The organism is Roseococcus sp. SYP-B2431 (genome assembly GCF_004336745.1).
Lineage (GTDB): Bacteria > Pseudomonadota > Alphaproteobacteria > Acetobacterales > Acetobacteraceae > Roseococcus.
The window spans coordinates 1,119,180-1,229,725 of the sequence record NZ_SJXD01000011.1 but is presented as its reverse complement, the minus strand read 5'-3'; the positions used below and the strand labels follow the sequence as shown (position 1 = coordinate 1,229,725).

111 protein-coding genes (2 of these 111 cut by a window edge) are annotated in these 110,546 nt (G+C 70.4%); 58 read left to right on the top strand and 53 right to left on the bottom strand.

What is annotated here, in order from left to right:
- Positions 1–628: the 5' portion of a glutathione S-transferase gene (locus EJV46_RS07190; RefSeq protein ID WP_131547863.1), read on the bottom strand. Its footprint begins 56 nt before the window's first position; only the first 628 of its 684 coding nucleotides appear in the window; the start codon lies at positions 626–628; the stop codon falls past the left edge of the window.
- Positions 629–807: 179 nt separating this feature from the next.
- Here EJV46_RS07190 and EJV46_RS07185 point away from each other — a divergent pair, with 179 nt between their 5' ends.
- Both EJV46_RS07185 and EJV46_RS07180 read left to right on the top strand, forming a co-directional pair.
- The gene (locus EJV46_RS07185; protein ID WP_131547862.1) at positions 808–2,022 is read left to right on the top strand and encodes a polyhydroxyalkanoate depolymerase; all 1,215 of its coding nucleotides are present in this window, start codon (positions 808–810) and stop codon (positions 2,020–2,022) included.
- Between the two features lie 34 nt (positions 2,023–2,056).
- Positions 2,057–2,932 (top strand): hypothetical protein, encoded by an 876-nt coding sequence (locus tag EJV46_RS07180; RefSeq protein ID WP_131547861.1) that lies wholly within the window; start codon positions 2,057–2,059, stop codon positions 2,930–2,932.
- A gap of 24 nt (positions 2,933–2,956) precedes the next feature.
- On the opposite strand, the gene EJV46_RS07175 is transcribed toward EJV46_RS07180, so the two are convergent.
- Positions 2,957–3,817, bottom strand: a complete 861-nt coding sequence (locus EJV46_RS07175) for a LysR family transcriptional regulator (protein WP_131547860.1) — start codon at positions 3,815–3,817, stop codon at positions 2,957–2,959.
- Between the two features lie 100 nt (positions 3,818–3,917).
- On the opposite strand from EJV46_RS07175, the gene EJV46_RS07170 reads away from it, so the two are divergent.
- Genes EJV46_RS07170 through EJV46_RS07145 form a run of 6 tightly spaced genes read left to right on the top strand, consistent with a single transcriptional unit; the run spans position 3,918 to position 9,320 of the window.
- Positions 3,918–5,069, top strand: coding sequence for a thiolase C-terminal domain-containing protein (locus tag EJV46_RS07170; RefSeq protein WP_206020725.1), 1,152 nt, complete (start codon positions 3,918–3,920; stop codon positions 5,067–5,069).
- The gene (locus tag EJV46_RS07165; protein WP_165585380.1) at positions 5,066–5,476 is read left to right on the top strand and encodes a Zn-ribbon domain-containing OB-fold protein; all 411 of its coding nucleotides are present in this window, start codon (positions 5,066–5,068) and stop codon (positions 5,474–5,476) included. The genes EJV46_RS07170 and EJV46_RS07165 overlap by 4 nt, the downstream gene beginning before the upstream one ends.
- A complete protein-coding gene (locus EJV46_RS07160; protein ID WP_131547858.1) occupies positions 5,473–6,249 on the top strand; it encodes an enoyl-CoA hydratase/isomerase family protein in 777 nt (258 codons plus the stop codon). Before EJV46_RS07165 ends, EJV46_RS07160 begins: the two co-directional genes overlap by 4 nt.
- Positions 6,250–6,275: 26 nt before the next feature.
- The gene (locus tag EJV46_RS07155; protein ID WP_131547857.1) at positions 6,276–7,247 is read left to right on the top strand and encodes a CoA transferase; all 972 of its coding nucleotides are present in this window, start codon (positions 6,276–6,278) and stop codon (positions 7,245–7,247) included.
- A complete protein-coding gene (locus EJV46_RS07150) occupies positions 7,237–8,280 on the top strand; it encodes a CaiB/BaiF CoA-transferase family protein (protein ID WP_131547856.1) in 1,044 nt (347 codons plus the stop codon). Before EJV46_RS07155 ends, EJV46_RS07150 begins: the two co-directional genes overlap by 11 nt.
- Before the next feature lie 53 nt (positions 8,281–8,333).
- Positions 8,334–9,320, top strand: a complete 987-nt coding sequence (locus EJV46_RS07145) for a tripartite tricarboxylate transporter substrate binding protein (protein ID WP_131547855.1) — start codon at positions 8,334–8,336, stop codon at positions 9,318–9,320.
- 51 nt (positions 9,321–9,371) lie between these two features.
- Here the strand turns inward: EJV46_RS07145 and EJV46_RS07140 are convergent, their stop codons facing one another.
- From EJV46_RS07140 to EJV46_RS07105, 8 genes are all read right to left on the bottom strand, one after another.
- Positions 9,372–10,334: a tripartite tricarboxylate transporter substrate binding protein gene (locus EJV46_RS07140; protein WP_131547854.1), complete on the bottom strand. Its 963-nt coding sequence runs from the start codon at positions 10,332–10,334 to the stop codon at positions 9,372–9,374.
- A 97-nt stretch (positions 10,335–10,431) separates the two neighbouring features.
- On the bottom strand, positions 10,432–10,959 hold the full coding sequence (locus EJV46_RS07135; protein WP_131547853.1) for a chromate transporter: 528 nt from the start codon (positions 10,957–10,959) through the stop codon (positions 10,432–10,434).
- Entirely contained in the window at positions 10,959–11,507 is a 549-nt protein-coding gene (locus EJV46_RS07130; RefSeq protein WP_165585379.1) for a chromate transporter, read from the bottom strand. Before EJV46_RS07130 ends, EJV46_RS07135 begins: the two co-directional genes overlap by 1 nt.
- A complete protein-coding gene (locus tag EJV46_RS07125; protein ID WP_131547851.1) occupies positions 11,504–12,022 on the bottom strand; it encodes a chromate transporter in 519 nt (172 codons plus the stop codon). Before EJV46_RS07125 ends, EJV46_RS07130 begins: the two co-directional genes overlap by 4 nt.
- Positions 12,019–12,582 (bottom strand): chromate transporter, encoded by a 564-nt coding sequence (locus EJV46_RS07120; protein ID WP_131547850.1) that lies wholly within the window; start codon positions 12,580–12,582, stop codon positions 12,019–12,021. Before EJV46_RS07120 ends, EJV46_RS07125 begins: the two co-directional genes overlap by 4 nt.
- On the bottom strand, positions 12,575–13,753 hold the full coding sequence (locus EJV46_RS07115; protein WP_131547849.1) for a M20 aminoacylase family protein: 1,179 nt from the start codon (positions 13,751–13,753) through the stop codon (positions 12,575–12,577). Before EJV46_RS07115 ends, EJV46_RS07120 begins: the two co-directional genes overlap by 8 nt.
- Positions 13,754–13,774: 21 nt before the next feature.
- Complete coding sequence (locus EJV46_RS07110; protein ID WP_370323066.1) at positions 13,775–14,890, bottom strand: NAD(P)H-binding protein; 1,116 nt, start codon at positions 14,888–14,890, stop codon at positions 13,775–13,777.
- A 105-nt stretch (positions 14,891–14,995) separates the two neighbouring features.
- Positions 14,996–16,711, bottom strand: coding sequence for a dihydroxy-acid dehydratase (locus tag EJV46_RS07105; protein ID WP_131547848.1), 1,716 nt, complete (start codon positions 16,709–16,711; stop codon positions 14,996–14,998).
- Positions 16,712–16,896: 185 nt separating this feature from the next.
- Between EJV46_RS07105 and rplM the strand changes: the two genes are divergently transcribed.
- The 8 genes from rplM to EJV46_RS07065 all read left to right on the top strand — a co-directional run bounded on the left by rplM (position 16,897) and on the right by EJV46_RS07065 (position 21,993).
- Positions 16,897–17,391 carry a 50S ribosomal protein L13 gene (rplM, locus tag EJV46_RS07100; protein ID WP_131547847.1) on the top strand — a complete coding sequence of 165 codons (495 nt, stop codon included), beginning with the start codon at positions 16,897–16,899 and terminating at the stop codon, positions 17,389–17,391.
- Between the two features lie 4 nt (positions 17,392–17,395).
- Positions 17,396–17,899: a 30S ribosomal protein S9 gene (rpsI, locus tag EJV46_RS07095; protein ID WP_131547846.1), complete on the top strand. Its 504-nt coding sequence runs from the start codon at positions 17,396–17,398 to the stop codon at positions 17,897–17,899.
- Between the two features lie 125 nt (positions 17,900–18,024).
- Complete coding sequence (gene argC, locus EJV46_RS07090; protein WP_131547845.1) at positions 18,025–18,987, top strand: N-acetyl-gamma-glutamyl-phosphate reductase; 963 nt, start codon at positions 18,025–18,027, stop codon at positions 18,985–18,987.
- A complete protein-coding gene (locus EJV46_RS07085) occupies positions 18,984–19,529 on the top strand; it encodes a gamma carbonic anhydrase family protein (RefSeq protein WP_131547844.1) in 546 nt (181 codons plus the stop codon). The genes argC and EJV46_RS07085 overlap by 4 nt, the downstream gene beginning before the upstream one ends.
- 38 nt (positions 19,530–19,567) lie before the next feature.
- Positions 19,568–20,146 (top strand): hypothetical protein, encoded by a 579-nt coding sequence (locus EJV46_RS07080; protein ID WP_131547843.1) that lies wholly within the window; start codon positions 19,568–19,570, stop codon positions 20,144–20,146.
- Between the two features lie 91 nt (positions 20,147–20,237).
- Entirely contained in the window at positions 20,238–20,801 is a 564-nt protein-coding gene (locus tag EJV46_RS07075; RefSeq protein ID WP_131547842.1) for a hypothetical protein, read from the top strand.
- Positions 20,801–21,367 (top strand): hypothetical protein, encoded by a 567-nt coding sequence (locus tag EJV46_RS07070; protein ID WP_165585378.1) that lies wholly within the window; start codon positions 20,801–20,803, stop codon positions 21,365–21,367. Before EJV46_RS07075 ends, EJV46_RS07070 begins: the two co-directional genes overlap by 1 nt.
- On the top strand, positions 21,364–21,993 hold the full coding sequence (locus EJV46_RS07065; protein WP_131547840.1) for a hypothetical protein: 630 nt from the start codon (positions 21,364–21,366) through the stop codon (positions 21,991–21,993). The genes EJV46_RS07070 and EJV46_RS07065 overlap by 4 nt, the downstream gene beginning before the upstream one ends.
- Before the next feature lie 132 nt (positions 21,994–22,125).
- On the opposite strand, the gene EJV46_RS07060 is transcribed toward EJV46_RS07065, so the two are convergent.
- Complete coding sequence (locus EJV46_RS07060) at positions 22,126–23,943, bottom strand: alpha/beta hydrolase (RefSeq protein WP_131547839.1); 1,818 nt, start codon at positions 23,941–23,943, stop codon at positions 22,126–22,128.
- A gap of 123 nt (positions 23,944–24,066) precedes the next feature.
- On the opposite strand from EJV46_RS07060, the gene EJV46_RS07055 reads away from it, so the two are divergent.
- The 6 genes from EJV46_RS07055 to EJV46_RS07030 all read left to right on the top strand — a co-directional run bounded on the left by EJV46_RS07055 (position 24,067) and on the right by EJV46_RS07030 (position 31,102).
- On the top strand, positions 24,067–24,738 hold the full coding sequence (locus EJV46_RS07055) for a hypothetical protein (RefSeq protein ID WP_131547838.1): 672 nt from the start codon (positions 24,067–24,069) through the stop codon (positions 24,736–24,738).
- Positions 24,739–24,841: 103 nt separating this feature from the next.
- Positions 24,842–26,053, top strand: coding sequence for an LL-diaminopimelate aminotransferase (locus EJV46_RS07050; RefSeq protein WP_131547837.1), 1,212 nt, complete (start codon positions 24,842–24,844; stop codon positions 26,051–26,053).
- Positions 26,050–27,342 (top strand): homoserine dehydrogenase, encoded by a 1,293-nt coding sequence (locus EJV46_RS07045; RefSeq protein ID WP_131547836.1) that lies wholly within the window; start codon positions 26,050–26,052, stop codon positions 27,340–27,342. The genes EJV46_RS07050 and EJV46_RS07045 overlap by 4 nt, the downstream gene beginning before the upstream one ends.
- Positions 27,343–27,385: 43 nt before the next feature.
- Positions 27,386–28,381 carry a class II fructose-bisphosphatase gene (glpX, locus tag EJV46_RS07040; protein WP_131547835.1) on the top strand — a complete coding sequence of 332 codons (996 nt, stop codon included), beginning with the start codon at positions 27,386–27,388 and terminating at the stop codon, positions 28,379–28,381.
- Entirely contained in the window at positions 28,381–30,144 is a 1,764-nt protein-coding gene (gene recJ, locus EJV46_RS07035; RefSeq protein WP_131547834.1) for a single-stranded-DNA-specific exonuclease RecJ, read from the top strand. The genes glpX and recJ overlap by 1 nt, the downstream gene beginning before the upstream one ends.
- Before the next feature lie 286 nt (positions 30,145–30,430).
- A complete protein-coding gene (locus tag EJV46_RS07030) occupies positions 30,431–31,102 on the top strand; it encodes a hypothetical protein (RefSeq protein ID WP_131547833.1) in 672 nt (223 codons plus the stop codon).
- Between the two features lie 23 nt (positions 31,103–31,125).
- Here the strand turns inward: EJV46_RS07030 and EJV46_RS07025 are convergent, their stop codons facing one another.
- Complete coding sequence (locus tag EJV46_RS07025) at positions 31,126–31,947, bottom strand: sulfite exporter TauE/SafE family protein (protein ID WP_131547832.1); 822 nt, start codon at positions 31,945–31,947, stop codon at positions 31,126–31,128.
- A gap of 104 nt (positions 31,948–32,051) precedes the next feature.
- Between EJV46_RS07025 and EJV46_RS07020 the strand changes: the two genes are divergently transcribed.
- Genes EJV46_RS07020 through EJV46_RS07010 form a run of 3 tightly spaced genes read left to right on the top strand, consistent with a single transcriptional unit; the run spans position 32,052 to position 33,900 of the window.
- Positions 32,052–32,810 (top strand): sulfite exporter TauE/SafE family protein, encoded by a 759-nt coding sequence (locus EJV46_RS07020; RefSeq protein ID WP_131547831.1) that lies wholly within the window; start codon positions 32,052–32,054, stop codon positions 32,808–32,810.
- Positions 32,807–33,487 carry an aspartate/glutamate racemase family protein gene (locus tag EJV46_RS07015; protein ID WP_131547830.1) on the top strand — a complete coding sequence of 227 codons (681 nt, stop codon included), beginning with the start codon at positions 32,807–32,809 and terminating at the stop codon, positions 33,485–33,487. Before EJV46_RS07020 ends, EJV46_RS07015 begins: the two co-directional genes overlap by 4 nt.
- 38 nt (positions 33,488–33,525) lie before the next feature.
- Positions 33,526–33,900 carry a cupin domain-containing protein gene (locus tag EJV46_RS07010; RefSeq protein ID WP_131547829.1) on the top strand — a complete coding sequence of 125 codons (375 nt, stop codon included), beginning with the start codon at positions 33,526–33,528 and terminating at the stop codon, positions 33,898–33,900.
- 155 nt (positions 33,901–34,055) lie between these two features.
- Here the strand turns inward: EJV46_RS07010 and EJV46_RS07005 are convergent, their stop codons facing one another.
- The 4 genes from EJV46_RS07005 to EJV46_RS06990 form a co-directional block, all read right to left on the bottom strand.
- Positions 34,056–34,295 carry a hypothetical protein gene (locus tag EJV46_RS07005; RefSeq protein WP_131547828.1) on the bottom strand — a complete coding sequence of 80 codons (240 nt, stop codon included), beginning with the start codon at positions 34,293–34,295 and terminating at the stop codon, positions 34,056–34,058.
- A gap of 135 nt (positions 34,296–34,430) precedes the next feature.
- Positions 34,431–35,501: a tartrate dehydrogenase gene (locus EJV46_RS07000; RefSeq protein ID WP_131547827.1), complete on the bottom strand. Its 1,071-nt coding sequence runs from the start codon at positions 35,499–35,501 to the stop codon at positions 34,431–34,433.
- Positions 35,502–35,531: 30 nt separating this feature from the next.
- Positions 35,532–36,398, bottom strand: coding sequence for a sulfite oxidase heme-binding subunit YedZ (locus EJV46_RS06995; RefSeq protein ID WP_131547826.1), 867 nt, complete (start codon positions 36,396–36,398; stop codon positions 35,532–35,534).
- Positions 36,395–37,312: a mitochondrial fission ELM1 family protein gene (locus EJV46_RS06990; protein WP_131547825.1), complete on the bottom strand. Its 918-nt coding sequence runs from the start codon at positions 37,310–37,312 to the stop codon at positions 36,395–36,397. The genes EJV46_RS06995 and EJV46_RS06990 overlap by 4 nt, the downstream gene beginning before the upstream one ends.
- A 53-nt stretch (positions 37,313–37,365) precedes the next feature.
- Here EJV46_RS06990 and EJV46_RS06985 point away from each other — a divergent pair, with 53 nt between their 5' ends.
- The 7 genes from EJV46_RS06985 to EJV46_RS22700 all read left to right on the top strand — a co-directional run bounded on the left by EJV46_RS06985 (position 37,366) and on the right by EJV46_RS22700 (position 42,850).
- Positions 37,366–38,091, top strand: coding sequence for an orotate phosphoribosyltransferase (locus EJV46_RS06985; protein ID WP_131547824.1), 726 nt, complete (start codon positions 37,366–37,368; stop codon positions 38,089–38,091).
- A 69-nt stretch (positions 38,092–38,160) separates the two neighbouring features.
- Entirely contained in the window at positions 38,161–38,592 is a 432-nt protein-coding gene (locus tag EJV46_RS06980) for a PPC domain-containing DNA-binding protein (RefSeq protein WP_240782432.1), read from the top strand.
- A gap of 74 nt (positions 38,593–38,666) precedes the next feature.
- Positions 38,667–40,316, top strand: coding sequence for a peptide ABC transporter substrate-binding protein (locus EJV46_RS06975; RefSeq protein ID WP_131547822.1), 1,650 nt, complete (start codon positions 38,667–38,669; stop codon positions 40,314–40,316).
- On the top strand, positions 40,316–40,705 hold the full coding sequence (locus tag EJV46_RS06970; RefSeq protein ID WP_131547821.1) for a VOC family protein: 390 nt from the start codon (positions 40,316–40,318) through the stop codon (positions 40,703–40,705). Before EJV46_RS06975 ends, EJV46_RS06970 begins: the two co-directional genes overlap by 1 nt.
- A complete protein-coding gene (locus tag EJV46_RS06965) occupies positions 40,702–41,643 on the top strand; it encodes an ABC transporter permease (RefSeq protein ID WP_240782431.1) in 942 nt (313 codons plus the stop codon). The genes EJV46_RS06970 and EJV46_RS06965 overlap by 4 nt, the downstream gene beginning before the upstream one ends.
- A gap of 52 nt (positions 41,644–41,695) precedes the next feature.
- Positions 41,696–42,511, top strand: coding sequence for an ABC transporter permease (locus tag EJV46_RS06960; protein WP_131547820.1), 816 nt, complete (start codon positions 41,696–41,698; stop codon positions 42,509–42,511).
- 75 nt (positions 42,512–42,586) lie between these two features.
- On the top strand, positions 42,587–42,850 hold the full coding sequence (locus EJV46_RS22700) for a hypothetical protein (protein WP_165585377.1): 264 nt from the start codon (positions 42,587–42,589) through the stop codon (positions 42,848–42,850).
- A 93-nt stretch (positions 42,851–42,943) separates the two neighbouring features.
- Here EJV46_RS22700 and EJV46_RS06950 read toward each other — a convergent pair whose 3' ends face one another.
- Entirely contained in the window at positions 42,944–45,868 is a 2,925-nt protein-coding gene (locus tag EJV46_RS06950) for a bifunctional [glutamine synthetase] adenylyltransferase/[glutamine synthetase]-adenylyl-L-tyrosine phosphorylase (protein ID WP_131547819.1), read from the bottom strand.
- Between the two features lie 74 nt (positions 45,869–45,942).
- Between EJV46_RS06950 and EJV46_RS06945 the strand changes: the two genes are divergently transcribed.
- Both EJV46_RS06945 and EJV46_RS06940 read left to right on the top strand, forming a co-directional pair.
- Positions 45,943–49,563, top strand: coding sequence for a DUF3971 domain-containing protein (locus EJV46_RS06945; RefSeq protein WP_131547818.1), 3,621 nt, complete (start codon positions 45,943–45,945; stop codon positions 49,561–49,563).
- Positions 49,564–49,630: 67 nt separating this feature from the next.
- A complete protein-coding gene (locus tag EJV46_RS06940; RefSeq protein WP_131547817.1) occupies positions 49,631–51,871 on the top strand; it encodes a xanthine dehydrogenase family protein molybdopterin-binding subunit in 2,241 nt (746 codons plus the stop codon).
- Between the two features lie 64 nt (positions 51,872–51,935).
- On the opposite strand, the gene EJV46_RS06935 is transcribed toward EJV46_RS06940, so the two are convergent.
- The gene (locus EJV46_RS06935) at positions 51,936–53,576 is read right to left on the bottom strand and encodes a hypothetical protein (protein WP_131547816.1); all 1,641 of its coding nucleotides are present in this window, start codon (positions 53,574–53,576) and stop codon (positions 51,936–51,938) included.
- A gap of 142 nt (positions 53,577–53,718) precedes the next feature.
- A complete protein-coding gene (locus EJV46_RS06930; protein WP_131547815.1) occupies positions 53,719–54,240 on the bottom strand; it encodes a GNAT family N-acetyltransferase in 522 nt (173 codons plus the stop codon).
- Positions 54,241–54,511: 271 nt separating this feature from the next.
- On the opposite strand from EJV46_RS06930, the gene radC reads away from it, so the two are divergent.
- A complete protein-coding gene (gene radC / locus EJV46_RS06925; protein ID WP_370323072.1) occupies positions 54,512–55,249 on the top strand; it encodes a RadC family protein in 738 nt (245 codons plus the stop codon).
- A 1-nt stretch (position 55,250) separates the two neighbouring features.
- On the opposite strand, the gene EJV46_RS06920 is transcribed toward radC, so the two are convergent.
- Positions 55,251–56,219: a tripartite tricarboxylate transporter substrate binding protein gene (locus tag EJV46_RS06920; RefSeq protein ID WP_131547814.1), complete on the bottom strand. Its 969-nt coding sequence runs from the start codon at positions 56,217–56,219 to the stop codon at positions 55,251–55,253.
- 163 nt (positions 56,220–56,382) lie between these two features.
- Here EJV46_RS06920 and EJV46_RS06915 point away from each other — a divergent pair, with 163 nt between their 5' ends.
- The gene (locus EJV46_RS06915; RefSeq protein WP_131547813.1) at positions 56,383–56,835 is read left to right on the top strand and encodes a cupin domain-containing protein; all 453 of its coding nucleotides are present in this window, start codon (positions 56,383–56,385) and stop codon (positions 56,833–56,835) included.
- Between the two features lie 39 nt (positions 56,836–56,874).
- Here EJV46_RS06915 and EJV46_RS06910 read toward each other — a convergent pair whose 3' ends face one another.
- From EJV46_RS06910 to EJV46_RS06900, 3 genes are read right to left on the bottom strand one after another with little or no spacing between them, the layout of a single operon-like run.
- On the bottom strand, positions 56,875–57,213 hold the full coding sequence (locus EJV46_RS06910) for a multidrug efflux SMR transporter (protein WP_240782429.1): 339 nt from the start codon (positions 57,211–57,213) through the stop codon (positions 56,875–56,877).
- Positions 57,213–58,187 carry a glycosyltransferase family 2 protein gene (locus EJV46_RS06905; protein WP_131547811.1) on the bottom strand — a complete coding sequence of 325 codons (975 nt, stop codon included), beginning with the start codon at positions 58,185–58,187 and terminating at the stop codon, positions 57,213–57,215. The genes EJV46_RS06910 and EJV46_RS06905 overlap by 1 nt, the downstream gene beginning before the upstream one ends.
- A complete protein-coding gene (locus tag EJV46_RS06900) occupies positions 58,184–58,927 on the bottom strand; it encodes a class I SAM-dependent methyltransferase (protein ID WP_131547810.1) in 744 nt (247 codons plus the stop codon). Before EJV46_RS06900 ends, EJV46_RS06905 begins: the two co-directional genes overlap by 4 nt.
- Before the next feature lie 141 nt (positions 58,928–59,068).
- Here EJV46_RS06900 and EJV46_RS06895 point away from each other — a divergent pair, with 141 nt between their 5' ends.
- Genes EJV46_RS06895 through EJV46_RS06870 form a run of 6 tightly spaced genes read left to right on the top strand, consistent with a single transcriptional unit; the run spans position 59,069 to position 65,422 of the window.
- Complete coding sequence (locus EJV46_RS06895; RefSeq protein WP_131547809.1) at positions 59,069–60,625, top strand: hypothetical protein; 1,557 nt, start codon at positions 59,069–59,071, stop codon at positions 60,623–60,625.
- Positions 60,622–61,449: a MaoC family dehydratase N-terminal domain-containing protein gene (locus tag EJV46_RS06890; RefSeq protein ID WP_131547808.1), complete on the top strand. Its 828-nt coding sequence runs from the start codon at positions 60,622–60,624 to the stop codon at positions 61,447–61,449. Before EJV46_RS06895 ends, EJV46_RS06890 begins: the two co-directional genes overlap by 4 nt.
- Positions 61,442–62,383 (top strand): DMT family transporter, encoded by a 942-nt coding sequence (locus EJV46_RS06885; RefSeq protein WP_131547807.1) that lies wholly within the window; start codon positions 61,442–61,444, stop codon positions 62,381–62,383. Before EJV46_RS06890 ends, EJV46_RS06885 begins: the two co-directional genes overlap by 8 nt.
- Positions 62,367–63,275, top strand: coding sequence for a DMT family transporter (locus EJV46_RS06880; RefSeq protein ID WP_131547806.1), 909 nt, complete (start codon positions 62,367–62,369; stop codon positions 63,273–63,275). Before EJV46_RS06885 ends, EJV46_RS06880 begins: the two co-directional genes overlap by 17 nt.
- Entirely contained in the window at positions 63,272–64,141 is an 870-nt protein-coding gene (locus EJV46_RS06875; RefSeq protein ID WP_131547805.1) for an MBL fold metallo-hydrolase, read from the top strand. Before EJV46_RS06880 ends, EJV46_RS06875 begins: the two co-directional genes overlap by 4 nt.
- Before the next feature lie 48 nt (positions 64,142–64,189).
- On the top strand, positions 64,190–65,422 hold the full coding sequence (locus EJV46_RS06870) for a lipase family protein (RefSeq protein ID WP_131547804.1): 1,233 nt from the start codon (positions 64,190–64,192) through the stop codon (positions 65,420–65,422).
- Positions 65,423–65,428: 6 nt separating this feature from the next.
- Here EJV46_RS06870 and EJV46_RS06865 read toward each other — a convergent pair whose 3' ends face one another.
- The 6 genes from EJV46_RS06865 to mntR all read right to left on the bottom strand — a co-directional run bounded on the left by EJV46_RS06865 (position 65,429) and on the right by mntR (position 71,631).
- Positions 65,429–66,046, bottom strand: a complete 618-nt coding sequence (locus tag EJV46_RS06865) for an NUDIX domain-containing protein (RefSeq protein WP_165585376.1) — start codon at positions 66,044–66,046, stop codon at positions 65,429–65,431.
- A gap of 121 nt (positions 66,047–66,167) precedes the next feature.
- A complete protein-coding gene (locus tag EJV46_RS06860; RefSeq protein WP_131547802.1) occupies positions 66,168–66,983 on the bottom strand; it encodes a nitroreductase family protein in 816 nt (271 codons plus the stop codon).
- Complete coding sequence (locus tag EJV46_RS06855; protein ID WP_131547801.1) at positions 66,980–69,016, bottom strand: acetate--CoA ligase family protein; 2,037 nt, start codon at positions 69,014–69,016, stop codon at positions 66,980–66,982. The genes EJV46_RS06860 and EJV46_RS06855 overlap by 4 nt, the downstream gene beginning before the upstream one ends.
- Positions 69,013–70,164, bottom strand: a complete 1,152-nt coding sequence (locus EJV46_RS06850; RefSeq protein ID WP_131547800.1) for an acyl-CoA dehydrogenase family protein — start codon at positions 70,162–70,164, stop codon at positions 69,013–69,015. Before EJV46_RS06850 ends, EJV46_RS06855 begins: the two co-directional genes overlap by 4 nt.
- Before the next feature lie 2 nt (positions 70,165–70,166).
- A complete protein-coding gene (locus EJV46_RS06845; protein WP_370323065.1) occupies positions 70,167–71,072 on the bottom strand; it encodes an SDR family NAD(P)-dependent oxidoreductase in 906 nt (301 codons plus the stop codon).
- Positions 71,073–71,151: 79 nt separating this feature from the next.
- Positions 71,152–71,631, bottom strand: coding sequence for a manganese-binding transcriptional regulator MntR (gene mntR / locus EJV46_RS06840; protein WP_240782428.1), 480 nt, complete (start codon positions 71,629–71,631; stop codon positions 71,152–71,154).
- 209 nt (positions 71,632–71,840) lie between these two features.
- Here mntR and EJV46_RS06835 point away from each other — a divergent pair, with 209 nt between their 5' ends.
- Genes EJV46_RS06835 through EJV46_RS06820 form a run of 4 tightly spaced genes read left to right on the top strand, consistent with a single transcriptional unit; the run spans position 71,841 to position 75,254 of the window.
- Complete coding sequence (locus EJV46_RS06835; protein ID WP_131547798.1) at positions 71,841–72,761, top strand: metal ABC transporter substrate-binding protein; 921 nt, start codon at positions 71,841–71,843, stop codon at positions 72,759–72,761.
- Complete coding sequence (locus EJV46_RS06830) at positions 72,761–73,543, top strand: metal ABC transporter ATP-binding protein (protein WP_131547797.1); 783 nt, start codon at positions 72,761–72,763, stop codon at positions 73,541–73,543. The genes EJV46_RS06835 and EJV46_RS06830 overlap by 1 nt, the downstream gene beginning before the upstream one ends.
- Positions 73,543–74,397, top strand: a complete 855-nt coding sequence (locus EJV46_RS06825; RefSeq protein ID WP_131547796.1) for a metal ABC transporter permease — start codon at positions 73,543–73,545, stop codon at positions 74,395–74,397. Before EJV46_RS06830 ends, EJV46_RS06825 begins: the two co-directional genes overlap by 1 nt.
- Positions 74,394–75,254, top strand: a complete 861-nt coding sequence (locus tag EJV46_RS06820; protein ID WP_131547795.1) for a metal ABC transporter permease — start codon at positions 74,394–74,396, stop codon at positions 75,252–75,254. Before EJV46_RS06825 ends, EJV46_RS06820 begins: the two co-directional genes overlap by 4 nt.
- A 5-nt stretch (positions 75,255–75,259) precedes the next feature.
- Here EJV46_RS06820 and EJV46_RS06815 read toward each other — a convergent pair whose 3' ends face one another.
- Genes EJV46_RS06815 through EJV46_RS06780 form a run of 8 tightly spaced genes read right to left on the bottom strand, consistent with a single transcriptional unit; the run spans position 75,260 to position 81,674 of the window.
- Complete coding sequence (locus EJV46_RS06815; protein WP_131547794.1) at positions 75,260–75,637, bottom strand: iron-sulfur cluster assembly accessory protein; 378 nt, start codon at positions 75,635–75,637, stop codon at positions 75,260–75,262.
- Between the two features lie 14 nt (positions 75,638–75,651).
- Complete coding sequence (locus EJV46_RS06810; RefSeq protein WP_131547793.1) at positions 75,652–76,026, bottom strand: SUF system Fe-S cluster assembly protein; 375 nt, start codon at positions 76,024–76,026, stop codon at positions 75,652–75,654.
- Entirely contained in the window at positions 76,019–76,474 is a 456-nt protein-coding gene (gene sufU / locus EJV46_RS06805) for a Fe-S cluster assembly sulfur transfer protein SufU (protein WP_131547792.1), read from the bottom strand. The genes EJV46_RS06810 and sufU overlap by 8 nt, the downstream gene beginning before the upstream one ends.
- On the bottom strand, positions 76,471–77,718 hold the full coding sequence (locus tag EJV46_RS06800; protein WP_131547791.1) for an aminotransferase class V-fold PLP-dependent enzyme: 1,248 nt from the start codon (positions 77,716–77,718) through the stop codon (positions 76,471–76,473). Before EJV46_RS06800 ends, sufU begins: the two co-directional genes overlap by 4 nt.
- Positions 77,719–77,720: 2 nt before the next feature.
- Positions 77,721–79,001 carry a Fe-S cluster assembly protein SufD gene (gene sufD / locus EJV46_RS06795; protein ID WP_131547790.1) on the bottom strand — a complete coding sequence of 427 codons (1,281 nt, stop codon included), beginning with the start codon at positions 78,999–79,001 and terminating at the stop codon, positions 77,721–77,723.
- Entirely contained in the window at positions 78,998–79,738 is a 741-nt protein-coding gene (gene sufC, locus EJV46_RS06790; protein ID WP_131547789.1) for a Fe-S cluster assembly ATPase SufC, read from the bottom strand. The genes sufD and sufC overlap by 4 nt, the downstream gene beginning before the upstream one ends.
- A complete protein-coding gene (sufB, locus tag EJV46_RS06785) occupies positions 79,739–81,193 on the bottom strand; it encodes a Fe-S cluster assembly protein SufB (RefSeq protein WP_131547788.1) in 1,455 nt (484 codons plus the stop codon). It abuts the gene before it with no gap.
- 16 nt (positions 81,194–81,209) lie between these two features.
- Complete coding sequence (locus EJV46_RS06780) at positions 81,210–81,674, bottom strand: SUF system Fe-S cluster assembly regulator (RefSeq protein WP_370323064.1); 465 nt, start codon at positions 81,672–81,674, stop codon at positions 81,210–81,212.
- A 245-nt stretch (positions 81,675–81,919) separates the two neighbouring features.
- Here EJV46_RS06780 and EJV46_RS06775 point away from each other — a divergent pair, with 245 nt between their 5' ends.
- The 3 genes from EJV46_RS06775 to EJV46_RS06765 all read left to right on the top strand — a co-directional run bounded on the left by EJV46_RS06775 (position 81,920) and on the right by EJV46_RS06765 (position 85,165).
- Entirely contained in the window at positions 81,920–82,804 is an 885-nt protein-coding gene (locus EJV46_RS06775) for an alpha/beta fold hydrolase (RefSeq protein ID WP_131547786.1), read from the top strand.
- Between the two features lie 73 nt (positions 82,805–82,877).
- Positions 82,878–84,206 (top strand): LLM class flavin-dependent oxidoreductase, encoded by a 1,329-nt coding sequence (locus tag EJV46_RS06770; RefSeq protein ID WP_131547785.1) that lies wholly within the window; start codon positions 82,878–82,880, stop codon positions 84,204–84,206.
- Between the two features lie 77 nt (positions 84,207–84,283).
- Positions 84,284–85,165 (top strand): oxaloacetate decarboxylase, encoded by an 882-nt coding sequence (locus EJV46_RS06765; RefSeq protein ID WP_131547784.1) that lies wholly within the window; start codon positions 84,284–84,286, stop codon positions 85,163–85,165.
- 53 nt (positions 85,166–85,218) lie between these two features.
- Here the strand turns inward: EJV46_RS06765 and EJV46_RS06760 are convergent, their stop codons facing one another.
- The gene (locus EJV46_RS06760; protein ID WP_131547783.1) at positions 85,219–85,515 is read right to left on the bottom strand and encodes an alkylphosphonate utilization protein; all 297 of its coding nucleotides are present in this window, start codon (positions 85,513–85,515) and stop codon (positions 85,219–85,221) included.
- 189 nt (positions 85,516–85,704) lie between these two features.
- Entirely contained in the window at positions 85,705–86,331 is a 627-nt protein-coding gene (locus EJV46_RS06755) for a DsbA family oxidoreductase (protein ID WP_131547782.1), read from the bottom strand.
- A gap of 66 nt (positions 86,332–86,397) precedes the next feature.
- On the opposite strand from EJV46_RS06755, the gene EJV46_RS06750 reads away from it, so the two are divergent.
- Together EJV46_RS06750 and EJV46_RS06745 are read left to right on the top strand one after the other, a co-directional pair.
- Positions 86,398–87,558, top strand: coding sequence for a 4-hydroxybenzoate 3-monooxygenase (locus tag EJV46_RS06750; RefSeq protein ID WP_131547781.1), 1,161 nt, complete (start codon positions 86,398–86,400; stop codon positions 87,556–87,558).
- On the top strand, positions 87,548–88,510 hold the full coding sequence (locus EJV46_RS06745) for a Gfo/Idh/MocA family protein (protein ID WP_131547780.1): 963 nt from the start codon (positions 87,548–87,550) through the stop codon (positions 88,508–88,510). The genes EJV46_RS06750 and EJV46_RS06745 overlap by 11 nt, the downstream gene beginning before the upstream one ends.
- Here the strand turns inward: EJV46_RS06745 and EJV46_RS06740 are convergent.
- From EJV46_RS06740 to EJV46_RS06710, 7 genes are all read right to left on the bottom strand, one after another.
- Positions 88,505–89,653 (bottom strand): benzoate/H(+) symporter BenE family transporter, encoded by a 1,149-nt coding sequence (locus tag EJV46_RS06740; RefSeq protein ID WP_131547779.1) that lies wholly within the window; start codon positions 89,651–89,653, stop codon positions 88,505–88,507. The two genes, EJV46_RS06745 and EJV46_RS06740, sit on opposite strands and share 6 nt — an antisense overlap.
- A gap of 42 nt (positions 89,654–89,695) precedes the next feature.
- Entirely contained in the window at positions 89,696–91,963 is a 2,268-nt protein-coding gene (locus tag EJV46_RS06735; protein WP_131547778.1) for a penicillin acylase family protein, read from the bottom strand.
- Entirely contained in the window at positions 91,964–92,923 is a 960-nt protein-coding gene (locus EJV46_RS06730; protein WP_240782427.1) for a tripartite tricarboxylate transporter substrate binding protein, read from the bottom strand.
- A gap of 115 nt (positions 92,924–93,038) precedes the next feature.
- Positions 93,039–94,247, bottom strand: coding sequence for a M20/M25/M40 family metallo-hydrolase (locus EJV46_RS06725; RefSeq protein ID WP_131547776.1), 1,209 nt, complete (start codon positions 94,245–94,247; stop codon positions 93,039–93,041).
- Complete coding sequence (locus EJV46_RS06720; RefSeq protein ID WP_131547775.1) at positions 94,247–95,212, bottom strand: D-2-hydroxyacid dehydrogenase; 966 nt, start codon at positions 95,210–95,212, stop codon at positions 94,247–94,249. The genes EJV46_RS06725 and EJV46_RS06720 overlap by 1 nt, the downstream gene beginning before the upstream one ends.
- Positions 95,209–96,255, bottom strand: a complete 1,047-nt coding sequence (locus tag EJV46_RS06715; protein ID WP_131547774.1) for an alpha/beta hydrolase — start codon at positions 96,253–96,255, stop codon at positions 95,209–95,211. Before EJV46_RS06715 ends, EJV46_RS06720 begins: the two co-directional genes overlap by 4 nt.
- Positions 96,256–96,339: 84 nt before the next feature.
- The gene (locus tag EJV46_RS06710; RefSeq protein ID WP_240782426.1) at positions 96,340–97,446 is read right to left on the bottom strand and encodes a S1C family serine protease; all 1,107 of its coding nucleotides are present in this window, start codon (positions 97,444–97,446) and stop codon (positions 96,340–96,342) included.
- 255 nt (positions 97,447–97,701) lie between these two features.
- On the opposite strand from EJV46_RS06710, the gene EJV46_RS06705 reads away from it, so the two are divergent.
- Positions 97,702–98,106, top strand: coding sequence for a MerR family transcriptional regulator (locus tag EJV46_RS06705; RefSeq protein WP_131547773.1), 405 nt, complete (start codon positions 97,702–97,704; stop codon positions 98,104–98,106).
- Positions 98,090–98,299 (top strand): hypothetical protein, encoded by a 210-nt coding sequence (locus EJV46_RS06700; protein WP_131547772.1) that lies wholly within the window; start codon positions 98,090–98,092, stop codon positions 98,297–98,299. The genes EJV46_RS06705 and EJV46_RS06700 overlap by 17 nt, the downstream gene beginning before the upstream one ends.
- 69 nt (positions 98,300–98,368) lie before the next feature.
- On the opposite strand, the gene EJV46_RS06695 is transcribed toward EJV46_RS06700, so the two are convergent.
- The 3 genes from EJV46_RS06695 to EJV46_RS06685 all read right to left on the bottom strand — a co-directional run bounded on the left by EJV46_RS06695 (position 98,369) and on the right by EJV46_RS06685 (position 102,491).
- Complete coding sequence (locus tag EJV46_RS06695; protein WP_131547771.1) at positions 98,369–99,157, bottom strand: Bax inhibitor-1/YccA family protein; 789 nt, start codon at positions 99,155–99,157, stop codon at positions 98,369–98,371.
- 119 nt (positions 99,158–99,276) lie between these two features.
- Positions 99,277–101,775, bottom strand: coding sequence for an ABC transporter permease (locus EJV46_RS06690; RefSeq protein ID WP_131547770.1), 2,499 nt, complete (start codon positions 101,773–101,775; stop codon positions 99,277–99,279).
- Positions 101,772–102,491 carry an ABC transporter ATP-binding protein gene (locus EJV46_RS06685; protein ID WP_131547769.1) on the bottom strand — a complete coding sequence of 240 codons (720 nt, stop codon included), beginning with the start codon at positions 102,489–102,491 and terminating at the stop codon, positions 101,772–101,774. The genes EJV46_RS06690 and EJV46_RS06685 overlap by 4 nt, the downstream gene beginning before the upstream one ends.
- Before the next feature lie 85 nt (positions 102,492–102,576).
- Between EJV46_RS06685 and EJV46_RS06680 the strand changes: the two genes are divergently transcribed.
- The 5 genes from EJV46_RS06680 (at position 102,577) to EJV46_RS06660 (ending at position 107,109) form a co-directional block, all read left to right on the top strand.
- Positions 102,577–103,146: an arylesterase gene (locus EJV46_RS06680; protein ID WP_370323063.1), complete on the top strand. Its 570-nt coding sequence runs from the start codon at positions 102,577–102,579 to the stop codon at positions 103,144–103,146.
- Positions 103,147–103,176: 30 nt separating this feature from the next.
- Positions 103,177–103,713: an RNA 2',3'-cyclic phosphodiesterase gene (gene thpR, locus EJV46_RS06675; protein WP_131547767.1), complete on the top strand. Its 537-nt coding sequence runs from the start codon at positions 103,177–103,179 to the stop codon at positions 103,711–103,713.
- A 32-nt stretch (positions 103,714–103,745) separates the two neighbouring features.
- Positions 103,746–104,129 carry a DUF2946 family protein gene (locus EJV46_RS06670; RefSeq protein ID WP_131547766.1) on the top strand — a complete coding sequence of 128 codons (384 nt, stop codon included), beginning with the start codon at positions 103,746–103,748 and terminating at the stop codon, positions 104,127–104,129.
- Positions 104,130–104,224: 95 nt separating this feature from the next.
- On the top strand, positions 104,225–106,237 hold the full coding sequence (locus EJV46_RS06665) for a TonB-dependent receptor domain-containing protein (RefSeq protein WP_165585375.1): 2,013 nt from the start codon (positions 104,225–104,227) through the stop codon (positions 106,235–106,237).
- A 17-nt stretch (positions 106,238–106,254) separates the two neighbouring features.
- The gene (locus EJV46_RS06660) at positions 106,255–107,109 is read left to right on the top strand and encodes a copper chaperone PCu(A)C (protein ID WP_131547764.1); all 855 of its coding nucleotides are present in this window, start codon (positions 106,255–106,257) and stop codon (positions 107,107–107,109) included.
- Positions 107,110–107,222: 113 nt separating this feature from the next.
- On the opposite strand, the gene EJV46_RS06655 is transcribed toward EJV46_RS06660, so the two are convergent.
- The 4 genes from EJV46_RS06655 to EJV46_RS06640 form a co-directional block, all read right to left on the bottom strand.
- Positions 107,223–108,287 carry an ABC transporter ATP-binding protein gene (locus tag EJV46_RS06655; RefSeq protein WP_131547763.1) on the bottom strand — a complete coding sequence of 355 codons (1,065 nt, stop codon included), beginning with the start codon at positions 108,285–108,287 and terminating at the stop codon, positions 107,223–107,225.
- Positions 108,288–108,292: 5 nt separating this feature from the next.
- Positions 108,293–109,090 carry an ABC transporter permease gene (locus EJV46_RS06650; protein ID WP_131547762.1) on the bottom strand — a complete coding sequence of 266 codons (798 nt, stop codon included), beginning with the start codon at positions 109,088–109,090 and terminating at the stop codon, positions 108,293–108,295.
- A complete protein-coding gene (locus EJV46_RS06645; protein WP_206020724.1) occupies positions 109,087–109,935 on the bottom strand; it encodes an ABC transporter permease in 849 nt (282 codons plus the stop codon). Before EJV46_RS06645 ends, EJV46_RS06650 begins: the two co-directional genes overlap by 4 nt.
- 102 nt (positions 109,936–110,037) lie before the next feature.
- Positions 110,038–110,546, bottom strand: the final stretch of a protein-coding gene (locus tag EJV46_RS06640) for an ABC transporter substrate-binding protein (RefSeq protein WP_206020723.1). It continues 532 nt past the right edge of the window; the window shows 509 of its 1,041 coding nt (coding positions 533–1,041); the start codon falls outside the window, past its right edge — the gene reads right to left on this strand; its stop codon occupies positions 110,038–110,040.

The following is a 110,546-nucleotide window of genomic DNA, read 5'->3' as shown; positions in this document are numbered from 1 at the left end:
CCGCTTCCACCCATTCGCGGAAGTCGGCCCAGCCCTCGATGGTCCGCGCATAGCCCTCGCAGACCTCGTCCAGCTTCACCTCGTAGGTCCGGAACCGCGTCACCACGGGCGCGAACATCGCATCCGCCACGCAGCGCTCGGCGCCGAACAGCCAGGGCCCGCCCCATTCCTCCAGGCAGCCGCGCCAGAGGTGCAGGATCCGCTCGATATCCGCCCGCGCCGCCGACCACACGGTGAAGCCGTGCACATGCGCCTTCAGGTTCATCGGCAGCGAGGAGCGCAGCGCGTGGAAGCCCGCATGCATCTCGCCGCAGATCGAGCGGCAGCGCGCCCGCGCCAGGCGATCCTGGGGGAAGAGCCCGGCCTCCGGCCGCAGCTCGTTCAGGTATTCGGCGATGCCGAGCGTGTCCCAGACCGCCGCGCCGTCATGCTCCAGGCAGGGCAGCAGGATGGAGGAGGAGTTCAGCAGCAGCTCGGCGCGCGTGCGGGGGTCGTCCGGCTGGGCCACCTCGGTGCGGAAGGGCAGGCCGGAGAGCCGCAGGATCAGCCAGCCGCGCATGGACCAGGAGGAGTAGTTGCGGCTGCTGATGCGCAGCTTCGCCACGGGCTCGGACGCCTTCTGCCGCATCGGCCTGGGCTTCACGGCGGGCCGGGCCGCCGCGGGCCTGCTGCGAGTCTTCACGCCTGACATGCCGGCCCCCGGATCCCGTTCGGCGCAGGCTACCAATGATTTCGCGGTTGCGAAACGCCTCGGCGCGGGCAACATGGCGCCCGGTTCGGCGTCGGACCCCGGGGCAGGACATACCGATGATCTACAAGGCGTTGCAGACGGGCCAGGACATCTTCCACCCGCTCCGGTCCATGGCGCGCGGGCTGGGCGGCGCAATGATGCCGATCGAGCATCCGGGCTTCGCCGGGCTGCGGGCGCTGCGCGCGGCCTTCGAGGTCTTCGGCCATGCCGGCATCACCGCCACCCGCCCGGCCTTCGGGCTGGAGCCGGTGCGCATCGGCAACCGGTCCGTGGAGATCGAGGAGGAGGTGGTCGCCGCCAACCCCTTCGCCAGCCTGCTGCACTTCCGCAAGGACATCGACCTGGCCCTGCCGCGCGTGCTGGTGGTCGCCCCCATGTCCGGCCATTTCGCGACCCTGCTGCGCAACACGGTGCAGGTGCTGCTGCAGGACCACGACGTCTACATCACCGATTGGCACAACGCCCGCGACGTGCCGCTCTCCGCCGGCCGCTTCGGCCTCGACGAGTTCACCGAGACGGTGATGCAGTTCCTCGAGGCCATCGGCCCCGGCGGGCATGTGCTGGCGGTCTGCCAGCCGGTGGTCGCGGTGCTGTCGGCGGTCGCGATCATGGCGGAGGACCGCCACCGCTGCTCGCCGCGCAGCATGACGCTGATGGCCGGCCCGATCGACGCGCGCCAGCACCCGACGGAGGTGAACAGGCTGGCCGAAAGCAAGGAGATCGGCTGGTTCGAGCGCAGCCTGATCGCCTCCGTGCCCTGGCGCTACAAGGGGGCGGGGCGGCGGGTCTATCCGGGGGCGCTGCAGCTGTCGGCCTTCATGTCGATGAATCTCGACCGGCATATGAAGGCGCATCGCGAGCAGTTCTGGGCGCTGTTCAACGGCGACGCGGCCAAGGCCGCGCAGCACCGCCGCTTCTACGACGAGTACCTGGCGGTGATGGACCTGCCGGCGGATTTCTTCCTGGAGACGGTGAAGACGATTTTCCAGGACCATTCCCTGGCGAAGGGCGAGCTCACCTGGCGCGGGCGGACGGTGCGGCCGGAGGCGATCCGGCGGACGGCGGTCATGGCGGTGGAGGGCGAGAAGGACGACATCTGCGGGATCGGGCAGACCATGGCGGCGCTGGACCTCTGCCGCAGCCTGCCGGTGACGATGCGGAGCTACCACCTGCAGACGGGGGTGGGGCATTACGGGGTGTTTTCGGGACGGCGGTGGGCGCAGGCGATCTATCCGCGGGTGCGGGAGATGATCCAGGCGAATGAGGGATAGGGAATCGAATCAGAGAACAATATGAGTATTTAAAATGTGGACACTACCCGAAGATACTAATCTCTCTAATCCACACCCTCTTGATTTCGAGTTTCTGCCAGATATCGGGTTTCGATACAGGGGCGGTGGCGGTTCGATAATTATTGCGGCCACTTCAATAACCAAACCCGATATCAAGCTTACTGATGAACAGCTTTTCGCATTTGCTAAAGCGATGCAGGGCTATTTTGATGACATTAAAGGCCTGCCTGCCTCGGTATATACAAATATGCAAATATATGAAGATGGTGATTTTTTGCGTTACGACGATGAATATACTTACAAATTTGTGACCGAAGAAACGTATTCAAAATACGTAAGCAAAGGATCTTTTTTACTAGGCTCTTTAGAACGTTATCGTCAATTTGAATTGCAAGGCGATCCCGCGGGAGACCGCTTTGAAGGCAGCTCGTATTGTGCTTATTCAGTTGCCAATAGAGAATTAACTGCTGCGACACTATCCGGATTTGACAATTATATTTTTTCATCAGCTAGAGATATAGAAAATAAAAATGAAATGCTTAAGAAATTTGGGCCCATTATTTTGCGAATAAAAATTCGACCATTTGCAGAATTACTAAGTCAGGAACTCGGATATTCGTACGAAATTCGACTGGTGCAGTATGCTGACCTCAAGGTACATCGATCTAGCCTTCCTTTAAGCAAGGTGACTGGTTTTCCAAAACATTTAACGAGGAATCTTGCTCGCGCTTTGAGGACGCGAGGTCGTCTTCCCGCCATATTTGGTAAACCATATAGGTTCGTTGGCGAACGAGAGGTTCGTATTGCATTTCCGACCGGCAAGGATGTTCCAGATCATTGTTCTATAAAAAATCCTAAACTTCTCGATTACGTCGAGCGCGTAAAATAGCGCGCGAGCGCTATCGCTTCGGGACTAATTCGCAATTTCCCCCACCAACCAATCCCGAAACGCCAACGCCTCCCTTCTCGCTGGCCCCGGCGGCAGCACCAGCCAATAGTGGTCCCCCGTCGCCACATCCCCCTGCGCCAACCCCACCAACCTCCGCCTCTTGACATCCTCCGCCACCAGCAACGGCGACACGATCACCGCCCCCAGCCCCTCGATCGCCGCCTGCACGGCCAGCGACGTGCTCTCGAACAGCAGCGGCGTCGAAGGCAGCGCCGTCCCCGTCGCCTTCGCCCAGATCCCCCAATCCTGCGGCCGTACCACGCTCCCCAGCAGCGTCACCCCCGCCAGCCCGCCCCGCTTCGCCGCCCGCGCCGGCCCCGGCGCCGCGAAGGGCGCGATGGTCACCTTGTGCAGCCGCTCCGCCCCCGGAACCGGCGGGCGGTCGCTGGTGCGGATCGCCGCATCTACGGCCTCGCGCGAAAAATCCACCGGCGTCACCGAGGTCGTCACCTCCACCTCCAGCCCCGGATGCCGCTCCCGAAACCGCGACAGCCGCGGGATCAGCCAGCGCAGCGCCCAGGTCGTATAGGCCCGCACGCGCAGCGGCCCCGAGGCGGGCGCGGCCAGCGCCGCCGTGGCCGTGCGGATCCCCGAGAAGGCGCCGGCCAGCGCCGTCGCGTAGCTCTCGCCCTCCGGCGTCAGGCGCAGCGCATTCGCCCCGCGTCGCACCAGCGCCACGCCCAGATGCGCCTCCAGCATGCGAAGCCGTTTGCTCACCGCCGGCTGCGTCACGTTCAGCCGTTCCGCGGCCGCGGCCAGGCTGCCCGTCTCCGCCACCAGGACGAAGGCATGCAGGCTCGCCAACGGGGGCAGAGATTCAATCATCGGCGCAGACTAACCCCAGGTTGGCCTACCCCGCGAATTCCTGCGCTGGCGGCTTGTCTGGACCTGTCGCAGGATCGCGGTAGGAACGACCAGGAACATCATGCCCGATACAAACGTGGCCTCACCCGCCCTCCACGAGCCGTGGGCGATGCGCGACAAGGTCGCCTTCGCCGGCATCGGCACCAGCCGCTTCGGCAACTTTCCCGAGACCGACAGCTACGGCCTGGGCTGCGAGGCGCTGAACGCCGCGCTGGACGATGCCGGCCTCAAGCCCTCCGACATCGACGGCCTCATCGTCAACCGCATCCCCACCTACGAGCGCTTCGCCGAGATGATGGGGATCAACCCGCAATACTGCCTGCTGACCGAGGCGCCCGGCCGCTTCTCCGGCGTCTCGCTGGCGCTGGCGGCGCAGGCCATCCACAGCGGCGCGGCCAAGTGCATCGCGCTGGTCTACGGCAATAACGGCCGCTCGGTGCGGATGATGTATGGCGGCGGCGACAGCCAATGGTCGCCCTGGGGCATGACCAGCCCCGGCGCCACCCACGCCATGATGTGGCAGCGCCACATGCACCAATTCGGCACGACACATGCCGATCTCGGCCACGTCTCCAAGGCCTTCCGCGACCATGCCTGCCTCAACCCCGACGCGGTGATGCACGGCAAGCCGATCACGCTGGAGGACCACGCCAGGGCGCGCCCGATCTGCGAGCCGCTGAAGCTGCTGGACTACTGCCTCATCAACGACGGCGCCGTGGCCTGGATCATGACCAGCGCCGAGCGCGCCAAGGACATGAAGCGCCCGCCGGTCCTGCTCTCGGGCTATGCGCGGCAGGACGCCTTCCACTACGGCAGCGGCCCGGCCGACGACCTCTGGTATCCCAACCTCAGCGCCACGCGCAGCGTCTATGACCGCGCGGGGATCGGGCAGGAGGACATCCAGGGCCTCGGCATCTACGACAATTTTTCTCCGACCGTGCTGCTCAGCCTGGAAGGCCTCGGCTTCTGCCCGCAGGGCGAGTCCGGCAACTTCGTGAAGGACGGCGCGCTGCGCCTCGGCGGCCGCTGGCCGACCAATACCTCCGGCGGCCATCTCTCGGACAGCTACATGCAGGGCTGGGGGATCATCGCCGAATGCGTCCGCCAGCTGCGCGACGATTGCGGCGAGCGTCAGATCAAGGACGTGCAGGCCATGCAGTACATCTGCGCCACCAACATCGCCCAGAGCCTCATCCTGCGGAGGGGCGCATGAGCCTCGCGACACGCCCCAAGCCCCTCGTCGACAACTGGAACCGTCCGTTCTGGGACGCCTGCAAGGACGGGCACCTGATCCTCCAGCGCTGCAAGGCGACCGGGAAGTGCTTCTTCCCGCCGGCGCCGGTCTCGCCCTTCACGGGGCGGCCGGACTGGGAATGGGTCGGCGCTTCCGGGCGCGGCGAGATCTGGTCCTTCGTGGTGTTCCACCAGAGCTATTTCCCCGGGATGAAGGACGAGCTGCCCTACCCCGTGGCGATGGTGAAGCTGGAGGAGGGGCCCTACCTCCTCACCAATCTCGACGGCATGACGGCGGCCGAGGCCAAGATCGGCCAGAAAGTCTCCGTCCGGTTCCCCGGCGGCCCCGAGGGCTTCGTTCTCCCCCAGTTCGGACCAGCAGCATGAGCGGACCCATCGTCATCACCAGCCATGAAGGCTGGGCCGAGCTGCGCATCGACCGCGAGGCGAAGCGCAATTCCATGAACCGCGAGAGCCGCCAGGGCCTGCTGAAGGCCTTCGAGGACTTGCGTGGCGTCGCCAAGGCCATCGTCCTCACCGGCACGGGCGGCAGCTTCTGCGCGGGGATGGACCTGAAGGAGCGCGAGCAGGACCGCCAGGCCGGCATCGAGGGCGCGGGCGAGGAGTGGATCGCGGTGAACATGGCGATCCGCAAGCATCCCTCGATCTTCATCGCCGCGGTGAACGGCGTGGCGCTGGGCGGCGGCTCGACGCTGATCAACATCTGCGATCTTGCGGTGGCCAGCACCCAGGCCAGCATCGGCTGCCCGGAGATGGGCTTTTCGACGTATCCGGGCATGGCGGGGCCGGCAGCGCAGCTCTCGGGCATCACGCGCAAGCAGGCGGCCTGGATGGTGCTCACCACCAACCGCATCGACGGCGCCACGGCCGAGCGCTGGGGCATGGTGAACGAATGCGTGGAGCCCGACCGGCTTCTCCCGCGCGCCGGCGAGATCGCGGCGCAGATCGCGCAGTTCGACGCGGTGGCGCTGGAGGAGAGCAAGAAGGCGCTGGACCGGATCCCGGCCTTCATCACCGACTGGCAGGAGGCGATGGATCACGGGCAGATGGTGAACCTCACCATCCGCTCGAAGACCAATGCCCAGGCGGAGGGCAATGCCCGCTTCGCCGCCGGCATCAAGAATCCGGGGCAGGGCTGAGCATGGTCGCGCCGAGCGTCGCCCCCTTGGCCGGACGCCGCGTGCTGGATCTGGGCGCGCTCTGCGCCCAGCGGCCGCACGGGCTGGCCGCGTCCCTGGCGGCGCGGCTCTGCGCCAGCTACGGCGCCGAGGTCGTGCGGCCCGTGCCGGAGGGGGGCGAGCCGCTGGCGCAGGCCGCGCCGCTGCTGCCGGGCGGGGGCTCCGCGCTGGATCGCTTCCTGAATCTCGGCAAGCACGCAGGCACGGCGACGGGCCACTTCGACGTGGCGATCGGCGACGGCGAGGCCCTGGCCGCGCATGCCTCCGAGGTTCCGGTGAAGGCGCGCATCTCCGTCTTCGGCCCGGGCGAGGACGGGCCGATGAGCGAGCTCGGCCTGCTCGCGCTCTCCGGCCTGCTCGGCATCGTGGGCGAGGCGGAAGGCCCGCCCGCGCGGCTCGCGGGGCACCAGGCCGCCTATGCGGCGGGGCTGGCCGCCTGCACCGGAATTCTGGCCGCGCTGCGGGCCGGCGGCGAGGAGGTCGTGGATGTCTCGCTGCTCGACGTCGCGACCTGGCTGAACTGGAAGGTGGCGGCCGGCGTGCTGGTGCTCGGCAGCTCGCCCGTGCGCGGCGGCGCCCGCGCCGACTGGTACACCGTGCCGGCCAAGGACGGGCATGTGGCCCTGGTCTACCAGGAGAAGGACTGGCCGGGCCTGCGCAGGGCGGTGGGCGATCCACGATTGGATGACGCGCGCTTCGACACCGCTTCGGGTCGCCGGAAGCATCGCGCGGATTTTCTCGCCATCCTCGGCCCCTGGTTCGCCGCGCGCACCCGCGCCGAGGTGACCTCCGCCGCCCAGGCCAATCGCGTGCCGGTCGGGCCCGTGAAATGGCCCGCCGAACTGCTCACCGACGCCCAGAACCAGGCCCGCGGCTTCCTCGGGCCGGACGGCACGCCGGCCCTGCCCATCAGCTGGAACGGCCGCCGCGTGACCCCGGAGACGGCCCATGCCGCTTGATCTTCCTCTGGCCGGCATCCGCATCGTCGATCTCGGCTGGCTGACGGCCGGCGCGGCCTCCTCGGCCTTGCTCTGCGATCTCGGCGCCGAGGTGATGAAGCTCGAAGGCCCCGGCGCCGTCGATCCTTTCCGCAACTGGGACGGCGCGAAGGACGGGACCGACTGGTGGAACCAGTCGCCCTGGTTCGCCTTCACCAATCGCGGCAAGCGCTCGGTCTGCCTGGACCTCAAGGACCCGCGTGGCAAGGAGGCGCTGCTGCGCTTGCTCGGGACCGCCGACGTGATGGTGGAGAACTACCGGCGCGGCGTGCTGGCGCAATGGGGCCTCGACGCCGCCACGCTGCGCAAAAAATTCCCGCGGCTGATCATCGCCAGCATCTCCAGCCAGGGCGAGGACGGGCCGGATCGCGACATGGTGTCCTTCGGCTCCACCCTGGAAGCCACGGGCGGCATGGCGGCCCTGACCGGCTCCGGCGAGGCGCCGGTCATCACCGGCCGCGACGTGAACTATCCCGACCAGGTGGTCTGCCTCTTCGCCTCGGGCGCCATCGTCGCCGCCCTGCTGGAACGGGACCGCACGGGCGAGGGCGCGCATCTCGACCTGTCCCAGCGCGAGCTCACCACCTTCCTGCTGGGCGAGGAGCTGATTGCCGCCGCCGCCGGCAACCCGTCGCCGCGGCTGGGCAATGCCGATCCGCTCGAGCCCGCCGATCGCGTGGTGCCGGACGGGCAGGGGGGCTGGCGCGCCGAATGGCCGGGCGGCAGCGCCCCCGTACGCGACGGCGCGGCGCTCGCCGCCTCGGAGGACTTCGCGCGCGGCACCGCCCTCCTGCGCAGTCCCGACGGCAAGCCCGCCAAGGGCATTCCCTTCCGCCTGTCGAGCCGTCCGCTCGCCATCCGGGGCAATTGCCGCAGGCTGGGCGAGGACAATCATGCCGTCCTCGCCGAGGCTGGCCTCACGCCCGAAGAGATCACCGCGCTGGAGGAGGCGGGAGTGCTCGCTACCGCCCCCCGTCGCGGTGTCGTCGCCTGAAGAAACGATAAGCGCCCCGACCCGAGGGGCCGCGATTTGAGGAGAAACGTTCCATGCGGCACGCCGCAACCCTTCCGCTCGCCCGCCGGGCGCTGCTTCCGCTCGCCGCCGGCCTCGCCGCGATGCCCGTCGCGCTCCACGCACAGACCTACCCTGACAAGGCCATCCGCATGGTCGTGCCCTACACGCCCGGCGGCGGCACGGACAATCTGGGGCGTATCGTCGCGCGCGCCCTGGGCGAGCAACTGGGCCAGTCTGTGGTGATCGAGAACCGCGGCGGCGCGGGCGGCAACATTGGCTCGCAGAACATCGCGCAGTCGCCGGCCGACGGCTACAGCCTGCTCTTCACCGGCAACGGCATCGCCATCAGCAACGTGCTGTTCCGCAACCCGGGCTTCGACTGGCGGGCCGACTTCGTGCACGTCGCCCGCTTTGCCAGCACGCCGATGCTGCTCGTCGTCAATCCCGCGATGCCCGCGCGCAACCTCGCCGAGTTCATCGCGCTCGCGCGCGCGAATCCCGGCAAGTACAACCACGGCACGCCGGGCGCCGGCACCTCGCAGCACCTCGCCGCCGCGCTCTTCGACGACATGGCGGGCACACAGATTGCCCACGTCCCCTACCGCGGAACGGCGCCCTCGGTGACGGCGCTGGTCGCCGGCGAGGTGGAGGTCATGTTCGCCTCGGTCAGCGCGGTCGAGCCGCTCATCCGCGACGGCAAGATCCGCGCGCTCGCCAATACCGCCGGGCGCCGCGCCCGCGCCTGGCCGGACCTGCCCGCCATCGGCGAGGCGCTGCCCGGCTACGCGGCCGAGCTCTGGTACACCATGGCCGCGCCCGCCCGCACGCCGGCGCCGGTCGTGGCGCGGCTCGAGGAGGCGGCGCGCAAGGTCATGGAAGACCGGGCCTTCCAGTCGATGCTGATGGAGCGCGGCTTCGATCCGGAATTCCTGGGCAGCGCCGCGCTCACCCGGGCGCTGGAGGAGGACAACCGCCGCTGGGCGCCGCTGATCCCGCGGTTGGGCATCACGGCGGACTGAGGCGCCGGCGCCGCGGCGGCCAAGCCCAGGCCCAGGCCCGAAGGTCGCCCGCTACTCCGCGCGGATATTCGCCGCCTGCGCCGTGGCGCGGGTGCGGGCCATGTCGGCGGCCCAGAGCGCCGTGAGCGCGGCGGGGCCGCGCTCCTCGGGCGGCACCACATCGGCGCCGAGCTCGCGCTGGCGCGCGAGATAGGCGGGTGTCTCCATCACCCGCAGCAGCGCGGCGCCGAGCGCGGACTGGGTCGCGGCCGGCATGCCCGAGGGCGCCACCAGCGCGGCCCAACTCCCGCCCGTCAGGCCGGGGAAGCCCGATTCGATGAGCGTCGGGATCTCCGGCATCAGCACCGAGCGCCGCGGGCCGGTCGTGGCCAGCACGCGCAGCCGTCCGTCGCGCCAGAGCGGGAAGACGGTGGAAATCTCGCCCATCACGCTGCCGACATTGCCCGCCAGCGTGTCGGGCACGGAGAGGCTCGACCCGCGATAGGGCACATGCGTCAGCCGGACGCCGGCGGCGGCCATGAGCTGCTCGATGAGGAAATGCGTGGCGCTGCCCTGGCCGGAGGAGCCGATGCTCAGCCCCTCGGCCTTGGCGACCTCGACATACTGCGCGACGCTGCGGATCGGGCTCTCCGCCCGCACCGTCAGCGTGAGCGGGCTGCGGCTGACCATGCCGATCGGCGCGAAATCCGTGGGCGATTCATAGGGCATGCGCGGCTGCAGGATCGGGTTGTTCACCAGCGGGCCGTTGGAGCCGAGCAGGATGGTGTGGCCGTCCGTCGCGCGGGCCACGGCCTCGGCGCCCACCGAGCCGCCGGCGCCTGCGCGGTTCTCCACCAGCACGGGCTGCGGCAGCAGCGGCGCCAGGTGCAGCGCCAGCAGCCGCGCCTGAACGTCCGACGAGGTGCCGGCCGCGAAGGGGACGATGATGCGCAAGGGCCGCTCGATCTGCGCCCGGGCGGGCGTGGCGAGAGCGGGCGTGGCGAGGGCGGAAAGGATCAGGGCGCGGCGGAACATGCGGCCAGCTTGCGGGGCGGATGACGGGGCCGCAAGGCCCCTTTCGGCTTCGGCGGTTGAGATCAGCCGGTCCGGTCCGCCCGTGGGGCGGCTCCGCTCAACGCAGGAAGACGCCGCCCAGCGCGGCGCCGACGACGAGCACCCAGAGCGGGCTTCGCCGGGTCCGCCAGACGAAGAGCGTGCTGGCCGCGCTGATGGCGATCGGCAGCCAGCCCTCGGCGGCGCCCGAGGCCAGCAGCAGGCCGGAGGCGGCGATCAGTCCGATCGCGATGGGCACCATCCCGCGCTCGAAGACGCGCATCCAGCGGGCGCCGGCCACCCGGCGCCGGAGCCGCGCGAAGCCATAGGCGAGCGCCGAGGTCGGCCCGCACATGGCGGCCATCGCCGCCACCATGCCGACCGGCCCGGCCACGTGCCAGCCGATCAGCCCCACCACCATGATGTTCGGGCCCGGCGCCGCCTGGGCGAGGGCGTAGCGCTTGGCGAAGGCCAGGTCGTCCATCCAGCCGTGGTTCTCGACCACCATGCGGTGCATCTCGGGCAGCACGGCGATGCCGCCGCCCACGCTCATCAGCGAGAGGGCGAGGAAGCCGGTCACCAGCGGCCAGAGGTCGTCCTCCTCCATCAGCGCGTCTCGTGCCAGGCGGCGAGCAGGCCGAGGGGCGCCAGCGCCAGCAGCACGTAGGGCATGGGGACGCGCAGAACGGCCATGGCCAGCGCGGTCAGCCCGATGGCCCAGAGCGGCAGGGAGGGCCGCAGCTTGGTGGCCATCTTCATGGCGGTGCCCATCACCATGCCGGCCGCGGCTGCGGCGATGCCCGTGAGGATGGCGCGCACCAGCGGCAGCTGGCCATAGCTGTCGTAGAGCGAGGCGACGGCGGCCAGCAGGATCATGGGCCCGGCGAAGAGGCCGGCGGCGCAGGCCAGCGCGCCGGTCGCGCCATGGAAGCGCGTGCCGATGCCGATCGCGGTGTTCAGCGCATTGGCCCCGGGCAGGACCTGCCCGATGCCGAGCGCCTCGGCATACTCCTGCTCGCTCAGCCAGCCCTTCTTCTCCACGAAGAAGCGCCGTGCCCAGGCGTTCACGCCCCCGAAGGAGGTCAGGCCGATCTGCAGGTAGGCGAGGAAGAGCTGGTTGCGGCTGGGCGTGATCCGGGCGGACGCCTCCGTCACAGCAGCACGAGGCCCAGCAGCCCGCCGCCGGCGAGCACCCAGAGCGGCGAGTGTTTCGTGCGCCAGACGAAGACCGTCGAGGCGCCGATGATGAGGAAGCTCAGCCAGCTGGTTCCCGCCGCCTGCGCCATGATGAGGCCGGAGGCGGCGATCAGCCCGACGGCGATGGGCACCAGACCGAACTGCGCGGGCTTCATCCAGGTGTTGCCGCGCAGGCGGATAGTCAGCCCGGCCATGATCCAGGCCAGGCAGGCCGAGGGCACCAGCATGCCGAGCGTCGCGGCCATCATCCCGGCCGGGCCGGCGATGTGCCAGCCCATCACCGAGGCGGCGAGGATGTTCGGCCCCGGCGCGGCCTGGGCCATGGCGAAGAGCTGGGTGAAGGTCGCGTCGTCCATCCAGTGATGGACCTCCACCACGAGCCGGTGCATCTCCGGCAGCACGGCGTTGGCACCGCCGATCGCGACGAGCGAGAGGGTGCCGAAGGCGACGAGAATTTGGCCCAGCAGGATCATGGCCGCGCCTTCGCGAGTGCCGCGGCCCGTGCCTGCCGCAGCGAGATCCAGATGCCGAGCGGCGCCAGGATTGCCACCACCAGCAGCATGGGCAGCCGCAGCCAGGCCACGGCCGCGATGGCCAGCAGCCCCACCGCCACCAGCTGCGCCGAGGCCTTCAGGTTGAAGGCCATCTTCAGCGCCATGCCGATCACCATGCCGGCCGCCGCGGCCGCCACCCCTTCCATGAAGGGCGCCACGCGCGGCAGGTCGCCATAGGCGTCATAGAGGATCGACATGACGACCAGCAGGCAGAGCGGGCCGATATAGAGGCCGGCCGTGGCCAGCAGCGCGCCCGCGAGGCCGTGGAAGCCGCGCCCGATCATCACCGAGGCATTGCCGACATTGGGGCCGGGCAGGATCTGACCGAGGCCCAGCACCTCCGCATACTCGCGCTCGGTCAGCCATTTCCGTTCCTCGACGATCACATGGCGCGCCCAGGGCCCCACGCCGCCGAAGCCGAGCGCGCCGATCTTCGCGAAGCCCAGGAAGAGCTCGAGCTTTCCCGGAACCTCAGCCACGGGGCAGCAGCTGCTCCGCCAGCGTCACCCAGTAGCTGGCGCCCACGGGGAGGATGTCGTCGTTGAAGTCGTAGAGCGGGTGGTGGACCCCCGGATCCTGGTCCGTCTTCCCGCCGCCCAGCATGAGGTAGGCGCCCGGCCGCGCGTTCAGCATGAAGGAGAAGTCCTCGGCGCCCATGGTGGGCTTGGCCATGTGCATCACGCGCTGCTCCCCGCCGACCGCCAGCGCGGCCTTGAGCGCCAGCTGCGTGCTCTCGGCCTCGTTCACCGTCGCCGGATAGGCGCGCTTGAACTCGGCGGTGGCCGTGGCGCCGAAGCTCGCCGCGATGCCTGTGACGAGCGCCTTGAACTTCTCCTCCAGCAGGTCGCCCACCTCGGGCAGGAACCAGCGCGCGGTGCCGAGCATGGTCACCGTCTCGGGGATCACGTTGTAGGTGTGGCCGCCATTGATGTGGCCGATGGTGATGACGCCCGCATCGGAGGCATCCAGGTTCCGCGCCACGACCGATTGCAGCGCCTGCACGATGGCGGCCGCGATCACGATCGGATCGTTGCCCTGGAAGGGAAGGGCGCCATGCGCGCCCTTGCCGGTGATGGTGACTTCGAGATTGGCGACGGCGGCCATGACCGGCCCCTCGCGCCAGACGAAGGTGCCGGCGGGCGCTCCGGGCCAGTTGTGCAGGCCGAAGACGCGGTCGACCGGGAAGCGGTCGAACAGGCCCTCCTCGACCATCACGCCGCCGCCGGCGAGGTTCTCCTCGGCGGGCTGGAAGATCACGTAGACCGTGCCGTCGAAGTTGCGGGTCTCGGCCAGGTACTTCGCCGCGCCGAGCAGCATGGTCGTGTGCCCGTCATGGCCGCAGGCGTGCATCTTGCCGGGAATGGTGGAGGCGTGCGGCAGGCCGTTGGCCTCCTCGATGGGGAGCGCGTCCATGTCGGCGCGCAGGCCGATGGCCCTGCCCGACTTGCCGTTGCGGCCATGGATCACGCCCACGACGCCGGTCTTGGCGATGCCCGTCACCACCTCGTCGCAGCCGAATTCGCGCAGCTTGTCGGCGACGATGCCAGAGGTGCGGAACTCCTCGAAACCCAGCTCGGGATGGCGGTGGAAGTCCTGCCGCCACTCCGTCATCTCGGAGTGGAATTCGGCGACGCGATTGATGATGGGCATAAAGACGAATCCTCCCTGGTATCAAGGAAACGTCTGGCGCAGCCCTTCGGCAAGGGGGCGGGGGTCTATCCCCAGAATTTCGCGCATGGCCGTGGTGTCGAAATCCTTGTCCTCTGTGAGGCGGCGGATTTCCTCGGCCCCGATGCGCGGCAGGAAGGGCAGGAGCCGGGCGAGGGGGCTGGCCATCGCGAGCAGCGAGGCCGGCAACGGCAGCACCGGGCGCGGCCGCAGCCCCGCGGCGCGCGCGACGGCCGCGCAGAAATCGCGGTAGGCGATGGGCTCGGGCCCGGCGATGACGATCACCTGGGCCTGCGCCGCCTCGCGTCGGGCCGCCGCGATGAGGCTGCGCGTCACGTCGTCCTGGTGGATGGGCTGCACGAGGTTGTGCCCGCCCCCCGGCAGGGGCAGGACCGGCAACCGGCGCATCAGGGCGGCGAGGCGCTGGACATTGTCCTCGCCTTCCGCGCCGTAGATCATCGTGGGGTGCAGCAGAAACCCGGCCCGGCCGCTGGCCAGGAAGGCGGCCTCGCCCGCGCGCACGCCGTCGCCATGGGAATCCGGCCAGCGCGAATGGCGCCGGGTGCTGCCCATGAAGACGAAGGTGGCGTCCTCCGGCGCGGCGGCCAGGATCGCGGGAATATGGCGCGCATGGGCGCAGGAGATGACGACCGATGTGCCGGCCAGCGCCGCCCGCAGCGTTTCGGGATCCTGCAGATCGGCGACGGCATGCGGGGCGTCGATGCCCAGGGCCTCCCATTTGGCCGCGCTGCGCACGACCGCGCGGAAGGGTTCGCGCAGCGCGCGGCACAGCGCCGCGCCCGATCGCCCGGAAGCGCCGATCACCGCGATCATATGGGTCTGGGCCAGCTGCTTTGCCTCGTCCTCGAATGCGGAATGGGCCGCCTTGTCGCCAATCAGAAAGGCCCGGCCGATGCCGCCGGCCCATTCGCGCGCGGCCTCCTGCGTGGGGAAGGGGCCAGAGGGGCGGGAACAGGGGCGGCAACAGCCGGGCTGGCAATAGGATTCGACATAGAAGCCTTCCGCGCGGAGCGGCCCATCGGCCACCCACTCCCCGCGCCGGTAGAAGCGAACCGGTTCGTCGAGGAACCAGATCGCCACATCCCGATCAGGCTTCAAGCGCCTAGAGCCTTTTCCGTTCGCGAGGGCTCACTGCAAAGGCTCTAGCGTGTTGTTGAAGCGCATGATTCACGCCTCGGTGATTCCACCTGCGGCGATCATGCTCTACCGCCCTTCGGGCAGCAGGAAGCGCAGATCCGCGCCCTGCGGCGCCTGGAGCACCTCGCGCTGCACCAGCGCGTCCCAGCCGCGCTTCGGCGCTTCCCTGGCCTTCCACCCGGCGCGGCGGCGCGCCAGCTCGGCCTCGTCCACCAGCAGGTCGAGGCTGCGGTTCTTCACCGAGAGGCGGATGCGGTCGCCGGTCTTCACCAAGGCGAGCGGGCCGCCGGCCTCGGCCTCGGGCGAGATGTGCAGCACCACCGTGCCGAAGGCCGTGCCGGACATGCGGCAGTCGCTCATCCGCACCATGTCCTTCACGCCCGCGCGGGCCAGCTTGCGCGGGATCGGCAGGTAGCCCGCCTCGGGGAAGCCCGCGGTGCTGAGCGGCCCCGCGCCCTTCAGGATCATGATGTCGTCCTTGGTGACGTCGAGGTCGTCGCTGTCGATGCGCGCGGCCAGGTCCTCCACGCCGTCGAAGACCATGCAGCGCGCCTCGGTCTCGAAGAGGGATTCGGTGGCCGCGCTGCGCTTGAGGATCGCGCCGTCCGGCGCCAGCGAGCCGAAGAGCGAGACGATGCCGCCCACCGGTGAGACCGGCGCGTTGCGCGCCTTGATATAGGTGCGGTCGACGAAGCGCGGCCCGGCGCCGATGCGGTCGCCGAGCGAGACGCCGTCCAGGTCCTTGGTGTCCAGGTGCAGCAGGTCGCGCAACTCGTGCAGCAGGGCCACCATGCCGCCGGCGGTATGAAAATCCTCCATGTAGCCCTCGCCGGTGGGCTTGAGGTCGACCAGGACGGGCGTCGTGTCGGAGAGCACGTTGAGGCGGCGGTAGTCGATCTGGATGCCCACCCGGCCCGCGATGGCGGCCAGATGCACCAGCGCATTGGTCGAGCCGCCGAGCGCCAGCAGCACGCGCAGCGCATTCTCGACGCTCTTCTCCGTGATGAGCTCGTCCGGGCGGACCGGCTTGTGGATGAGGCGCACGGCCTGGGCCCCGGCCTCCTCCGCCGCGCGGAGGCGATCGGCATGCACGGCGGGGATGCTGGCCGCGTCCAGCGGCATGAAACCCAGCGTGCTGGTCAGGCAGGCCATGGTGCTGGCCGTGCCCATCACGCCGCAGGTGCCGGCGGTGACGGCGAGCGAGCCCTCGATCTCCTGGATGCGCTCCTCGGTGACGTCGCCCGCGCGGTAGCGCGCCCAATAGCGCCGGCAATCGGTGCAGGCAGCCAGCCGCTCGCCCTGGTAGCGGTTGGCGCTCATCGGCCCGACCACGAGCTGCACGGCGGGCGTGCCGGCGGAGGCGGCGGCCATGAGCTGGGCGGGCACGGTCTTGTCGCAGCCGCCGACCAGAACGACCGAATCCATGGGCTGGGCCGCGATCATCGCCTCGGTGTCGAGGGCCATGAGGTTGCGGTAGTGCATGGAGCAGGGGGTGAGATAGGGCTCGCAAAGGCTGATGGTCGGGAAGGCCAGGGGCAGGCCGCCGGCCATCAGCACGCCGCGCTTCACCGCCTCGATAAGCTCGGGCGCGGTGCGGTGGCAGTTGTTGAGGTCGCTGCCGGTGTCGACGATGCCCACCACCGGGCGCTTCAGCGCCTCGGCCGAATAGCCCATGGACTTGGCGAAGGAGCGGCGGAGGTAGAGGGCGAATTCCTTGTCGCCGTAATTCGCCGCGTTGCGGGCGAGCCCCTTGGGCTCGGGGCCATTCTTCTCGTCGCTCATATCCGTATCACTTCGTCCGGGGTTGGGGACGGCACGTTGCCTCGGTTCGCGCCGCCGCGCCAGTTCCCGTGGGGGAAAGGTCGCGGTATCTCGATACCACGTCGAAAAATGCCGCTTTGCGCTTGACCTTCCGCGCCGGAGACTGCACATACCCGCCGCATTCCAAGTTTGTCTCGAAGGTTCAGATGCTCAGCACACAGACCCGTTCGGTGAAGCCGGCGGAGGTCCAGAAGAACTGGTGGGTGATCGATGTGGAGGGCCTCGTGCTCGGCCGCGTCGCCGCCATCGTCGCCAACCGCCTGCGCGGCAAGCACAAGGCGACCTTCACGCCGCATGTCGATTGCGGCGACCATGTCGTGATCCTCAATGCCGGCAAGGTGAAGCTGACCGGCAACAAGGCCGAGCAGTCGGTCTTCTACTGGCACACGGGCTTCGCCGGCGGCATCAAGGGCCGCTCCGCGAAGGATCTGCTGGACGGCCGTTACCCCGAGCGGGTCTTCACCAAGGCGGTCGAGCGCATGATTACGCGCGGTCCGCTCGGCCGCAAGCAGATGAAGAACCTGCATGTCTATGCCGGCACCGAGCATCCGCATGGCGGCCAGAGCCCCGTCGCGCTGGATGTCGCCGCGATGAACCGCAAGAATGTCGCCACCGGCGGCGCCCAGTCGAAGGCGGCTTGATTCCATGAGCGAGCAGACCACGGCGAACTCCCTCGCCGACCTCAAGAACCTGGTGCAGGGCACGCCCATTGCGGCCGGCGCCGAGCCTTCCGCCGCTCCCGTCGCGCCGAAGCGTGATGCCCAGGGCCGCGCCTATGCCACGGGCGGCCGCAAGGAATCCGTCGCCCGCGTGTGGGTGATGCCGGGCAAGGGCAACTTCACCATCAACGACAAGCCGGCCACGAAGTACTTCGCGCGCCCGGTCCTGCGCATGCTGATCGCTCAGCCCTTCCTGGTGGCCGACCGCTACCAGAGCTTCGACGTGGTCGCGACGGTTGCCGGCGGCGGGCTCTCGGGCCAGGCCGGCGCGGTGCGCCACGGCATCAGCCGCGCGCTCGTGAACTACGAGCCGGAACTGCGCAGCATCCTGAAGAAGGCCGGCTTCCTGACGCGCGACCCGCGTGCGGTCGAGCGCAAGAAGTACGGCAAGGCCAAGGCCCGACGTTCCTTCCAGTTCTCCAAGCGCTGAGCCCTGCGGACCGGGCTCACGCCCGGCCTGCATGCCGGCTATCCGAAAGGGGCGGGTCCGCAAGGACCCGCCCCTTTTGTTTTTTCGATTGTTCTGGTTCAGACTCGTCGCAACAGGAGGGCCCCATGGCCAGGAACCCAAGCATCTTCATCGACGGCGAAAGCGGCACGACGGGCCTGCAGATCCGCGCCCGCCTCGCGAACCATCCGCGGATCGACCTCCGCTCGATCGCCGATGCGGATCGCAAGGATCCGGCCGCCAAGCGCCGCCTGATGGAGCAGGTGGATGCCGTCGTGCTCTGCCTCCCCGATGCCGGCGCCAAGGAGGTCGCGGCCATCGCCAAGGAGATGGGCGAGGCCGCGCCGAAGCTGCTCGACGCCAGCACGGCGCACCGGGTGGATCCGGACTGGGTCTTCGGCTTCCCCGAGCTGACCGAAGGGCACGCCGAAAAGATCGCCGCGGCCAAGCGCGTCGCCAATCCCGGCTGTTACCCGACCGGCGGCATCGCGCTGCTGCGGCCGCTGGTCGATGCCGGGATCGTCCCCGCCGATCATCCGGTCACGGTGAATGCCGTCTCCGGCTATACCGGCGGCGGCAAGGCCATGATCGCGGAGTTCGAGGAGACCAGGACGGCCGGGCCCTTCTTCCTCTACGGCCTGCAGCTCGAGCACAAGCACGTGCCGGAGCTGCAGCTCTACAGCGGCCTGACGGTGCGGCCGATCTTCGTGCCGAGCGTCGGCAACTTCGCCCAGGGCATGCTGGTCAGCATCCCGCTCCACCTGGACACGCTGCCCGGCAGGCCGAAGCCCGCCGATCTCGAGGCCGTGCTGGCCGGCCGCTACGCGCGGTCCGGCTGGGTGAGGGTGATGCCCGCCGACGGCGCGCAGCGGCTGGAGCCGCTGGCGCTCAATGGCTCGAACATGCTGGAGCTGCGCGTCTACGGGAATGCGAGGCACAACCAGGCAGTGCTGGTGGCCAAGCTGGACAATCTGGGCAAGGGTGCCTCCGGAGCCGCGGTGCAGAACCTCGGCCTGATGCTGAACGTCGACGTGGATGCGGCGCTGCCGCTGGGGATTGCTGCGGAATGAACGGACCTCTCTTCCCCTTCGAGGGCAAGCTTCCCGTCATCCACCCCCGCGCCTGGGTGGCGCCGACGGCGGCCGTCATCGGCGATGTCGAGATCGGCGAGCTTTCCAACATCTGGTACCACTGCGTGCTGCGCGGCGACTCCAACCACATCCGCATCGGCGCGCGCACGAACATCCAGGACGGCACGATCATCCACGTGAACTCGGGCAGCTACCCGACCATCATCGGCGACGATGTGACGGTCGGCCACGCCGCCATCATCCACGCCTGCACCCTCGCGAACCGGGCCTTCGTCGGCATGGGCGCGACCGTGCTGGACGGCGCCGTGGTCGAGGAAGGCGGCGTGCTGGCCGCCGGCTCCGTGCTGCCGCCGGGCAAGCGCGTGCCGGCGCTGGAGCTCTGGATGGGCAATCCGGCCAAGCTCGTGCGCGTGCTCACGCCCGAGCAGCGCGCGGGCTTCGACACGACCGCGCCGCATTATGTGGAACTGGCCGAGCGCCACCGGTCCTCCCTCGGGGCCTCGCCGCGTTCCACTTCGTAACTTGAGATGGCAGGGCGCCACCCTGTAAATTCCCCGTCATGAGGAACGCCGTCAAAGCCGCCCTGCTCCTGGCGCCGCTGGCCGCCTGCGCCACCGGCCCCCTCCCGCCCAGCGCGCGCCTGCCGCCGGACGTCGTCACAGCGGCGCAGGATCCGATGCGCTCGGCGATCCTCAGCTCCGCCTATGTCTTCAACCGCGCCAGCTCGCCGGCCGAGCGCGCGCGGGCCGCGGCCCTCGTCGAGTTCCTCGCCACCGATTACCGTTGGGACTGGCGCTGGGCCGAATATGCCCCCACCACAGGCCCGGCGCTGGAAGCCGCGCGCAGCGAGCTGCACACGGCCCTCGGCATCGCGCCCACGGCACCGCCCCAGGCGGTGGTGGACGGGCTATTGGTCGCCTCGCGGTCGCTGGAGCTCGGCAATCCGCCGGCCCTGTCGCCAGCCGTCTTCACGCGGCCTTCCCTCACGCTGGCGAGCCTGTCCGCGCCGGCTGAACTGCCGGCTACTCGGATCGCCACCGCGATGATGGAACGCGAGCTCCACCGCATCGATGCGGAGCGCTACACCGGCGGCGGCCCGGGCAGCAGCGGCGGTGGCGGCGGCGGCGCTCACCCCTGAGCTTCCCATTCGGGTGGTTTTCGCCGAAAATCCTGCTAAGTCATTGAAGTCAGCCCGTTCGTAGCGAGCCGGCTTTGTGAGGATGAATTGCATGAAGCGTTCCCTGCTGCTGGCTCTGCCCTTGCTGGCGGCCTGCTCCGGCCCCTTCCTGACGGCATCTCCGGGCGAGTTCGTCGCGCTGCCGCGGGATGCGGTGGTCGGTGCAGGCGATCCGACGCGCGGGGCCGTCCTTTCGACCTCCGCCGTATTCGGGGACCGGACGCCGGCGGCGGGTCAGCCGGCCGCGGCGGCGCGCGGGATCGCGCAGATGGAGTATCTGGCCGTCGCCCTGCCGTCCGACGCCAATTTCGCGAATGCCTCGCCGACGCTGGTGCCGCAGCTGGCCACCGCGCGCCGGGAATGGCGCGGCGCGCTCGACATCGCGCCGGATGCGTCCCCGCAGGCCGTCATCGATTCGCTCTACATGGCAGGCCGGGCCCTCGATGCGGGACAGCGGGACGCGGCCGCTGCGGCCTTGCCGCCGGCCCTCTTCCGCCGCGGGGGCGCGGCGACGCTCGCCCAGCTGGCCGCTTTGCCGAACCTGCCGAACACCGCCGCGGCTGCGGCGACGGCCCAGCAGGCATTGCGGACCCTGACCCCGACGCGGGTGCTGTGATGCGGCGCCGGGCCCTTCTTCTGGTGCCGGCCCTCGCGGGATGTGCCGCCGAGGGGCTCGGCACGCCGGAAACCGCGCGGCTGCCGCGGGATTCGATCGAAGGCGCGGGCGACCCGACCAGCGCCGCCGTGTCCCGCGCGGCCTATGCCTTCGCCAACCCCTCCATGCTGGCCGGCCGTCCGGGCGATGCGGCCCGGGCGATCGCGGATATGGAGTTCATGGCCGCCTCGCTGCCCTCCGATCCCCGCTTCCAGCAGCGCGACCCGCTGCTGCCCGTACGCCTGGCCCAGGCGCGCACGGAATGGCGGCAGGCGCTCGGCATTCCGGCCGAACTGCCCGCCCAGCCGCTCGTCGACCGGCTCTACGCCGTCTGGCGCGCCATGCGCGCCGAAGATCGCGCGGCTGCCGCTGCCGCGCTGCCGGCCGGCCTCATTCCGCCCGGCGGGGAGGCCGTGCTCGCGCGCCTTGGTGCCTTGCCGCCGCTGCCGCTGACGGCGCAGGCTGCCAATGCCGCAGCGCGCATCCAGTTCGAGGGCAACCTGCCCGTCGGCCGTCGCCGGCTGTGAGGGCGCGGCTGCTGGCGGGGCTGCTGGCCCTTTCCGCCTGCGCGGAGATGACGCGGCCGCCGCCGCCGGAACCGCCCGTGGAACTCGCCGGCGGGCTGGTTGCCCAACCGCTTTTCGCCATCCTGGATCGCGCCGCGGCCGACTTCGACCGGGGGGGCGGCGGCCTCGAGGGCCGTCCGGCCGAGACCGCGCTGGCCGTCGCGCGGCTGGAATGGCTGGGGGGCGAGGCGCGGCCGGGCGGGCGGCTTTCCACCTTGCCCGATTCCTACCTCTTCGGCCTGCAGCGCGCGGTTCAGGAGGGCCGGCAGGCCCTGGCCATCGCGCCGGATGCGCGGTCCGAAACGGTCGTGCCGGCGCTTCTCGCCGCCGCCCGCGCGGTGATGCGCGGGGACACGGCCGCGGCGCGCGCGGCCCTCACCGGTCCGGATTTCCGCGACACGGACCGTCCGGTGCTCAGCCGCCTGCGTGAGCCCGGCCCCTTCCCGGACGCGGCGCTCGCGATTCCGGCCATCCGCGACGAGGCCGCGCGCCTCCTGGCCGAGGGCAGGACCAACCGGCGGGTCGCCTCGGAATTCATCGACGCGGCGATCACCACGCCGGGCCTGACGGGCGGCGTGGGGCGTTAGAGCTTTTTCCGTTCGAGTAGGCTCACTTCAAAGCTCTAACTTGTGTTTTTCGAGCATCTTCACCCGATCATGCGAAGCAGCATGATCGGGATCTGCTTTAGCGGCTCCGTTCTTCGACGGCCGAGCCTCGCTTCAGTCCATCGCCATCACGCGCACATAGCTCCCCGGCGCGTCCTCGATCGGCGTGAGCTTGCCGTCGCCCGGCTGGCCGGCGGGAACCTCGGTCCGGTCGATGGCGCAGACCCAGCGGTGCCAGTCCGGCCACCAGCTTCCGGCGAGCTCGGTGGCGCCGGCGAACCAGTCGTCCGGGCTCGGCGGAAGCTCCTCATGGACCCAGTGGCTGTATTTTCCGGAGTCCGGGGGATTCACGACGCCCGCGATGTGGCCGGACGCCGCCAGCACGAAGCGCACCGGCCCGGAGAAGACCTGCGTGGCGCGATAGGTGCTCTTCCAGGGCGCGATATGGTCCTCTCGCGTCGAGATCATGTAGCTCGGCACCTTGATCTTCCGCAGGTCGATCTTCGTGCCCATCAACTCGATCGCGTTCGGATCGTCGGGCGGCTTCACCAGGTCGTTCTCCTGGTACATCCGCCGCAGGTAGAAGCTGTGCATCTTCGCCGGCATGCGGGTGCTGTCGTCGTTCCAGTAGAGCAGGTCGAAGGGGAAGGGATCCTGCCCCAGCAGGTAGTTGTTCACCACGAAGGACCAGATGAGGTCGTTCGCGCGCAGCATGTTGAAGGTCGTCGCCATCTCGCGGCCGTCGAGGAAGCCGCGCTTGCCCATCCGCTCCTCGAGGGACTTGAGCTGCTCCTCGTCGATGAAGACCCCGAGCTCCCCGGCCTCCTCGAAGTCCGTCATGGTCACGAAATAGGTGGCCGACTTGATGCGGTTGTCGCGCTTCGCAGCCATGTAGGCGAGCGTCGTTGCCAGCAGCGTGCCGCCCAGGCAGTAGCCGATGGCGTTCACCTCGCGCACGCCGGTCGCGGCCTCGATGGCGCCGAGGGCGGCCAGCACGCCGTCCTTCATGTAGTCGTCGAAGCCCTTCTCCGCGAGCGTCTCGTCCGGGTTCACCCAGGAGGCGACGAAGACCGTGTGGCCCTGGTCCACCGCCCAGCGGATGAAGCTGTTCTTCGGCCGCAGGTCGAGGATGTAGAACTTGTTGATCCAGGGCGGGAAGATCACCAACGGGCGCTTCAGCACTTTGGCGGTCGTCGGGTTGTACTGGATCAGCTGCATCAGCGGCGTCTGGAAGATGACCTTCCCGGGCGTGACGGCGATGTTCTCGCCGACCTTGAACTTGCTGTCGTCCGTCATGCGGATCCGCAGCTTGCCCTTGCCGCGCTCCAGGTCGGACAGCAGGTTCGACAGGCCCTTGAGCAGGTTGGTGCCGCCCGTCTCCGCCGTCCGCCGCAGCACCTCGGGGTTGGTCATCACGAAGTTCGCCGGGCTCATCGCATCGACGAACTGCCGCGTGTAGAAATCCACCTTCTGCGCCGTCTTGGCGTCGAGCCCGTCGGCCGAATGCACCGCGCTGGTGAAGTAGCGGGCCGAGAGCAGGTAGGACTGGCGGATGAAGTCGAAGACCTCGTTCTCCCGCCACGCCTCGTCCTTGAAGCGCCGGTCGCCCTTGGCTTCCTCGATGACGGCGTCGACATGCGGCTCGCCCAGCATGCGCCGCGCGGTGTTCGACCAGAGGGTCAGGTAATCCTGCCAGAAGCCGAGCTGCGCCTGCACCAGCCCGGCGGGATTGGCCATGAGCTTCGCGGTCATCTCCAGGAAGGCGGCGCCGATGTTCATCGGGTCGGGATTGCCCTTGGCGTCCACCTGGCGCTTGAGGAAGTCCTGGACGATGCGCTGCCCGCGCTCGGCCACCTCCGCCATGGTGCGCGAAACCAGGGCCGGGTCCGGCAGATGGAAATCCGGCGGCTTGCCGCCCGGGGCCTGCGTCATTGGGACTGGCTCATTCTGTTGCGTTCCGCCCTTCGACGACCGTGCTCTCTTTCGCGCCCATGCCCTGCGGGACTATCAATCACCCGACGCCTTCGAGGACGCCGCGTGCTGCACACCAGGAAAATGGCCCGAACTGTTGCGCTAAAGGGTAGTGAGCGCCCCGCCCCGGATCAAGCGCGGCCGCTCGCAATCGCCCGGCTGTTCCTGCTGGGGCTGCCGCTGGGGGCCTGCCTCGCGGGCTGCGCGGTCCCCGGGCAGATCGACCCGCGCGCGCTGGGGCGCGACATGTCGGGCGCCGCCCTTGCCTCGCGGCTGCCACCGCCGGGCATGGACCGGCCGCTGCCCAACCTGGCCTCTGTCCCGCCCATTCCGGAGCGCCCCGATTCCGCCTCGCGCGATGCGCTGACCCGCCGCCTCGAGCGGGAACGCGAGGCCTCCACCACAGAGGTGCCGGTGAGCCGGCAGGCCGATCCGCTGACCGCCCCCGAAGCGCCCGGCCATCCGCCGATCCCGGCGCGCCCGCCGGGCCCGCCGACCCTGGCCGCCGCCCCAGCGATCCCCTGGGTGGCCCCCCGCCGCGCGCAACCGGCGCCGGCCGCCGCCGATCCGACCGCGCGGCCGCCGGAGCTGCTGACGCCCGAGCGCCTCGCGCCCGGCGCGGTGCCGGCGCTGCCCACGCCCGACCTGCTCGCACCCGCCCCACCGTCGCGCGCGCCCTCCGTCGAGCAGCTCGCGCCCACGGAGGTGCCGGCGCTGCCTTCGCCGGACCTGCTCGCCCCGGCGCCGCCGCGTTAGCGACGAGGGCCGCGGCCGGCGGCGCGGTCCTCAGCCACGCTTTGCGTGGCCACGACGACCGTTCTACAACGCGCGGCCTTCGTTTCGTCCCGGGAGGGCCATCATGGCCGAAGAGTTCCACCGCATCCGTCGCCTGCCGCCCTATGTCTTCGCCGAGGTGAACACGGCCAAGGCCAAGGCACGCGCGAATGCGGAGGACATCGTGGACCTGGGCATGGGCAATCCGGACAGCCCCACGCCGCCGCATATCGTCGCCAAGATGATCGAGGCCGTGCAGGACCCGCGCACGCATCGCTACTCCATGTCGAAGGGCATTCCCGGCCTGCGCCGCGCGCTCGCCGGCTACTACGCCAACCGCTTCGGCGTGAAGCTGGATCCCGAGACCGAGGTGGTCGCGACGCTCGGCTCCAAGGAGGGGCTGGCCAATCTCGCCCAGGCCATCAGCAGCCCCGGCGACACCATCCTGGTGCCCAACCCGTCCTATCCGATCCATCAGTTCGGCTTCATCATCGCCGGCGCCTCGGCGCGCTTCATCCCCTATACGCCCGACGACGCCATGCTCGAGGCGATCGTGCGGGCCGTGAAGCATTCGGTGCCGAAGCCCACCGCCCTCATCGTGAATTTCCCCTCGAACCCGACGGCCCTGCTGGCGAGCCGCGAATTCTACAAGGAGCTGGTGAAGATCGCGCTGCAGCACGATCTCTTCATCCTCAGCGACCTTGCCTATGCCGAGCTGTACTTCGGCACGACCCCCCCGCCCTCCGTGCTCGAAATCCCCGGCGCGATGGACTGCACGGTCGAGTTCACCAGCCTCTCCAAGACCTACAACATGCCCGGCTGGCGCATGGGCTTCGCCGCCGGCAATCCGCGGCTGATCTCGGCGCTGGCGCGGGTGAAGTCGTATCTCGACTACGGCGCCTTCACGCCCATCCAGGTGGCCGCCGCCGCCGCGCTCAACGGCCCGCAGGACTGCGTGGCCGAGATGCGCGAGCTCTACCGTGACCGCCGGGAGGTGCTGGTGAGGGGCCTGCAGCAGGCCGGCTGGGACGTGCCCTCGCCGGAGGCCTCGATGTTCCTCTGGGCGCCGATCCCGGAGAGGTTCCGCCATCTCGGCTCGGTCGGCTTCTCCAAGCTGCTGCTGGAGAAGGCCAAGGTCGCCGTCGCGCCGGGCATCGGCTTCGGCGAGCACGGCGACGGCCATGTCCGCATCGCCATGGTCGAGAACAATCATCGCATCCGCCAGGCGCTGAGGGGGATCCGGACCTTCCTGCAGGGCGACAACGTCGCGCCGGTCGAGGAAGTCCACTCCGCATGAAATCTCCTCTCAAACTGGGCGTGGCCGGCCTCGGAACGGTCGGCGCCGGCGTGCTGACGCTGTTGCGCGGCAACGCGGAACTGATCGCGGCCCGGGCCGGGCGGCCCATCGAGGTGGTGGCCGTGTCGGCCCGCGACCGGAAGCGCGATCGCGGACTGGCCCTCTCGGGCCTCGCCTGGCACGACGACGCCGTGGCGCTGGCCGCCGACCCGCAGGTCGACATCGTGGTCGAGCTGATGGGCGGCTCCGAGGGGCCGGCCCGCGCGCTGGTCGAGGCCGCGCTGGCGGCCGGCAAGCCCGTCGTCACCGCCAACAAGGCGCTGCTCGCCACCCATGGCGGCGCGCTGGCGAAGCTCGCCGAGCAGAAGGGTGTGGCGCTCTGCTACGAGGCGGCGGTGGCCGGCGGGATTCCGGCCATCAAGGCGCTGCGCGAGGGGCTGGCCGGCAACCGCATCAGCCGCGTCGCCGGCATCCTGAACGGCACCTGCAACTACATCCTCACCGAGATGCGGCTGAAGGGCCTGCCCTTCGCCGAGGTGCTCGCCGAGGCCCAGCGGCTGGGCTATGCCGAGGCCGACCCCGCCTTCGACATCGACGGCGTGGACGCGGCCCACAAGCTGGCCATCCTGGCCGCGCTGGCCTTCGGCCAGGAGGTCGACCTGGGCGCGCTGCACATCGAGGGCATCCGCAACGTCTCGGCGCTCGACATCGCGCTGGCTGGCGAGCTCGGCTACCACATCAAGCTGCTGGGGATCGCCAGCCGGGAGGAGGGGGGCGTGGCCACCCGCGTGCACCCCTGCATGGTGCCGGTCGGCAACCCCATCGCCAATGTGGACGGCGTCTTCAACGCGGTCCTCGTCGAGGGCGACGCGGTGGGCCGGGTGGTCCTGCAGGGCCGCGGCGCGGGCGCCGGGCCCACCGCCAGCGCCGTCGTGGCGGACCTCGTCGACATCGCCCGGGGCTGCCATTCCCCCGTCTGGGGCGTCGGCACGGCGGCGCTCGACCAGACGCCCGGCCTGCCCATGGAGCGGCATCGCGGCGCCTACTACCTGCGCCTTATGGTGCTGGACCAGCCGGGCGTCATCGCCGACGTCACGGGCGTGCTGCGCGACATGCGCATCAGCCTGGAGTCCATGCTCCAGCGCGGCCGCGCCCCGGGCGAGGCGGTGCCGGTCGTGCTGGTCACCCATGAATGCGAGGAGGCGCAGATGCGGTCGGCCCTGAGCCGCATCGCCGCCCTGCCGAGCGTGGTGGAGCGGCCGGCGATGATCCGCATCGAGCTTCTCTGAGCTATACAGGCTCCTGAACCGACTCTAGAGGATTCCCAGACCGATGAGCGAGACCGAGAACAGGCCCCGCAACGTGGACCGCAACTTGGCCCTGGAGCTGGTGCGCGTTACCGAGGCCGCGGCCCTGGCCGCGAGCTCCTGGGTCGGTAAGGGCGACAAGAACGCGGCGGACGGCGCGGCCGTCGAGGCCATGCGCCGCGCCTTCGACTCGGTGGCCATCCACGGCACCGTCGTCATCGGCGAGGGCGAGATGGACGAGGCGCCGATGCTCTATATCGGCGAGAAGGTCGGCCTCTACGCCAGGTCCGGCACCGGCATGCTGGCCGACATCGCCGTCGACCCGCTGGAGGGCACGACACTCACGGCCAAGGGCGGCCCCAACGCCATGGCCGTGGTGGCGCTCGCCAATCGCGGCGGCTTCCTGCACGCGCCCGACTGCTACATGGACAAGATCGCGATCGGCCCGGGCTATCCGCAGGGCATCGTCGACCTCGATCGGTCGCCCGGCGACAACCTCGCGGCGCTGGCCAAGGCCAAGGGCGTCTCGATCGGCGAGCTGACCGTCTGCGCGCTCGACCGGGACCGCCACAAGGACATCATCAAGGCCTGCCGCGCCGCCGGGGCGCGCCTCATGCTCATCCCCGACGGCGACGTCTTCGGCGTGGTGGCCTGCGCCCAGCCCGAGACGGGCGTGGACATGTATCTGGGCTGGGGCGGCGCGCCCGAGGGCGTGCTGGCGGCCGCGGCGCTGCGCTGCACCGGCGGCCAGATGCAGGGCCGCCTCATCTTCGAGGAGGAGGCGCAGGTGGTGCGCGCCAAGGAGATGGGCATCGACGACCCGAAGAAGAAATACGAGATGGACGACCTCGCCTCGGGCGACGTGATGTTCGCGGCCACCGGCGTCACCACCGGACCCATGCTGCGCGGCGTCCGGCTCATCCCGGGCGGGGCGATCACCCATTCCATCGTGATGCGCAGCAAGTCGGGCACAGTCCGCTACGTGGAGGCGCACCACAACTTCCAGGTGAAGCCCATCTGATGGAAACTGCGCTCGGCGTCGAGCGCAGCCTGACGGGGCGCCGCTGGGTCTGGCGCCATGCGGATCCGCGCCGGGCGGCCGCGCTGTCGCAGCAGCTCGGCCTGCCGGAGCTGGTCGGGCGGCTCCTGGCGGCGCGTGGCGTGGAGGCCGACAGCGCCGCGCAATTCCTCGAGCCCACGCTGCGCGCGCTGCTGCCCGACCCCTCGCTGCTGCTGGACATGGACGGCGCGGCCGCGCGGCTCGCCGATGCCGTGCAGCGCGCCGAGACCGTCGCGGTCTTCGCCGATTACGACGTGGACGGCGCCTGCTCCGGCGCGCTCATGGTCCAGGCGCTGCGGGCGCTGGGCTGCCGCGCGATCCCCTACGTGCCGGACCGGCTGGCCGAGGGCTATGGGCCGAACGGGCCGGCGATCGAGGGGCTGATGGCGAGGGGCGCCACGCTGATCGTCTGCGTGGATTGCGGCATCGCGGCGCATGACGCGCTCGCGGTCGCCAAGGGTCTCGCCGACATCGTGGTGCTGGACCACCACAAGGCCGAAGGGCCGCCGCCGCGCGTGGTCGCGGCGGTGAATCCCAACCGGCTGGACTGCACCTCCGGGCTTCGCCAGCTCTGCGCGGCGGGCGTGGCCTTCCTGGCGGCCGTCGCCATGCAGCGCGAGCTGCGCCGCCGAGGCCACTTCGCCGCCCGGCCGGAGCCGGACCTGCGGGAGCTGCTGGACCTCGTCGCGCTGGCGACGGTCTGCGACGTGGTGCCGCTGATCGGCGTCAACCGGGCGCTGGTGATCCAGGGCCTGCGCGTGATGGCGCGGCGGGGCAGGGCTGGGCTCGCCGCCCTGATGGAGCTTTCCGCCGTGCGCGACGAGCCCTCGGCGCATACGCTGGGCTTCATTCTCGGTCCGCGGATCAATGCGGGCGGGCGGATCGCGGCCCCGGATCTCGGGCTGCGCCTGCTGCTGGAGGCGGATCCGATCGAGGCCCGGGCCATGGCCGAGCGCCTCGACGCCGTGAACCGCAAGCGGCAGGAGGTCGAGGCCGGCGTGCTCGCCTCCGCGATGCGGCAGGCGGAAGAGCAGATCGGGCGCGGCCATGCCGTGCTCCTGCTGCAGGACGAGGGCTGGCATCCCGGCGTGGTCGGCATCGTGGCCGGGCGCGTCCGCGAGCGCTTCAACCGCCCGGCCTGCGTGGCGGGCTTCGAGGCCGGGATGGGCAAGGGCTCGGGCCGCTCCGTGCCGGGGCTGGACCTGGGCGCGGCCATCATCGCGGCGCGGCAGTCCGGCCTGCTGGTCGCCGGCGGCGGGCACGCCATGGCTGCGGGCTTCACCATCGAGGCCGCGCGGCTGCCGGAGCTGCACGCGCATCTGGACGATCGGCTCGCCGCCGCGCGCGACCTGCCCGGCGCGGCCGAGCTGGTGATCGAGGGGGCGCTCAGCGTGCGCGGCGCGACCACGGAGCTGGCCCAGGGCGTGGCCCGCCTCGCGCCCTTCGGCTCCGGCAACGAGGAGCCCTGCTTCGCGCTCTCGCGCGCCCGCGTGGTGAAGTCGGGGCGGGTGGGCAAGGAGGGCGCCACCATCCGCGCCTTCCTGGAGGGCGAGGATGGCGGAAGGCTCAAGGCCATCTGTTTCCGCGCGAAGGAGGGTCCGCTCGCCGAAGCGCTGCTCGCCCAGGGCGGCGCGCCCCTGCTGCTGACCGGGCACCTGCGCGCGGAGGTGTGGAACGAGCAGACCAGCGCGGGCTTCTTCGTGACGGATGCGGCGCGGCTGTAGCCGAGGCCGGTCGATCCGGTTGTAGGACTGCGTCAGCTTGTATCCGCATTCCTTCCCATTTTTGTGCCGTAGCGCGAAGACGATGGGATGGTAGTCTTCTATGTCAGTTGAAGGAAGTGCAGCAGTAAAGGGTAAATACACGAAAATTTCAGATATGTACCCCTGGGCACTATATGAAAGTCCTATAAAATAAGGAGCGGCGGAGAAAAAGCCTATTAATGCTTGCCCTCCCTGAAAGTTGCGTCATTATTCGCGCGTAGGTTGTGTTTTTCCTGGAGGGTGGCTCATGGTTGCGAAGACGGGACGCGTCCCAGGCGCTCAGCTGGACCAGCTTGTGCGCCGCACCCTCGGCCAATGGCCGCAACGGCCGCCCGGCCTCGAGCCTTCCGCCAAGCAGCCCGGCACCTGGCTGCGGGCGCGGCCCGATCTGGAGCGCAAGGTCACGCAGCCCTACCTCAAGATCCCCGGCGCGCACCGCCTTTGCACCCTGCCGGACGGCCTCTACCTGCATTTCAGCACGAGGGCCGAGGAACCCTATGTGGACGTCCTCTGCATCGAGGCTTGCAGCACCTATCAGAACCTGCTGGACAAGCGCTCACGCTTCGCGCCCAGCACCGGATCGCTGCTCGCGGTCTGTCCCGTCGAGTGGCTCATGGAGCCGGGCATTCCCGGCAACAACATCCCCCGCTGGCGCCTCATCCGGATGGTGAAGAAGGAACCGAAGGTGCCGTTGATCCTGCCTGTCCGGGATGCCCGCGTGCTCTTCGCGCTGCAGGACCGGCACTTTCGCGGCTTCATGTCGAGCCAGACGGCCCAGGCGCACGAGTTCTTCTGCCCGATGGACGTGCTGACCGACCTGGAGGGTGCGAAGAACCCGGCGCTGCGCGCGCTGATCGCCCGGGCCGCGGCGGCCTCCAACTTCATGGACATGCCGGAGACGCCGGCCGGGCTGCGCTAGGAGCCCCGCGAGGATGCGGGCCCTCAGGCCAGGAGGGAATAGAACATCCGGATGCTGGTAATCGCCAGGAAGACGGCGAAGGCCTTCTTCAGCAGTTCCGGCCGGATGCTGTGCGCCAGGGCCACGCCCCAGGGGGTCGCGAGGATGGAGCCCGGCACGATCAGCGCGAAGCCCACCAGGTTCACCCAGCCGAGCGAATAGGGCGGCCGCCCTTCGGCGCCGATCCCGGCCCAGATCAGCCCGATCGTCGCCGGGATGGAGATCACGAGCCCGAAGGCCGAGGCGGTCGCCACCGCGGAGCGGATCGGCGTGCCGAACATGCCGAGCACCGGCACGCCCACCGTCCCGCCGCCGATGCCCATGACGGCGCTGATCGCGCCGATGCCGCTGCCGATCACCTGCCGCGCCCAGCCGAAGGGCATGCTGTCGCGCAGCCGGAAGGCCACGCCCGTGAAGCCCATATTGGCCGCCACCAGCAGCGCCACGCAGGCGAAGACGAGGGTCATCCCCGGCCCCTTCAGCACCGCCGTCAGGTAGGTGCCGACCAGCACACCCACGAACATCGCGGGCGTCAGGCTCCTGAGCAGCGGCATGTCGATGGCCCCCTTCGCCCAGTGCTTGCGCGCCGAGACGATGGAGGTGGGGATGATGGTGGCCAGCGAGGTCGCGACCGCGACCTTCATCTGCGTGTCCGCCGGCACGTCGAAGAGCGGCAGGATGTAGAAGAGCACCGGCACGATGACGATCCCGCCGCCGACGCCGAAGAGCCCCGCCAGCAGGCCGGAGAAGAGGCCGGTCGCGCCCATCGCCAGGGCCAGCAGCCCGAGCCATGTCAAATGATCCATCGGATTCAGGCCTTCCAGACAATTCGGACGGCCTCGGAGTGGTGGTCGTTCCGCTGGCAGTGCCATAGCTTCGCAGCCGCGAACTGTCATCCCCGCGAGGCGACTTGCTCATCACAGATCCCTGGTTCTACGCCTTGGCCATTCCGGCCTTCCTCCTCACGGGCATCAGCAAGGGCGGCTTCGCTTCCGGGGCGGGCAATGCCGGCGTGCCGATGATGTCGCTGGTCATGCCGGCCTCCCAGGCCGCGGGGATCGCGCTGCCGGTGCTCTGCGCGATGGACATCGCGGCGCTCCGGGCCTGGTGGGGCAGGTGGGACGCGGCCCAGCTGCGCATCATGCTGCCGGGCGCGGTGGTCGGCATCGTGCTGGGCAGCTTCGTGTTCGGCACGCTCTCGGACGCGATGGTGAAGATCTTCATCGGCGGCATCACCCTGGTCTTCCTGGCGCGCAGCCTCTGGCTCGAGCGCGGCAGCCGCGTGGTTCCGGCCGTGATCCCCTCGCGGATCAAGGGCGGCTTCTGGGCCGCCTGCGCCGGCTTCACGAGCTTCATCGCGCATGCGGGAGGGCCGCCGGCGGCAGTCTACCTCTACCCGCTGAAGCTGGGCCGGCAGCGGCTGACGGCCACCACCGTCGCCCTCTTCTCGACAGTGAACTACCTGAAGCTGATCCCCTACTTCTTCCTGGGCGCCCTTTCGGTGCAGAACCTGCTGACGAGCCTCGTCCTGCTGCCACTGGCCCCCATCGGCATCCGGATGGGCGTCTGGCTCCAGGGCCGCGTGAGCGACCGGGCCTTCTACCGCATCATTTATGTGCTCCTGGCCGCGACCGGCCTCGAGCTTGTCTGCGAGGGTCTCTTTCGATGAAGATGCTGGGCGTCCTGGGCGGCATGGGCCCGCTCGCTTCCGCGGAGTTCATGCGCCAGCTCACGCTGCTGACGCCCGCCGCGCGCGACCAGGACCACATCCCCACCGTGCTCTGGTCCGACCCGCGCGTGCCCGACCGCACCGAGGCGCGCGTGCATGGCGGCGAGGATCCGCTGCCCGCGCTGGTGAACGGCATCCGCGGGTTGGAGGCGGCCGGCTGCGGCGCCATCGTGATCCCCTGCAACACCGCCCATGGTTGGTTCGACGGCATGCGGGGCGCGACCAGGCTGCCCATCCTGCACATTGTCGACGCCGCGGCCGACGAGCTGCGCCGCCAGGGCGTGGCGGAGGGGCCGATCGGGCTGATGGGCACCACCGGCACGCTGGCCATGCGGCTCTACCAGGAGCGGCTGGGCTTCGAATGCCTCGTCGCGGAGGAACTGCAGGAGAGCCATGTCATGCCGGCCGTCGGCCTGGTGAAGGCGAACCGTGTGGCCGAGGCCTATGCGCCGCTGGCCGAGGTCGCGCGGAGGCTGCGGGCGCAGGGAGCTAAGGCCGTGGTGCTGGGCTGCACCGAGATCCCGCTCGGCGTCGCGGCGGGACCGGCGCTCGGATTTCCCGTGATCGACACGATCGCCGCCCTCGCGCGCGCCGCGATCGGCTGGGCGAAGGCCTGAAGCGCGGCTAGGATCGCGAGACAATGGGAGGATATGCGATGAGTCAGGCCGAGGAGTTCCACAACGTCGACGACGAGAGCCAGGGGCTCGCGCGGGAGCTCGCCCCGGGCTTGACCACCCGCATCTTCCCGGGCGAGCAGGCCATGCTGTCCGTCGTCACCATCGCGCCACACGCCGCCGGGACGATGCACAGCCATCCGGAAGAGCAATGGGGCATGCTTCTCGAGGGCAGCGCGGTCCGTATCCAGGGCGGCGAGGAGATCGCGGTCGGGAAGGGTGATTTCTGGCGCACGCCGGGTGGCATCGAGCATACGATGCGGGCGGGGCCGGAGGGGTGCAAGGTGCTCGACATCTTCGCGCCGCCCCGCGACGCCTATCGCAAGGCCGGGAAGGGCTTCGCTTCGGCGACCTGAGCGCCTGCGGGGGAGCGCCGTGCCGGTCGGGTCAGGACGCACCCGGGCGGCACGGAACATGGGCAGCACGAAAGATGGGCGGCCCGCGCCGGGATGAGAAGAAGCCGATGAGGGCCGCTGGCCATCCGCCCCGCGTCAGGGGCGGATGGGAGTCGTCAGTCGCACTCGCAGCCCGGGGTGGGCGCGGTGCTCTCGCGCATCACGTGATGGTCCACCCATTCGGCCACGAGCCGGCGCGCCTCCGCCACCGAGGCTTCCGGGTGATGCACGCGATACAGCGTCGTGCAGGCCTGGAACGCGGACAGGTCCGGCGTGCCCACGTCGCGCAGCTCGCGATAGGCGGTCACGACGGCACGCTCGCAGCGGCGGGCGATATGGCTGAAGTCCTTGCCCATCATTCTCTCCAATTGCGAATCACTCGCAATGTCACGCCACAATAGCCATATCTGAACAGCTGTTCAAGTGAGCGACAGGCGTTCCGACGGATCGGGGAGGCGTGTGACGGTCGCGTCACACGCCTCCCATTCAGGTCAGGACGCGGCGACGGCCTCGGCGATGGCCTTGCCCACGTCGAGCGTGCCGGCCTGGCCGCCGAGGTCGCGCGTGCGGGGGCCGCCCTCGGCCAGCAGCTTCTCGATGGCCGTGGTGATGGCCTTGGCCGCCTCGGGCTCGCCGAGATGGTCGAGCATCATCGCGCCCGACCAGATCTGCCCGATCGGGTTCGCGACGAAGCGGCCCGCGATGTCCGGCGCCGAGCCGTGCACCGGTTCGAACATCGAGGGAAATGCCTTCTCGGGGTTGATGTTGGCGCTCGCGGCCACGCCGATGGAGCCGGCCACGGCCGGGCCCAGGTCGGAAAGGATGTCGCCGAAGAGGTTGGAGCCGACCACCACGTCGAACCAGTCCGGGTGCTGCACGAAATGCGCGCAGAGGATGTCGATGTGGAACTGGTCGGTCTTCACCTCGGGATAGTTCTTCGCCATCTCGGCGAAGCGGTCGTCCCAGTAGGGCATGGTGAAGGTGATGCCGTTGGATTTGGTGGCGCTCGTCACCTTCTTGCGCGGGCGCTTCATGGCCAGCTCGAAGGCGTATTTGATGATCCGGTCGGTGCCGGTGCGCGTCAGCACGCTCTGCTGCGAGACGAACTCGCGGTCGGTGCCCGGGAACATCGTGCCGCCGATGGAGGAATACTCGCCCTCGGTGTTCTCGCGCACGACGTAGAAGTCGATCTCGGCCGGAGTGCGGTTGGCGAGCGGCGTGGAGACGCCCGGCAGCAGCTTGCAGGGGCGCAGCGAGACATACTGGTCGAAGCCGCGGCGGATCGGGATCAGCAGGCCCCAGAGCGAGGTGTGATCCGGCACGCCCGGCCAGCCCACGGCGCCGAGGAAGACGCTGTCGCTGTCCTTCAGCTGGTCGAGCCCGTCCTCGGGCATCATCCGGCCGGTCTTGGTATAGGTCTCGCAGGACCAGTCGTAATGGGTGAGCTTCAGGTCGAAGCCGAAGCGGCGGGCGGCGGCGTCGAGCACGCGCAGGCCCTCGGGCGTGGTTTCCTTGCCGATTCCATCGCCCGGAATGACGGCGATGCGGTGCGTGCGTGCCATGACGTGTCCCATCCTCGAAGGGTTCTGGGGTTACGCCCGGCGCCGCCTTTGGACAAGCTGCCGGCCTGCCGCCAAGGCGACGAATCCTGCCATGCCGATGCTCGCCCAGGCGGCCGGCCGCGGACCGAAGGTGAGGTCGAAATTGGCGGCCGCGACCCGGCCCGCCGGCAGGTTCGTCGCTAGCGCGAACCAGGCGTATTCGGTGGCGACGGTCGCCAGGAAGGCCAGAACCGTGAGCGCCGCCAGCGCGAGCAGGTTGGACTGGAGCCGCGCCGGGATCAGCCGCCAGAGCAGCAGCCAGAGGAGGATCCCGGTCAGCAGGCTCTCCTGGCTGACATCGGACTTGGCCTGGATGAAGGCATGCAGCATGGCCACGAGCACGATGGGGAAGATCAGCCGGTGCAGCTTCTTCCAGCGCCGGCCGAGCCGGCGCATCCAGCCGTCCGTCGAGGTCCAGCCCAGCAGGCACAGTCCGAGGAGCGCGACGAAGCCGATGGTCAGGTAGAAGCGCTTCGCGATCTCGGCGATGGCGGTCGTGACGATCCAGTTCTGGTCGGCGAGGTAGAGCACCAGGTGCAGCAGCACCCAGGCCAACGCGCCGAGCCCCAGCATCCGGCGGATCTGGTAGAGGCGCGGCCAGGCGAGGATGCGGCCCGCCGGCGTGATGGCGAGGCTCGCGATCAGGAAGCGGATCGACCAGCGGCCGGTCTCGTGCATCGCCGCGTTCAGCGGCTCGGGGCCGAGATTGGCCTGCCACCAGTCCGCGAGGATGAAGAAGCTGGGCAGGATCAGGATCGCCAGCGCCACGATCCGCAGCGGCGAGAGCTTGCCGCTGCGCTCGCGCCAGAGTGCCCAGTCGGGCACCGGCCTGGCCTGCGCCCGCCCGGCGGGATTCATGGAACGAGCCCCCGCGCGCGAATCTCGGCGACGATGCGGCTGGTCTCGTCCAGCGCCGGGCGCGGCGAGGGCAGGCGGTCGCCCAGCCGCGCGGCCATGCCGGCCCGCACCAGCCCCTCGGTCAGCCCGCGGTGGCGAGGGCCGAGCCCGCCGGGATCGGCGATGAGCAGAGGGGCGCGCGTCATCAGGACCTCGGAGAGCATGGAGGTGGAATCGCCGGTGACGACCAGGATGTCCGCCAGGGCCAGCATCGCCAGATAGGGGTTCCGGCCGGCAGCGCCCCAGCGGTGCAGATGATGGGGCACGTCCGAGAGCGCATTCGCCACGGCCTCCGCCGCGGTTACGCCGGTCCGGCGGGAGGTGGTGGCCAGCACGCTGGCGCCCAGGCCGGCGGCCCGACGCGCGATCCGCGCCGCGACCTCCGCGTCCATGCCCTCCGACCGCACCGGCCCGCCCAGCACCAGCGCCACGCGGGGCGATGGCAGGGCGGCCAGCTCCGGAAAGCCGGCGGCAGCGGCGGCGAGCGCCTCGGGCGTCAGCCGGTGGGCGGCGCCCTGGATGACCATCAGATTCCCGGCCGGCGCGGGCGAATCGAGCGAGCCGATCACCAGCAGGTCGAAGTCGCCGGCGCAGAAGCCCGGCCGCATGGTGTGGACGGTCTTCGCCCCGCGCGCCCGCAGCCAGCGCGAGACGGGCGCCGCGCGGCGCCCGGAAGAGATCACCAGTCCCGGCCAGGGCGGCGCGAATTCCGACCGGTCCGCGAGCCCGACCAAAGTTGGCCAGGGCCAGACCACCTTCGCCCAGGGCCCGAAGCGCAGCGGAATCCGCCGGAACGGCACGCCCAGCCGCTCGGCGATGCCCAGGGCCTGCGCGGCCGTCCCGGCGCGCGGGTCTTCCAGCACCCAGACCCTCATGGACGGGACAGCCGTCGGACGTTACGAGACGCCGAGAGACTCGGAGCAGAAGAATGAGTGGCCATCACGCCTCGGATTGGGATCAGGACGCGGCCCTGACCACCGCGCGTATCCTCCTGGAGATCAAGGCGGTCAATTTCCGCCCCGAGGAACCCTATACCCTGACCTCCGGCTGGAAGAGCCCCGTCTATATCGATTGCCGCAAGATCATCTCCTACCCGCGCGCCCGGACCCGGATCAGCGACCTGGGTGTGGAGAAGATCAACCGCGCCATCGGCTTCGAGACGATCGAGAGCATCGCCGGCGGCGAGACGGCGGGCATTCCCTTCGCGGCCTGGATCGCCGACCGCATGAACGTGCCGATGGCCTATGTCCGCAAGAAGCCCAAGGGCTTCGGACGCAACGCGCTGATCGAGGGCGACGTGCCGGTGGGCCGGGAGACGCTGCTGGTCGAGGACCTCACCACCGACGGCGCGAGCAAGATCCGCTTCGCCGAGGCGCTGCGCGAGGCCGGCGCGAAATGCGCGCATACCTTCGTGGTCTTCTACTACGGCGTATTTCCCGGCAGCTTCGAGCAGATGAAGGCGATGGACCTCTCGCTGCATCACCTCGCGACCTGGTGGGACGTGCTCGAGGTCTGCCGGGAGAAGGCCTACTTCCCCGAGGCCTCGCTGACGGGCGTGCGGAAGTTCCTGGAGGATCCGGTGGGCTGGAGCCGCGCCCACGGCGGCGTCGGCAGCCTCGACGAGGCGCTGGCCCACAAGGGGAAGGCGGGCTGAGGGGAACCCGGCCGGCCGTCGCGTGTTGATCCGGCATCACCACGCGACGGAGGCACCATGAAGTCGAAGATGATCGCCGAGGCGGAAGGTCAGAAGACCTATCTCCTCGTGCTGGAGCCCGGCGAGGAGGCTTTTTCCTCCATCGCGAATTTCGCGCAACGCGAAACGATCCGCGCCGCCTCGCTGACCGCGCTCGGCGCCTTCGAGCGCGCGACGGTCGCCTGGTTCGACGTCGCGACGAAGGACTATGTGAAGATTCCCGTCGCAGAGCAGGTTGAGGTCCTGAGCCTGGTCGGCGACATCGCGGTGGACGACGAGGGGAAGTCCAGTCTGCACGCCCATGTGGTGCTCGGCCTGCGTGACGGTTCGGTGAAGGGCGGTCACCTGCTCGAAGCGATCGTGCGCCCGACGCTGGAGGTGACCCTGACCGAGTCGCCGGCCCATCTTCGACGCAAGAAGCGGCCTGAACTGGGAATCGCGCTGATCGACCCGGGCGCCTGATCGTCCCCTGAGAGGTGGTTGCCCCTGCTACCCGGGCCGGGCCACGATGGCGGCCTCTGGTCCTGGAGTTTGGTATGTTCGCCCGCTTGCTGTTGATGATGCTGGCCTGGGCGCTCCCCGCGCATGCCCAGACGCGCGACACGCTGACCATAGGCATCACGCAGTATCCGTCCACGCTGCACCCGAATATCGAGAATATGGTGGCGAAGTCCTATGCGCTTGGCTTCAGCCGCCGCCCCGTCACGGCCTACGACGCCGATTGGAAGCTCGTATGCCTGCTCTGCGAGACGCTCCCCACCCTGGAGAACGGCCTCGCGCGGCTGGAGGCCACCCCCGGGGGTAAGCCTGGCATCCGCGTCACCTGGCGCCTGCGCGAGGGCCTGCGCTGGGGCGATGGCACGCCCATCACCACCGACGATCTCCGCCTGACCTATGAAGCCGGCCGCGAGCCCGCCACCGGCATCGGCCCGGCGGAATTCTTCCGCTCGGCCTATGAGTTCATCGCCGAGGACACGCGCAGCTTCACGCTCCGCTTCGACCGCGTGACCTTCGAATTCGCGAGCCTCGGCGACTTCGCCCCGCTGCCGGCGCATCTGGAGCGCGAGCGCTGGCGGGCCGACCCGCGCGCCTATCGCACCCGCACCCTCTACGATACCGAGCCCACGACTCCCGGCCTCTGGAACGGCCCCTACCGCATCGTCCAGGTCCAGCCCGGCGCCGCGATCACGCTGGAGCGCAACGCGCAATGGGACGGCCCGGCGCCCGCCTTCCGGCGCATCGTGATCCGCGCCGTCGAGAGCACGCCGGCCCTGGAGGCGCAGCTGCTGGCCGGGCAGCTGGACATGGTCGCCGGCGAGCTCGGCCTGCCCGTCGAGCAGGCGACGGCCCTGGCCCGGCGCACCGGCGCCCGCTTCCGCGTGGAGTACCAGCCGGGCCTCATCTACGAGCACATGGACCTCAATCTCGACATGCCCCTCTTCGCCGACCGCCGCGTGCGCCAGGCGCTGCTGCTGGGCCTGGATCGTGCGCAGATCGTCGCGCGGCTCTTCGAGGGGCGGCAGACCGTCGCCAACACCAGCGTCAATCCGCTCGACTGGCCGAGCGATCCGGAGGTCCGGGCCTGGCCCCACGACGCGCGCCGCGCCGCCGCGCTGCTCGACGAGGCGGGCTGGCGCCCCGGCTCCGACGGCATCCGGCGCAACGCGGCGGGCGACCGCCTCTCCTTCGAGCTCATGACCACCGCGGGCAACCGCTCGCGCGAGGCGACCCAGCAGGTCATCCAGGCGCAGTGGCGCCGGATCGGCGTGGAAGCGCGCATCCGCAACGAGCCGCCGCGCGTCTTCTTCGGCGAGACCATGTCGCGCCGGCGCTTCCAGGGGGCGGCGCTCTACGCCTGGGTCTCCGCGCCCGAGAGCGTCCCGCGCACGAGCCTGCATTCCGACGAGATCCCGACCGCCGCCCGCAACTGGTCCGGCCAGAACTATCCCGGCTTCCGCAACGCCGAGATGGACGCGCTGCTGGAGGCGCTGCCCATCGAGCTGGACCGCGGCAAGCGCCGCGCGCTGTGGCATCGCCTCCAGGCGATCTATGCCGAGGAGCTGCCCTCGCTGCCGCTGTGGTTCCGCCAGGACGCGCATGTCTGGCCTGCCTGGCTGGAGGGCGTGCGGCCGACCGGCCACCTCAACTTCTCCAGCCTCTGGGCGGAGGAGTGGCGGGTTCGCTGATGCTCGATCACGTCTCCATCACGGTGAATGCGCTGGAGCCCGCGCTGCGCTTCTATGATGCGGTGATGGGCGCGCTCGGCGTGCCGCGCGTCTGGGTGACGGAGCAGGGCATCGGCTACGGCCTCCGCAACACGGCCGACGACGACAGCCACAGCTTCCTCTCCATCTACGTCCGGCCGGGCGTGGCGGCGGACCGGCGGCACTGGGGCTTCCGGGCCCCGGACCGCGCCGCGGTGCGGGCCTTCCACGCCGCGGGCCTGGCGCATGGCGGGCGCGACGACGGCCCCCCCGGCCCGCGCCCGGAGTATCACGACCACTATTACGGCGCCTTCCTGCTCGACCCGGACGGCAATCGCGTCGAGGCGGTGTGCAACAGGGCGGAGGCGTGACCCGCCTCATCCTCTGGCGCCTGGCGCAGATCGCTGTCACGGCCGCGATCCTCTCGCTCTGCGCCTTCCTGCTGATCGCGCTGATGCCGGGCGATCCCATCGACCTCGCCATCGCGGGCGATCCGCGGCTCACCTCCGAGGATGCGGCCCGGCTGCGCGCGCTGCATGGCCTCGATCAGCCGTTGATGGCCCGCTACCTGGCCTGGGCCGGGGCGGTGCTGCAGGGGAATTTCGGGCATTCGCGGCTCTTCGCGCAGCCGGTGGCGCAGCTTCTGGGCCCGCCCCTGCTGAGCTCGCTGCAATTGCTGGGCCTGGCCCTGCTCCTCGCCGTTGGGGTCGGCGTCAGCCTCGGCGCGGTGGCGGCGCTGAAGCCGAGGCTGGCGCCGGGAGTGCAGGGGCTGGCGCTCCTTGCCCAGGCGGTGCCGTCCTTCTGGCTGGGGCTGCTGCTGATCATCCTCTTCGCCGTGCAGCTCGGCTGGTTGCCCGCGGGCGGAGGCCCGCCAGGCGACAGCTCGGGCGGCGACGGCGGAGGGCGGTTCCTGATCCTGCCCGTCGCGACCCTGGCCTTCGGGCATCTCGCCGGCTACGCGCGCCATGCCGCTTCCGCGCTCGCGACGGCGATGGCGGAGCCGCATATCCGCACGGCCCGCGCCCAGGGGGCCGGCGAAGCCCGAATCCTCTGGCGCCAGGCTCTGCCCAATGCCGGCGTGCCCCTCCTGACCCTCGCGGCGCTGGACGCGGGCGCCCTGGTCTCGGGCGCCCTGATCACCGAGACGGTCTTCGCGCGGCCCGGCATGGGCAAGCTCATCTACGACGCGGTGATGGGCAACGACTTCAACCTGGCGCTGTTGGCGCTGCTGGTGGTCGCGGTGGTGACGATGCTGGCGACGCTCGCGGCCGACCTCGCCCAGCGCTGGCTGGACCCTCGGTTGGCATGATGGCTGGCGGATTCACGCCTCCGGGCTTCGCCCTTCTGCGATCGGACAGTGCATGAGGGCCGGTATCGCTCTGCTGGCCGCGCTGGTCCTGGCCGCCGCCGCCGCGCCGCTGGCCGCCGCCTGGCTGGGCCACGATCCCTTCCTGCCGGACCTGTTCACACGCTTCGAGCCGCCTTCGGCCATCCATCCGCTCGGCACCGACGACCTTGGCCGCGACATCCTCCTGCGGCTGCTCTACGGCGCCCGCGTCTCGCTGATCGTGGGGCTGATGGCCGCGCTGGCCGCCACGGTGATCGGCACCGTCGTGGGTCTCCTGGCCGCCTGGCGCGGCGGCTGGCTGGATGCCGCGCTGATGCGCCTGGCCGACGGGCTGCTCGCCTTGCCGGCCCTGCCGCTGCTGGTGATCCTGGCCGCGCTCGATCCGGCCGCCCTGGGCCTGCCGCGCGGCGAAGCCGTGGCCGACATCCTGCGCATCGCGGCGCTCCTCGCCGCCTTCGGCTGGGTGGGCGTGGCGCGGCTGGTGCGGGCGACGGCGCTGTCGGTGCTGGCACGCGATTTCGTGCGCGCGGCCCGGGCGCTCGGCGTCGGCGAGGCCCGAATCCTGCTGCGTCACGTCCTGCCGCAGCTCGCGGCGCCCATCGCGATCGCGACGGCCCTGGCCGTCGGCGGCGCCGTGCTCGCGGAGAGCGTGCTGAGCTTCCTCGGCCTGGGCATCGCGCCGCCTGCGCCGTCCTGGGGCAATATGCTGGCCAATGCGCAGGAACTGGTTTTCCAGGCGCCCCTGGCGGCGCTTTGGCCTGGCCTCGCGATCCTGCTCGCCGTGCTCGGCTGCAACCTCGTCGCGGACGGGGTGGCGCGCCGGCGCTGAAGCGGGACGACCGCGGGCGCCGTCTACCGGCGGTCAGCGCCAGCCGTAGTAGCGCGGGGGATGATGCCGCCGGCCATGATTCCGGTGATGATGGTGGTGCTGCCAGTGCGGCCGGTGGTGGTAATGCGGCCTCGGCGCGTAATGGGGCCGGTGGTGATGGCGGTGGCCATAGTGGGGGCGGTGGTGATGGTGATGGTGCCGGTGCTGCACCGTCGTCACCGGTTCCGCCATGGCGACAGGCGCCGCGCCAATCGCCGTAGCTGCGGAGGCGGCGCCCGAGATCAACGCCAGGCCGAGAGCGGCCATGATGAACAGCTTGCGCATGGTTTCCTCGATTGATGTCCAGGAGGTCATTCAGCCTTCATGTGAAGGCATGATCCGGGTCGAATTGGCGCGGGAAGAAGGCAGGTTGTAACCGCGTGTGAACGGGAGCTACCCCGACAGGCTGCCCAGATGCCGCTCGAAGCCCGCGCGCACGGAAGCGGCATGCGCCGCCATGACGTCCCGGAGCTCGGCCAGGTCATGCACCTCCTGGTGCACCAGCGTCCCGGCGCCGAGCCGCAGCGCCTCCTCCACGGTCACGGGCAGGCCGGGCTCCTTCCACTTGCCGACGGTCAGCCGCATCCGCCCGAGCAGCGCGCGCCAGAGCCGCTCGGCCTGGATGAGCGTGGCCGCCTCGCGCTCGTCGATCAGCCCCTGGCGGCCGAGCTCGCCCAGCACCAGCCGGGTGGTCCGCCGCAGCAGGCGCGGGTGCTCTGCCGCATGGGCCACGGTCATGGCCTGGGCGATGAACTCCACCTCCATCAGCCCGCCCGGCATGGCCTTGAGGTCCCAGGGCCCGTCGGCCGGCAACTCGCGCAGCATCCGCGCCCGCATCGAGGCCGCATCCGCCAGCGCCTTGGCCGCGTCGCGCGGCGCGGTCAGGGCGGCCTCGGCCGCCGCCGCGATCTGCCGCGACAGGGGTGCCGGCCCGGCCACCACGCGCGCCCGGGTCAGCGCCATGCGCTCCCAGGTCCAGGCCTCCTCCATGTGGTAGCGCTGGAAGGAGGAGAGCCGCGTCGCCACGGGGCCCTTGTTGCCCGAGGGCCGCAGCCGCATGTCCACCTCGAAGGCCGCCCCATGCCGCCCGGCGGTGGTCAGCGCCGCCACCACCTGGTGCGACAGGCGGATGAAATATTCCGAGGAGGCCAGCGACCGCGCGCCGCCCTCGCTCGCCTCGGCCTCCGGCTCGTGGTCGTAGATGAAGATGAGGTCGAGGTCGGAGCCCGGCAGCATCTCCCGCCCGCCGAGCTTGCCCAGCGCCAGGATGGCCAAGCCGCCGCCGGCCACCTTGCCGAAGCGCCGGGCGAAGTCGCCCTGCACGGCCGGCAGCAGCGCCGCGAGGGCCGCGTCGGCGATCGCGCTGCGCTGCTCGCCCGAGCTGTCCGCGTCAACCCGGCCCTCGAGCTCCGCGGCATCCACCTCGATCATGTGCTCGGTGACGAGGCGTCGGGTCGCCTCGAGCGTCTCGTCCAGGTCGCGGGCTTCGCGCATGAGCGCGGGGAGGGCGGCCAGCGGCTTTTCCCCTGGCGCCGCGTAGCTGCCCGCCAGCAGCCCTTCCAGCGCCGCCGGTCGCCGCGCGATGTGGTCCGCGAGCTGCGGCGCCGCGCCCAGCAGCCCGGCAAGCCGCACCAGCAGGCGCGGGTTGCGGTGCAGCAGCGAGAGCCACTGCACCCCCGCCGCCATGCGCTGCAGCAGCGTGTCGAAGCGCGCCAGCGCCGCGTCGGGCTCGCGCTGCCGGGCGAACGCGGCCAGCAGCGCCGGCATCAGCTCGGTCAGCAGCTCGCGGGCCCGCTCGCTGCGCATGGCGCGCGGGCGGCCGTGATGCCAGCTCCGCACCATGGCCGCGACCGAGGCGGGATCACGGAAGCCCATGCCGCGCAGCGTCTTCATGGTCTCGGGGTCGTCGTCCACGCCGGTGAAGACGAGGTTGCCCGAATCCTGGGAGGAGCTGAGCTGCGGCGCCGCCTCGAAGAGCCTGGCATAGTGCCCCTGCACGCGCCGCTGATGCGCCGTCAGCGCCTCGGCGAAGGCCGGGGTGTCGGCGAAGCCCATGAAGCTGGCGATACGGGCCAGCTCCCCCGGCGCCTCGGGCAGGCGGTGGGTCTGCCGGTCGGCCACCATCTGCAGGCGGTGCTCGGTGGTGCGCAGGAAGACATAGGCATCGGCGAGATCGGCCGCCGCCCGCCGGTCCAGCTTGCCCGCGGCAGCCAGGGCGGCCAGGGCGCCGAGGGTCGTCGGGTCGCGCAGCGCCGGGTCGCGGCCGCCCCAGATGAGCTCCAGCACCTGCACGGTGAACTCGATCTCGCGGATGCCGCCGGCGCCGAGCTTCACGTCGTGCCCCGCCACCCCGATCTCGCTGCCCGCGCCGTGATCGGCCTTGTGGCGGTTGATCTGGCGCTTGATCGAATGGATGTCCGCCACCGCCGCGAAGTCCAGGTGCCGGCGCCAGACGAAAGGGCGTAGCTCGCGGAGGAAGGCCTCGCCGGCCGCGCGGTCGCCCGCCACCGGCCGCGCCTTGATCATGGCGGCCCGCTCCCAGTTCTGCCCGAGGCTCTCGTAATAGGAGAGGGCCATGGGCACGCTCACGCAGAGCGGGGTGGCCGCGGGGTCCGGGCGCAGGCGCAGGTCGGTCCGGAAGACGTAGCCCTCCGCCGTGCGTTCCTCCATCAGCCGGACCAAGTCCCGGGCGAGACGGACATAGGGAGCCGCGCCGTATTCTTCGTGATAGGAAGGCGAATCAGGATCATGAAGAAGCAGCAGATCGACATCCGAGGAGTAGTTCAGCTCCCGCCCGCCGAGTTTCCCCATCCCCAGCACGATGAGGCCCGAGCCCTTCGTGATCTGCTTCGGCTCGCCCTTGAGCCGGGGCAGCCGGATCTGGCCGCGCCGTGCGGCCTCCAGCAGCAGATGGGCGCAGGCGAAGTCGATCGCGAGGTCCGCGAGCTCGCTCAGCGCCTGGGTCACGCGGTCCAGGCTCCAGGCGCCGGAGAGGTCGGCCGCGGCGGCCACCAGGGCGCCCTGGCGCTTGGCCCGGCGCAGCAGGCTGGCCACGGCATCCCGCGCCGCCGCCGGATCGGCCTTGGTCAGCGGATCGAGCGCGAGCTCCATCGCCTCCTCCGGCCCGCGGTCGAGCAGGCGGGTCAGTGCTGGCGCCTCGGCCCAGCAGAGGTCGGCCAGGTAGGAGCTGTGGGCGCCCATCACCTCGAGCAGGGGGGCCGCATCGGCGCGGGAGCCGAGGGCCTGCTGCGTCGGATTGCCGGCGGCGAGGCGGTCGCGCAGGCGTTGGACAGCCTCGGGATCATGAAGCGGCGTCATGCCGCACAGGAGAACCGCAGGTGAGCCAGGGTCAACCCCCACCCCCTTCGCCGGCGCCTTCCTCGGCTCCTTCCTTGCGCCGGCGGCGCCACCTGCCGCGCGTCGCGGGATGGTGCTGCGGCCTCCTCCTGGCGATCCCCCTGCTGGGCGGGCTTGCCATCGGCGCGCTCGTGGCGCGGCTGGCGCACGGCCCCATCGAGTGGGGGCTCATCGCCCGGCAGATCGAGCGCGCCACGAACCGGCCGGACAGCGCCATGCGAATCGGCATCGAGCACGCCGCCGTCGCCTGGGAGGGCTGGCGCGGCAGGGGCGCGCCGCTGGACATCCGCCTGACCGGCGTCACCCTGCGCGACACGGCGGGGCGGGCCCTGGTCACCCTGCCTGAGGCGGCCATCACCTTCTCCCTGGCCTCGCTGCTCCAGGGCACGCTGGCGCCTGCCACCATCGAGCTGCGCCGGCCCAACCTGATCCTGCTGCGCGACGAGGAGGGCGGCCTCTCGCTGGACTTCGGCAGCGCCGGCGCACCGTCACCCGACGCGGCGGCGGGCGAGCCGGTGGAGCACATCCTGGCCGACCTGATGGAGCCGGCCCAGGACCGCGCGATGCATACCTCGCTGCGGCGCATCCGCATCCTGGGCGGCACGGTCACGGTGCGCGACCGCCTTCTCGGCCGGGACTGGTTCCTGAACGACACGCAGATCGAGCTGCAGCGGCTGGCCGAGGGCGGCCTCGAGGCCGATGGCGAGGCGGTGATGCGCATGGGCGAGGTCGACCTGCCCGTGCATCTGCGCGGCCGGGCCCAGAATCAGGGAGAAGGGCGGGATCCCCTCCGCTTCTCCGTCCGGCTCGACCTGCCGGTGCTGCGTCCCTCGGAGATCGCGACCGTCATCCCGCCGCTCGCGCCCCTCGCCATCCTCGACGCGCCCGTCGCCATCCAGGCGCGGGCGGAGTTCGACCAGTCGGGGCGGCCGCTGCGCGGCGGGCTCGACATCCAGGCGTCGGAGGGCGGCAGCCTGAAGCTGGACGGCGAGACAGCGCTGCCCTTCGCGCGGCTCTCGGCCAGCCTCGACGGCAACCGGCGGCAGATCTCGCTGGACCAGGCGCGGCTGGAACTGCCAGGGCCCGGACGCAGCACGCTGGAGGTCTCCGGCCGTGTCGCGCTCGCCGATGGGGGATGGTCCGGCGAGCTCCGTGCCGGCGTCGCGCGGCTCGACCTCGCCGAGCTGCCGGACCTCTGGCCGGAGGGACTGGCGCCAGCGACCCGCGCCGCCCTGCTGCGCGCCGCGCCGCGCGGGGCCGTGCGCGACGCCATGCTGCGGCTGGAGGTCGCCGCCGATGCCGACCTCACCCGATGGCGCCTGCCGGGCGCGCGGATCGAGGCGGTGCTGGCCGACGCGCTGCTCGTCGCGCCGGACGGTCCTCCGGACGGGCCGCGGCTCGCCGTGGAGGCCGTCGAGCTGGTGGCCGAGGTGCGGCCGGACTGGCTGCGCGTGGAGAACCTCTCGCTGCGGCTGCCCACGCCGCCGGGCCCCGGCGCCGTCGCCAGCACGGTCAAGGCGCAGGGCGAGGCCGCGCTGCGGGACGGGCGCTGGCGCGGCACGATGGGCCTGGAGCTGGACCGCGCCCGCTTCGCCGATCTGCCGGCGCTCTGGCCTCAGGGCCTCGGTGCCGGGGCGCGCGAGTGGGTGACCGAGAACATCACCGCGGGCGAGGCCGGCGGCGGGCGCTGGCAGGCCACCGCCGAGGCGGCCGAGGACTATTCCGGCTTCCGGCTCACCGCCCTGACGGGGCGGATCGAGGTGCAGGGCGCCACGGTGCATTGGCTGCGCCCGATCCCGCCCGTGCGCAACGCGACGGGATTTGCGACCTTCGGCCTCGACGCGATCGACGTGCAGGTCACCTCCGCCCGGCAGGAGAACGCGGCCGGCCAGCCGGGGCCGCTGGAGATTCGCGATTCCACGCTGCGCTTCGTTTTCCCGGCCGATGGGCCGGAGCGCACCGAGATGTCCTTCGGCATGGCCGGGCCGCTCGCGGAGATCGTGAACGTGGTGCGCCATCCGCGGCTGCATCTCTTCGACCGGACACCCTTTCCCGCGACGGTCGCGGCCGGCGCCTTCGAGGGGCGGCTCAATATCGGCTTTCCGCTGATCGCGACGCTGAGCATGGAGCAGGTGCGGCTTCGGGCCGAGGCGAAGGCGACCAATGCCCGCCTCACGCGCCTGCTCTTCGACCGCGACCTCGAGGCGGCCAATCTCGACTTCGTGACGGACACCGAGCAGCTGCGCCTCAGCGGGACCGCGAGCATGGTGGGCATTCCGCTCCGCCTCGGGGTCGAGATGGACTTCCGCCCCGGACCCGCCAGCCAGGTCGTCAGCCGCGAGAGCGTGACGGCGCGCGGCGACGCCGAGCGGCTGGCCATGCTGGGCTTCGACACAGGCGCCCTGCTGCGCGGCCCCGTCGCGATGGAGGTCCGCACCGAGCGGCGGCGCAACGGGCAGGGCGTGGTCAACCTGCAGGCCGACCTGCGCGATGCGGTGCTGGCCTTCGCGCCCCTGGGCTGGACGAAGCGCGCGGGCAGTCCCGGTTCGGCCGAGGCCGTGTTCCGCATGCAGGGCGAGCGGCTCACCGGCATCGACAACATCCGGATCGAGGCGCTGGAACTCGCGCTGCGCGCCCGTGCGACGGCCCGCGCGGGGCGCATCGAAAGGGTCGAGATCCAGGAGACGAGCTTCGGCGCGAGCCGGCTCACGGGCGATGCGCGCGCCCCCCCGGCCTCGGGCCAGCCCTGGAACGTGACGCTGCGCGGGCCGGTGCTGGACTTGCGCTCGCTCTTCGGCACGGAGGGGCAGGTCTCGGGCGGCGCCGCGCGGGACCGCAACGCGCCTCCCGAGGCGCCGGCCGGGGACCAGGCGCCCCTGGCGCTGGACCTGCGCTTCGACCAGGTGATGCTGGGGCCGGAGCGTGACCTCTTCGCCATGCAGGCGCGCGGCCGGATTGATTCCGCCGGCGTGCTGCGCGAGGCGAGCCTGCGCGGGCGGACCTCGCGCAGCACGGGCGGCTTCGAGCTGCTCATGACGCCGCGCGGGCAGGCGCGCCAGCTGCGCGGCTCGGCGGAGGATGGCGGCGGCATGCTGCGCGCCTTCGGCATCGTCGAGACCATCCAGGGCGGGCGGCTCACCCTGAACGCCCAATACGACCAGCCCGGCCCCGGGGCGCCGCTCACGGGCACGGCGGAGCTCGACAACTTCACCGTCCGCAACGCGCCCACCCTGGGCAAGATCCTGCAGGCGATGACGCTGTTCGGCGTCGTGGAGGCGATGCAGCGCGGGCTGGTGTTCAGCCGCGCGGTGGTGCCCTTCACCCTCACGCCCGAGGTGCTGCGGATCAACGATGCGCGCGCCTTCTCGGCCTCGCTCGGCCTGACGGCGCGCGGGCGGATCCTGCGCGAGCGGACCATCCTCGACATCGAGGGCACCATCGTGCCGGCCTATCTCTTCAACACGCTGCTCGGCAACCTGCCACTGGTGGGCCGGCTGTTCAGCCCTGAGCAGGGCGGGGGCGTCTTCGCGGCCACCTTCCGGGCGCAGGGGCCGCCGGAGAGCGCGGAGGTGACGGTGAACCCGCTCGCCGCGCTGACGCCCGGATTCCTGCGCGGGTTGTTCGGGCTGGCCGAGGGGAGCCGGCCGGCCCGCTAGGCCGTGAGGTGATCTAGGCGCCGCGCCGCAGGCCGCCTAAACCTGTCGCCGGGTTTCGGAGACGGGAATGTTCGGCCAATCCATCAGGCGCCTTGAGGATGAGCGTTTCCTCACCGGCCAGGGGCGCTACGTGGATGACCGCGAGATGGCGCCAGGCACGCTGCAGGCCGTCTTCCTGCGCAGCCCGCACGCGCATGCGCGCCTGCTGTCCATCGACACGGGGGCGGCGCGGGCCGCGCCCGGCGTGCACCTCGTCCTGACCGGCGAGGACCTCGCGGCGGCGGGGATCGGCCCTATCCCCTGCCATTCGGTGATCGCCTCGGAGAAGCCGCTGATCATCCCGCCGCGGCCCGGCCTCGCCACCGATGCCGTGCGGTTCGTGGGCCAGCCGGTGGCCTGCATCCTCGCCGAGACGCTGGACCAGGGCCTGGATGCTGCTGAACTCATCGAGGTGGACTACGCGCCGCTGGACGCCGTGAGCTGCCCGCATGCGGCGCTGCGGCCGGAGGCGCCGCAACTGCACGCGGAGGCGCCGGGCAACCTGGCCTTCCGCTGGCAGAAGGGGGACGCCGGGGCGGTGAAGGCCGCCTTCGCTTCTGCCGCCACGGTGGTGCGCGGGACCATCCCCAATCCCCGCGTGACCTGCGCGCCGATCGAGACGCGCGCCGCGCTGGCGCTGGTGGAGGACGGGCAGCTCACCCTCCACTGCAACGGCCAAAACCTCCACGCGATCCGCAAGCAGATCTGCGAGGCCATGGACCTCGCGCCCGAAACTTTGCGGTTGGTGGCGCCCGATGTCGGCGGCGGCTTCGGCGTGAAGAACGTCTCCTTTCCCGAGCATCTCTCGCTGCTGCACGCGGCGCGCGTGCTGGGCCGGCCGATCCGCTGGATGGCTGCCATGACCGAGGATTTCTCCGCCGCCGCGCATGGCCGCGGCCTGCATGCCGAGGCGGCGCTGGCGCTGGATGCGGAGGGCCGGTTCCTGGCACTGAATGTGGAGGCCGTGGCGGAGCTCGGCGCCTATCTCTCCGGCAGCGGGCCGGCCTGCCCGACCAATGCCGCCTCCACCGCCATGGGCGGCTGCTACGCCATCCCGGCGATCCACTATGCGGTCCGCGGGGCCTTCAGCAACACCGCGCCCATGGAGGCCTATCGCGGGGCCGGCAAGCCGGAAGCCAACTTCATCATCGAGACGCTGATCGAGATGGCGGCGAAGCAGACCGGCCTGGACGCCCAGGCGCTTCGCGCGAAGAACCTGATCGCGACGCTGCCCTATTGCACGGCGCTCGGCATGGAGATCCGCGACGGCGATTTTTCCGCGCGCCTTGACGAATGCGCCCGCCTCGCCGATCGCGCCGGCTTCGCCGCCCGCCGGGCCGGGAGCGCCGCACGCGGCAAGCGCCGCGGCTTCGGCCTCACCTGCTTCCTCGAGACCGCGCGCGGCGCGCCCGGCGAATGGTCGCGCCTGCGCGTCGATGCCGAGGGCATGGTCGAGCTCGCGGTGGGCACGCAGTCCAACGGGCAGGGGCACGAGACCAGCTTCCCGCAATACATCGCGCATCTCCTCGACATCCCGATGGACCGGATCCGCTACGTCCAGGCCGACACCGGCCGCATCCCGCGCGGCAACGGCCATGGCGGCGCGCGCAGCCTGCACATGGGCGGCGAGGCCATGCGGCTCGCCGCCGGCGCGCTGCTCGCCCAGGCCCGCAGCGTCGCGGCCCGGCTGCTACAGGCGACGCCCGAGGGGCTGCATTATGCCGAGGGCCGTTTCGGCCTCGCCGACGGGCGCGGGCTGACCCTGGCCCAGATCGCCGCCGAGGAAGGCGGGCTGGAGGGTGAGGCCGCCCATGCCCTCGACCTCGTCACCTTCCCCAACGGCGCCCATGCCGCCGAGGTGGAGCTCGATCCCGAGACGGGCGAGGTCGGGCTGGTCTCCTACATCGCGGTGGACGATTACGGCCGGCTGCTCAACCCCATGCTGGCGCGCAGCCAGGTGCAGGGCGGGGTGGTGCAGGGGATCGGCCAGGCGCTGATGGAGCGCATCGCCTATGACCCGGAGAGCGCGCAGCTGCTCTCCGCGGGCTTCATGGACTACGCGATGCCGCGCGCCTCCGACCTGCCGGACATCGACATCCACCTGCGCGAGGACACGCCGACGGAAGCCAATGGGCTCGGCGTGAAGGGGACGGGGCAGGCCGGCTGCATCGCGGCGCCGCAGGCCATCATCGCAGCGCTGCGGGATGCCCTCGGCGCGGATGTCACCATGCCGGCCACGCCGGAGAAGATCTGGCGCGCGCTGCGGTAGCCGGCGGGCTTTGCCGCGGCCTCCTCTTCGACGATGCCTGATGGCGGAAGGGGGCCTTTCGCCTTCACGCCAGCGCGAATTCGAGGCCGAACGTCGCGTCGAACCCCGTCCCCTCCACGTCAAATTCCCACAGGGTGCCGCTGCGGCGCATGATCTTGGAATGTCTGGGGTCGTTGAAATCTTCCCCGGTGTGCAGGACGAGCTCCCTCAGGGTTCCCGGATCCGTGACGTCGTCAAAAGTGGCGCGGGCGTAGTACTGCTTGCGAAAGACGACATTGTCGGAAAATCCGATGCCGAAGAGGTCACGCTCGCCGAGATAGAAATCGAGCCGCATGACCACGTCATCCGGCGGTGCCGCGCGGGCCTGGGCGGCCGCCGCGTCGTCCCGCGGTCCAACCGCCCGGGGCGTCGCGACGGCTCCCGTATCGAGCCAACCTTCCCAGATCAACCGCTTGCCGGCGTCGCCATCCGCCCAGTTGAACGCCACTCCATCATGGCTCGTGTCGCTCAGGTCGGGCTTGCTGAAGGGCCCGTAGCAGTTCTCGGCCTCGGCGCTTTGGTGGAACAGCTCGAAGTCCACCCGGCGCGGCTTGATGCTGACTCCGAAGAAGAACTCGCTTTTTCCGAACCAGTCCTGGCCACGCTTCACCATGGCCTTCACCAGGTTCAATCTGACCTTGATGTTTCCGAAGAAAAAGCGGGTGGATATTTCGAACGACTCCCGCGAGGTCACCAGCGAATCAGGCCCGCCGTGACATTTATGGACAAAGCAGCGGGGTGCTCCGGGAAGCTGCGCATAGGCCTGCTTCACGAGGCCATCGCTGCGATTGTAGTTGGCTCCGAATTCGCCGGTGACCGAAAATGCGCGGTTTAACCAGCTCGCCACCACAGGACCATAGGTGCGGTAATTCGTGCCGACGACCGTCAGTATCCGGTCCGCCGGAAAGTGCTCGGAGAATTTGGGGAAGCCGACCGGGTTCTCCGGACGTTTCTGCAAATCCGGGTTGAATTGCTCCAACTCCGCGGCCGCGCCAACCCCGGTCCCGGTCCAGTTCTTCAGGAGTTGGAACGAGATACCTTGATGTGGCGTGCCGAGTGTGACGATCTTGTTGATATGATCCGCGGCCCTGCCCTTTTCGTAGCTCCTCTGGATGGCTTCGCGGACAATGAGCCCGCCCATCGAATGGGCCAGAATATTGACCCGCGGAATGGCCTGATGCTTATGCTCGGCAAGCTTGCGGATGAATTTTATGAGGCGGACAAGGGCCTCGCCGTAACGCTTGAAATCTTCCCTGTCGTCCAGATCGTAATACCGGAATACCCACAGCGTCCTGCGCACGTCGGTCGTGGACCTGACCAGGCTCAAGGCGGTTCCTGGGTCGATGACCACTTTGTGCCCGGAAAAGAGGTCCATGTCGAAGCCGCTTAGTTCGGCAGGAATGCTGCTTCTCTCCCGAATGATGGGTTCATTGTAGTAGCCGACGATATTCGTGGCGTCGTTATAGATCCACCTGGATTTCATGAAGCGGAGGATGAGGCCCTCGTATATATAGTTCTCCCCGCGCTTTTGGGGGTACACGGTACCGTCGTTGAACCCCTGATAGGCGATCCTTTTCTCATCCTCGACCCCGAGGCCGCCAAAGCCTCGGATGAGGATGATGGGTTGTTCGGCTCGGGTCGCCCCACCTTCGTCGGTGCTGCTCAAGCTATCCTCCCCTTCATGGAGATTTGCTTGAATCGATGATCGTCAAAGCGCCGACGTAGCGCAATAAATTTTGCCGAGGTTCCAAGGTCAGCGAGGAACGTCTCGCGGCGCCCAGGGAGATCACGTCCCGCGCCTGCCGGCTTCAGCGCGAGGGCGGCGCGGTCCGGCCGGGGCCCAGTTCGCGGACCATTAGCACCGTGTCGAGCCATTGCTCGTGCTTCCAGCCGGTGCCAGGGATCACGCCCACATGCCGGAAGCCGGCCGCTGCGTGCAGCGCGATGGACGGCGCATTCGCGCTGTCGCCGATCACCGCCACCATGAGCCGGAAGTCGAGCGCCGTGCATCGCTCGATCAGGGCCTCCAGCAGGGCCTTGCCGGCACCGCGCCGTACGCCGCCGGGGCGGATATAGACGCTGTTCTCCACCGTGAAGCGATAGGCCGGCCGGGGCCGATAGGCGGCCGCATAGGAATAGCCGAGGATCTCGCCCTCATGCTCGGCGACGAGGTGCGGATAACCGCCCTCTCGCACGGCGATCCGGCGGCGGGCCATCTCCTCCTCGCCGGGAGCTGAGAGCTCGAAGCTGGCGCGGCCGTGCGTCACCCAATGGGCGTAGATGGTGGTGAGGGCGGGAACGTCGGACTCGACGCTGTCTCGGATTTGCATGGGGCGCCGATAGCGGGGAATCGGCCGCTCGGACATCCGGATGATCGGCAGGATTGTGCATTCTTTTGCATGAAAAATCGTGCTTTGACCGTCGGTTAAGGATTGCTACCTATGCGAGCAAGGGCGCAAAGGATTTCGCGTGGATTGGCTCAGGAAGCTGCGGCGGCGGGAAAATCCCCTGCCGGATGCGCGGCAGCTCGCACCCCGTTATGGGGTGCAGGGCTTCGCCGAAAGCGCAGCGCCTTTTCACGCGCCGTCCCGGCCCGCGCGGCTGCCGGCGGTCCTCGACGAGGCGGACGCGGCGGCGGGGCCCGGGCCGGAGCATCGGCCCTTCGCCTCCCTCGGCCCCGAGGGCCATCGGTCCCGCATGCGGGAGAAGCTGCTCGAGCGCGGCCCGGACGCGCTCGCCGACTACGAGCTGCTGGAGATGCTGCTCTTCTTCGGCTTCCGGAAGGGCGACACCAAGCCTCTCGCCAAGCGGCTCATCAACGAGCATGGCAGCTTCGCCCGGGTGTTGGCCGCGCCCTCGGCGAAGCTGCTGGAAAGCGCCGGGCTGGGCCCGCACTCCGTCTCGGCGCTGAAGCTGGTCCAGGCCGCGGCGCTCCGCATGATGCAGGCGGAGGTGGCCGAGCAGCCGGTGCTGAACAACTGGGACCGGCTGATCGACTATCTCAACGCGGTGCTGGCGCGGGAGAAGGTGGAGCAGTTCCGCGTGCTGTTCCTCGATCCGAAGAACCGGCTGATTGCGGACGAGGCCCAGGCGCGCGGCACGGTGAACCACACCCCGGTCTACCCGCGCGAGGTCGTCAAGCGCGCGCTGGAACTGCATGCGACAGCGCTGATCCTGGTGCACAACCACCCCTCGGGCGATCCGACGCCCAGCCGCGCCGATCTGGAGATGACGCGGCAGATCCAGGATGCGGCGGCAGTGCTGGAGATCGTGGTGCACGACCACCTGATCCTCGGCAACGGGCGCTACACCAGCTTCCGCCGCGAAGGTCTGCTGTAGCCTACTCGATGGCGATGCCGGCGCTGCCCGCCAGCTGCGCCCATTTCACCAGTTCGGCCGCGACGAAGGCGCGGAACTCCGAGGCTGGCTGCGGCATGGGATCCGACCCCGCGGCGACGATCCGTGCCGCGAGCGCCGGATCGCCGATCAGGCCGGTGCACAGCGCCGACACCCGCGCGACGATCTGCCACGGGACGGCAGCCGGCGCGAAGACTCCCATCCAGCCGGTGGATTCATAGCCCGGCACGCTTTCGGCCACGGTCGGGACGTGTGGCAGTTGGCTGGCCCGCTGCGCCCCGCAGACCGCAAGCGGAATCGCCTTGCCGTCCTGGATCGTGCGCAGGACTGCGGTCAGGCTGTCCACCATGACCGGAAGCCGGCCCGCGATGAGATCGGCCTGGGCCAGTCCGCCGCCGCGATAGGGAACGTGGTTGAGCCGGATGCCCGCCTGCCTCACGAGCAGCGCGCCCGAGAGATGCTGCGTCGAGCCGAGGTCGCCGCCGGCATAGTCCAGCATTTCGCCCGAGGAGCGGGCTCGGTCCAGCAGGTCCTCGAAGCTCCGTAGGCCGGAACTCACGGAGGCCAGGAAGATCAGCGGGAAATCGGCGCAGCGGGCGACGGGCACGAGGTCCCGAAGCGGATCGTAGCTGAGGCGCCGGTTGACCGCGGGCAGGATGGCGATGGGGCCGCTGCTGCCGAGGAGCAGCACATGGCCGTCGGCCGGCGCGCGGATGGCGGCCTCGACCCCGATCGCGCCGCCGGCGCCGGGCCGGTTCTCCACGACCACGGGCACGGGCCATTGCTCGGCGAGGCGCTGGGCGAGCAGCCTCGCGATCACGTCGGGGACGCTGCCAGCGGGGACGGGCACGAGGAGACGGATCGGGCGACTGGGGAAGCTCTGGGCCCAGGACGGCCTGCTGAGCGCGACCGGCGCGCTCAGCAGGCCGGCGATGAAGCTCCGTCTCGACAAAGGTCACTCCCAGCGTTCGCGATCCCGGACTGCATCACACTTTCCACGAAGTGCATACCATGCGGGCGCGCAAGTCCCGCAGCTTCCGGCGTGGAATAGGCAAGGCGGCATAATTCCGGCAGTATGGGGAGGGATAGATAATTTATACGAAAGGATTAGTGAAATGCCGGACGGTTCCGTGAAGCACGATGCCCGCAACTGGCGCGAGAACGGCATCCGGCGAGTGCTCGACGGCGAGCGCAGCGCCGAGACGCCCGAGACGATGGGCATGGGCCGTCTGGTCGCGATCAGCGGCAGCCGGACGGGTTCGTCACGCCTCTGGGCGGGAACGAACCTCATCAAGCCCGGCGCGAAGACCGGCCCACACCACCATGGCGAGCTGGAGAGCATCATCTACATCGTGCGCGGCCACGCGCTCATGCGCTGGGGCGAGCGGCTGGAATATATCACCAAGGCGGGCCCCGGCGACTGGTTCCTGGTGCCGCCCTATGTGCCGCACCAGGAGCTCAACGCCTCCGAGACCGAGGAACTGCATTGCGTGCTCGTGCGCAGCGGCACCGAGGAGGTGGTCGTGAACATCAAGGTGGACCCCGTCGCCGAGCCCGAGTGGATCTGAGGTGAGAACTGGCCGGCTCGCCTTCCGGCGGGCCGGCCGCTACGCGCTTGCCAGTGCGATGACGCCCGCCGCGATGAGCGCGATGGCCAGGATCTTCTGCGTCCCCAGCGCCTCGCCGAAGAACCACCAGCCGATCGCCGCGATCACCACGTAGCTCGCAGCGGTGCAGGGCAGGGCCACGCTCATCGGGATCTTCCGCAGCGCCACGATGTAGAGCATCGCGCCCGAGCCGTAGAAGCAGAGCCCCAGCAGCGTCTGCCAGCGCAGCACCTGCTCCACGAAGCCCGCGCCGTTCAGCGATTCCGCGCCCGCCTTCAGCAGCACCTGCCCGATCAGCGAGGAGCAGATGGCCGCCGAGAGTGCGATCCAGTGGATCATCATTCGTGCGTGGCCGGCTCGCGCGGGCGGACGACGTCGCGCACCACGCCTTGGGGCTTGCCGTTGGCCGAGAGGAAGGCGCGGCCGACATACTCGCCCATCACGCCGAGGATGAGGAACTGCACGCCCGCGATGAGCAGCATCAGCGTCATGCTGGAGGCCCAGCCGGAGGGTGTCTCGCGGAAGAAGGCCTCGACGACGACGAAGACGGCCAGGATGAAGCCCAGCGCGCCCATCCCGGCGCCGGCGAAGATCGCCAGCCGCAGCGGCAGCACGGAGAAGTTGGTCGCGAGGTTCAGCCAGAGCCGGATCAGCCGCCGCATGGTGTAGTTCGACTGGCCCTCCTCGCGCGCGTAATGCGCGACCTCGATGGAGGCGATACGCTGCGTCACCTGCATGACGAGGCCGTCGATATAGGGGTAGGGGCCGGAGTATTTCGTGACCTCCCTCACCACCATCGCGCTCATGCAGCGGAAGGAGGAGAGGTAGAGGCCCTTGGGCTTGTCCATGAGCTGGTCGGCCACCCAGTTGGCGAAGCGGCTGCCCAGGTTGCGCCAGCCTTCGTGCTCCTTCTTGGCGTAGCGCGTGTAGACCACGTCCCAGCCGCCGAGGCGGGCGTGGTCGTAGAGGCGCACCACCTCCTCGGGCGGATTCTGCAGGTCGTCGTCCATGTTGATGACATAGGCGCCGCGGGCATGGCGCAGCCCGGTCATGACGGCGTTGTGCTCGCCGAAGTTGCGGGCGTGCTCGATATAGGTGAGCGGGACCGTCGCCGTCTCGGCCAGGCGGCGGCAGACGTCGCCGCTCTCGTCCGGGCTGCCGTCGTTCACCAGGATGATCTCGAGGCCGCCGGCGGGCCGCAGCTTCGAGAGCGCCTCGACGAGACGGCCGACCGTGGCGGCGCCGCGATAGACGGGCACGACGATGGACAAGCCAATGAAAGAGGGGCCGACGGGATCGTCTTCGGGGTTCATGGGCGGCTTTCGGAACGGATGGCGGTGGTGACGAGCGAGCCGCCAGCAGGGAAGCGTAGCCCGGCGCGCAGCAGCGCGGCTTCGAGCCGGCAGATCGCGAGCAGGCTCGCATCGAGCCAGGCGGGGTAGGGCGTCACGTCCGACGCCGCCTCGTCGTGCTTCGCCAGGATCTTGCGCTGCAGGATCATGAGAGGGAGCAGCAGGCTGTTCCAGTGGCGGGCATCGGCGGCGGCGAAGCCCGCGGATTCCAGCAGGCGACGGGTGCCCGCGCGCTCGAACCTGCGGGCATTGTGGACCCGCAGGTCATGCGCCGATCTAAGCCAGTCATGGCCGGGCAGGTTCAGCACCAGCAGCCCCCCCGGGCGCAGCACGCGGCGGAATTCGGCCAGGGCCTGCGACGGATCGACCCCGGCATGGCAGATCACGTCGAGGCTCGTGACGGCATCGAAGCAGGCCTCGGGAAACGGCAGGGCGTTCGCCGTGCCGCAGGCGATATGGGCGCCCGCCTTCCTCGCGGCGCGGGCGGCCGCGCCTTCCGCGTATTCCACCCCGTAGAGCTCGGCCCGCGGCCTCGCCTCGCGGAGGCGGGCGAGAAAGCCGCCCGTCCCGCAGCCGGCATCGAGCACGCGGGCGCCCTCCGGAAGAGCGTGGAGGGCGCGCAGGGCGTGGCCGTGCATGGCGCGGTACCACCACATCCGGTCCTCGACCGCGTCCATCAGGGCGTATTCGGCAGCGTCCACGGGCTCTTCTCGACTTCCGAAGCGGCGGCCGCAAGTCATCCTTGCGTCGGAAGAGGGGCAGATCGCCCGCAAAGCGCCGCAATGGCCTTGCATCTGGGGCCGGCGCGGCGAAAGTGCGGGCGCGGAAGCGATAGCCGGAGCATGAGCCTGCCAGATCAACACCCGGCCCCGGCGCTGGGCCCCTCGCCGGTGGTGTCCGGGAGCGCCTGGCCGTTCTGGGCGATCGCCGCCCTGCCCGGGGTAGCGTTCCTGGCGATCGTGCTCTCGCCGCCCCTCAATCATGACGTGGCGGCCGTCCTCGATTTTTCGATGCGTTGGCGAAACGGCGAGGCGCTGTATCGCGACCTCATCGACATGAACCCACCGCTGGTCTTCCTGCTCACGCGCGGGGCCATGGCCTTCTGGACGGCGCTCGGCGTCGGGCCTGTCGACGGCGTGCTGCTTTCGGTTCTGGCGGTCTGCGCGCTCGGCGCCGGGCTGGCGCTGCGACTGCTGCGGGGGCTGCCGCAAGGGCCGGTCGCGATGGCCGGCCTGGCGGTCGGGATCCCGCTGATCCTGCTCGCCGCCGGCTATGACTTCGGCCAGCGCGAGCACCTCATGCTGGCCGCGACGCTGCCCTATCTCGTGCTGGCGGCGCGCCGGGCGGAGGGCCTGCGGACGCCGCTGCCGCTGGCACTGGGCGTCGCGCTGCTCGCGGCCGTCTTCCTCGCGCTGAAGCCGCACTTCCTGGCCATCCCCGCGCTGGTCGAGCTCTACGTGCTGTGCCGCGCCGGCCGGCGCGGCTTCCGCGATCCGGTGCCCTGGGCCATGGCGGCGATCTGGGCCGCCTATCTGGCGCTGATCCACCTCGCCTTCCCGGACTACGAGGGCTTTGCCTTGCCGCTCGCGCTCGAGAACTATCACAGCACCGCGACTCTGGGCGCCGTGCTGCTGAACGAGCGCATGGCGCCGGCGCTGCTGGTCTTCCTGCCGGCCGCGGGGCTGGCCCTGCTCCGTCCGAGGGGCCTCGCGCCGGTGCTGGCCCTGGCGGGCCTCGGCGCCTTGGCCGCCGCCCTCCTGCAGATGCGCGGCTGGTCCTACCATGTGATGCCGGTCAAGCTGCTCGGCGCCCTGCTGGCCGTGCTTCTGGCCGGGCGCTGGCTCGATGCTAACCTGCCCTCGCCGGCCGGCATTTCGCCCCGCTTCGCGGCGCTCGCGGCCGGCTTCCTGGCGCTGCTGGGCCTGCTCAATGCGGAGACCTGGCGCGCCGTCTCCTTCCGGAATTCCTGGCCCGGCGCCATCGCCGCCGAGATCCGGCAGGATGCGCCGGGCGGCCGCGTCCTGGTGCTCTCGCCCGATATCCACCCGGTCTTCCCCGCGCTCAATTACGCGAAGGCGCTCTCCACGCTGCCGACGCTGAACAATTGGCTGGTCCAGGCCGCCAACCAGGACTGCCTGCCGGACGGCGCCCGCTACCGCGACCCGGCCGGGATGGGCCCCGGCGAGCGGCTGATCTGGGATTCGGTGACCCAGGGCATGGCCCGCAGCCCGCCCCAGGCGCTGATGGTCGCGCGCCACACCGCCATCCCCTATTGCGGCCGCGACTTCGACTACCTGGAATATTACGGCCGCGACCCCGGCTTCGCGACCGCCCTCCGCCGCTACCGCCAGACGGCCGATTTCGCCGGCTATCGCATCTTCCGACGCGAGGACCCATGACCAGCCACCAGGACTATATCGGCCGGACCGAGACCCGGGAGGACCGCCTCGACCCCCGCCTCGTCGAGGGGCTGGCCGCCACGCTCGATCACGACCTGCCGAAGGACGAGATTCCGCCGCTCTGGCACTGGATGCTCTTCCAGGATTGGCGCCGGCCCGAGGGCATCGGCCCCGACGGCCATCCCAGGCGCGGCGGCTTCCTGCCGCCCGTGCACGACCTGCCGCGCCGCATGTGGGCGGGCGGGCGGCTGCAGTTCACCTCCAATGGCCTGCGCGCGGACGACGTGGTGCGGCGGCGCTCGACCATCAAATCCGTCTCGGAGAAGTCGGGCGGATCGGGCCGGCTGGTCTTCGTGACGGTGCAGCACGAGATCGGCGGTCCCGCCGGCCCGGTGCTCCACGAGGAGCAGGACATCGTCTATCGCGGCGCTGAGGGCGCGGCGGTCCGTACCGGCGAGCCCGCGCCGGACTTCGCGGCCGATTCGCGGATCGAGCTGATGCCCGATTCCCTGATGCTGTTCCGCTATTCGGCGCTGACGGGCAACGGCCATCGCATCCATTACGATCAGCCCTATGCCATGGGCGAGGAGGGCTATCCGGGCCTCGTCGTGCATGGCCCCCTCCAGGCGACCTTCCTGGCCCAGGCCATCCTCGATGCCGCGCCCGGGCTGCGGCTGGTCCGCTTCGCCTTCCGCGGCCGCCGCCCGGCCTTCGCCGGCAATCCCCTGACCGTGCTGGTCCGCGTCGAGGGCGACCAGGCCGTGGCCGAGACCCGCGACGGCTCGGGCGCCACCTGCATGCAGGCCGAGGCCGTTCTTGGCTGACGCCCCTCCCGGCCGGTCGACGAGCGGGGAGGCCGCGGTCCGCGGCCTCTCGGTGGCGCTGGCGGGCTTCGTCATCATCACCCTGGCCGATGTCGCGGTGAAATACGCCCTGCCGACGGTGGGCGTGGTGGGCGCGCTGCTCTGGCGCGGCTTCGCGGGCGCGGGGGCGGTCGCGCTGCTGTCGCGCGGGCGGGATCTCCGGCCGCGCAACATGCGCCTGATCCTGCTGCGCTCGGCGCTGCACTGCGCGAGCGCGATCGTCTGGTATCTCGTCTGGCTCCGGGGCTATCGCCTCGCGGATTCCTATGCCGTCGCCGCCGCCGCGCCGCTGCTGATGACGCTGCTTGCCATCCCCATGCTGGGCGAGAAGGTGGGCTGGCGGCGCTGGACCTCCTGCTTCGTCGGCTTCTGCGGCGTGCTGATCATGCTGCAGCCGGGCGGCGACCTCTGGCGCTGGGAAACCATCCCCCTGCTCGGCGCGGTCGCGGCCATGGCGGTCAGCCGGATCTGGACGCGCGTGCTCGCCGCGACGGACACGCCCACCACCATCGCCTTCTGGCTCATGCTGATGCATATCCCCTTCGGGCTCGCGGCGCTGCCCTTCCCGGCGCTCTGGCCGACGACCGGGGATGGGCCGGACCTTTTTCCCTCCGTCACGATGGTCATGCTGCTCTGCTTCTTCGGCGCCTCGAATGCCCTGGCGCATCTGCTCTTCTCGCGCGGCTATGCGCTGGCCAGCGTGGCCACGCTGGCACCGCTGGAATACACGCCGCTGCTCTGGGGCCTGCTGCTCGGCTTCATGATCTTCGGCGAGGTTCCGGCCTGGACCACCCTGGCCGGCGCCGCCGTCGTGGTCGCGGCCGGCATCTACAACGTCCATCGCGAGCGCGTGCGCCGGACCGAGGAAAGAGCGATGCGTGCCGCTGCGACATGACGCGCGGCGCGGCGCGCTGCTCATGCTCGCCGCGACCGCGCTCTTCACCGTGATGGGCGCGCTGATCAAGCTCGTCGGCGATCGCATTCCCTTCGTCGAGATCATCTTCTTCCGCAGCCTGCTGGCGATGCCGGTCGTGCTCGCCATCGTCCTGCGCATGGGCCATCCGCAGCTCGCGACGAAGCGGCTGCCGGCCCATATGCTCCGCGCCCTGACGGGCACGACGGCGATGGCCTGCTCCTTCTTCTCGCTGACCCTGCTGCCCTTCGCCGAGCAGACGGCGCTGACCTACACCACGCCCATCTTCGCGACGCTCCTGGCCATTCCCTTCCTGGGCGAGAAGGTGGGCGTCCATCGTTTCGCCGCAGTCGGCCTCGGCTTCCTGGGGGTGCTGGTGATCGCGCTGGGGCAGGGGGCCTTCGGCGGGGAACTCGATCCCTGGGTCGCCATCGGCATGGCGGTCGCGACCATCCACGGCCTCTTCTCGGCGGCGAGCACGCTGCTGGTGCGCACCCTCTCGGCCACCGAGCGCTCCACGACGATCGTCATCTGGCAGTCGCTGCTGACCACGGGCCTGGCCGCGCTGGCCCTGCCCTTCGTCTGGGTGACGCCGGACTGGGAGGTCTTCCTGATCCTGATCGGCATCGGCGCCTTCGGCGGCCTGGCGCAGGTCATGCTGACCGAGGCCTATGCGAGCGCGCAGGTCTCCTCCCTCGGCGCCTATTCCTACACCGGCATCCTCTGGGCCGTGGTGCTGGGCTGGATCGTCTTCGGCGAGCAACCCGGGCCCTTCACCTTCCTGGGCGCGGGGTTGATCGTCGCGGCCGCCCTCTACATCCTGCGACGCGAGATGATCCGCGCTGTCCAGAAGAAGTCAGGAGTCCGTCCTTGAACATTCCCTTCCGGCGCGAGGACGCGCTGATGCCCGGCGAGGTCGAGACCATCGCCCCGGGCGTCCGCCGCATCATCTGCAACAATCCCAGCGCCTTCACCTATCGCGGCACCAACACCTATCTGATCGGCACGGGCAGCAGCGTCGCCGTGCTCGACCCCGGCCCGATCGACGAGGCGCATCTCGCCGCGATCCTCTCGGCGACCAGCGGCGAAACCATCACGCAGATCGTCGTCTCCCACACCCATCGTGACCATTCGCCGGGCGTGGCGCCGCTGAAGACGATCACCGGCGCGACCACCTACGGCCACGGCCCGCACGTGACGCCGGGCGAGAGCGGGGACCACAGCTTCATCCCCGAGATCCGCCTGACCGACGGCGAGACCGCCGAGATCGGCGGCCGATCCGTCACGGCGCTCTTCACGCCCGGCCATTGCGGCAACCACCTCTGCTTCGCGCTAGACGGCACGGGCATCCTGTTCAGCGCCGACCATGTGATGGCCTGGTCCACCAGCGTCGTCAGCCCGCCCGACGGCAATATGCGCAGCTTCATGCAGAGCATCGCCAGGCTGCGCGCCCGCGAGGGGATCGACGAGCTCTATCTTCCTGGCCACGGCCCGAGCCTGCCCGACCCCATGCCCTTCCTCGACGGGCTGTCAGCGCATCGGCAGAAGCGCGAGACGCGCATCGTGGCCGCCCTGCGCGAGCATGGGCCGGCGACGGTCGAGGCGCTGGTCGGCCCGGTCTATGGCCCGCTCGACCCGCGCCTCATCGCGGCGGCGGGGCGCAGCATGCTGTCGCAGCTGATCATGCTGGAAGAGGACGGCGCGGCGGTGCGCGAGGGCGAGGCCTGGCGGTTGACCTGACCTGAATCCTTATGAAGATGGGAGTCCTCCAGGCCCGAAAGCTCCCGCATGACATCGTTCCGTAACGCCGGCCGCCTCGGTCTCGCCGGCGCTTCGTTTCTTGCTGCCATCGCCTTCGCCGGTCCCAGCCACGCGGCGCCCATCGCCCCGGCGGGCGATGCGGCCTACGCGCCTCCAGCGCAAAGCCGCGCGGGCCGCCACGGCAGCGTGATCTGGTCGCGCCCCCTGGAAGGGACGATGGCGCTGGCCAGCGCGTCGCGGAACCGGCTCGTGGTCTATCGCTCCCTCGGCGGCGCGGGTGGAACGGTCGCGGTTTCGGGGACCGTCTCCATTCCCCAAGGGCGGCCTCCCGCGGGCGGCTGGCCGGTGATCAACTGGACCCATGGCACGACCGGCCTCGGGGCGATCTGCGCGCCCTCGCGCGACGGCGCGAACGGTCCGGAACACTCCTATATCGAGAAGATCGCGACGCTCCTCGATGGCTTCGTGCGTGCGGGCTATGCCGTCGTCGCGAGCGACTACGAGGGGCTCGGCGTGGCGGGCACGCATCCCTTCCTGCAGGGCGTGCCGAATGCGCGGAACGCGCTCGACATGCTGCGCGCCGCGCGGGCCATCGAGCCCTCGATCGGCACGCGCTTCGCCGTGATGGGCCATTCCCAGGGCGGCCATACCGACCTCTTCGCCGCAGCGCTGGCGCGGGGTTACGCGCCGGAATTCCAGCTCCTGGGCAACCTCGCCTTCGCGCCGGGCTCGCATATCGTGAGCCGGTTGAACGCGGTGCGTGCCTCGCCCCAGGTCGAGCTTGCGCTGCCCTATGTGCTCTACGTTCTGCAATCCTATGCGCAGAACCACCCGAGCATCGATTTGGCGAAGATCCTGACGCCCCAGGCGATCGCGCATCTGCCGGAGCTTCAGCTCGGCTGCATGACGCGGACGCTGACCGACAGCTATTTCGCGACCGCCATCGCGAAGGAGCAGTTCCTGCCGGATCCCGACCTTTCGGCCTTCCTGGTGGTCGCGGCGCAGAACGAGCCGAGCGACCTTCGCATTCCCGTTCCGACCGTGGTGATGCAGGGTACGGCCGACGTGACCGTGCTGCCCGCCGATACGGACGACATGGTGCGCCGCCTCTGCGCGAGCGGGAATTTTCTTGAGTACCGCCGCTATCCGGGTGCCGACCACAACGGCTCGATGGCGGCTGGTGCGGCCGACGCTCTGGCCTGGATGAATGCGCGTTTCCGCGCCGAGCCCGTCAGCGCGAATTGCCCCGCCGCACCCTAAGGCGGTTCAGGGACTCCGGCGCTCGGGCAGCCGGCTGTCGCGGCCCTGGATGCGGATGAACTGGCGGTGGGCGCGATCCGTCGCCGGCGTCCCCAGCCAGGCCTCGAACTCGGCGAGGATCATCGCGGTGATCTTGGCCACCGGCTGCTCGTGCAGCTCCGTCAGCGCGAAGAAGCGGATTTCCTCCAGCTCGCCGGAGCCGCGGATCTCGCCCTTGGCATGGTGCGCCTCGGCGATCAGGAAGCGGGCGTGGAAGCGCATCGGCCGGTCGGCGGGCGTGATCGCGCGCGTCAGATAGCTCAACGGCGCGAAATCCGGGCGGAGCCGGTCGCCCGCCATCTCGCCGAGAACGAGGCCGGCCTCCTCGTGCAGCTCGCGCAGGGCGCAGTGGGCGAGGGCCGTCGCGCGGGCCGGCGTGGCGCTGATCTCCAGCATGCGCCGCGTGTCGGCCGGCAGGGGGCTGAGCGGCTGGGCGCGGTGGTCGTCCGGGTCCACGCGGCCGCCCGGAAAGACGAGCACGCCCGGCATGAAGCGCAGGTTGTGGTGACGGCGTCCCATCAGGATCTCGATGCCGCGCGGCCCATGCTTCCATAGGATCAGGCTGGCCGCGTCCTTCGGCCGCACCGGCTTGCTGGGTTTGCGCCCCCCCTGATCGGCCCCCCCGGGATTGTCGTCCTGTCTCGGCGGGGTCTGGGGTCCGCCACGGACCCCAGCGGGGCGCGGGGCGGAGCCCCGCATCGGCTTGTCAGTCAAGCGCGAAGCCGCGCGACCTGAGCCAGGCCCGGAACCCGGCCCGTTCCGGCACGGAGAGCTGCCGCGCCACATTCTCGGTCCAGCTGCAGCCTTCCGGTGCCGGTCCATGCACCTCCGGGTAGCGCGGCTTGGCCTTATCCCGCCGCGCGTCGTAACCGGCGAGGGCTTCCGCCTCGCCTTCCGTCGAGTAGCGCTCGCGGTGGATGACGACGGAGGGCGGCAGCCGCGCGCTCGGCTCGTTGCGCGAGGAGGGCCAGCCCAGCGTCAGCCCGGCGATGGGGAAGACGCCCCTGGGCAGCGAGAGCAGCGGCCCGACCTTCTCCAGGTGGTTCCGAACATAGCTGATGGGACAGGTGCCGAGGCCGGCCGCGTCGGCGGCGGCGATGGTCATGCCCATGGCCAGGGCGGAATCCACCGTGGCGTTCAGGAGGGTGTCGAGGTTGTCGTTCGCATGCTCTCGGCCGGCGCGGACGGTGATGTCGCGGTTGCGCCGGATGTCGGCGCAGAAGATCAGCAGGACCGGTGCGTCCTTGATCCAGGGCATGGTGCCGATCCAGTCGGCGATGAGGGCGATGCGCGCCTTGTCCTCGAGCACCACGATGGAGAGCTGCTGCATGTCGCTCTTGCTCGGCGCGGATTGCGCGGCGGCGAGGACCGTGGCGAGCAGCGGCGTGGGGATGGCGTCGGGCTTGTAGCGGCGCGTCACACGGCGATCGAGGATCGCGGCGAGCGCCGGCGGGATCTCGGCCGGCGGCTCGAAGGGGAGGTGGCCGAAGCGGGCCTCGATCAGCGGGCGGGGATCGGTCATGCACGCACCACCCAGGCATCGGCGACGGTGACGCCGCTCTCGTGGATCATCAGGGGATTGATCTCGGCCTCGGCGATGCCGGACATGGTCGCGAGCTTCGAGACCGCGACGATGGCCGCGACCAGCGCCTCGACATCGCCGCGTGGCAGTCCGCGCCAGCCCTCGATGACGCGGAGCGCCCGGACTTCCGCGATCATCTCGCGGGCGCCGGCTTCGTCGATCGGGGCGAGGCGCAGCGCGACGTCGCGGTGCAACTCGGCCAGCACGCCGCCCGCGCCGAGCAGCACGACGGGGCCGACCGAAGGGTCGCGGCGGAAGCCGAGGATGACCTCGGACAGGCCACGCGACATGGGCTGCACCAGGAAGCCCGTCAGTCGCGCCTCGGGGGCGGCGACCGTCACGCGCGCTTCCATCTTCGCCGCGGCCTCCGCCAACGCCGCGGCATCGGGGATGTTCAGCGCGACGCCGCCGGCCTCGGTCTTGTGGGCGATGTCCGGCGAGAGGATCTTCAGCGCGACGGGGTAGGTCATCTCCTGCGGGACGTCCGCGACGTCACCCATCCGCGCATAGGGCGTGGCGAGGCCCAGCGCGGCGAAGAGGTCGCGTGCATCGCCTTCGTCCGGCGCCTCGGCCAGCTCGAAGAAGGGCGGCATGGAGATGTCCGGCGGGGCGGGCACGCGCCAGTCGAGCCAGGCGCGCATGGCGTCGGCCAGGCTCTCGGGCGTGCGGAAGGCGGGAATGCCCGCCTCGGCCAGCAGGCGCAGCGAGGCCTCGGCCTGGGGCACCAGGAAGGCGGCGACGAGCTTGTCCGCGCCCACCGCGTCGCGTCCGCGCAGGATGCCGGCCACCGCATCGGCGGGGCGGAACTGCGCGGAGGAGCCGATCACCGGGATGACCGCATCCGTGTCCTGCGCGGCGGCCAGCGCCGTGATGGCGGCCTCGATGCGCTCGGGCTTCGTGCCGGCCAGCGTCATGTCGAGCAGGCGGCCATGCGCCGTCATGCCGAGGTCGTGGAGCTTGGCCGAGGCCGCGGCGTCCGGCACGCGTGCCTCGATGCCGGCGATGCCGAGCGCGTCCACCGCCATGGCGCCGCCGCCGCCCGTGGTGGTGAGGACGGAGACGGCGCGATGCGGCTTGCCCAGCGGCTTGCGGCCGAGCACCAGCGCGGGAAGCTCGAGAAAGCTCTCCAGCATGGTCGCCCGCAGGATGCCGTTGGCGCGGAAGAAGGCGTCCGCGGCGGCATCGCTGCCGGCCAGCGCGCCGGTATGGCTCGTCGCGAGCTCCGCGCCGAAGCTGGAGCGGCCGAGCTTGTAGGCGATGATCGGCTTGCCGGCGGCATGGGCGAGGCGCGCGGCCTCGGCGTAATGCTCGGGCGCGCGGATCGCCTCCAGGAAGAGCATCACCGCGTCGACGCCGGGGTCCTGCACCAGCATGGCGGCGATCTCGCCGGCCGTGAGGTCGGCCTCGTTGCCCGTCGCGATCATGTGGCTGAAGCCCAGCCCGCGCGCGGCCCCGCGTCCCATGATGGCGCCCAGCATGGAGCCCGACTGGCTCACCAGCGCGAGGCGGCCGGATGGCAGGCTCTCGGCCTCCAGCGCCGCGTTCACGCTCGCCGCGATCTTCCGGGGGATGTTGATGATGCCCATGGAATTGGGCCCGAGCAGCCGCAGCCCGGCCGCCTTCGCCGCGGCGAGGCAGCGATCCTGCAGGGCCTGGCCATCCGGGCCGGCCTCGGCGAAGCCGTCGGCCAGGATGCAGGCGACCTGCGCGCCCTTGGCCGCGACGGCGGCGATCTGCGATTCCACCTGCTCCGTGCCGAGCAGGATATAGGCGAAGTCGATCGCGTCGGGGATGTCCTCGACGCGGGCATAGGCGCGCTCGCCCAGCACCTCCGGCGCGCGCGGATTCACCGGATAGAGCGCGCCGGTGTAGCCGTGGCGGCGCAGGTAGATCTGTGCCCGCGCGGTGAGGCGCGCCGGATCACCCGACGCGCCGATCAGCGCGATGCTGGAAGGCGCAAGGAGGGCCTTCATTTGGGTGGGCGCTGGGAAAAGCTCTGCCCGAAGACGCCCTCGGCGATGCGGTTCTTCATCACCTCGAGGCTGCCGCCCGCGATCATCCAGCCGCGCGTGCGGCGGACGCAGTATTCGATCAGCAGGTCCTTCGAATAACCCATCCCGCCCATGACCTGCATGGCCTCGTTAGACGCCATCCAGCCCGCCTGGTTGCAGGCATACTTCGCAAGCGCCACCTCCTGCCCGTCCGGCAGTCCACGGCCCGCATTCACGGCCGCGCGATAGAGCAGCAGCCGCGCGCTATCCAGCGCGACCCGCATCTCGGCGAACTTCCATTGCAGCCCCTGGAACTCCATGAGCTTGCGGCCGAACTGGGTGCGCGTCATCGCGTGGTCGCGCGCCGCGGAGAAGCAGTACTCGCCGAGCGAGAGCGCGCGCGTCGTATTGCCCACGCGCTCTACGTTGAAGCCGCCGATCTGCTTCTTGAAACCGCCCGGGCCGAGCAGCACCATCTCGGGCGGGATATAGACATTGTCGAAGTAGAGGGCGCACCACTCCTCGTCATTCATGTAGAGGCCGGGCTCGCCGAGCCGGAACCCCTCCATACCGCGCTCCACCAGCACCGAGCCGATGCCGCCGACGCCCGGTCCGAAGCGGCAATAGATGACGAAGACATTCGCCTCGGCCGAATTGGTGGTGAAGATCTTCTGGCCGTTGAGCCGCCAGCCCTCGCCGTCGGGCGTGCAATTCGTCCGCAGGTCGGTCAGCGCGGAGCCCGCCTCGGGCTCCGTCATCCCGACCGCGGCCACCGCCTCGCCGGCCAGGAGCGGCTTGAAGAACCGCTCTTTCTGATAGGGCGAGGCGTATTCCGCGAAGGTGCGGAAGGCACCGAAATTCCCGGCCTGAAGGACATCCGCGCTGCGTGGGCAGACCTGGGCGATCTGCTCCATGGCCAGCACCGCGTCGAACACCGTGCCGCCGGCGCCGCCATCCTCCTCGGGGATCATGATCCCGAAGAGGCCCTGCTCGGCCATCAGCTTCGCGACATCCCAGGGAAAGCCCACGGTATGCGCGCGGGTGACGGCATCCTTCGCCAGATGGCGCTCGGCGAAGCCGCGCACCACCTGCTGGAAGGCGGACTGCTCCTCATTCAGCCGGAAATCCATGCTCAGATCGGATCCCAGCTGAACACGTCGCCCGAGCGCTCCATGGGCACGAAGCCGGAGCGGAAGGCGGGCAAGGCGATCTCGGCGATCTTCTCGGGCGTCCAGCCGCCGTCGCTGTGCACCGAGCGGATCGGCCGGTTCTGGCTGAACAGGAAGAGCTCGTGCATGCGCGGTGCGAAGATCTGGCCGGTGACCTCCTTCGCGGCGTCGGAGGCGAGGAACACCGCCAGCGGGGCGTTCTTCTCCGGGCCCATCTGCATGATGCGCTCGACGCGCGCCTTCTGCTCCGGCGTCTCGGCCGGGATGGAACTCGTCATGCGCGACCAGGCGAAGGGCGCCAGGCAGTTGGAGCGCACGTTGTAGCGCTTCATGTCGAGCGCGATGGACTTGGACAGCGCCACGATGCCGAGCTTGGCGGCCGAGTAGTTCGCCTGCCCGAAATTGCCGATGAGGCCCGAGGTGCTGGTGATGTGGACGAGGCTGCCGCTTTCCTGCTTGCGGAAATGCTCGGCGGCGGCCCGGCTCATGAAGAAGCTGCCGTTCAGGTGCACGTTGATGACCGACAGCCACTCTTCCGGCGTCATGCGATGGAAGATCTGGTCGCGCAGGATGCCCGCATTGTTGACGACGATGTCGATGCGGCCGAAGGCGTCGATCGCGGTCTGGACGATGGCCTTGGCCTTGTCCCACTCCGCCACGCTCTCGGTGCTGATGACGGCCTGGCCGCCCTTCTGCTCGATGATGGCCTTGGTCTGCTCGGCCGGGGTGGCGGAGAAGCCCTCGCCGCCCAGCGAGGCGCCGATGTCGTTGATGACCACCTTGGCGCCGGACTCGGCCATGGCGATGGCGATCTCGCGTCCAATTCCGCCACCAGCCCCGGTGACGACGGCGACTTTGTCCTTGAGCATCATAGCGGCGATTCCTCCTACCGAATGGTCGGTCGGAAGCTAGAACGCGAAGGATGACGCGTGAAGCCCAGCCGCCGCGTCAGCCGGAATCCGGCCGCAGCCCCCGCAGGAAGGCCTCGAAGGCCTTCAGCGTCGGCCCGGAGACGTGGTGCTCGATGCCTTCCGCATCCGTTTCCGCCACGTCGTCCGGCACGCCGATCGCCACCAGCACGTCCACGACGACGCGGTGCCGCGTGCGCACGGTCTGCGCCAGCGCCATTCCCGCCTCCGTCAGGAAGACGCCGCGATAGGGCTTGCTGTGGACGAGCCCGGCGAGCTTCAGCCGGCTTATGGTGTTGCTGACGGTGGCGTGGCTCACGCCCAGCCGCCGCGCGATGTCGGCGGCGCGCGCCTCCCCGCCGGTGACGAGCAGGTCGTCGATCAGCTCCACGTAGTCTTCCAGCAGCGAGCTGGCGCGCGCGGTCCGGGCCCGCAGATGACGGGCGGCCTGCGCGGGTTCCTCCGGCAGGTCGGGCGGCGCCTCGGCGCGGATTCGGCGTTTCCGGGTCGGAGTGTTCACGCCTCGGCGGTAGCCGATCGGGGCGGGTTCCGTAAAGCTGCCTGTCAAGGTTTAGCATGGGCAACAGAGGTTCAGCAGAGGGAAACCCGCCGCGCGACCCTTGATGCCTTTGCGCCCCCCTTCCAAATGAAGCATAACCTAAACCATGATCCCATCACCCGAATGTGATCCCGCCGCATGATTGTCCGGCCGGCACGATAGGAGAACGCATGCCTCTCCCTTGTCTCCGCCGCGCGCTCCTCGGTGCGTTCCTCCTGGCCGGAGCGGCGCTTCCCGCGGCAGCCCAGTCGCCCGGGGGCCCGAAGCGCGTGGTGGCGACCTTCACCGTCCTCGCCGACATGGCCCGGAACGTGGCGGGCGACGGCGCGATCGTGGAAAGCCTCACCCGGCCTGGGGCGGAGATCCACGACTACGATCCCACGCCGCAGGATGTGGTCCGCGCCCAGGCCGCCGACCTCGTGCTCTGGAACGGCCTGGGGCTGGAGCGCTGGTTCGAGCGCTTCTTCAGCCGCGTGAGCGATGTCCGCCAGGCCGTGGTGACCGAGGGCGTGGCGCCCATCGGCATCGGGGAGGGGCCCTACCGCAACCAGCCTAATCCGCATGCCTGGATGTCGCCGACGGTGGCGCTGGCCTATGTGGAGAACATCCGCCGTGCGCTGGCCGAGCTCGACCCGTCGCGCGCCGAACTCTTCGCCGCTAATGCCCGCGCCTATTCCGAGCGCATCCGTGCGCTGGACGTGACCCTGCGCGCGCGCCTGGCCACGATCCCCGAGGAGCGGCGCGTGCTGGCCACCTGCGAGGGCGCCTTCAGCTACCTCGCCCGCGACTACAGCCTCCGCGAGGCCTATCTCTGGCCGATCAACGCCGAGGAGGAGGGGACGCCCCGCCAGGTGCGCGCGCTGATCGACCTGCTGCGCCGCAGCCGCCCGCCCGCGGTCTTCTGCGAGAGCACGGTGAACGACCGGCCGATGCGCCAGGTGGCGCGCGAGGCGCGGACCCGCTTCGGCGGCGTGCTGCACGTGGACAGCCTGACGGCGCAGGACGGGCCGGCGCCCACCTATCTCCGCCTGCTCGAAGCCAATGCCGAGACCATCCTGCAGGCCTTCGGCGCCGATCAGGCGTCGCGCTGATGGGGGCGGAGGCGCCGCTCGACCTTGCGGTGGAGGATGTCTCGGTCGTCTACCCGAACGGCCATACGGCGCTGCGCGGCGCCGGCTTCCGGCTGGGAGCAGGCACCATCTGCGGGCTGGTGGGCGTGAACGGCGCCGGCAAGTCCAGCCTGTTCAAGGCGATCATGGGGCTGGTCCGCCCGAGCGCGGGCCGCGTGCTGATCGCCGGCGAGCCGGTGGAGGCGGCGCTGCGGCGCAACCGCGTCGCCTATGTGCCGCAGAGCGAGGAGGTGGACTGGACCTTCCCCGTCCGCGTGCGCGACGTCGTGATGATGGGCCGCTACGGCCACATGAACCTGTTGCGCATTCCGCGCGCCGCGGACCGGGAGGCGGTGGCGGCCGCCCTCGCGCGGGTGGGCCTCGACGCGCTGGCAGACCGGCAGATCGGCGAGCTCTCCGGCGGGCAGCGCAAGCGGGTCTTCCTGGCGCGCGCCATCGCCCAGGGCGCCGGGCTGCTGCTGCTGGACGAGCCCTTCACCGGCGTGGACGCGACCACAGAGCAGGCGATCATCGCCCTGCTGCGCGGCTTCCGCGGGGAGGGGCGTATCGTCCTCGTCTCCACCCACGACCTCGAGAGCATACCGCAATTCTGCGACCAGGTGGTGCTGGTGAACCGGACCGTGCTGGCGGCGGGACCCACCGCCGAGGTCTTCACCGACGACAACCTGCGCCTCGCCTTCGGCGGCGCCCTGCGCCGGCCGGCTCCGGCCGCCCCGCGGGAGCCCGCGGAGAACCCCGCCTGATGGCCGAGGAGCTGCTGATCCCCTTCCAGTACGACTACATGCTGCGCGCCATGGCCATCAGCGCGCTGATCGGGGCCGTAGCGGGGCTGCTCTCCTGCTACGTCGTGCTCAAGGGCTGGTCGCTGATGGGCGACGCTTTGAGCCATGCGGTGGTGCCGGGCGTGGTCCTGGCCTGGATCGGCGGCATTCCCTTCGCGATCGGCGCCTTCGCCTCCGGCCTGCTGGCGGCCGCGGCGATGGCGGGTCTGCGCGGCCGGACGCCGCTGCGCGAGGATGCCGTGATCGGGGTCGTCTTCACGGGCTTCTTCGGCGCGGGGCTGTTCCTGCTCTCGCTCTTCCCGTCCAACGTGCGGCTGCAGACCATTCTCTTCGGCAACGTGCTCGGCATCGCGGATTTCGACATCCTGCAGATGGCAATCATCGCGGTGCTGGTGGTGGCGGCCCTGGCGGTGAAGGGAAGGGACCTCATGCTGTCCCTCTTCGATCCGGTGCAGCTCGCCGCCATCGGCGGCAGCCCGGGCGCGATGCGCCTGCTGCTGCTGACCCTCCTGGCCGCGACCGCGGTGGCGGGGCTGCAGGCGGTCGGGGCCGTGCTGGTGATCGGCATGCTGGTCACGCCCGGCGCCACGGCCTATCTGCTGACCGACCGCTTCGGCCGCATGGCCGGCCTCGCCACCGCGATCGGGGCCGGCAGCGGCCTCCTGGGCGCCTATGCGAGCTATTTCCTCGACGGCTCCACCGGGGGCGTCATCGTCGTGTCCCAGGTGCTGATCTTCGGGGCCGCGCTCCTCTGGGCGCCGCGGCACGGCGTCCTGGCCACGCGGCGAGCGGCGCGGCGCGCGACTCCGGCATGACGGCGCTGATCGAGCCCTGGACGCACGGCTTCATGCAGCAGGCGCTGCTGGTCGGGCTGCTGGTCGCGGTGCTCTCGGCCATCCTCTCCTGCTTCGTGGTGCTCAAGGGCTGGTCGCTGATGGGCGATGCCGTGAGCCATGCCATCCTGCCCGGGGTGGTCGGCGCCTATCTGCTCGGCGTGCCGCTGGTGCTGGGCGCCTTCCTGGCCGGCCTCGCCTGCGCGCTCGGCGCGGGCGCCATCCGCGCGGTGAGCCGCGTGAAGGAGGATGCGGCCATGGGCGTGATGTTCAGCGGGATGTTCGCGCTCGGGCTCGTGATGCTTTCCCAGGTGCGGTCGGACGTGCATCTCTCCCACGTCCTCTTCGGCAGCATCCTCGGGATCGAGCAGGAGGATTTCTGGCAGGTCCTGGCGATCACCGTGGGCGCGCTGCTCATCCTGGCGGTGCGGGGACGGGATCTGGTCCTGTTCTGCTTCGATCCGGGCCAGGCGCGCGTGATCGGGCTGCGGGTCGAGCGGCTGCGCCTGCTGCTGCTGGCCGTGCTGGCGGCGAGCATCGTCGCGGCGGTCCAGGCCGTGGGCGTCATCCTGGTGGTGGCGATGCTGATCACGCCGGGCGCCATCGGCCTGCTGACGACGGCGCGCTTCGGGCGCATGGTGATGGTGGCGGTGGCGGCGGCGAGCCTCTCGGTCGTCGCCGGCATCCAGATGAGCTTCATGCTCAACGCCTCGACCGCGGGCTCGATCGTGGTGGTGCTGACGGGACTCTTCGTGCTGGCGCTATTGGCGTCGCCGCGCCATGGCCTGCTCAGGCCGGGCCGGCGTGCAGAGGACGGGGCGGCCGACGGGGCCGCCTGATCTGCTCAGACGTGGAAGCTCTCGCCGCAGCCGCAGCGGCCCTTCTCGTTCGGGTTCACGAAGGTGAATCCCGCGCTCATGGCCTTCACCTCGTAGTCCATCATCGTGCCGATGAGGTAGAGGCTGGCCTTGCGGTCGACGAGGATGGTGATGCCCTTGTCGGTCACACGCTCGTCGCCGGGCGCCGGCGCGTCCACGAAGCTGAGGTCGTAGGCAAGGCCGGAGCAGCCCTTGGTCTTGACGCCGATGTGCAGGAGCTTGCCCGCTTCGGCCTTGGAGTAAAGCGAGCGCAGCCGCTCGGCCGCGCCCTCGGAAAGGCTCATCAGCGGAGGCAGCTCGCGCTTCACGCGGGGGGGAGAGCTTGCGGCGTTGGTGGTGCTCATTCGCGTGTCTCCTGTCAGTACATGTTCAACGCGAGGCGCGCGTCCTCGCTCATGCGCGACTGGTCCCAGGGCGGATCCCAGACGATCTCGACATCGCAATCCGTCACGCCGGGAACCTGGCGGATGGCCTCCGCGGCCATGCCCGGCAGCTCCTGCGCGGAGGGGCAGGAGGGCGTGGTCAGCGTCATCTCGACCTTCACCTTGCCGCTGTCCTCAAACTCGATGGCGTAGATCAGGCCGAGCTCATAGATGTCGACCGGGATCTCCGGGTCAAAGACGGTCTTGAGGGCGGCGATCACGCCCTCCTCGGTCACGGCGGGAAATGCCTCGCCCTCGGGCGTCCAGCTTCCATGATTCCCACTCGCGTTCCGGGTGGCCGGTTCACTCACTGCTTGTCTCCTTCACGCCGGACAAGGCCGCGTCCAGCGCATTCCAGGCCAGGGTCACGCACTTCACCCTGCTGGGGAATTTGTGCACGACGGTGAAGAGCGACAAGCGGCGGAGCTCTTCGCTGCCGTCATCGCCGATGCCCGATTTCGCGATCTCGCCGGCGCGCTGGCCCAGCGCACTGCTTTCCGCCCGGGTCTTGCCGGGCACCAGCCCGGCCAGCAGCGAGGCGCTGGCCTGGCAGATCTCGCAGCCCCGCGCGACATGACGGGCTTCGCGGATGCGGTCGCCCTCCAGGCTGACATAGATGTCAACGCGGTCGCCGCACATCGGGTTGTCGCCGCGCGCGGTGGCGTCGAAGGCCTCGGGCCTGCCCTTATGCGCGGGATCGCGCGCGAGTTCCCGCAGCGTCTTCGAGTACAGGTCCGCGATGTCGCCAGCGTCGTTCATGCGAAGAAGCGTCGTGCCTCCGTGATCTTCTGCGCAAGCAGGTCGATCTCCCCGGGCGTCGTGTAGAGGCCGAAGGAGGCGCGCGTCGTGCCGCCCTCCACGCCGAAGCGCGTGTGCAGCGGCTCGGCGCAGTGCCGGCCGGCCCGTACCGCGATGCCGTGGCGGTCGAGGAAGGTGGAGAGGTCGTGGGGGTGAACGCCGTCCAGCGAGAAGGCGAAGACGCCGCCGCGATCCTGCGCGCCGCCGATGATCCGCAGCCCCTCGACCTGCGGCAGCACGGCCATGGCGTGGTCCACCAGCGCGCGCTCATGCGCCTCGATGGCGGGCATGCCGATGTTCGTCACATAGTCGATGGCCGCATGCAGGCCGACCGCCTCGATGATCGGCGGTGTCCCGGCCTCGAAGCGCGCAGGGGCCGCGGCATAGGTGGTGCGCTCCAGCGTGACGCTCTCGATCATGTCGCCGCCGCCCAGGAAGGGAGGCATGGCGTCGAGCAGCTTGCGCTTGCCGTAGAGCACGCCGATGCCGGTCGGTCCGTAGAGCTTGTGGGCGGTGAAGACGTAGAAATCGGCGTCGATCGCCGTCACGTCCACATGGCGGTGCACGGCGGCCTGGCTGCCGTCGAACAGCACCTTGGCGCCGGCCTCATGCGTCATGCGCGCGATCTGCGCCGCCGGCGTCACCGTGCCCAGCACGTTGGACATATGCGTGATCGCGACCAGCCCGACCTTGCCGTCCGCGAGCTTGGCCGCGAGGTCGTTCAGGTCGATCTCGCCGCGCTCGGTGACGCGGACATAGCGCAGCCCGATGCCGATATTGGCGTCGCGCAGCATCTGCCAGGGCACGAGGTTCGCGTGGTGCTCCATCTCGGAGGTCAGCACGAACTGGCCCGGCTGCATCACGCCGCGCCCGTAGCTATGGGCGACGAGGTTGATCGCCGCCGTGCTGTTGGAGGTGAAGACGATCTCCTCCGCCTCGGCCGCGCCGAGGAAGCGCTGCGTGGCCACGCGCGCGGCCTCATAGGATTCCGTCGCCGTCTCGCTGAGATGGTAGGCGCCGCGATGGACGTTGGCGTAGGCGGTTTCCATCGACCGCGTCATCGCCTCGATCACCGCCCGCGGCTTCTGCGCCGAGGCGCCGCTGTCCAGGAAGGTGAGCGGCTTGCCATGCACCTTCGTCGCCAGGATCGGGAAGTCCCGGCGGATGCGGGTGAGGTCGAAGATCGGAGTGGCGATGGTGTCCATGTTCAGGCGGCCTCGCGTTCCCACCAGCCCTCGGTCGCCTCGGCCAGGGCGGCCTGGGCGATGGGGTTGGTGACGCCCTCGACGGCCTCCACCAGGAAGGCCTGCACCAGCATGGCGCGGGCCTGCTCGGCGGGAATGCCCCGGGCGCGGAGATAGAAAAGCTGCGCCTCGTCCAGCGCGCCGACGGTCGCGCCGTGGCTGCACTTCACGTCGTCGGCGTAGATCTCGAGCTGCGGCTTGGCGTCGATCTCGGCCTCCTCGGAGAGGAGGAGGGCCTGGTTCATCTGGTAGCCATCGGTGCGCTGTGCCGCCTGGCGGACCAGGATTTTTCCTTGAAATACGCCGCGCGATTTTCCCGCCAGAACCGTTTTGTAGGTCTGCCGGCTCGCGCAATCGGGCGCGGCGTGGTCCAGGAAGGTCGTCGTATCCGCGTGCTGGCCGTCACCCGCGAGCTGCGCGCCGTTCATGTGGCAGGTAGCCTTGGGGCCGAGCAGCGCGGCGTGGATCTCGTTGCGCACCAGCCTGGCGCCGGCATTCAGCGTGAAATTGTCGTAGGTGCCGCCCGCCTGGACGGCGGCCTGCACCGTGGAGAGCTGGAAGCCCGCGCGCCCCTCGCGCTGGATGCGCACATGGGAGAGCGTGGCGCCGGCGCCGACGGCGATCTCGAAGACCGGATTGTGCAGATAGGCCGCCCCGGCCGGGCCGGTGCTGGTTTCGATGAGGGTGAGCGAGGCGCCGTCGCCGATGCGGATGAGGTGGCGCGGATGGAAGGCGATGGGCCGGCCGGTATGGCTCGCCAGGCTCACCAGCTCCAGCACGCCGCCATCCGTATCGGCGGGAAGGTCGAGCAGCAGCCCGTCCTCGAAGAGCATGGTGTTCAGCGCCACCAGCGGCAGCTTTTCCGCCAGGGCGCCGAGCAGGCCCTGCGCCCCGTCGAGGCCCGCGGCGAGCGAGCCGCAGCGATAGCTGCCGGGCAGCAAGGAGAGGTTCTCCGCGAAGCGGCCATCGACGAAGACGGCGCGATACGGCGCGCGCATCGGCGGCAGCGCGGGGGTCTCGCGCACCAGGGTCAGCGCCTCGGAGAAGCCGGCCTGCGCGATGGGCGCGAGGTCGGTGTAGCGCCAGGCCTCGATGCGCCGGCCGGGCAGGCCGGCCGCGCCGAAGAGTTCGGCGGCCTCGGCGCGCAACTGCGCGACCCAGGGCGTGCGGCCGCCGGGGAGATGCTCGCGCAGCCCCTCGAAGCGCGCGAGGAAGGCCTGGGTGCCGGAAGGCTGCGCGCTCATGCCGCCACCTTCGCGTAGCCCTCCGCCTCGAGCGCCAGCGCGAGCTCCGGCCCGCCGGACTTCACGATGCGGCCGCCCATGAGCACGTGCACGCGGTCGGGCACGATATAGTCCAGCAGGCGCTGGTAGTGGGTGATGACAAGCGAGGAGAAATTGGCGCCGCGCATGGCGTTCACGCCGTCCGCGACGATCTTCAGCGCGTCGATGTCCAGGCCGGAATCCGTCTCGTCAAGGATGGCGAGCGTGGGCTCCAGCAGCGCCATCTGCAGCACCTCGTTGCGCTTCTTCTCGCCGCCGGAGAAGCCGACATTCACGTTGCGCTTCAGCATGTCGTCCGACATCTGCAGCGCCTTGATCTTGGTGCGGGCGAGCTTGAGGAACTGCATCGCGTCGATCTCGGGCTCACCCTTGTGCTTGCGCACGGCGTTCACCGCCGTGCGAAGGAAGTTCGCATTGCCCACGCCCGGCAGCTCGACCGGATACTGGAAGGCGAGGAACACGCCGGAACCCGCGCGCTCCTCCGGCTCCATCGCCAGCAGGTCGAGGCCGTTATAGGTGGCCGACCCACCCGTGATCTCATAGCCCTCGCGCCCGCTCAGCACATAGGAGAGCGTGGACTTGCCCGAGCCGTTCGGGCCCATGATGGCGTGGATTTCGCCGGTCGGGATCTCGAGGTCGATCCCCTTCAGGATCGGCTTGCCGTCGATTTCCGCGGTCAGGCCTTCGATCTTCAACACTTAGCCAACACTCCCTTCGAGCGAGATCGCGAGAAGCTTCTGGGCCTCCACCGCGAACTCCATGGGCAATTCCTTGAGCACTTCCCGGCAGAAGCCGTTCACGATGAGGCCCACGGCCTCTTCCTGCGTCAGGCCACGGCTGCGGCAATAGAACAGCTGGTCCTCGGCGATGCGCGAGGTCGTGGCCTCGTGCTCCACCTTGGCCGTGGCGCAGCGGTTCTCGATATAGGGCACCGTATGCGCGCCGCACTTGTCGCCGATCAGCAGGCTGTCGCACTGGGTGAAGTTGCGCGCGCCGACCGCCTTCGGGCTGATCTTCACCAGCCCGCGATAGGTGTTCTGCGCCTGGCCCGCGCTGATGCCCTTGGAGACGATGGTGCTGCGGGTGTTCCGGCCCACATGCCACATCTTGGTGCCCGTATCGGCCTGCTGGTGGTTGTTGGTGACGGCCACGGAATAGAACTCGCCCACGCTGTCGTCGCCGAGCAGCATGCAGGAGGGATACTTCCAGGTGATGGCCGAGCCGGTCTCTACCTGCGTCCAGGAGATCTTGCTCCGCGCGCCGCGGCAGGCGCCGCGCTTGGTGACGAAGTTGTAGATGCCGCCCTTGCCCTCGCTGTCGCCCGGATACCAGTTCTGCACCGTGCTGTACTTGATGCTGGCATCGTCCATCGCGACGAGCTCGACCACGGCGGCGTGCATCTGGTTCTCGTCGCGCATCGGCGCGGTGCAGCCCTCCAGGTAGGAGACGTAGCTGCCCGCCTCGGCGATGATCAGCGTCCGTTCGAACTGGCCGGTGCTCTTCGCATTGATGCGGAAATAGGTGCTCAGCTCCATCGGGCAGCGCACGCCCTTGGGGATGTAGACGAAGCTCCCATCGGTGAAGACGGCCGAGTTCAGGCAGGCGAAGTAGTTGTCGCCCTGCGGCACCACGCTGCCGAGATACTGGCGCACCAGCTCCGGATGCTCCTGCACCGCCTCGGAGATGGAGCAGAAGATGATGCCTTCCTTGGCCAGCCGGTCCTTGAAGGTGGTCGCGACCGAGACGCTGTCGAAGACCATGTCGACCGCGATGCCCTGCAGCCGCTGCTGCTCCTGCACCGGGATGCCGAGCTTCTCATAGGTGCGCAGCAGCTCCGGATCGACCTCGTCCAGCGACTTCGGCACGACCTTGTTGCTGGGGGCGGCGTAGTAATAGGCATCCTGGTAGTCGATCTTGGGGTAGCTGACGGCGGCCCATTCGGGCTCCTCCATCTTCAGCCAATGCGCATAGGCCTTCAGCCGCCATTCCAGCAGCCAGTCCGGCTCGTTCTTCTTCGCGCTGATGAAGCGGACGATATCCTCGCTGAGCCCCTTGGGCGCGAACTCCATCGCGATGTCGGTCTCGAAGCCCCACTTGTAGCCGCCGTCATTGGCGGCCTGGACGGTCTCGAGGGTCTCTGCAACGGCGGCCATACGACGCTCCTAAACTCTACTTCGCGGCAAGGTGGTGGTCGGCGGGGTGGGGCAGGAACCCGCCAAGACAGCCCCCTCCGGCGAGATCGGCGACGGAGATATTCGCCAGCGCCTCCCGGATGGCCCGGTTCACCGGATCCCAGCGGCCGCGGACGGGGCAGAGGTGCTCGCTCTCGCAGAGGCCCGTGCCGCCCTCGACGCAGGCCGTCAGGGCGATCGGGCCGTCGAAGGCCACGATCACCTCGGACAGCCTGATCTCGCTGAGCGGCCGGGTCAGCCGGTAGCCGCCGCGCGCGCCGCGCAGGCCCTCGACGATGGTGGATTGCGCGAGGATCTTCAGTACCTTCGCCACGGTCGGCTCCGCCAGGCCCGTCCGTGCCGCAAGGCCCGGGGCGCTGAGGAGCGGCGCGTCGCTCTGTCCCATCCGGGAGAGCACGACCACCGCGTAGTCGGTCAATCTCGAGAGCTTCAGCACCGCCATTCTCCTGCGATGCAGCTCAAATAGGACCAATGGCGTCCGCTTTGAAGGGGCCGAGTCGCCCCGAGCCATGCTTTTCCGCGAAAAAGCCTTCGCGCTCAAGGCATGGGTGGCCAGCCTCGGGCAGTCGAAGGCTCGGGCCGCGCATGGGGCCTCGGTCATCCCGGCGCCCCTTCCTCGGGCGCCTCCTCGCCTTGCCGCGTCCGGCCTCCCGGCGCAATCTCGCGCTGCACCGAGGGAGCCCCTGCATGCCGAGCATCCGTACCGACGATGGCGTCGATCTTCACTACATCGAGGCCGGCTCCGGCACGCCGATGGTCTTCGTGCATGAATTCGCCGGCGACGCGCTCTCCTGGGAAGCGCAGATGCGCTTCTTCGCCCGCCGCTACCGCTGCATCGCCTTCTTCGCCCGCGGCTATGCGCCGAGCGGCATCCCGACGGACCCCAAGTCCTACAGCCAGGACCGCGCGACCGACGACATCGCCGCCGTCATCACCGCGCTGAAGCTGGCGCCGGCCCATGTGGTGGGCCTCTCCATGGGCGCCTTCGCGACGCTGCACCTGGGGCTGCGCCATCCGCATCTGGCGCGCAGCCTTGTGGCCGCGGGGGTGGGCTACGGCGCGGCGCCCGACAAGCGCGCGCAGTTCCAGGCCGAGATCGACGCCTCCATCGCCAAGCTGCGCGAAATCGGCATGGAGAAATTCGCGACCATCTACGCCCATGGCCCGACCCGCCTGGTCTTCGAGGAGAAGGATCCGCGGGGCTTCGCCGAATTCGAGGCGCAGCTCGCCACCCATTCGACCGAAGGGTCGGCGCTGACCATGCAGGGCGTCCAGCGCGAGCGCCCCTCCCTCTTCGAGCTGGAGGCCGGCTTCCGCCGGATGAGCCTGCCCACCCTGGTCGTCGCCGGCGACGAGGACGACCCCACGCTGGAGCCGGCCCTCTATCTCAAGCGCACCATCCCCGGCTCGGCCCTCGTGGTCCTGCCGAAATGCGGGCACACGATGAACATCGAGGATCCGGACGCGTTCAACCGCGCCGTGCTCGACTTCGTGACGGCGGTGGACAGCGGTTCCTGGCGCGACCGCATCCCGGCCAGCCTCACCGGGGCGATCATCGCCGCGAAATCCTGATCGTCATCTGAAATACCTTTACGACGAAGCCTTTCGGACGCAGACTGCCCGCGTTACGACGGATGATCAGCGCATGAGCGACAAGAGACCGCAGATCAAGCTGGGCCTCTCCATGGCCGGCTATGGCTACCACCACAGCGCCTGGCTGAGCCCGGACGTGCCGGCCGACGGCGTCAGCAGCTTCGACTTCTACCTGAACCAGGCCCGCATCGCCGAACGCGGCCTGTTCGACATGGCCTTCCTGGCCGATTTCCTCACCTTCTCCATGATCGACACGCCCAGGGGCGTGAGCGGCCGCAGCGTGCGCGGCGGCAGCTTCGAGCCGCTGACGCTGCTCTCCGCCCTGACGCCGATGACGAAAAACATCGGCCTGGCGGCGACCACCTCCACCACCTTCGGCGTGCCCTTCCACGTGGCCCGCACCTTCGCCTCGCTCGACCTGCTGAGCGGCGGCAGGGCGGCCTGGAACGTCGTCACCTCCTTCCAGGACGAGGAGGCGGAGAATTTCGGCTCGGCGCAGATCCTCGACAAGTCCTCGCGCTACGACCGGGCCGAGGAATTCGTGGACGTGGTGCTCGGCCTCTGGGACAGCATGGCGCCGGACGCCTTCCTCTACGATCGCGCGAGCGGCATGCTCTTCGATCCCACGAAGGTTCGCGCGCTCAACCACGAGGGCCGCCACTTCCGCGTGAAGGGGCCCCTGGGCGCGCCGCGATCGGTTCAGGGCCGGCCCGTCATCTGCCAGGCCGGCGCCTCCGAGCACGGCCAGGAGCTCGCCGCTCGCACCGCCGACGTCGTCTATTCCGTGCAGCCGACGCTGGCCGGCGCCGCGAATTTCTACGAGGGCCTCAAGTCGCGCATGGCGAAGTACGGCCGCGACCGCGACGAGATCAAGATCATGCCAGGCCTGCTGCCCGTCCTGGGCGGCACGGAGACCGAGGCGCAAGCCAAGTTCAAGGCCATGCAGGAGATGATCGACCCGCTGGTCGGCCTTCGGTACCTGAGCGCGCTCTTCGGCGATCTCTCCGACTATCCGATCGACGATCCCGTGCCGGATCTGCGCCAGGACAAGGAGCTCGCCACCCGCGCGCAGGTCATCCTGAACCTCGCGCGCGAGAACAACTGGTCCATCCGCCAGCTCTACCAGCGCACGGCCATCGGCAACACGCACAACGTCGTCGTCGGCACGCCCGAGCAGGTGGCCGACGTGATGCAGGAATGGATCGAGGGCCGCGGCGCGGACGGCTTCAACGTCCTGCCCGCCCTCTCCCCTGTGAGCCTGGTCGAGTTCGTCGACCAGGTGATCCCGGTCCTGCAGCGGCGCGGCCTCTACCGCACCGCCTATGAGGGGACGACGCTACGCGCCAATCTGGGCCTGCCGGAGCCTCCCTCGGCGCATTGACCGCCGCCTCGTCCGGCCGGATCGCGCTGGACGGAAGGGCGCAGGCGGCGGAACATCGCCGCGAGGAGGACACCGACATGACCCAGACCCGAAAGTTGCGGGAGCTGCTGGCCGCGCCGCGCATGGTCCGCGCGCCGGGCGTCTATGACGGCATCACCGCCAGGCTCTCCGAGCAGGCCGGGTTTCCCGCGCTCTACATGACGGGGGCGGGCACCTCGGCCGCGCGCGGCTATCCCGATTTCGGGCTGATCACCATGTCCGAGATGGCGGGGAACGGCGAGGTGATCGCCCGCTCGGTCGACATCCCCGTCATCGCCGATGCCGACACGGGCTACGGCAACGAGCTCAACGTCACGCGCACGGTGCGCGAATACGAGCGCGCGGGCATCGCCGGCCTGCACCTGGAGGACCAGGCCTTCCCGAAGAAATGCGGCCATCTCGACGACAAGGAGGTGATCCCGCGCGACGAGTACATCGCCAAGGTCCGCGCCGCCGTCGCGGCCCGCCGCGATCCCGACTTCCTGATCATCGCCCGCACGGATGCCGGGGCGGTGCTGGGCTGGGACGAGGCCATCGAGCGCGCCAACCTGGCGCTGGAGGCGGGCGCCGACATGGCCTTCGTCGAGGCCGCGCGGACCCTGGAGCAGGTCGCCGCCATCCCTAGGCTGGTGAATGGCCCCTGCCTGCTGAACATGGTCCGCGCCGGCAAGACGCCGGACCTCGCCCTCGGCGAGGCCGAGGCCATGGGCTATCGCCTGACCATCATGCCGGGCCTGCTGCTCAGCACGATCATGATGGCCTGTGACGAGGTGCTGAAGCAGGTGATGGCGACGGACGCGCCGCCCTCCTCGAAGGGCGTGCCCTCGGTGCGCGAGCGCTTCCAGCGCTGGGGCGCGGATGAATGGGACGCGCTGCGCACGCGCTTTCGCGACCCGGTGGTCGCGAAAGCGGCGGAGTAGGGGCCACAGCTGGCCAACTCAGACCCGGAGGGCGACCTTCATGGCGGCGACAGCTAGCGCTTGCGGACGAACTCGGTCCGCAGGACCAGCCCCTTGATCGCGTCGTGCCGGCAGTCGATCTCCTCGGCATTGTCGGTGAGGCGGATCGAGCGGATGACCGTGCCCTGCTTCAGGGTCTGGTTGGCGCCCTTCACCTTCAGGTCCTTGATGAGGGTGACGGAATCCCCGTCGGCGAGCAGGTTTCCAGAGGCATCGCGGACCTCGGGCGTCTCGGCCGCGGCCGCGGCGATCTCTCCGGCCGGCCGCCATTCCCCGGTCGCTTCGTCATAGATGTCGTCGTCGTCAGCCATATCCGCCTCTCCTGGGGTTGGCGCGCCTGTAGCAGCTTGCCCGGCCGATGGCGCGGGCCGGGCGTTTCAGGCCCGCAGGACGGGCGGATTCATCGCGCGATCCCGAAGGGCTTTCGGCGGCTGTTCCCCGCGGGCGACGCGATCTCCTGTTGGAGCGATCCGCCGGGGCGGATCACCCTCTCGGACACATCAGGCCGCCTGGCGCGTCAGCGCCGCGGCGATCTGCTCGGCCGGATAGGCGCCGCTGAACAGCACGCGGCCGTCGACGGCAAAGCTGGGCACGCCGGAGATGCCGATCTTGCGGAAATAGGCGTCCTCGGCGCGAACCTCCTCCACCAGTTCGTCGCTCGCCAGGAAGGCGCTGGCATCCAGGCCGAGCGTGGCGGCGACCTCGGCCAGGACGGCGACGTCACCGATGTCCTTGCCGTCCCGGAAATAGGCGCCGAACAGCGCCTCGGCCATCGCGTGCTGGCGCGCGCCCGACCATTGCAGCAGCCGGTGCGCGTGGACGGTATTGGGCGTGCGCAGCATCAGGTCGTGGCGGAATTCCAGCCCCACCTTCCGGCCGGCCTCGGCGACATTGGCATCGAGCTCCGCGCCGCGCGTGACGCTGCCGAACTTCCGGGCGCGATAGGCGGCGCGCTCCACGCCCTCGGGCGGCATGTCCGGATTGAGCTGGAACGGGCGCCAATGGACGCTGAACCCGGCGGCGGCCGGGCCAAGCAGGGCCAGGGCGGCGTCCAGGTTGGTCTTGCCGATCCAGCACCAGGGGCAGATGGCGTCGGAGATGACGTCGATGCGGCGTGTGGGTTCCATGGCCCGCTCCTTGTCCTGGGCGCTACTCTGCGCCATTCGGGAAGACGACGGTAGCGGGGCAGGCCGATGCGGACTCAGGTCGGGATCGTGGGCGCGGGGCCGGCGGGGCTGCTGCTGGCGCATCTGCTGCATCGCGCCGGCATCGACAGCGTCGTGCTGGAGGCCCGCTCGCGTCCCCATATCGAGGGCCGCATCCGTGCCGGGCTGCTGGAGCAGGGCAGCGTGGACACGCTGGTCGAGGCCGGGCTTGGCGATCGCCTGCTGCGCGAGGGGCTGGCGCATGACGGACTGGAGCTGCGCTTCGACGGCGGCTCCTATCGCATCGACCTGCACGGGCTGACTGGCAGGCGCGTCACCATCTACGGCCAGCAGGAGGCGGTGAAGGACATGGTCGCCGCCCGGCTGGAGACCGGCCGGCCGCTGCACTTCGAGGTGGGCGATGTCACGCTGCACGACATCGCCACCGGCCATCCGCGGATCACCTGGACGGCCGACGGCGTGGCCCAGGAGCTGCGTTGCGACATCATCGCCGGCTGCGACGGCTTCCACGGCCCGTCGCGCGAGGCCATGCCGCCGGAGCTGCTGCGCGTCTACGAGCGCGTCTACCCCTTCGCCTGGCTCGGCATCCTGGCCGAGGCGCCGCCGATCAGCCACGAGCTGATCTATGCCCGCCATGCTGAGGGCTTCGCGCTGGCCACGATGCGCAGCGCCAGCCTTTCGCGCCTCTACCTGCAATGCGCGCCGGACGAGGATCTTTCCCTGTGGCCGGACGGCCGGATCTGGGAGTCCCTGGTTACCCGCCTCGGCGCCGTGAACGAGGGGAGGGTCATCCAGAAGGGCGTCACCGGCATGCGCAGCTTCGTGGCCGAGCCCATGCGCCACGGGCGCCTCTTCCTGGCCGGCGACGCCGCCCATATCGTCCCGCCGACCGGCGCCAAGGGCATGAACCTCGCCGTGGCCGATGTCCGCGTGCTGGCGGCGGCCCTGACCTCCTTCTTCCGCGACGGCGACACCGCCCTGATGGACCGCTACAGCGACATCTGCCTCAAGCGGGTCTGGAAAGTGCAGCGCTTCTCCTGGTGGATGACCTCGATGCTCCACCGCTATCGCGGCGACGATCCTTTCGAGCATCGCGTGCAGGTCGCCGAGCTCGACTATCTCGTTCACTCGAAGGCCGCGCAGATGGCGCTGGCCGAGCAATATGTGGGGCTGCCCTATGACATCTGACCGCCTGAAGCTGGGCATCATCGGTCTCGGCATCATGGGCGAGCGGCTCATGCGCGCCGCCCTGGCCCATCCGGGCACCGATGTCGTGGCCGTCTGGGATCCCTCCGACGCGGCGGTGGGGCGGCTGGCCGGCATCACCGGCGACGTCACGATGAGCGGCTCGGTGGAGCAGGTCATCGCCGCGGCCGAGGCGGTCTATGTCGCCTCGCCGCCGGACTCGCACATCGCGCTCGGCCAGGCGGCGCTGGCCGCGGGCAAGGCGCTGTTCCTGGAGAAGCCGCTGGCCTCCGACGTCCCCGCCGCGCGGGCCTTCGTGGCCGGTGCGCAAGGCCAGCGGGCCGCCGTGAACTTCCCCATGGCCTCCTCGCCGACCATCGCGCAGCTGCGCCGCTGGCGCCCGGAGATCGGCCGCATCGAGCGCATCGAGATCCGGGCCGAGTTCGCCGGATGGCCGCGCGGCTGGCAGAAGGGCGCGGCCTCCTGGCTGTCGAAGCGGGCGGATGGCGGCTTCACGCGCGAGGTCGTCTCGCACTTCCTCTTCCTGGCGCAGCGCTGGGGCGGCCCGCTGCGGCTGGCCGAGGCGAGCGTGACCTATCCCGAGGGGGACGGCTCCGAGACCGCCATCGCCGCCCGCCTCTGGGCCGGCGACGTGCCGGTGGCCCTGACGGGCAGCGTCGGCACCACCAGGGCCGACGAGCACAACCTCACCACCATCATCGGCAGCAAGGGCCAGCTGCGGCTGCGCGACTGGTCCTATGCGGAGAAGCTGGAGGCCGACGGCCAGTGGCGCACGGCGCCCGATGCCATGCCCAATGCGGAGATGCGGCCGCTCACCCTGGCCGGACAGCTCGACAAGCTCGCGGCTCTCGCGCGCGGCGAGGAGACGGAGCTGGCGAGTCTCGCCGAGGCGCTGTCCGTCATGGAGGCGGTGGAGGGCATCCTCGCCTCATGAGGAGGATTTGGGGCGGAGGAGGAGCAGCAGCCCGCCCCCGGCCACCAGCCCCCAGAAGGCCGGCCCAATCCCGCCCACGCTGAGGCCCGAGGCGGTGACCACGAAGGTCACGATGGCGGGCACGCGCATGGCCTCGTCCCCGAGGGCAATGGAGAGGGCCCCGGCCAGCGAGGCCAGCAGCGCCAGCCCGGCCACGGCCTGGATCAGCAACGGCGGCGCCGCCGCCACCACGCTGGCCGCCACGCCCGAGACGAGGGCGAAGCCGAGATAGCCGAGGCTGGCGAAGAAGCCGGCGATCCAGCGCCGGCGCGGGTCCGGATGCGCCTCGGGCCCGGCGCAGAGCGCGGCGGTGATCGCCGCAAGGTTGACCAGCTGCCCGCCGAGGAGGCCGCCGAGGAAGCTGCCCGCGCCGGTCGCCAGGAAGACCGGCCGCATCCGGATGTGGTAGCCGTTCGCCGCCAGCACCGCGAAGCCGGGCAGGTTCTGCGACGCCATGGTCACCAGGAACAGCGGCAGCGCGATGCCCACCATCGCGCCGGTATGGAAGCTCGGCGTCACCCAGGCGAGCTCGGGCGGCTGCCAGGCCCCGCCGCCGGGCAGGCCGGGCCCCGTCACCAGCACCGCCACGGCCACTACGACCGCCGCCGGCACCGCCCAGAGCCGCTGGAGCCGCAGCATCAGCGCCCAGGTCAGCACCACGGGCAAGGCGAGCCAGGGCAGGGCGCCCACCGCCCGCACGGGCGCCAGGCAGAGGTCCAGCAGGACGCCGGCCAGCATCGCCGCCGCGATGGCGGGCGGGATGCGCTCCACCGCCCGGGCGAAGGGCCGCCACAGCCCGGCCAGGATCAACAGCAGCGAGGCCGCGAGGAAGGCGCCCACGGCCGCCGGGAAGCCGCCTTCCGGCGCGCCGCTGGTCGCCAGCAGGGCGGCGCCCGGCGTGGACCAGGCGATGGAGATCGGTATGCGCCAGACGATCGAGAACCCCGCGCCCAGCAGCCCCATCAGCAGGCAGAGCACCACCAGGCCGGAAGCCGCCTGTTCGGGCGTGGCGCCCATGGCGATGAAGCCCTGCAGCACCACCGCGAAGGAGGAGGCGAAGCCGACAAAGGCCGCCAGGAGGCCGAGGAGGATGGGCTGCAGCATCGGACCCGTCTGCCGCGTGAGCCGACGGCCCGCAAGCCGGCATCACGGCGCCAGCCGGATGCGCCCCGTGGTCTCCGCCGGCTCGCGCGGGATCTGGCGCAGCCGGCCCTCGTGCCAGCTCCCCAGCAGGTCGCCCCAATGACTGGAGAGCGGGTGGCCCGACTGCCCCGTGGCGATGACCGCATAGATTCCGTCGGGCGTGGAGAGGTCGGCCACCATCCGCAGCCCGGCGCCATGCACCGCGCCGAAGCCGCCGCCGCCGCGTGGGCCCTGCCGCTGCACGGTCTGGTCGTCCCCCGAGGCGGGCACGGCCAGCTCGATCGCGCGGTTCAGCCCGGGGACCAGGCGCAGCAGCGGGTGCTCGAAGAGCGCGCGATGCGCGGCCCCCCAGCGCCAGGCCGTGGGGTCGGCGCCATGCGACTGCGCCAGCTCGGCGACCGCCTCGGCCAGCGCGAGCGCCGCCATGGCGCGGCAATCGCCGCCGCACCACCAGCCGGCATTGGCGTCGAGGAGCAGGAAGCGCAGGAATTCCGGGCCGCCCGGCGCGTTGCGGATGCCGGCCCGCCGCAGCGCGAGCGCCGGCATGCGGCGCAGGAAGGCGTTCCAGATCAGCGGCTGGGGCAAGTCCGCGCGGGTCTCGCCGTCCCAGTCGGCCAGCAGCCCCTGCGCCACGCCCAGCGCGCCCGTGCCGCGCGGCAGGGCGTTCAGCACGGGCAGCGCCTCGCGGGCCAGCAGCGAGACGGCGTCCATCTGAATGGCCGCGAAACGCCCCTCGTCGCGCGGCGCCGGCTCGGCCAGCAGCTGGTGGATCCGCCGGAAGCGCCAGTCGCCGAACCATTCGCGCGAGAGGAAGGCCGGGTGGTCGGGCGGGCTGACGCGGTTGTTCGCGTTCACCAGCAGTCCGCCCTCCGGGTTCTCGACATGCGGCAGCTCGTCGAAGGGGACGAAGCCGGCCCAGGGCACGGAGCCCGGCACGCTGCCGTCGCCGGCACCGCGAAGGGGCGTGCGGCCGGTCAGGTACAGGGCGATGCCGCCGCTGCGGTCCGCGACCATCATGTTCTGCGGCGGCGAGGTGATCAGCGCCGCCGCCGCCCGAGCATCGGCGATGCTCCGCCCCCGGTTCAGCGCCAGGAAGCCGGCGGCGGCCGTGTCGTTGGGCTCGAGATTGGCCATGTGCACGGCCAGCACCTCGCCATCGCCGCGCGGCATCTCGTCGAGGTCGGAGATGACCGGGCCATTGGCGGTCTCGCGCACCTCCATCGTCACGTCCGGCTCGCCGCGGACGTGGATGACCTCGGTGCGGACCACGCGCGCCGCGCTCTCGGGTTCGCGGAAGACGTCCTGCGTGTCGGAATGGGTGGTGGTGAAGCCCCAGGCGAGGTCGGCGTTGCGGCCGATCAGCACCAGCGGCACGCCTGGCACGGTGCCGCCGGCGACGAAGCGCCCGTCCGGCAGCTCGATGCGGGCCAGGTACCAGAGGATCGGCGCGCCGTAGCCGAGATGCGGGTCGGAGGCGAGCAACGGCGCGCCGGCCGCTCCGCGAGCCACGGCCCAGGCGTTGGACGCGGTGTCGGGCAGGGGCGCGTCCTCGCCGAAGACTGGGATGGCCGCCAGCATGCGGTCCAGCCCGGACAGCGCGGCGACATCGGGCCGCCCGGCGCTCTGGTCGGCCGGCCAGAGATCCCAGAGCCGGTCCGCCGGCAGGGCGCCGGCCAGCCGCGCGCGCTCCAGCTCGCTGCGCCAGTTGTTCGACAGCCAGAGCCCCATCACCTTGGCCCAGAGCAGCGAATGCGAGGGTTGCCAGAATTCCGGCGCGCCGAGGGCCAGGAACTCGGGCGCCGCGAAACGACCGCGCTCGGCGATCCAGGCGTTCACGCCGATGGCATAGGCCTCCAGCATTCCGCGCGTGTCCGCGTCCAGCGCCGCGAAATCGGCCTCGGCGCGCCGGGCGAGGCCGAGCAGCCGGACGAAGCGGTCGTTGCGCAGCGTGGCGCTGCCGGCGATCTCGGAGAGCCGGCCCTGCGCGCCGCGGCGCATCATCTCCATCTGGAACAGGCGGTCGCGCGCGTGGAGGAAGCCCAGGGCGATGGCCGCGTCGCGCTCGGTGCGGGCGCGGATGCGCGGGATGCCCACCTCGTCCAGCGCGATCGTCACCGGGGAGGAAAGGCCAGCGATCCGCAGCTCCATGTCGTCGGAGGGAATGGTCCTCCAGATCACGGCCGCGATCGCCAGCGGGACGGCGATCACCAGCAGCCAGAAGCCGATGACCAGCCGGCGCCACCAGCCGGATCGGCGGCGCCGGCGCGGCATCTATTCGGGCTCGATGCCGGCGCCGCGGATCATCTCGCCCCAGGCGGCGATCTGGCGCTGGACGAAATCGCCGAGCTCGGCGGGGGTGGAGGTGCCCCCGTCGAAGCCCATCTCGGCCATGCGCGCGCGGTATTCGGGGCGGGCGCCGATGCGCTGCATGGCCTCGCCCAGCGTCGCGGTGACCTCGGGCGGCAGGCGGGCCGGGCCGAAGAGCGCGGCGAAGCTCAGCAGGTCGAAGCCGGTCAGCCCCTGCTCGGCCAGCGTGAGCGCCTCGGGCACCAGGGCCGAGCGCGCGGCATTGGTGATGCCGAGCTGCCGCAGGCGCCCCTCCTGCACATGGCCGCGCGAGGGCGTGAGGTCGATCACGATGCTGGAGACCCGCCCGGCGATGACGTCGGTGATGGCCGGCGGCGTCGAGCGATAGGGCACATGCAGCATCTCCACGCCCGCGAGCCGCGCGATGGTCGCGCCCGCCACGATGCCGGTTCCATTGCCGCTGGCGTAGCTGATCCGCCCGGGATTGGCGCGGGCCAGCGCGATGAACTCCCGAAAATTCCGCGCCGGGACCTCGGCGCCCACCGTCAGCCAGAAGATGTAGTTGCCGAGCTTGCTGAGCGGCGTGAAGTCCGCGATCGGATCGTAGTCCAGGCGCTTCAGCAGCCAGGGATTGGCGGCATGGGTGGTGTTCGTGGTGACGAAGAGCGTGTGCCCGTCGGCCGGGCTGCGCATCACGGCCGTGGCCGCGATGGTGCCGTTGGCGCCGGCGCGGTTGTCCACCGTGACGTTCACGCCGCCCAGCTCGGCCGAGAGCATCTGCGCGAGCACGCGCGCCACGGCATCCGTCCCCGAGCCGGCGGCGAAGGGCACGATGATGTTGATCGGGCGGTTGGGGCGCCAGGCGCCCTGGGCGAAGGCGCCCGTGACCAGGAAAGGCGTGGCGAGCAGTGTTCGGCGCAGCATGTTCATTTCTCTCCCGACGCTCCGGCCCCTGTTCCCGGGCCTTCGTCATGCGGGAGAGTATAGGCACCGAACATCGCGGATGGCACGTCGCCGCGGCGGACGACGTGCGCCGGCATCAGGCGGTTTCCATCTCGGCGACCGCGAGGATAGTCGCGAGGCTGGCACGCATGCCGCGCAGCGAGCCCTCGATCTCGACGTCGATCCACTCCTCCAGCGAATGCGCCCGCCCGCCCTTGCCGCCGGAGCCGATGCGCAGGGCCGGGATGCCGAGGCTCATGGGGATATTGGCATCGGTGGAGGACCATTCGAAGGAGGGCGTGTAGCCCTCCGCCGCGACGGCCGCCGCCGCCAGCCGCGCGATGGGCGCTCCGTTGGGCGTGTGGCCGGCCGGCCGGTCGCCGACGCGGATCAGCTCGGCCGTGATGGTGCCGTCGCGCGCCGCGTTCTCGGCCGCCACGGCCTGGTCCACGCCGGCCAGGAAGGCCTTGTCCAGCTTATCCAACTCTTCCAGCGAGGCGGAGCGGAGGTCCACCTCCATGGTGACCGTCTCGGGGATCGCGTTGATGGAGGTCCCGCCGCCCACCACGCTCACGCAATGCGTCGTCACCGGCTCCCGCGGCACCTCGATCGCTGCCAGCGTCCGCGCCGCCTCGGCCATGGCGTACATCGGGTTCACCATGCCGAAGGCCGCGAAGCTGTGCCCGCCAGGCCCCTTGAAGGCCACCCGGTAGCGCCGCGAGCCGATGCCGCCGGTGACGATGCGGTCCACCTCGGGGCTGTCCACCGTGAAGAAGGCGCGGATGCGCTCGCGCTTCGGGTGCTGGGCGAAGAGATGGCGGATGCCGCGCAGGTCGCCCAGCCCCTCCTCGCCGACATCGCCGACGAAGAGGATGTCGTGCCGGGTGCGGATGCCGGCCGCATCCATCGCGCGGAGGAAGCCGAGGTTCACGGCCAGGCTGCGCGTGTCGTCGCCCACGCCCGGCGCGTAGAGCCTGGTGCCCTCGCGGCGCACGCGCACATCGGTGCCGGCCGGGAAGACCGTGTCGAGATGCGCGGCGACGACCACGATATCGCCATTGCCGAAGCCACGGCGTAGGCCGAAGACGTTGCCGACCTCGTCCTGGCCGACCTCTTCCAGCCCATGGGCCTTCAGCATCGCCAGATAGGCGGCGGCCCGCTTCTCCTCGCCGAAGGGCGGCGAGGGGATCTCCGTCAGGGCGATGATGTCCTCGACGATGCGGTCGTGCTCGGCGCGCATGGTGTCGCAGGCCGTCCGGTATCCGGCGGCCGAACGGATCGCGGCGATGGTCTCGTCAGTGGTCATCAGACGATCTTGTTCAGCAGATCCGTCCGGCCGGCCTTCAGCCGGTCGATGTTCTCCATCATGATGTCGAGGACATTGTCCTCGAAGGCGCAGGTCTCGCCGCCCGTATGCGGGGCGAGGAAGGCGTTGGGCAGGGTCCAGAGCGGGGATTCCGGCGGCAGCGGCTCGACCGCCATGACGTCCAGGCCCGCGCCCTTGATGCGGTTGGAGCGCAGCGCCTCGATCAGGGCCGCCTCGTCCACCACCTTGCCGCGCGCGCAGTTCACCAGATAGGCGCCGGGCTTCATGAGCGCGAAGGCCTCCGCGTCGATCAGGTTCTCGGTCTCGGGCGTCAGCGGGCAGACCAGCACGACGAAATCCGCGCGCGGTAGCAGCGCCGGCAGTTCGGAGGTCGCATGCACCTCGTCGGCGCCCTCGGCGCCGGAGGCCGGGTTCGCCCGGATGCCGATCACCCTCATCTCAAAGGCCTTGAGCAGCCTGATGACCCGCTTGCCGATCTGGCCCATGCCCACGACGATCGCGGTCTTGCCGGCCAGCTCGTCCTCGCGGATGGCGAAGTCGCCCTTCATGCCGGACCAGTGCTTGCGGTGCTGGTCGTCGCGCGCGACGAAGAGCCGCCGGACCATACCCAGCATCAGTCCGACGGCATGCTCGCTGACCGCGGCCGCATTGGTGCCGGCTGCATTGCAGAGCGTGACGCCGTGCTTCTTCAGGATCTCGCGGTCGAAGGCATCGGTCCCGGAGGAGTAGGCCTGGACGTATTTCAGCCGCGGCGAGAGCTCAGGCAGATTGTTCCGCCAGAACCCGCTGCAGACCAGCACATCCGCCTCTGCGGCCCGGGCCTGGAGTTCCTCGACGGTGCGGACCTCGAAGAAGGGATAGGGGGCGCCACGCTCGGTGAAGCGGTCCCCGCCGCGATAGGCGACGTGGGCGAAGCAGATCGTAGGCTTGTCAGGGAAACTCACGCAGCGGACTCCTCAAGAAACACCTGCACCGCCTGGAAGAGGGCGCCGCGGTTGCGCTCCATCCACATTCCATGCGTGCCCTCGCCCAGCAGCACCAGCCGCTTGCCCGGCGAGGCCGTGAGCAGCGGGAAGAGCGTCTGCGCCATGTAGGGGGGCGTATCCTGGTCCCATTCGCCGAGGACCAGCAGCGTCGGCGCCGTGATTTTCGCGGGGTCGTAGAAGGGGCGGCCGGCGGCCCAGTACTCGCGGCTGTCCGCCGGGCTGCCGTTGGGCGCGCGGAGCGCGGGCGGGCTGCGGCGCAGGCCCTCGGGATCGGTCGCCCAGGTGACGCCGGCCCAGTGCTCGAACCAGCCGGGCGGGACGAGCGTGGCGCGCGCGGCCTCGGGCACGCCGGCGCCGCGGCGGGCGCGCGCGGCCTCCTGCGTCACCCAGCGATAGGCGCCGAGCTGCCCGCCGGGATCGGCCAGCGAGGGGGTCTGCCGCACCCAGACCGGCGCGTAGAGCACCAGGCGCTCGACCACCGAGGCATTGTCGGCCGCGAAGCGGCCCATCAGCGCCGTGCCCCAGGAGTAGCCGAGATGGATGCATTTCGGGATGGAGCGGCGGCCGCGCACGAAGGCCGAGACGGCCGCGATGTCCAGGATCGCCGTCTCGCCGCGGACCAGCGGCGGATTGGCCTCGGGCGGCTGCGACATCTCGGGCGGGCGGGTCGAGCGGCCGAAGCCGCGGATGTCCATGCACCAGACGTCGAAGCCCCGCCCGGCGATGTAGTCCATCCAGGACAGGCCGCCGAGCGGCAGGTCGAAGGCGGTGTGCGCGGGATAGGTCGCGCCATGGACCATGATGATCGTGCGGCCGGGCGTGAAGGCCGTCAGGCTCTCGGGCCGCTTGTTGCGGACGAAGATCTCGATGCCGGGGCTGCCTTCCCCTGCCGGCACCATGAACTCCTCGGTCACGATGCGCGGCGCCTGGGCCTGCGCCTCGGAGCTCAGGAGCACGGGCGCGGCGAGAGCCGGAGCGGCGAACAATGCGCGGCGTTGCATGGAAATCTCCCTGGTGTTGGGCGCAGACTAGCCAAGGGCGCTGGGTTCCGCGAGGGGTGGGGCCGCCGACGTTGCGGGAGCGCATCAGCGCTCGCAGCGGATGAAGAGCGTGCTGCGATGGATGAGCTCGCCGACATCCGCCGCGCTGCGGTCGGCACCCGTGCTCTCGGCGGTGCGCGGGCTCACGCCGGCCCGGCGGAGGAAGGCCAGCGCCGCCTGGCCCTGCACCGCGAAGTTCACGTTCTGCGCGATGTCGCCGGTCCGCCGGCTCACCGCCTGGGCGTTCAGCTTGGAGACGACGACGCCCACGATATGGCCCTGCATGTCCACCAGAGGCCCGCCCGAATTGCCCGGCTGGACCTCGGCGCTGATCTGGAACTGGTTCGGATTGTCGCCGAGCCCGCGCAGGCCGTTCACCTCGCCGCGCGTGAGCTTCGGGTCGGAGCTGAGCAGGCCGGCCAGCGGGAAGCCGTAGGCCACCACGCCCTCGCCGCGGCGGATGGCGGGGGCGGTGCGGAAGGCGACGGCGGGGCCGACGAGGCCGGGCACGTTCAGCACGGCGACATCCAGCCCCGCATCCATCCGCGCCGGCGGCACGGCCGCCAGCCAATGGCCGGTCGGCGTGCGCAGGATGATGCGGTTGCAGTTGTCCACCACGTGGTGGTTGGTCATCACGCGCCCGTCGGCCACAAGGAAGCCGGTCCCGGTCGAGACGGCGCGCGCCTGGGCATTGGGCGGCGCCGGCTGCGTGCCCGGGGCCGGGCCGGCGAGCGGGCCGGAGGTCGGCTGCCGCGCCGCGGCAGGGGCCGGCGGGCGGGCATTCGCGAGATCGACGTTGCGGTTGGCGCAGATGTCCTGGTCGCGCAGCACCACCTCTCGGGTATCGCCGAGCACCAGCCGCAGGTCGAAACGGCAGCCGGCATCGGCATTGGGCGTGACCCGGAAGCCGCCGCCGTCGGTCAGCGGCCGGTCGGGGCGCAGCAGGTTGCCGCCCCAGTCGCCCTGGCCGCCCCGCGGGCTGCGCACGGCGAAGAGCTGCGTGGCATCGGCGCCCGTCCGGTTGACGACCCGGAAGCCTTGCGGCTCGGCGGGAGTTTGGGCGGGCGCCGGCCGGGCCAGCGCCAGCAGGATTGCGATGGACAGGGCGTGGAGGGCGAAGCGCATGACGGAGATGTGCCCGCGGTCCCGCATCAGGGCAAGGCGTTCGTCCCGGTCCGCTGCCTGTGACGGGGCCCTCAACGGCAGAGCCGCCGATTCGCTGGCCTCCCCGCCAGACGGCGCGCAAAAAAATCGCCAAATCCGGTCCCGCAAAGCCATCGGAACGCCGCCGGATCGCTCCATGCCGCGTTTGGAGGGCTATCTCCCGATCGCCGAGCCGCGACGCATGAACGCGGCCGGTCTGTGGGGGCGGGGCGGAAGCGACCTCAAGAACTTCGGAGGACGAGCATGAATATCGGTGAGGCGGCCGCTGCGAGCGGCGTCAGCGCCAAGATGATCCGGCACTACGAGACGCTCGGCCTGATTCAGCCGCAGCGGCGGAAGAACAATTACCGGGCCTATACCGAGCAGAATGTGGCGGTGCTGCGTTTCATCCGGCATGCCCGGGACTTGGCCTTTCCGCTCTCCGAGGTGAAGCGGCTGCTGGGCCTCTGGCGCGACGAGACGCGGCAGAGCTCGGAGGTGCGCCGTATCGCGCTGAGCCATGTGGAGGCGCTGGAGGACAAGGCGCGCTCGCTGCGGGCGGTCGCGGACTCGCTGCGGCACCTGGCGCTGAACTGCCAGGGCAACGAGCGGCCCGAATGCCCGATCCTGGAGCACATGGAGGGCAAGGCGGATGTCCACCATCATTGAAATGACGGTGGAGGGCACGGCCTGCCGGTTCTCCCGCGAGGCGCTGGTCCTGGCCGTCGAGGCGCGCGACCCCGCCGCGGTCGTGACGGTGGATCCCACGAGCGGCCGGGTCTGCGCGGACACGGAACTCGACCTCGGCTCGCTCCTCCTCGCCATCGAGACCAGCGGCTGCCGGCCATTTATCCTGGCATGAAAAAGGTCCCGGCATGAAAAAGGCCCGGCGGATCGCTCCGCCGGGCCCTTTTCGCGTCAACCGGGCCGATCAGTCCCGGCGAACGCCCATGAACTGCAGCAGGAACTGGAACAGGTTGATGAAGTTCAGGTAGAGGCCCAGCGCGTCCATCACGCTGCGCTTGCCCGCCTCCTCCGTCCCCTCGGCATAGGAGTACTCGATGTAGTCGTTCTTGATCCGCTGCGTGTCGTAGGCCGTGAGGCCGCAGAAGATCAGGACGCCGAGGATCGAGACCATGAAGGCCACGGCCGCCGACTGCAGGAAGATGTTGACCACCGAGGCGAGGATGATGCCGATCAGCCCCATCAGCAGGAAGCTGCCCATCTTCGTCAGGTCGGTCTTCGTCGTGTAGCCGATCAGGCTCATCGCGGCGAACATGCCGGCGGTGATGAAGAACGTGCTGGCGATCGACGTGGACGTGTAGACGATGAAGATGTTCGCCATGCTGGCGCCCATCACGCCGCAGAAGGTCCAGAACAGCGCCTGCACCGTGGTCTTGCTCATCCGGTTGATGCCGAAGGAGAGCGCGAGCACGAAGGCCAGCGGCGCGAAGATCGCCACGTAGCCGAGGATGGTCGGCGCCGTCGCAATGCCGCGGGGCGTGCGGACGACGGTGAAGAAGAGCTCCTGCACCGCCGGCACGTTGGCGATCGCATAGGCGACGATGCCGGTCAGCAGCAGGCCGGACGCCATCCAGTTGTAGACGCGCAGCATGTAGGCGCGCAGGCCGGCATCGAGCGTGGCAGCATCCACGCCGGCCGTGCGGCCCCAGCCGGCCTGCGTCGGCTGGGTCCAGCGCGATTCAGGTTGGAAAGCCATGAAGCGATATCCTCCAAAAGAACCCATCAGGGCTCATGCGGCCATGATATGGAGATTCTGTAATCCGTTTCAACGGATTTCGGAAGCCCCGGGCGCGACTCGCTGGCCGGCAAGCCGCTTCATTCGTTGCGCAACAATGGCGCGGGACGCACCCGCAAGGCCAGCGCCGTTCCGGCATAGCCGAAGGCGAGGACCAGAAGCATGCAGCCCGCGACCGTCAGGGCCAGGGTTCCCGGCAGGAACACCCAGGGCTGGCTCATCACGCCGGTGACCACCCCGTAGGCCGCCGCCGTGCCGGCCAGTGCCGCGAGCAGGCCCGCGAAGGCACCGAGCACGCCGAATTCCACGAGGAAGGCGCGCAGGATCTGGCCCCGGGTGGCGCCCACCGTCTTGAGCAGAACGGCCTCCCTGATACGGCGCCGCTGCCCGGCGGCGACGGCGCCCGCCAGCACCAGCGCGCCGGCCAGCAGGGTGACCGAGCCGGTCGCGGTCAGCGCCCCGCCGATGCGGCCGAGGAGCGCCGCAACCTGCTCCAGCGCCTCGCGCACGCGGATGCCGGAGACGTTGGGAAGGGCGTCCGTCACCCGGCGCAGCAGGGCGGCGTCGGCCGAGGCCTGACCGCGGACGGTCGCGATATGGGTGTGCGGCGCGGCTGAGAGCAGGCCGGGCGAGGCGATAAGCGAGAAGTTCATGCCGAGGCTCCGCCACTCCACCTGCCGCAGGTTGGCGATGGTCAGGTCGATGTCGCGGCCCAGCACGTTGATGGTGATGGCGTCGCCGATCCCCGCGCCCCAGCCGCGGGCGATATTGGCGTCGAAGGAGACGAGCGGCGGTCCGTTGTAATCCGGCGCCCACCATTGCCCGGCGACGACGCGCGTGCCCTCGGGCATGGGGCCGACATAGGTGAGGCCCCGGTCGCCGCGCAGCGCCCAGGCGCTGTCCTCGCTGACGCGCACCTGCTCGGCCGGGACGCCCTTCACAGCGACCACCCGGGCGCGCAGGCTCGGCACCCGGCGGACCTCCTCGACGCCGGGGGTGGCGCGGGCGATCTCGTCGAAGCGCTCCGCCTGGTCGGGCTGGATGTCGATGAAGAAGAAGTTGGGCGCGCGGGCCGGCATCTCGCTGCCGATGGCGTTGCGCAGATTCCCCTCGATCTGGGCGATGGCGGCCAGGGTGGTCAGGCCGAGGCCGAGCGCGACCAGGAGGATGGGCGTGGCCGCCCCGGGCCGGTGCAGATTGGCGAGGCCGAGCCGCCAGGAGGGCCGCCGGATGCCCTGCAGCGCCCGGGCGCCGGCCATCAGCAGCCATGCGCCCGCGCGGAACAGCATCATGGCGGCCAGGGCGCCCAGGCAGAAATACAGGCCGAAGAGCGGCCGGTCGGCGGTGGCGACGACCAGCCCGACCAGGGCCAGCGCCGCGACGGCATTGGCTCCGGCCACCTTCCAGCCCACCCAGACGGAATCCGTGCCCAGCATGTCCCGGAACAGGGCCGCGCCCGGGATGCGCCCCGCGCGGCCGAGCGGCCAGAGGGCGAAGGACAGCGCCGTCAGCAGGCCGAAGAGCGCGGCCATCGCCAGCGGCGCGGGATAGATGGCGAGCCGCGGCGGGATGGGCAGCGCCGCGCCCAGCGCCTGGGCGGCGAGCCAGGTCAGGAAGAGGCCGCCGGCCAGCCCGATCGCGATGCCGATGACGGAGAGCGCCAGCACCTGGATCAGGTAGGCGGAAAAGATCGCGGCCGTCGGCGCGCCCATGCAGCGCAGGGTGGCGATGGTCCGCGACCGCGCGTCCAGCCAGGCGCGCACGCCCGTCGCCACGCCGATCCCGCCGACCAGCAGGGCCGTCAGCCCGGCGAGCGTTAGGAAGGAGGCGGCGCGGTCCAGGAACCGGTTCACCCCGGGCTCCGCCTGGTCGGCGCGGCGGATGCGCCAGGAGGCCCCGGGAAAGGCGGCCGCGAGATCCGTCGCGAAGGCGCGGGCGGCGACGCCCGCCGGCAGGCGGATCCGGGCCTCGTAGGTCACAAGGCTGCCGGGCTGGATCAGGCCCGTGGCCTCGAGCTGGTCCAGCGGAAGCAGGGCGCGCGGGCCGAAGATGGTGGGCGTGGCGACGCGGTCGGGCTCGTCGGTGATGCGGGCGGCGAAGGTGACCTCGGCTTCGCCCAGCCGCAGCCGGTCGCCCGGCGAGACGCCGAGCCGTTCGGCGATGGCGGGGTCGATCGCGACCACGGCGCCGCGCAGTGGCGCCGCCGGCTCCAGCCCGAGGGCGCCGTAGAGCGGATAGGCGTCGTCCGCGGCCTTCAGCTCGACCAGCACGCGCTCGCCATTCGGCGCGACGAGCATGCTCCGCAGCAGCGCCACCTCGCTGAGGGTGCCGCCGCGGGCCCGCACCCAGCCCAGCACCGCCGGGTCGATGGGCTGGCTGCCCTGGCGGATCTCGAGGTCGCCGCCCAGGATGCGGGCGCCGTCGGCCTGCAGCCCGGCCTGCACGCCCGAGCGCAGGCTGCCCACCGCCGCGATGGCCGCGACGCCCAGCGCCAGGCAGGCCAGCACGATGCGCAGGCCCCTGGTGCCGCCGCGCAGCTCCCGGCGGGCGAGCGTCCAGCCGAGGTGCAGGTTCCTCATTGGGCCGCTTCGGCCATGGCGGAGGTGTCGCTGGCGATCAGCCCATCCTCGATGCGGATCTGCCGCTCGCAGCGGCCGGCCAGCGCGGGATCATGGGTGATGAGGATCAGCGTCGTGCCGAATTTCTCGCGGAGGTCGAAGAGCAGGTCCATCACGGCGAGGCCCGTCGCGCGGTCCAGGTTGCCGGTGGGCTCGTCGGCCAGGATGAGGCGGGGCAGGGCGACGAAGGCACGGGCCACCGCCACGCGCTGCTGCTCGCCGCCCGAGAGCTGGCCGGGATAATGCGTCAGCCGGTGGCCGAGGCCGACGGAGCGCAGCGCTGCCTCGGCGCGGGTGAAGGCGTGCTCGTCGCCGGCGAATTCCAGCGGCAGCGCCACGTTCTCCAGCGCCGACATGGTGGGGACGAGGTGGAAGGACTGGAAGACGATGCCCACCTCCTCGCGCCGGAAGCGGGCCAGCGCGTCCTCGTCCAGCGTGCCCAGCGGGCGTCCCGCCACGGTCAGCTGCCCCGAGGTCGCGCGCTCCAGCCCGGCCAGCAGCATGAGCAGCGAGGTCTTGCCCGAGCCCGAAGGACCGACGATGCCGACCGCCTCGCCCTCGCCGATCTCGAGGTCGACGCCCTTCAGGATGTTGACCCTGCCCGCGCTGGACCCCACCTCGAAGGTGAGATTTCGCGCCTCGATCAGGGGCGTGGCGGAGGCTGTCGGTTTGTCCATGAGATGTGCATATGGTCGGCGCGCTGCGCTGCAAAAGGGTTTGTTGCTTTTCGCTACACCTGCGCTCGCGCAAGGAAGCGCGCCGGTGAGGCTGCTGGCGCTGGGGGATTCGCTGACCGCCGGCTACGGCCTGCCGCGCGGCGAGGGCTTCGCCCCGAAGCTCCAGCAGGCGCTGGTCGCGGCCGGGCGGCCGGTGCGGGTGATCGATGCCGGCGTCTCCGGCGACACCATGGCCGGCGGCTCGGCCCGGCTCGACTGGGCGCTGGCGGAGCGGCCGCAGGCGGCCATCGTCGCGCTGGGGGCCAATGACGGGCTGCGCGGGCTGCCGCCGGCCCGCATGGCCGAGGCGCTGGAGTCGATCCTCTCCCGGCTGGAGGCGCGGCGGATTCCCGTGCTGCTCGCGGGCATGCTGGCGCCGCCCAATCTCGGCGCCGAATACGGCCGGGCCTTCGAGGCGGTCTATCGCGACGCCGTGACGAAGCGGCCGGACCTGATCTTCTACCCCTTCTTCCTGGACGGCATCGCCGCGCAACGGAGCCTCAACCAGGCGGACGGCATCCACCCCAACCAGGCCGGCGTGGCCGAGTTGGTGAAGCGGATTCTCCCTGTCACGGAACAACTTCTGGACCGGGTGCCGCCTGCCGCCGCAGGATAATGGTGCGAATCCGGGAAGGGGGCCCAGCCCATGCGTCTCTTCGTCGCTCTTGACCTTCCGCAGGAGGTCAAGGTCCGCCTGGCCGCCATGTGCGGCGGAATCCCGGGGGTCCGTTGGGTGCCTCCGGAGAACTACCACCTCACCTTGCGCTTCATCGGCGAGGTGCCCGGCTATATGGCGGAGGAGGCCGATCTCGCCCTCGCCAATATCCGCGCCAAGCCCTTCGAGCTCAGCCTTTCCGGCCTCGGTACCTTCGAGAAGGCCGGGCGGGTGCAGTCGCTGCACGTCGTTGCGGAGCGGACGCCGGGGCTGGCGCATCTGCAGGCCAAGATCGAGACCGCCCTGCAGCGCGCTGGATTGCCGCCGGAACGCAAGAAGTTCGCGCCGCACGTGACCATCGCGCGGACCGACGGCGCGGCGGTGCCGAAGCTCGCGGGCTTCGTTCAGGCGCACAACCTCTTCCGGTCGGAGCCGGTGATGGTGGAGCACTTCGTGCTCTTCTCCTCGCGGCTCGGGAAGGAGCAGGCGGTCTATACGCCCGAGGTGGAATATGCGCTCGCCGCTTGAGCGGTCGCGCCTTCGCGCCTAAAGCTTCCGGCGTGGCAAAGTCCCGCGCCCTGCTGATTTGGCTGATGGCCGTGCTGCTCTTCTGGCAGTCGGGCGTGGCGGTCGCGCATTGCCTGGGCGGCCTGATCCATGGCGGCGCAGCCATCGAGATCTGCTCGATCGACGGCGTGAAGGTCATCCACCTGGACGCGCAGGGGAACCCGCTGCCCGACCAGGCGCCGACCTCGCACGAGGGCGGCTTCTGCCCCGTCTGCCACGGCATGCCGGCCATCGACCTGCCTGAGCCGCCTTTGCTGGCCATGCCTGCCTGGACCGGCGAGGCGATCGCCTGGCACGCGGCGGGCGAGGCCCGGCTCCTGCCGCCGGCCCGCGCGCCGCCCTATCCGACGCGGGCGCCACCCTCCCTCACGGCCTGAACCCGCCCGCACGGCCGCGCGCGCGGCCGCGCGCCCGTTCTCGTCCGTGACGGATTTCTCTCATGTTCAAGCCTTCAGGCGCCGTATGGGGCGCGATGATTCCATGGCTCGCGACCTCCGCCCTCGCGCAGACCGAGCTTCCCGAGATGCAGGTGGCGGCGCCGCGCCCCGCGCTGACCGCGCCGACCGATGCCGATGCCCGGCTCCGGCTCTGGTCCAGCCCAGGCGCCAATACCTTGGTCCCGGCCCACGATTTCCTCGACCGCCCCGGCACGACCGGGCTGCGCGACATGCTGGAATACACCGCCGGCGTCTTCGCCCAGCCGAAATGGGGCGAGGACACGCGCCTCTCCATCCGAGGATCCGGCCTCGCGCGGAACTTTCACCTGCGCGGGGTGCGACTGCTGCAGGACGGCATCCCGGTGAACCAGGCCGACGGCAGCGGCGACTTCCAGGAGCTGGACCCGCTGACCTTCCAGCGCGTCGAGGTGCTGCGCGGCGGCAATGCCTTCACGCTGGGCGCCAATACGCTGGGCGGGGCGATCGACTTCGTCACGCCCACGGGGCGCGACATATCGGGCGTGAATCTCCGCGCCGAGGCGGGCAGCTTCGGCTTCCTTCGCAGCCAGATCTCCGGCGGCGGGACTTATGGCCCGATGGACGGCTGGATCAGCGGCACCATCGCGCAGCAGGACGGCTATCGCGACCACAGCGGCGGCAGCAGCGGGCGGCTGAACCTCAATATCGGCTATCGGATTTCCGACGATGCCGAGACGCGGCTTTATTTCACCCACAACTCGATCCAGCAGGACATCCCGGGCGCCGTCTCGCGCAGCCAGGCGCTGAACGCGCCGCGCACGGCGAACGCCACCAACCTCGCGATGAACTACCAGCGCAACATCGACAGCTACCGGCTGGGCTCGCGCACCGCGGTCCGGCTGAACGTGGACACGCTGCTGGAATTCGGCGGGAGCTGGGTCACGCGGCAGCTCAACCACCCGATCTTCCAGTACATCGATAACCGGACCAACGACTTCAACCTCTTCGCTCGCGGCACCTGGGACGGCACGGTCGGCGGGCTGCGCAACCGCCTGGTGGGCGGCATCAACTACGCCTACGGCACCACGGACAACCGCCGCTTCGTGAATTTCCAGGGCAACCGCGGCGCGCAGACCTTCTCCGCCTCGGACAGGGCGCAGACGGCCGATGCCTATGTCGAGAACAGCCTCTACGTCCTGCCGCGGCTGGCCGTCGTCACCGGCGTCTCCGGCGGCCAGGCGACGCGGTCCAGCGACAACCGGCTGAACGCGGCGCTGGGCGGATCGGGCCGCTGGAACTGGGTCAATCCGCGCGCGGGCCTGCTCTGGCAGGCGACGCCGGAGGTCCAGGCCTATGGCAATCTCACCTGGTCCACCGAGCCGCCGACCTTGTCGGACCTCGTGGCGCTGGTGCCCTTCGGCGGCTTCTCGGCGCTGAAGCCGCAGCGGGCGACCACGCTGGAGATCGGCACGCGCGGCACGGCCGGGCGCTTCACCTTCGAGCTCGCGGCCTATCACGCCTGGGTGGACAAGGAGATCCAGCTCTTCATGGGGCCGACCTCGGGCACCAGCTTCGCCCGGAACGCGGACCGCACCATCCACCAGGGCGTGGAGCTGGCCGGCACCTTCCTGGCCGGCCGCGACCTGCTGGCGGAGCGCGACAGCCTGACCCTCCGCGGCGCCTATACCTTCAGCGACTTCCGCTTCGACGGCGACGCCACCTACCGCGACAACCAGCTCCCCGGCGCGCCGCGCCACGTGCTGCGGGCCGAGGCGCGCTACCGGCACCCTTCCGGCTTCTGGATCGCGCCCAATCTCGACTACGTGCCGGAGGGCTTCTTCGTGGACAACGCCAATACCACCCGCACCGACAGCTACGCGCTCATCGGCCTGCGCGCTGGGGCGGAGCTGCTGGACGGCCGCCTCGGCCTCTTCCTCGAGGCCCGCAACCTCGCCGACCGGCGGTATATCTCCTCCGCCTCGGTCGCTCCCGTCGCCGCGCCCAACGCGGCCCTGTTCGAACCCGGCCTGGGGCGCTCCGCCTATGCCGGCGCGCGCCTCCGCTTCTGAAGAAGGAAACCCGTCACATGAAAAAGCTCCTCGCTTTGCTCCTCGCGACCGCCACGCCGGCGGCGGCCCATGTCACCCTCGATCCCGCGGAGGCGCAGCCCGCGAGCTACACGCGGCTGGCCTTCCGCGTGGGCCATGGCTGCGGCGGCGCCGCGACCACCGGGATCGAGGTCGGGTTGCCCAGGGGCATGACCGTCGCGCGGCCCATGCCCAAGCCGGGCTGGGAGATCGCCATCGAGCCCGGCGCCTCCGTCGCCTGGCGCGGCGGCCCGCTGCCCGACGCCTGGTACGACGAGTTCGTGATGATGGTCCGCACGCCCGACCGGGGCGGCGAGGCCCTGGCCTTCCCGGTGACGCAGCACTGCGGCGAGACGGTCGCGGCCTGGACGCAGCCGCCGGTCGCGGGCGAGCCGCGGCCGCGCTTCCCGGCGCCGATGCTGCAGCTCGCGCAGGCACCTGTTGCCGTCACGGCCGGCCCGCTCGCGCTGTCGAATGCCTGGACGCGCGCGGCCGGCCAGGGCGGGCAGGGCGCGGGCTTCGTCACCATCCGCAACAGCGGCGCGGAGGCGGACAGGCTGGTCGCGGCGAGCTCGCCGGCGGCCACGCGGGTGGAGCTGCATACGAGCCTGCGCGAGGGCGACGTGATGCGCATGCGCCCGGTGGAGAACATCCCGGTGCCAGCGGGCGGCAGCGTGACGCTGGCGCCGGGCGGTCTGCACCTGATGCTGCTGGGGCTGACGCGGCCGCTGGCGGTGGGGCAGACCGTGCCGGTCACCCTGCGATTCGAGCGGGCCGGGCAGGTGACGGTGAACCTGGCCGTGCAGGCCGCTGGCGCCCGCGCGCCCACGTCGATGCCGGGTCACCGGCACTGACGGCGGGCACTCCTAGAGCCTTTTCCGTTCGCAAGAGCTCACTACAAAGTCTCTAGCCCTTGTTTTTCGAGCATCTTTATCCGACCGGACGATCTGTCTGGTCGGATGATGCTCTATGCCGGAAAGGCGACCGGCTCGGCGCGGGTAAATCCGATGCGGATGGGCGCGCCGACCGGCCAGCGGTGCAGCGCCTCGACGCCGGGCACGCGCAGCAGAATGCGGCCGGCCCCGGGCACCTCCACGACAAGCTCCGCGCGGTCGCCCAGATAGGCCCGGCTGGCGACCGTGCCGGCCAGGCCCTCATCCTCCGGCGAGAGATGCTCGGGGCGAAGGTAGAGGAGGATGGCCGCCCCCTCGGCCAGCGCCTCCAGCGGCGCCGTGGGTACGGTGAACTCCCGGCCGGCCGCCCGCACCAGTGCGGTCGCGCCGTTGCGGCGGATCAGCTGGCCGGGCAGCATGGTCGCGTCGCCGACGAAGCTGGCCACGAAGGCATGGGCGGGGCGGCGATAGATGCCCTCCGGCGTGTCGAGCTGGAGGATGCGGCCCTCCGACATCACGGCCACGCGGTCCGACATGGACATGGCCTCGCCCTGGTCGTGCGTGACGAAGATGGTGGTGACGCCGAGGCGCTGCTGGATCTCCTTGAGCTCGATCTGCATCTCCGCGCGCAGGTTGCGGTCCAGCGCGGAGAAGGGCTCGTCCAGCAGGAGAAGGCGAGGGCGGATGACCAGCGCGCGGGCCAGGGCCACGCGCTGCTGCTGGCCGCCCGAGAGCTCGCGCGACCTGCGGCCGGCCAGGGCGGAAAGGCGGACCAGCGCCAGCGCCTCCTCGACGCGCCGCGCGGCCTCGGCCTTGCTTACGCCGCGGGCGCGCAGGCCGTAGCCGACGTTCTTCGCGACATCCATGTGCGGGAAAAGCGCGTAGGATTGAAAGACCATGCCCAGGTTGCGCTCCCAGACCGGAAGCTGGGTCACGAGCTGGCCGCCGATGAAGATCTCGCCCGCATCGGCTTCCAGGAAGCCGGCGATGAGGTTCAGCAGCGTCGTCTTGCCGCAGCCGGAAGGGCCGAGCAGGGTGACGAACTCGCCGTCCTCGACATTAAGCCAGGCCTCCTGCAGCGCGGCGACGGTGCCGAAGCGCTTGCTCACGCCGTCCAGGCGCAAGGCCTCACTGCCCATGGGATTCAAGGTCTTCCATCTTCGGTTCCGAGGATGCGGCCGAGGCCGAGGAAGCGGTTGGCGATGACGAGCACCACCGTGGTGAGCAGGATGTAGAGCGCCGAGATCGCGGCCATCGACGGGTCGGCGTATTCGCGCACGTAGTTGTACATGGCGACCGGCAGCGTCTGGGTGCGCTGGGCCGTGACGAAGAGCGAGGCGGTGAACTCGTTGAAGGAGAGGATCGCCGCGAAGAGCCATCCTCCGGCGAGGCCCGGGGCGAGGGCGGGCAGGGTGACGGTCAGGATGACGCGGCCGGGCCTGGCGCCGAGGGAGAGGGCGGCCGCCTCCAGCCTCGGATCGATGTTCTTCAGCGAGACGTAGAGGCTGCGCAGCACGAAGGGCAGCACCAGCACGACATGGGTGAGGATGACCACGGGCCAGTCGCGCGACTGGCCGATCTGCGCCGCCACGATCAGCGCGCCGAGGCCGATGGTGAAGTGGGGGATGGCCAGCGGCGCGAGCAGCAGCGATTCCAGCGCGGCCTTGCCCCGGAAGCGGTAGCGGTCGATCGCATAGGCGACGCCGCCGCCGATGACCACCGCCAGCGTCGAAGCGATGGCGGCGACGATCAGGCTGTTGGTAAATCCGATCTGGAAGTCCTCGTAGCTCAGCGCGCGCTGGAACCAGCGCCAGGAAAAGTTCTGCGGCGGGAAGGCGATGACGGAGCGCGCGTCGAAGGCCGCGACGCAGGCGACCACCACCGGCAGCAGGACGAAGCCGAGCAGCATCGCGACCAGCATGCGAAAGACGATCCCGATCATCGCGTGGCGACGCGGTTCAGCGGCCGCAGCAGCGCGCGGAAGCCCGCCAGCGCGACGGCGGTCAGGATCAGGCCGGCGACGGAGAGCGCGGCGGCGAAGGGGAAGTTGAAGGAGGCGAAGCCCAGCGAATAGACGAGGTTCGAGACCATGTTCACCCGCCCGCCACCGATGAGCTGGGGCGTGGCGAAGGCCGAGAAGGTCCAGGCGAAGCCCGTGGTGAGCCCCGCGATGATTCCCGGCATGGAGAGGGGAAGGGTGACGGTGAGGAACACGCGCAGCGGCCTCGCGCCGAGCGCCGCGGCGGCGCGTTCCAGGTCGCGGTCGATGTGGCTGATGGCCGCGGCGAGCATGATCACCACCACAGGCAGCGTCACATGGACGAGGGCGATGAGCACGCCCGTCTCGGTGAACATGAGCTGCAGGGGCTGCTGGATCAGGCCGGCCCAGCTTAGCGCGCCATTCACGAAGCCGCGCGTGCCCAGCACGATGATCCAGGCATAGGTGCGGATCACCTCGCCCAGGAAAAGCGGCGTCACCGAGATGATGAGGATCGCGGACTTCAGATAGGGATTCTTCGCGCGCACCAGCGCCAGGGCCAGAGGATAGGCAGCCAGCAGCGAGAGCACGGCCGTGAGGAAGCAGATGCGCAGGGTGTCGAGGAAGACGCCGGCATAGAGCGGCTTCATCATCTCGCGGAAATTGGAAAGGCTGAAGCCGCCGGGCTCCAGCTCGCCCGGCACATGCGCCAGCACCGCGTATTGCAGCACCGCCGCCATGGCCAGCACGAACCCCGCCGCGACGAGCACGGCGGGCGTGACGAGGATCCCAAGAAATGGTCGTCTCAACGCTGCACTTTCATGTCATCGGAGATGCAAGAACCTGAGGTTCTTACCCGGGGGCTGGTCCCGAAGGGGAGACATTGAGGGGGCAAGGCCCCCTCAATGTCATTACCCCGCGATGATGTTCTCCTGAAACCACCGCCGCCACTCGTTGGTCTTCTCGGCGCGCAGGCGGTGGTCGATGATGAGCGCCTGCGTCCGCCACTGCTCGGGCGTGGTGAAGACCCCGGGCAGCGCGGCGACGGCCGGGTCCAACCGCGCGTTGCTGACCGTCGGGCTGCCCTTCTTGTCGGCGGCGATGGCGGCCTGCACGGTGGGATCAAGGCAGGTGTTGATGAAGCGATAGGCGAGCTCCTGCCGCCGGCTGCCCTTCATGATGGCGACGGTGTCCACACCCAGCACCGCGCCCTCCTTGGGGATGGCGAGGCGGATGTTGATGCCCTCGTTCACCATGTGATGCGCGTTCATCGAGAGAATGACCTGCACCGGCGTCTCGCCGCTGCCGATGAGCTGCTGGCTGTTGGCGTCGTTCGTGTAGAAGGCCTTGAAGCTGGGCTTCAGGCGTCGCAGCCGGGCCTGGCCGCGCTCCCAGGTCAAGGCGTCGCCGCCTTCCAGGA

Coding starts and splice junctions, on each gene's coding strand:
- EJV46_RS07185 (WP_131547862.1), top strand. CDS start 808: ATGATCTACAAGGCGTTGCAGACGGGCCAGGACATCTTCCACCCGCTC.
- EJV46_RS07180 (WP_131547861.1), top strand. CDS start 2,057: ATGTGGACACTACCCGAAGATACTAATCTCTCTAATCCACACCCTCTT.
- EJV46_RS07175 (WP_131547860.1), bottom strand. CDS start 3,817: ATGATTGAATCTCTGCCCCCGTTGGCGAGCCTGCATGCCTTCGTCCTG.
- EJV46_RS07170 (WP_206020725.1), top strand. CDS start 3,918: ATGCCCGATACAAACGTGGCCTCACCCGCCCTCCACGAGCCGTGGGCG.
- EJV46_RS07165 (WP_165585380.1), top strand. CDS start 5,066: ATGAGCCTCGCGACACGCCCCAAGCCCCTCGTCGACAACTGGAACCGT.
- EJV46_RS07160 (WP_131547858.1), top strand. CDS start 5,473: ATGAGCGGACCCATCGTCATCACCAGCCATGAAGGCTGGGCCGAGCTG.
- EJV46_RS07150 (WP_131547856.1), top strand. CDS start 7,237: ATGCCGCTTGATCTTCCTCTGGCCGGCATCCGCATCGTCGATCTCGGC.
- EJV46_RS07145 (WP_131547855.1), top strand. CDS start 8,334: ATGCGGCACGCCGCAACCCTTCCGCTCGCCCGCCGGGCGCTGCTTCCG.
- EJV46_RS07140 (WP_131547854.1), bottom strand. CDS start 10,334: ATGTTCCGCCGCGCCCTGATCCTTTCCGCCCTCGCCACGCCCGCTCTC.
- EJV46_RS07135 (WP_131547853.1), bottom strand. CDS start 10,959: ATGGAGGAGGACGACCTCTGGCCGCTGGTGACCGGCTTCCTCGCCCTC.
- EJV46_RS07125 (WP_131547851.1), bottom strand. CDS start 12,022: ATGATCCTGCTGGGCCAAATTCTCGTCGCCTTCGGCACCCTCTCGCTC.
- EJV46_RS07115 (WP_131547849.1), bottom strand. CDS start 13,753: ATGCCCATCATCAATCGCGTCGCCGAATTCCACTCCGAGATGACGGAG.
- EJV46_RS07105 (WP_131547848.1), bottom strand. CDS start 16,711: ATGAGCGACGAGAAGAATGGCCCCGAGCCCAAGGGGCTCGCCCGCAAC.
- rplM (WP_131547847.1), top strand. CDS start 16,897: ATGCTCAGCACACAGACCCGTTCGGTGAAGCCGGCGGAGGTCCAGAAG.
- rpsI (WP_131547846.1), top strand. CDS start 17,396: ATGAGCGAGCAGACCACGGCGAACTCCCTCGCCGACCTCAAGAACCTG.
- argC (WP_131547845.1), top strand. CDS start 18,025: ATGGCCAGGAACCCAAGCATCTTCATCGACGGCGAAAGCGGCACGACG.
- EJV46_RS07085 (WP_131547844.1), top strand. CDS start 18,984: ATGAACGGACCTCTCTTCCCCTTCGAGGGCAAGCTTCCCGTCATCCAC.
- EJV46_RS07080 (WP_131547843.1), top strand. CDS start 19,568: ATGAGGAACGCCGTCAAAGCCGCCCTGCTCCTGGCGCCGCTGGCCGCC.
- EJV46_RS07075 (WP_131547842.1), top strand. CDS start 20,238: ATGAAGCGTTCCCTGCTGCTGGCTCTGCCCTTGCTGGCGGCCTGCTCC.
- EJV46_RS07070 (WP_165585378.1), top strand. CDS start 20,801: ATGCGGCGCCGGGCCCTTCTTCTGGTGCCGGCCCTCGCGGGATGTGCC.
- EJV46_RS07060 (WP_131547839.1), bottom strand. CDS start 23,943: ATGACGCAGGCCCCGGGCGGCAAGCCGCCGGATTTCCATCTGCCGGAC.
- EJV46_RS07055 (WP_131547838.1), top strand. CDS start 24,067: ATGGCCCGAACTGTTGCGCTAAAGGGTAGTGAGCGCCCCGCCCCGGAT.
- EJV46_RS07050 (WP_131547837.1), top strand. CDS start 24,842: ATGGCCGAAGAGTTCCACCGCATCCGTCGCCTGCCGCCCTATGTCTTC.
- EJV46_RS07045 (WP_131547836.1), top strand. CDS start 26,050: ATGAAATCTCCTCTCAAACTGGGCGTGGCCGGCCTCGGAACGGTCGGC.
- glpX (WP_131547835.1), top strand. CDS start 27,386: ATGAGCGAGACCGAGAACAGGCCCCGCAACGTGGACCGCAACTTGGCC.
- recJ (WP_131547834.1), top strand. CDS start 28,381: ATGGAAACTGCGCTCGGCGTCGAGCGCAGCCTGACGGGGCGCCGCTGG.
- EJV46_RS07030 (WP_131547833.1), top strand. CDS start 30,431: ATGGTTGCGAAGACGGGACGCGTCCCAGGCGCTCAGCTGGACCAGCTT.
- EJV46_RS07025 (WP_131547832.1), bottom strand. CDS start 31,947: ATGGATCATTTGACATGGCTCGGGCTGCTGGCCCTGGCGATGGGCGCG.
- EJV46_RS07015 (WP_131547830.1), top strand. CDS start 32,807: ATGAAGATGCTGGGCGTCCTGGGCGGCATGGGCCCGCTCGCTTCCGCG.
- EJV46_RS07010 (WP_131547829.1), top strand. CDS start 33,526: ATGAGTCAGGCCGAGGAGTTCCACAACGTCGACGACGAGAGCCAGGGG.
- EJV46_RS07005 (WP_131547828.1), bottom strand. CDS start 34,295: ATGGGCAAGGACTTCAGCCATATCGCCCGCCGCTGCGAGCGTGCCGTC.
- EJV46_RS07000 (WP_131547827.1), bottom strand. CDS start 35,501: ATGGCACGCACGCACCGCATCGCCGTCATTCCGGGCGATGGAATCGGC.
- EJV46_RS06995 (WP_131547826.1), bottom strand. CDS start 36,398: ATGAATCCCGCCGGGCGGGCGCAGGCCAGGCCGGTGCCCGACTGGGCA.
- EJV46_RS06990 (WP_131547825.1), bottom strand. CDS start 37,312: ATGAGGGTCTGGGTGCTGGAAGACCCGCGCGCCGGGACGGCCGCGCAG.
- EJV46_RS06985 (WP_131547824.1), top strand. CDS start 37,366: ATGAGTGGCCATCACGCCTCGGATTGGGATCAGGACGCGGCCCTGACC.
- EJV46_RS06980 (WP_240782432.1), top strand. CDS start 38,161: ATGATCGCCGAGGCGGAAGGTCAGAAGACCTATCTCCTCGTGCTGGAG.
- EJV46_RS06975 (WP_131547822.1), top strand. CDS start 38,667: ATGTTCGCCCGCTTGCTGTTGATGATGCTGGCCTGGGCGCTCCCCGCG.
- EJV46_RS06970 (WP_131547821.1), top strand. CDS start 40,316: ATGCTCGATCACGTCTCCATCACGGTGAATGCGCTGGAGCCCGCGCTG.
- EJV46_RS06960 (WP_131547820.1), top strand. CDS start 41,696: ATGAGGGCCGGTATCGCTCTGCTGGCCGCGCTGGTCCTGGCCGCCGCC.
- EJV46_RS22700 (WP_165585377.1), top strand. CDS start 42,587: ATGATTCCGGTGATGATGGTGGTGCTGCCAGTGCGGCCGGTGGTGGTA.
- EJV46_RS06950 (WP_131547819.1), bottom strand. CDS start 45,868: ATGACGCCGCTTCATGATCCCGAGGCTGTCCAACGCCTGCGCGACCGC.
- EJV46_RS06940 (WP_131547817.1), top strand. CDS start 49,631: ATGTTCGGCCAATCCATCAGGCGCCTTGAGGATGAGCGTTTCCTCACC.
- EJV46_RS06930 (WP_131547815.1), bottom strand. CDS start 54,240: ATGCAAATCCGAGACAGCGTCGAGTCCGACGTTCCCGCCCTCACCACC.
- EJV46_RS06915 (WP_131547813.1), top strand. CDS start 56,383: ATGCCGGACGGTTCCGTGAAGCACGATGCCCGCAACTGGCGCGAGAAC.
- EJV46_RS06910 (WP_240782429.1), bottom strand. CDS start 57,213: ATGATCCACTGGATCGCACTCTCGGCGGCCATCTGCTCCTCGCTGATC.
- EJV46_RS06905 (WP_131547811.1), bottom strand. CDS start 58,187: ATGAACCCCGAAGACGATCCCGTCGGCCCCTCTTTCATTGGCTTGTCC.
- EJV46_RS06895 (WP_131547809.1), top strand. CDS start 59,069: ATGAGCCTGCCAGATCAACACCCGGCCCCGGCGCTGGGCCCCTCGCCG.
- EJV46_RS06890 (WP_131547808.1), top strand. CDS start 60,622: ATGACCAGCCACCAGGACTATATCGGCCGGACCGAGACCCGGGAGGAC.
- EJV46_RS06870 (WP_131547804.1), top strand. CDS start 64,190: ATGACATCGTTCCGTAACGCCGGCCGCCTCGGTCTCGCCGGCGCTTCG.
- EJV46_RS06860 (WP_131547802.1), bottom strand. CDS start 66,983: ATGACCGATCCCCGCCCGCTGATCGAGGCCCGCTTCGGCCACCTCCCC.
- EJV46_RS06855 (WP_131547801.1), bottom strand. CDS start 69,016: ATGAAGGCCCTCCTTGCGCCTTCCAGCATCGCGCTGATCGGCGCGTCG.
- EJV46_RS06850 (WP_131547800.1), bottom strand. CDS start 70,164: ATGGATTTCCGGCTGAATGAGGAGCAGTCCGCCTTCCAGCAGGTGGTG.
- EJV46_RS06845 (WP_370323065.1), bottom strand. CDS start 71,072: ATGCTCAAGGACAAAGTCGCCGTCGTCACCGGGGCTGGTGGCGGAATT.
- EJV46_RS06835 (WP_131547798.1), top strand. CDS start 71,841: ATGCCTCTCCCTTGTCTCCGCCGCGCGCTCCTCGGTGCGTTCCTCCTG.
- EJV46_RS06830 (WP_131547797.1), top strand. CDS start 72,761: ATGGGGGCGGAGGCGCCGCTCGACCTTGCGGTGGAGGATGTCTCGGTC.
- EJV46_RS06825 (WP_131547796.1), top strand. CDS start 73,543: ATGGCCGAGGAGCTGCTGATCCCCTTCCAGTACGACTACATGCTGCGC.
- EJV46_RS06820 (WP_131547795.1), top strand. CDS start 74,394: ATGACGGCGCTGATCGAGCCCTGGACGCACGGCTTCATGCAGCAGGCG.
- EJV46_RS06815 (WP_131547794.1), bottom strand. CDS start 75,637: ATGAGCACCACCAACGCCGCAAGCTCTCCCCCCCGCGTGAAGCGCGAG.
- sufU (WP_131547792.1), bottom strand. CDS start 76,474: ATGAACGACGCTGGCGACATCGCGGACCTGTACTCGAAGACGCTGCGG.
- EJV46_RS06800 (WP_131547791.1), bottom strand. CDS start 77,718: ATGGACACCATCGCCACTCCGATCTTCGACCTCACCCGCATCCGCCGG.
- sufD (WP_131547790.1), bottom strand. CDS start 79,001: ATGAGCGCGCAGCCTTCCGGCACCCAGGCCTTCCTCGCGCGCTTCGAG.
- sufB (WP_131547788.1), bottom strand. CDS start 81,193: ATGGCCGCCGTTGCAGAGACCCTCGAGACCGTCCAGGCCGCCAATGAC.
- EJV46_RS06780 (WP_370323064.1), bottom strand. CDS start 81,674: ATGGCGGTGCTGAAGCTCTCGAGATTGACCGACTACGCGGTGGTCGTG.
- EJV46_RS06775 (WP_131547786.1), top strand. CDS start 81,920: ATGCCGAGCATCCGTACCGACGATGGCGTCGATCTTCACTACATCGAG.
- EJV46_RS06770 (WP_131547785.1), top strand. CDS start 82,878: ATGAGCGACAAGAGACCGCAGATCAAGCTGGGCCTCTCCATGGCCGGC.
- EJV46_RS06765 (WP_131547784.1), top strand. CDS start 84,284: ATGACCCAGACCCGAAAGTTGCGGGAGCTGCTGGCCGCGCCGCGCATG.
- EJV46_RS06760 (WP_131547783.1), bottom strand. CDS start 85,515: ATGGCTGACGACGACGACATCTATGACGAAGCGACCGGGGAATGGCGG.
- EJV46_RS06755 (WP_131547782.1), bottom strand. CDS start 86,331: ATGGAACCCACACGCCGCATCGACGTCATCTCCGACGCCATCTGCCCC.
- EJV46_RS06750 (WP_131547781.1), top strand. CDS start 86,398: ATGCGGACTCAGGTCGGGATCGTGGGCGCGGGGCCGGCGGGGCTGCTG.
- EJV46_RS06745 (WP_131547780.1), top strand. CDS start 87,548: ATGACATCTGACCGCCTGAAGCTGGGCATCATCGGTCTCGGCATCATG.
- EJV46_RS06740 (WP_131547779.1), bottom strand. CDS start 89,653: ATGCTGCAGCCCATCCTCCTCGGCCTCCTGGCGGCCTTTGTCGGCTTC.
- EJV46_RS06735 (WP_131547778.1), bottom strand. CDS start 91,963: ATGCCGCGCCGGCGCCGCCGATCCGGCTGGTGGCGCCGGCTGGTCATC.
- EJV46_RS06730 (WP_240782427.1), bottom strand. CDS start 92,923: ATGCTGCGCCGAACACTGCTCGCCACGCCTTTCCTGGTCACGGGCGCC.
- EJV46_RS06725 (WP_131547776.1), bottom strand. CDS start 94,247: ATGACCACTGACGAGACCATCGCCGCGATCCGTTCGGCCGCCGGATAC.
- EJV46_RS06715 (WP_131547774.1), bottom strand. CDS start 96,255: ATGCAACGCCGCGCATTGTTCGCCGCTCCGGCTCTCGCCGCGCCCGTG.
- EJV46_RS06710 (WP_240782426.1), bottom strand. CDS start 97,446: ATGCGGGACCGCGGGCACATCTCCGTCATGCGCTTCGCCCTCCACGCC.
- EJV46_RS06705 (WP_131547773.1), top strand. CDS start 97,702: ATGAATATCGGTGAGGCGGCCGCTGCGAGCGGCGTCAGCGCCAAGATG.
- EJV46_RS06700 (WP_131547772.1), top strand. CDS start 98,090: ATGTCCACCATCATTGAAATGACGGTGGAGGGCACGGCCTGCCGGTTC.
- EJV46_RS06695 (WP_131547771.1), bottom strand. CDS start 99,157: ATGGCTTTCCAACCTGAATCGCGCTGGACCCAGCCGACGCAGGCCGGC.
- EJV46_RS06690 (WP_131547770.1), bottom strand. CDS start 101,775: ATGAGGAACCTGCACCTCGGCTGGACGCTCGCCCGCCGGGAGCTGCGC.
- EJV46_RS06685 (WP_131547769.1), bottom strand. CDS start 102,491: ATGGACAAACCGACAGCCTCCGCCACGCCCCTGATCGAGGCGCGAAAT.
- thpR (WP_131547767.1), top strand. CDS start 103,177: ATGCGTCTCTTCGTCGCTCTTGACCTTCCGCAGGAGGTCAAGGTCCGC.
- EJV46_RS06665 (WP_165585375.1), top strand. CDS start 104,225: ATGATTCCATGGCTCGCGACCTCCGCCCTCGCGCAGACCGAGCTTCCC.
- EJV46_RS06660 (WP_131547764.1), top strand. CDS start 106,255: ATGAAAAAGCTCCTCGCTTTGCTCCTCGCGACCGCCACGCCGGCGGCG.
- EJV46_RS06655 (WP_131547763.1), bottom strand. CDS start 108,287: ATGGGCAGTGAGGCCTTGCGCCTGGACGGCGTGAGCAAGCGCTTCGGC.
- EJV46_RS06650 (WP_131547762.1), bottom strand. CDS start 109,090: ATGATCGGGATCGTCTTTCGCATGCTGGTCGCGATGCTGCTCGGCTTC.